Origin of the sequence: Janthinobacterium sp. 67, from assembly GCF_002797895.1 — a bacterium.
Taxonomy (GTDB): Bacteria; Pseudomonadota; Gammaproteobacteria; order Burkholderiales; family Burkholderiaceae_D; genus Janthinobacterium.
Genome location: NZ_PGES01000001.1, coordinates 909,349 through 1,024,315 on the forward strand (window position 1 = coordinate 909,349; position 114,967 = coordinate 1,024,315).

Genomic DNA, 114,967 nt, shown 5'->3' on the forward strand with positions numbered 1-114,967 from the left:
GGTCGGACCCTCAGGGTCCGACCCCGGCAGTTCGGACTTCGGGGTGAACATTGAGTGAGCTTATTAACCGGCTTACTTCGCGCCCAGCAACGGCGCCAGCCGCGGCCAGATATTCCTCAAGATCGTCGGATGCGCATTCGCATTCGGGTGCATGCGGTCGGCCTGGAACAGCTGCGGCTGGTCGGCGATGCCTTCGAACATGAAGGGCACCAGTGGCGCCTTCCATTCCCTTGCCAGCTTGCCGTACACGCCGTAGAACTGCTCGCCATACGCGCGGCCATAGTTGGGCGGCATGCGCATGCCCACCAGTACCACCTGTGCGCCCGATTTTTTGGCCGCTTCACCCATGGCGCGCAGGTTCGCTTCGGCGGCGGCCACGGGCAAGCCGCGCAAGCCGTCGTTGGCGCCCAGTTCGATCAGCACGACATCGGGCTGGTGCTTGGCCAGCAGGGCGGGCAGGCGCGCGCGACCGCCGCTCGTGGTCTCGCCGCTGATGCTGGCGTTGACGATGCGCGTGTCGTTCTTTTGTGCTTGCAACCGCTGTTCCAGCAGCGCCACCCAGCCCGTGCCCCGCGCCAGCCCATACTCGGCCGACAGACTGTCGCCGAGCACCAGCAGCGTTTTTGGTGCAGAATAGGCGTTCGTCATGCTCGATACCAGCAGCAGGGCTGCCGCAGGAAGCAAGGACAGGGTGCGCCGCCGCATGCGGCTGCCACCCTCGACACTTATTTGTTCACGAAATTTTTTAAGATAGATCAGCATGCCCGAATTCCCTAAAGCGACTTCCACCAGTTTTCTCCCGTCCGACGCAGCGGCCCAGCGGCCCGCCGCACCCAACAGCCAAAATGCCCAGCCGGCCATCGAAGTGGTCCAGCTGGCCAAGCGCGTACCCGATGCCGACGGTGAGCTGACCATCCTGCATCAAGTCGATTTTACCGTGCAAACGGCGGAGACGCTGGCCATCGTCGGCGCCTCCGGTTCCGGCAAGTCCACCTTGCTTGGTTTGCTGGCGGGACTGGATACACCGAGCGACGGCAAGGTCATCCTTGATGGCACCGATATCTTCGCCCTCGACGAAGACGGCCGCGCCGGCTTTCGCAAGGAAAAGCTCGGTTTCGTGTTCCAGTCCTTTCAGCTGCTGGCCCATTTGACGGCGCTGGAAAACGTCATGCTGCCGCTGGAGTTGCGCGGCGACCCGGACGCGAAGGAAAAGGCGCAAGCCATGCTGGGCAGGGTCAACCTGGGCAGCCGCCTGAAGCATTATCCGAAATACCTGTCCGGCGGCGAACAGCAGCGCGTGGCCCTGGCCCGCGCGTTCGTCACGGAACCGCCGCTGCTGTTTGCCGATGAACCGACGGGCAGCCTCGATGCGGCCACCGGCGAAGCCGTGATCCAGCTGATGTTCGAGCTGAACCGCGAACGCGGGTCGACCCTGGTGCTCGTCACGCACGACAGCTCGATTGCGGCCCGTTGCGGGCGCACGATTACGATTGCGGCGGGCAGACTGGTGTAATTGCTGGTGATGATTGTCGGATTACGCGTTCCGCTAATCCGACCTACCCGACGTCCGATATCCTCAAGCCGTAGGTTGGATTAGCGCGGCGTAATCCAGCACCACCGCACTGCATGCCTAGGCCGACAAGGCATTGATCAACCGGCGTATCGCAGGGATCAATTCCCCGGCCGTCAGCCCGATCGGGCCGCTGCCTGCGGCCACCAGCGCGTCGGCCGCCGCGCCATGCAGCCACACGGCGCCGATGGCCGCTTCCCATTCCGGCCAGCCCTGCGCCAGCAGGCTGCCGCACAGGCCGGACAATACGTCGCCCGTGCCGGCCGTCGCCAGCGCGGGGCCGCCCGTGTTGTTGACGACGACCTGGCCGTCGGGCGCGGCGATCACCGTGCCCGACCCTTTCAATACCACGATGACGCCCAACTGCGTGGCCAGCTGGCGCGCCGCGCCCAGGCGGTCGGCCTGCACCTCGGCCACGGTCAAGTCGAGCAGGCGCGCCGCTTCCAGCGGATGCGGCGTCAATATTGTCGCCCCGGCGCCCGTGCGCACGGCCAGCGCCGATTGCAGCTCCGGCTCGGCCGCCATCAGGTTCAGCGCGTCCGCGTCCAGCAGCAGCGGGCTGTCGCTGTCAATGGCACGCTGCAGCAGTTCCACCGTGCCGGCCTTGTCGCCGAGACCGGGTCCCGCCACCAGCGCGGCGAAGTGCAGGCCCGAGAAATCCACGTCCCTGGCGTGCCGGCACATCAGCTCCGGCTGGCCGCTGTCGAAGGCGGGCGGCGCATCGGGAAACGCGATATACACTCGTCCCGCGCCCGCATGCAGGGCCGTGCGGGCGGCCAGGATAGGCGCGCCGGCCATGCCTTGCGCGCCGCCGATGATGGCCACGCTGCCGTAGCTGCCCTTGTGCGTATTCTGGCGCCGTGGCAGCAAATGGCGGGCGAACAGGTGCAGGCCGCCCAGCTGGGCTCTGGCGGGCGGCAGCAGGGAAGGGTCGATGGCCAGCGCGGCCACTTCCACGTCCCCCGCATGGTCGCGGCCATTCGCCGTGTGCAGGCCGGGCTTGTCGCCGATGAAGGTGAGCGTATGCGTGGCGCGGATGGCGACGCCGTCGATGGCGCCCGTGTCCGCGTGCAGGCCGCTGGGCACGTCGAGCGCCAGCACGGGGCAATCGAGGTTGTTGACCAGCTGCGCCATGTCGCGGCATTCGCCGTCCAGGGGGCGCGACGCGCCGATGCCGAACAGGCCATCGATGACGAGGTGCCATGGCGCCGCGCCCACCGCCGCCGAGGCCATGGACGTTGACGCATCCATGAAGCGCGCGGCGCTGTTGCGCGCGCGGCTCAGGGCCTGTTCGCGTTCGGGCGACGTGGCTTGCGCTTCGGGCGCCAGCCAGACGAGCACCTCGGTGCCGCTGCCGGCCAGGTGCGCGGCCGCTTCCAGCGCGTCGCCGCCGTTGTCGCCGGGGCCGGCCAGCACCAGCACGCGCCGGTGGCCCGCGTCGTCGCCATCTTCCTGGGCGTGCAGCAGCTTCAGGGCGGCACTGGCAGCGGCCTGGCCCGCGCGCTGCATCAGCAGCCCTTGCGGCAGGTCGCGCATGGCCGCCTGTTCGATGGCGCGCAGTTCGGCGATGGAATACAAGGGTGCGGCAGAGTCGATCAGGTTCATGGAGCGTGTTCCGTTAGTCAGCATGTCTTCAACATAAGGCCGAAGCGGGCGAAAGGCAAGGCGCGCACGCCTGCGGTGCGCCGTAAATTGTGCGGCTACAATAGCCATCTCACATAAGCGCGGGGGCAAGGCGATGGACTGGCAATTCTGGATCGACCGGGGCGGCACCTTTACGGACATCGTGGCGCGCCGTCCTGACGGCAGCCTGGCCACGCATAAACTGCTGTCGGAAAACCCGGGCCAGTACCGCGACGCGGCGCTGGCCGGCATGCGCCAACTGATGGACCTGGCGCCTGGTGTGCCGCTGCCCGTCGAACTGGTGGGCGCCATCAAGATGGGCACGACGGTGGCGACCAATGCGCTGCTCGAACGCAAGGGTGAGCCGACCGTGCTGGCCATCACGCGCGGTTTCCGCGACGCCCTGCGCATCGCCTACCAGAACCGCCCGCAGCTGTTCGCGCGCCAGATCATCCTGCCCGAACTGCTGTATGGCGACGTGATCGAGATCGATGAAAGAGTGGGCGCCCATGGCGACGTCGTGACCCCGCTCGACGAGGCGGCCGCGCGCGCGGCGCTGGAACAGGCTTATGGACGCGGCGTGCGCGCCATTGCGGTCGTGCTGATGCACGGCTACCGCCATCACGCGCACGAGGCGCGGGTGGCGCAGCTGGCGCGCGAGGCCGGTTTTACGCAGGTGTCCGTGTCGCACGAAGTGAGCCCCATGATGAAACTGGTGGCGCGTGGCGACACCACGGTGGTCGATGCCTATCTGTCGCCGATTTTGCGCCGCTACGTCGACCAGCTGGCGATGGAGCTGCCCGGCGTGCACCTGCAATTCATGCAGTCGAACGGCGGCTTGACGGATGCGCGCGCCTTCCAGGGCAAGGACAGCATTCTGTCCGGCCCCGCCGGCGGCATCGTCGGCATGGTGCGCGCCAGCGCGCTGGCCGGTTTCGATAAAGTCATCGGCTTCGACATGGGCGGCACGTCCACCGACGTGTCGCATTACGCGGGCGAGTTCGAACGCGTGTTCGAGACGCAGATCGCCGGCGTGCGCATGCGCGCGCCCATGATGAGCATCCACACGGTGGCCGCCGGCGGCGGCTCCATCCTGCATTTCGACGGCGCCCGCTACAAGGTGGGGCCGGACAGCGCCGGCGCCAATCCCGGCCCCGCCAGCTACCGGCGCGGCGGCCCGCTGGCCGTCACCGACTGCAACGTCATGCTGGGCAAACTGCAGCCCGCGTTCTTCCCCCGCGTCTTCGGCCCCGACGCAAACGAAGCGCTGGACGTGGCCACGGTGCGCGCCCAGTTCGAGGCGCTGGCCCGCACGGTGAACGCGACCCCGGAAGAAGTGGCCGAAGGCTATGTCGCCATCGCGGTAGGCAACATGGCCAACGCCATCAAGCAGATTTCCGTGCAGCGCGGCCATGACGTCACCGAGTACACCCTGACCAGCTTTGGCGGCGCGGGCGGCCAGCATGCCTGCCTGGTGGCCGACGCGCTGGGCATGCGCACGGTGTTCATCCACAGCCTGGCAGGCGTGATGTCGGCCTACGGCATGGGCCTGGCCGACCAGCGCGCCATGCGCGAGCGCGCCATCGAGGCGCTATTGGGCGCGGACCTGGCCGGCGATTTCGCGCAACTGGGCGAACTGGCGCGTGGCGACTTGCTGCGCCAGGGCGTGGAAGGGAAGCGCATCGCGCTGGTGTCGCGCGTGCACCTGCGCTACGAAGGCACGGATTCGGCCCTCGTCGTGCTGTTCGATACGGCCGCCAGCATGCAGGCGCAGTTCGAAGCGGCCTACAAAAAACGCTTTTCCTTTCTGATGCCGGCGCGCGCGCTGATCGTCGAAGCGATCTCCGTGGAAGCCGTCGGCGCGTCCGATGCGCCGCAGGTGGCCGCGCCGGCCCATGCGGCGCGCGCGGATCGGCTGGCGCCCGTGCAGACGGTAGACATGTACTGCGCCGGCGCGTGGCGGCCAAGCGGCCTGTATGCGGCGGACAGCCTGCGCCCCGGCGACGCCATCGATGGCCCGGCCATCGTCAGCGACGCCAATGCCACCACCGTGATCGAGCCAGGCTGGCGCGCCGAAGTGACGGCGCACGGCCATCTGGTCTTGCGCAGGGTCGTCGCCTTGCCCGAGCGGCGCGCCATCGGGACACAAGCCGACCCCGTGATGCTGGAAATTTTCAACAACCTGTTCATGTCGATCGCCGAGCAGATGGGGCTGCGCCTGCAAAACACGGCCCATTCCGTCAACATCAAGGAGCGGCTCGATTTCAGCTGCGCCATCTTCGACGCGCAAGGCCATTTGATCGCCAACGCGCCGCACATGCCCGTGCACCTGGGGTCCATGGGCGAGAGCATCCGCACCGTCATGACGCGCAATGCGGGCGCCATGCGGCCGGGCGACGTCTTCATGCTGAACGACCCGTACCATGGTGGCACGCATCTGCCCGACGTGACGGTGATTTCGCCCGTGTTCGACGAAGCGGGCGGCGCCATCCTGTTCTATGTCGGCTCGCGCGGCCACCATGCCGATATCGGCGGCACGACACCGGGTTCCATGCCGCCCGACTCCACGCGCATCGAGGAAGAGGGCGTGTTGATCGACAATTTCAAGCTGGTCGACGGCGCCACGGGCTTGTTGGCAGAAGACGAAACCCTGGCCCTGCTGGCGGGCGCCAGCTGGCCGGCCCGCAATCCCCGGCAAAACCTGGCCGACCTGCGCGCCCAGGTGGCGGCCAACCAGAAGGGCGCGGAGGAACTGCACAAGATGGTCGCGCATTTCGGCCTCGCCGTAGTACAAGCCTATATGGGCCACGTGCAGGACAATGCCGAGGAAGCCGTGCGCCGGGTCATCACGACCCTGAAGGATGGCAGCTATGCGCTGGACCTCGATAACGGCGCGCAGATCAAGGTGGCGATCAGGGTCGACGCAGCTGCACGCAGCGCCGCCATCGACTTTACGGGCACGTCCAGCCAGCTGCCGAACAACTTCAATGCGCCATCCGCCGTCTGCATGGCGGCCGTGCTGTACGTGTTCCGCACCCTGGTGGATGACGAGATTCCGCTGAATGCCGGCTGCCTGAAGCCGCTCACGGTGATCATCCCGCCCGGTTCCATGCTCAATCCGCGGTATCCGGCCTCCGTCGTCTCGGGCAACGTGGAAACCTCGACCTGCATCACCAACGCCTTGTATGGCGCGCTGGGGGCGATGGCGGCGTCGCAGGGGACGATGAACAATTTCACCTTCGGCAGTGAACGATACCAGTACTACGAGACGATATCGGGCGGCTCGGGCGCCGGCCCCGGTTTTGACGGCACGGACGTGGTGCAGACGAACATGACCAATTCGCGCCTGACGGACCCGGAAATCCTCGAGTGGCGCTTTCCCGTGCGGCTGGACAGCTACAGCATTCGCGCAGATTCGGGCGGGGCGGGGCGCTGGCGCGGCGGCAATGGCGGCGTGCGCCGGGTGCGCTTCCTGGAACCGATGACGGCGGCGATCTTGTCGAACAACCGCATCCATCCGCCTTTCGGCATGGCTGGCGGCGCGGCGGGCGCGCTGGGGCGCAATTACGTCGAGCGGGCTGACGGCACGGTCGAGCACCTGGCCCATATCGGCAAGACGGACATGCGCTCCGGCGACGTATTCGTGATCGAGACGCCGGGCGGCGGCGGCTACGGCAAGACGGAGTAGGCCGTGGCTCCGCTCAGCTGCGCCCGTACCTGGCCCACGTCGCGCATGGGCGCGCGGCCGAACTGGCGGCTGTATTCGCGGCTGAACTGCGATTCGCTGGCGTAGCCGACCCGGTAGCCGGCCGTGCCCGCGTCGATCTGCTCGACCAGCATGAGGCGCCGCGCTTCCTGCAGCCGCAGCAGTTTCTGGTACTGCATCGGCGTCATGGCCGTAATCGCCTTGAAGTGGTGGTGCAGCGACGACATGCTCATGTTCGCCATGCCGGCCAGGTGCTCGATGCGCAGCGGTTCGCAATAATTGTGCTTGATCCAGTCGATGGCTTGCCCCACCTGGTGCGACTGGCTGCTGGCCAGCGCCATGTGGCGCAGGCGCGCGCCGACGGGGCCATTGAGCAGGCGGTAAGTGAGCTCGCGGCGGATCAATGGCGCCAGGGTGGCGATTTCCCCCGGTTTGTCGAGCAGGCGCACGAGGCGCAGCATGGCGTCGAGCAGCTCGGCCGACACGTCGCTGACGGAAATGCCGCGCGTGGCAGGCAGGATTTTCTGTTGCGCCGCGCTGTCGACGGTGCTTTCGCTATCGAGCAGCGCGGCCACGTCGGCGATGTCGATGCCAAGCACGACGCACAGGTGCGGCTTGTCCACGCTCGCTTCCACCACGCGCACCTGCACGGGCAGGTCGACGGACGTCAGCAGATACTGCATGCGGCTGTAATGGAAGGTTTCCGTACCCAGGGTGACGTCTTTCGCCCCCTGCGCGATGATCGCCACGCTGGGGCGCGCCGCATGGAACAGCGATTCCGTCACCGACGACTGGCGGTGGAAACTGAGGTTGCCGATGGCCGTCGTGTAGTCGCCCGTGCGCGGCGCGTGGCGACTGATCAGGGCGGCGATTTCATCTTGCGGAGTAAGTGAGGTGGACATGGCGTTCAGTATGCGTGAGGCGAAGAAGGGCAGGGGCCGATCTTACGCAGATTTGGAGGATCGTGCAAAGGTCTTGCAGGATCGCGGTAACGGCGGCCGGGCATCTCGGGCACACTTGGGCAATCGCCTGCACAGCACGCGCCTCTCTCGTTCGTCACACTACCCAAGGAGTTTTCATGACCACCATCGCCAAAGGCTACGCCGCACTGGGCCCGACTTCCGCACTGCAACCGTTCACGTTCGAACGCCGCGCCCCGCGCGAAGACGACGTGGCCATCTCGATCAAATACTGCGGCGTGTGCCATTCCGACATCCACCAGGCGCGCGACGAATGGGGCGGCGCCGCTTTCCCGATGGTGCCCGGCCATGAAATCGCCGGCGTCGTCACGGCCGTCGGCGCCAACGTCAGCAAGTTCAAGGTGGGCGACCACGTCGGCGTGGGCTGCTTCGTCGATTCCTGCACCACCTGCAAGGCGCGCAACGTGGACCTGGAACAGTACATGCCAGGCCTGATCCAGACCTACAACGGCCTGGAAGCGGACGGCAAGACAGCCACGCAGGGCGGCTACTCGGACAGCATCGTCGTCAAGGAAGGCTATGTGCTGTCGATTCCCGACAACCTGCCGCTGGATGCCGCCGCGCCACTGCTGTGCGCCGGCATCACCCTGTATTCGCCGCTGAACCACTGGAAGGCGGGCCCTGGCAAGCAGGTCGCCATCCTGGGCATGGGTGGCCTGGGCCACATGGGCGTCAAGATCGCCCACGCCATGGGCGCCGAAGTGACGGTGCTGAGCCAGACCCTGTCGAAGCGCGAAGACGGCCTGCGCCTGGGCGCCGACCATTACTACGCCACCAACGACGCGGAAACGTTCAGCAAACTGGCCGGCACGTTCGATTTGGTCATCTGCACCGTGGGCGCATCGATCGACTGGAACCAGTACATCAACCTGCTGAAAGTCGATGGCAACATGGTCATCGTCGGCATCCCCGACGGCGCCGTGCCGCCCGTGAACGCCTTCGGCCTGGTGGGTGCGCGCCGCAGCCTGTCCGGCTCCATGATCGGCTCGATCAAGGAAACCCAGGAAATGCTGGATTTCTGCGGCAAGCACAATATCGTGTCGGACATCGAGATCATCCGCATCCAGGATATCAATGAGGCGTTTGAGCGGGTAGTGAAGAGCGACGTACGCTACCGCTTCGTGATCGACATGGCATCGCTGTAACGCTCGAGAAAAAGCCCAGGGCGTTGTTGCCGCGTCTCGCCGTACTATTCGTACTGTCTTCGACGAGGCGCCTAGCCCTGGGCATTTTTCGAGCGTTCCAACCGATATGCTGTAAAAGCCAAGCTGGCTACTAGCTAGCGGACTGTGTTTGTTGGATTACGCGCTTTGCGCTAATCCAACCTACGCATATCCAGCAGTCCGGTAGGTCGGGTAGGTCGGATTAGCGCGCAAGCGCGTAATCCGACACCCCCGCCAACTTCCCATCCCCGCCAAAAATCAAGCTCCCGCGTCAATTTTTCTTTCCTTGCATCAAAAATCGGCATAAAATGAAACCGTACAGTACAGTTTCACTACGTAGATTTAAAAAACCAGCCATCCCCGGCGTATTTGCCTGGGCAGGGGAGGCGTCATGGATAAAAAATGGACACTTCAGTAAATAAAGGAGCGCCGGCGATCCCGGCGGTCTTCAGGGGCAAGCGGCTTGCCTTGACGGTTTTCGGCATTTTTCTCGGCTTTTCCGGCCTGGCCCTGGCGGCGGGCGGCATCGAACTCATTACCCTCGGCGGTTCCTGGTACTACCTGCTGGCCGGCCTCGGTCTGCTTCTCGCCGGCGTGCTGTATCTGCGCCGCAAACCGCTGGCCAGCAGCATCGTCGCCGTGCTGGTCATCGCCACCCTGGTCTGGGCCGTGTGGGAAATCGGCTTCGCCTTCTGGCCCATGGTGCCGCGCCTGGCGCCGTTTATCGTCATCGGCCTGGTGGCCGCCTTGCTGCATCCGTGGCTGGCGGGGCTCAAGCACACCGGTCAGTCGCGCGGTTTCGCGGCCCTGCTTGCCGTCGTGCTGGTGGCCGGTTTCGCCGCCATGTTCAAGCCGCATGGCGTGCTGGACGCCACCGTGCAGCCGCAGCAGGATGCGCTGGCCGCGGTGAACGGCGGCAGCGCCAACTGGGCGCATTACGGCTATGGGCCGAAGGGCACGCGCTTCGCGCCGTACACGCAGATCGACAGGCAGAATGTCGACAAGCTGCAAGTGGCGTGGACCTACCGCTCGGGCGAGCTGGCCGAAGGCGCGTCCGAATCGCAAAACACGCCGCTGCAGATCGGCGACACCATCTACACGTGCACGCCGACGAGCAAGGTCATCGCGCTCGATGCCGATACGGGCAAGGAGCGCTGGACCTTCGATCCGAAGCCGGCCAACACCAAGACGTGGAATCGCTGCCGCGGCGTCGGCTATTACGAGCCGGCGAAAGTGACGAATCCGTTCCGTTTTGACGGCATGCAGGCGGCCAATGCGCCGGCGGCGGGAGCGTGCGCCAAGCGCATCGTGCAAGTGACCATGGATGCGCGCCTGATCCAGATCGACGCGCAGACGGGCAAGCAGTGCGAGGGCTTCGGCGACAAGGGTTCCGTCGACCTGACGGTCGGCCTGGGCAAGGTCAAGATGAACGTGCCGTACTACGCTTACACGTCCGCGCCCACGGTGGCGCGCAACCTGATCATCCTCGGCGGCTGGGTGTTCGATGGCCGCTCGACCGATGAACCGTCTGGCGTCGTGCGCGCCTACAGCGCCGACACGGGGGAACTGGTGTGGGCCTGGGACCTGGGCAATCCGGCCATTACCAAGTTGCCGCCGGAAGGGCAGACCTACACGCGCAGCACGCCCAACATGTGGTCGGCGCCCGCGTTCGATGATGAGTTGGGCCTGGTCTATCTGCCGACGGGGAACGAGCAGCCCGACTTCTGGGGCGGCAAGCGTCCACCGCTGACGGAAAAATACGCGTCGGCCATCGTCGCCCTCGACATGGCCACGGGCCGCGAACGCTGGACGTATCAAACCGTCCATCACGATATCTGGGATTACGACGTGGCCGCGCAGCCGGCCCTGTACGACGTCCCGGACGGCAAGGGCGGCAAGATCCCGGCGCTGGTGCAGTTGACCAAGCGTGGCCAGATCTTCATGCTGGACCGCCGCACGGGCAAACCGATCGCGGAGGTGGTGGAAAGACCCGTGCCGCAAGAGCACGCGGCCGGCGACTGGGTGGCAAAGACGCAGCCATACTCCACCGGCATGCCGGCCCTCGGCGCGGAAACGCTCACGGAGCGCGACATGTGGGGCGCCACCTTCTTCGACCAGCTGGCCTGCCGCATCAGCTTCCGCAAGCTCAATTACCAGGGCGAGTTCACGGCGCCAAGCACCAAAGAGACGCTGATCTATCCGGGCTACTACGGCGGCTTCAACTGGGGCGGCGCGGCCGTCGACGAAAGCAATGGCTATATGTTCGTCAACGATATTCGCATGCCGCAAGTGGTCAAGCTGGTGCCGCGCGAAACGGTGGACGTGGCCAAGCTGACGTCGGGCCACGGCGTGGGCAGCACCTATCCGATGGATGGCACGCCCTTCGTCATCGACCACAAGGCTTTCAATTCGCCGCTGGGCATACCGTGCCAAAGCCCTCCGTGGGGCGTGTTTGCCGCCATCGACCTCAAGACGAAGAAAAAAGTGTGGGAGCGTCCGGCCGGCACGGTGCAGGATGCGGTGGTCAACGGCGTCAAGGCGAGGCTGCCTATCCCGCTGGGCATGCCGACCCTGGGCGGCGGCATGAGCACGGCGTCCGGCCTCGTGTTTTATGCGGGCACGCAGGATTATTATTTGCGCGCCATGGATATCGCCACCGGCCATGAAGTGTGGAAGGCGCGCATGCCCGTTGGTTCGCAAGGCACGCCGATGACCTATGTGTCGCCCAAGTCGGGTCGCCAGTACGTCGTGGTGGTCGCGGGCGGCGCGCGCCAGAGTCCGGACCGTGGGGATTACGTGATAGCATACGCGCTTCCCAAGACACAGTAAGAGTTTGCTTCATGCCCCAGTTGCGCACCGTTCCAGCTTCCCCGAGTACCCGAAGCGAGGAGCGGCGGCGCAAGCTGCTGGTGGCGGCATCCAGACTCTTTCTCGACTCCGGCTACGACGGCGTCAGCATGGATGCCATCGTGGCCGAGGCGGGCGGCTCGAAAGCCACCGCCTACCGCTACTTTGGCAGCAAGCAGGAACTGCTGGTGGCCGTGGTCGAATACCTGTGCGCCGACTTCATCATTGCGCTGCGCCAGCTCGATACCTCGCAAGCGGGCCTGGAACAGGGCTTGCAGCTGATCCTCGATGAACTTGTGGCCGTCGTCACCAGTCCCCGCCACGTGGATTTCTACCGCCTCGTCGTCACGGGCACCGCCGCCGTGCCAGCCGTGGGCCAGACCTGGTACGAACACGGCCCGCAAGTGTGGCATGCGCTTATCCTGCGCCTGCTGGAACAGCAGCGCATCCAGGGCCGCATCGCGCCCGATACTTCATTTTCCAACCTGCCGCAAATCCTGTTCGACGCCGTCTTCTCGCACCTGACCACGCGCACCGTCATGCTGGGGCAGGGCGGTAATGCGGCTACGTTCCGGCCGCTGATCGCGGAGTTGATTGAGCTGGTGGTGGCGAGGGTGGAACGTAGGGCGGATTAGGTCCGGCAGGGCCGTAATCCGACAATATTGTTGGCCTGCGGTAGTGGGATGACGCGACTGGGATAGGTTCCAAGAGTGGCTAACAAAACCTTTCGACGTACTCACTGATAAGTGGCAGATCGTCTTTCCTCATCGGGCAGCATGGCGTGAGCCGTGGAATCAGTCCTGCTAGGAACACGTTCGCCATCCTATCCCTGGCCGTCGTGTAGGTCTGCTTTCGCCTGCGGATTCAATCGGTCAATGCAACACTTTACCCTAAACGGCTGTCGCCTCATTGCTTAGAACATGTAAGCGGTCATCGCAAGCTTCTGCTTTAGCCAAACATCAGATGCCATGTCGCACCGATCATGATGGCAGCTCCATCGCAGGCGCTCTGCCGCGGTTGCCTCGGTCGGATGTGATGGCCGCTGTGCCCCCTGGTCGCGCCGCGCCAGGCGCGAATGTTATAGTGGCGAAAATTTATTTACTGAAAGAAACTGTCATGAAAAACGACGCAACCACTCGCCCGCAAGCAAATCAGGCGCCTGCCAGGCTCAGCAAAGGGGACTTCGTCACCGTATTGCGCAAGCTGCTGCAAGAAGAAGCAAAGGCTGGCAAGTCCAGCGTGGACGTACGCGCTGCGAACCTGCACACCGAGGTTGGCGTTTATCCGGCGCGCGGCCACTCGATGCCAACCTGTTGCACGGTGATGTATGAAGAAATGCAGCCCGGTGACGAGATCCTGCTGACACCGCCCGGCGGCAAGGGGCCTACGCTGCTGGTTCGGTATAAACTGCCGCGCTGAAAATCACCGTTTGAGTGACAGTTTATAATCAGGCGCAAATATAGATGCCGCAGCGGCAGCGAAGCTGTTGACTTCCATGCGCCGCTCGTAATCAGGCACCAAGCGTGGGTAACTGATAGTGCGCAGATGCTGGCGCTCTGCTGAGGCTACGTCGGCATTTGGCTCGATAGCGGACGCTGACGCTGAGTCCCTCAGCGTCCGATCGCTGCAGTAAAAAAGGGCAGGCCGCAATCAAGTAGCAATACCGTATTTGTGCTGGGTCGCGGCGTATTGTTGCTTGAGTGACTCGAGCTTCGGATGCTTGGGATCGATCTTGCTGATCACCTGCATCTGGTGCTGCGCCTGTTCGGCCAGCGGGGCTTCCCAGCCCAGCATGTTGAGCTGGCGCAGGATGGCGTCGACGGAGGCGAACAGCACTGGCAGGTTGCCTGGGGTTTTGCGCAGGGCCTGGCGCAGCACGAAGACGGCTCCCTTGAGTTCTCCGCTTTCCGATTTGCTGGCCGCATCCTGCATCAGTTCCTGCACCTGGTTCGTGATCTGCTGGCCCATGCCTTGCGCCAGGTCGTGGCGGCCCGCTTTTTCAAATACGTCCACGGCCGCTTCCATGGTCACGTCGCTGTCGGCTTCGTTGACGAGTTTCATCATGACGTCGGATGCCGCCTGTTCCAGGTTGTTTTTCAGGCAGCTCTGCACGAGGCCCACCTTCAGCTGCGTCGACAGGCCCCGCGCCGTGTCCAGGGCGGCGGCGGCCAGTTGCAGTTCGGTGGCGGCGGCGATGTCGTTGCCCGACAGTTCATGCAGCATGGCGGCCGAGATGGCGCGGCACGCTTCGACGTTGGCGCCGCCGCGCAAGGAGCGCTCCATGTCGCGCAGCACGCCGCTCGCTTGCGGCGCGTCGCCTTTCTTGACCAGCGTTTTGACCAGGTTGACGTGGTCTTCCGGGTCGCGGAATTCCGAGTATTTGGCCTTCGTCACCACCTGCTTGTAGGCCCGTTCGGCCGCGCCGATGTCGCCCGTATCGAAGGCGATGCCGCCCAGGTGGCGCAAGCGGCGCACCATGTGTGGCGAGATGGCCACCGCGTCCTCGAGGATTTTTTTCGCCTGCAGTTGCTGGCCCATGGCTTCGTGGTTCTTCGCCAGCAGGTCGTAGGCGGCCATGAAGCGGGGATAGACCTCCACCAGTTCCAGCAGCGCGTCCTGCGCCTCTTCGTGGCGCTGCTGTTCGAACAGGGTGCGCGCCAGTCCCAGGTGAGCCCAGGCCATGGGCCGCGTGGCCAGCATGTCCGCGTACAGCTGTTCCGCTTCCTTCCATTCGTCCAGGGTGATGTGCAGCTCGGCGCGCAGGCGGGCGAAATCGGCCGCCAGGCGCGGGTGCTGCAGTTCGGCCGCGCGGCAGCTTTTCACGGCTTCGCGCAAGTCGCCCTTGTCGATCAGCTGATACGTGGGCAGGAAAATGGCGCGCCGTTCGATGGCGCGCGCGATGCGTCCGCTCAGCACGTCGACGGTGAACGGTTTTAATATGTAGTCGGACGGGGTCAGCTCGGCCGCGCTGATCACCTTGCTGTGGATGGCTTCCGAGGTCAGCATGATGAAGATCGTCCACAGGCCGATCAGCTTATGGTGGCGCAAGTCTTCCAGCAATTGCTGGCCGTCCTGGCCGTCCGTGCCGCTGCCAAGGTCGTATTCGCACAGGATGATGTCGAACGGTTTCTTCGTCAGCAAGCGGATGGCCGTGCCGGCATTGACGGCGTATTCCACCTTGGTGATGGCCGCCTGGTTCAGCATATTGTGCAGATTGCCCCGCATGCTGGGGTTCGGGTCGACGATCAGGACAGATAAGTCGCTAGTTTCTGGCATTGTTCAGCTCTCGTTCATCTGTTCGGTCATTTGCGGGAACTCTTCTTATATGTCTCTGCCTGGCAGTATTGTTTTTTATCAGCATACTGCAAAGCCGGGCGGCACTGCCAGCAAAATGCATGCAATCGGGCGCGGGGCAGGGTGCAGCGAGCATCCGGCGGCGCGCAGCGTTGTATTTCATGCCGCTGGCGCCCTGTCTGCGGTGGCTGGCGCCGCATATTCGCGCACATGGTTGACTAGCATGATAGTATCCTAATTACAACTAATGTTGGGTGCCGCACAATCTTGCGGCCAGGCATGCGCAAGGCTATCCCGGGCGCTCCATCTCTCTCTTGTGTTCATACCCGTCATGCGCGTACCTGATTTGTCTACCTTGCGGCGCGTCGCCGTGCCCCTCGCGTTTGGCGGCAACAGCGAGCAGCAGCATACCTATTTTGCCGAATTGCACCGGGTCGGCATGGTCACGCAAGTGCTGGGCATCATCGCCTTCAGCCTGACGTGGCTGCTGATGCCGCCCGCCTACCACCCGAACCTCACGCATGCCGTGCTGGCGCTGCTGGGCATGCTGATCAGCCTGGTGGTGCGCTACCGCTGCACCACATTGCCCGTGCTGACCGTCACGGGCGCCTGCGCCGTGCTGGCCCTGACTTTTGGCTTGCGTACCATGGCCGATGCCGTGCAGCACGCCAGTTTCTGGGTCTTGCCCGTGGGCGTCTTCATGACTCTGGCCATCGCCTCCATCTTCAACGGCGGCCTCAGCTACCTGGCCGTGGTGGCCGGCGTGTGGTGGAACGTGGGCCACGGCCTGTATCCCGTCAACGCGGGCTTGCCCGACCAGTCGTGGCCGCCGCTGATGATCGCCGTCAGCGTGCTGTTCGGGCTGGCGCTGAACGTCAGCTTCAGTTTATTACGCTTGCGTAACTATCACTCGAAGGTGGAATTGACGCGGCTGGCCTTCCAGGACAGCCTGACGGGCCTGAACAACCGCCGCATGTTCACGCAGCGCGCCCAGCAACTGCATGGCGCACCGCATGGCGGCGTGCTGCATTTCCTGATGATCGACATCGACAATTTCAAGATCATCAACGACCAGCAGGGCCACGATGCGGGCGACGCGGTGCTCGTGCGCACGGCCGCCGTCATCGCGGACAAGGCGCAGGGCCATCTGTGCGGCCGCCTGGGCGGCGAGGAATTCGGCATCGTCTACGCAGGCGGCCGCGACGACGCGCGCGCCTTTGCCGGCGCCCTGGTCGAAGCCGTCAGCCAGGCCTTCCATGCCGCCCAGTTCGTGTCGATCAGCGTGGGCGTGGCCGAGCTGGACCGGGGCAAGGACCTGGGCCACAGCTACCGGCTGGCCGACGAGGCCTTGTACCTGGCCAAGCGCCAGGGCAAGAACCGCTATGTGATCGCCTGAGCTGTTGTTGCAGTGCCAAAACTGCCGCTGTGCGGGGAAAAACGGTGGCAAAAGGGGGGTAAAACCCCAAGTTCCGGTCATAAGTCAGGGGTAAAACGGGTATAATGCGCGCAAAGGAAATTTGCCGTACGAAAGATATTGTCATACCTACCTTTAACCCGCAGCCACGCTGCATCAACCACCTTCCAATCATGTTGATACTGCCGGGTTCCAATGCCCTGTCCCATTTCCGTAGCCACCGTCTGTTAAGCCAACTGCAAGCCGTCTCGCCTGCGATTGTTGCCGTGCAAGCACGCTATGTCCATTTCATCGATGCCAGCGCGCCTCTCACCAACGACGACAGCACGCGCCTTGGCGCCTTGCTGACGTACGGCGAGCCGGCCCAGGCTGACAATACGGAAGGCGCTGCCGAAGAATTCTTCGTCATCCCCCGTTTCGGCACGATCTCGCCGTGGGCTTCGAAAGCCACCGACATCGCGCACAACTGCGGCATGGCGCACATCAAGCGCGTCGAACGCGGCATCGCTTTCCGCATCAACCTGAAATCGGGCATCCTGGGCAGCGCCATTGGCGCCGGCAAACTGACGGACGAACAGGTGCAAGCCGTGGCCGACCTGCTGCACGACCGCATGACGGAATCCGTGCTGCGCAGCGCCGACGACGCCAAGGACCTGTTCCGCACCCTGGAAGCGCGCCCGCTGGAATCGATCGATTTGCTGGGGCAGGGCAAGGCCGCGCTGGAAACGGCGAACACGGAACTGGGCCTGGCGATGTCGGAAGACGAAATCGACTACCTGGACGCCGCCTTCACCAAGGCTGGCCGCAACCCGACGGACGTGGAACTGATGATGTTCGCGCAGGCGAACAGCGAGCATTGCCGCCACAAGATCTTCAACGCCGACTGGACCATCGACGGCGTAGCACAGCCGAAGTCGCTGTTCGGCATGATCAAGAACACGCATGAACTGCAGCCGAAGGGCACCGTCGTCGCCTACAGCGACAATTCCTCGATCATGGAAGGCGCGACCGTGTCGCGCTTCTACCCGCGCGGTGCGAACCACGAATACGCGGCGTCGACGGAACTGACGCACACCCTGATGAAGGTGGAAACGCATAACCACCCGACGGCGATTTCTCCATTCCCCGGTGCCTCCACGGGTGCTGGCGGCGAGATCCGCGACGAAGGCGCGACGGGCCGCGGCGCCAAGCCAAAGGCTGGCCTGACCGGTTTCACCGTGTCGAACCTGTCCCTGCCGGATGCCGTGCGCAGCTGGGAAACGGCCGCTTCCGTGACGGCGCCGCTGGCGGGCCGCACGGATGCGGACCAATACGGCAATCAATATGGCAAACCCGAACGCATCGCCTCGCCGCTGCAAATCATGATCGAAGGCCCGTTGGGCGGCGCCGCGTTCTCGAACGAATTCGGCCGTCCGGTCCTGGGCGGCTACTTCCGCACGTATGAACAGAACGTCGGCGCGAAAGAAGCTGGCGCACCGGACGCCGTCTTCGGCTACCACAAGCCGATCATGATTGCGGGCGGCATCGGCAATATCTCGGCGCAGCACACGCACAAGAACGACATCCCCGTCGGCAGCCTGCTGGTGCAGCTCGGTGGCCCGGGCATGCGCATCGGCATGGGCGGCAGCGCCGCCTCGTCGATGACCACCGGCAGCAACACGGCCGACCTGGACTTCGATTCCGTCCAGCGCGGCAATCCTGAAATGGAACGCCGCGCTCAGGAAGTCATCAACGCCTGCTGGCAAATGGGCGCGGACAACCCGATCATCTCGATCCACGACGTGGGTGCGGGCGGCTTGTCGAACGCGTTCCCGGAAATCACCAACGACGCCAAGCGCGGCGCGATTTTCGACTTGCGCAAAGTGCCGCTGGAAGAGTCGGGCATGGCGCCGAAGGAAATCTGGAGCAATGAATCGCAGGAACGCTACGTTCTCGCCATCGCGCCGGAAAGCCTGCCACTGTTCAAAGCCATGTGTGAACGCGAACGCTGTCTGTTCGCCGCCGTGGGCGTGGCCACCGAAGAGCGTCAACTGAAACTGATCGACCCGGAACTCGGTAACGAGCCGGTCGACATGCCGATGGACGTCTTGCTGGGCAAGCCGCCGAAGATGCAACGCGACGTGGTCCACGTGGCCAACGATTTCCCTGCCATTGATCTCACCGGCATGGACTTGAAGGACGTGGCGCAAAAAGTGCTGCTGCTGCCCACCGTGGCCGACAAATCGTTCCTGATCACCATCGGCGACCGCAGCGTGGGCGGCATGACCGTGCGCGACCAGATGGTGGGACCATGGCAAGTGCCGGTGGCCGATTGCGCCGTCACCACCATGAGCTTCGAAGGCTACCTGGGCGAAGCGATGGCCATGGGCGAACGCACGCCGCTGGCCGTCATCGACGCCGCCGCCTCGGGCCGCATGGCCGTGGGCGAAGCCGTCACCAACATCGCCGCCGCAGCCATCGGCGATATCTCCGACATCAAATTGTCCGCCAACTGGATGGCCGCCTGCGGCCAGCCTGGACAGGATGCGGCCCTGTACGACACGGTGAAAGCCGTGGGCATGGAGCTGTGCCCGGCGCTGGGCATCAGCATCCCGGTCGGCAAGGATTCGCTGTCGATGCGCACGACGTGGAAAGACGAGAGCACGGGCGCGGCGAAATCCGTCACGTCGCCGGTGTCGCTGATCGTCTCCTCGTTCGCGCCAGTTCTGGATGTGCGCAAGTCGCTCACGCCGCAACTGAAAACGGACAAGGGCGACACGTCGCTGATCCTGATCGACCTGGGCCGCGGCAAAAACCGCCTCGGTGCATCCGCCCTGGCGCAAGTCATGGGCCAGCTGGGCAATGCCACGCCGGACGTGGACAGCGCGGAAGACCTGAAAGGCTTCTTCGCCGCCATCCAGAAATTGAACAGCGACGACAAGCTGCTGGCCTACCATGACCGTTCGGACGGCGGCCTGTACGCCACCTTGACGGAAATGGCCTTCGCCGGCCACACGGGCATGTCCGTCAACCTCGACATGCTGACCATGGAAGGCGAGCATTCGAGCGACTGGGGCGACGCCAAGAACTGGGCCGGCCAGGTAGCGGAACGCCGCAACGAACTGACCTTGCGCGCCTTGTTCAGCGAAGAGCTGGGCGCCGTCATCCAGGTGCGCGCGGAAGAAAAGTCGCTCGTCATGGACGTGCTGCGCACATTTAACCTGGGCGCCTGCAGCCATATCATCGGCAAATTGAACGACCGCGACGTGATCGAATTCACGCGCGACGCCAAGCTGATTTACACCCAGCCGCGCGCCGAACTGCACCGCCTGTGGAGTGAAACGAGCTGGCGTATCGCCCGCCTGCGCGACAATCCGGCCTGCGCGGACGCTGAATACGACCGCCTGCTGGACGTGCAAGATCCGGGCATGTCGCCGATCGTCACCTTCGACCAGAACGAGAACATCGCCGCGCCATTCATCGCCACCGGCGTGCGACCGCGTGTCGCCATCCTGCGCGAGCAGGGCGTCAACTCGCATATCGAGACGGCGTATGTCATGCACCAGGCAGGTTTTACCGCTGTCGACGTGCACATGAGCGACCTGATTGCCGGCCGCGTGAAACTGGACGACTTCCAGGGCGTCATCGCCGTGGGCGGCTTCTCGTACGGCGACGTGCTGGGCGCGGGCGAAGGCTGGGCGAAAACGATTTTGTTCAACGCCAGCCTGGCGGAACAGTTCGCGCGCTTCTTCAACCGCACGGACAGCTTCGGCCTCGGCATCTGCAACGGCTGCCAGATGATGAGCAATTTGAAATCCATCATCCCCGGCGCCCACGCCTGGCCCAAGTTCACGCGCAACAAGTCGGAGAAATTCGAAGGTCGCTTTGCCATGGTCGAAGTGATGGATTCCCCATCGATCTTCTTCAACGGCATGGCCGGCACGCAAGCCGGCATCGCCATCGCCCACGGCGAAGGCTACGCCGACTTCTCGCAAACGGGCGACATCACCCAGGTCACCAAAGCCATGCGCTTCGTCGACAACAAGGGCGCCGCCACCGAAGCGTACCCGTACAACCCGAACGGCTCGCCGGAAGGTATCACCTCCGTCACTACGCCAGACGGTCGCTTCACGGTGCTGATGCCGCATGCGGAGCGCGTGTTCCGCAGCGTGCAACAGTCTTACCACCCTGAAGCGTGGGGCGAGGATTCGCCGTGGATGCGCATGTTCAGGAATGCACGGAAGTTTGTGGGGTAATTTAGTTTGTTTTCAGCGCGGCACCTTGGGTCAAGGCGCTGTTGCTGGGCTGGAAATGAGAAAGCCGCTGTCGGGAGATAGCGGCTTTTTTCTTTTTGCTATTGTCAAGCAGGGATGCCTTTCGGGACTATTTCTGGTGCGAGTGCATTCAACTCATCTTTGTAGGCCATAATTGGTGAGTAAAGTTTATGGAACGATCTTCCTATGGCGCCTGAGAATAGCTCCATATATGGGTTTGATTCCCCGCCCTCTATTATGTGTGCAATTGAAATTCCTGGGTAAGGGTCAATGTAAAATATTTTTCTGATTCCTAGTTGATAGGCTTTTTTTGCGCATAATTCACAAGGGCTTGCTGTCGTGAATAGAAAGCCGCCATAAATTCCCTGGCCACCATATTTTGATATTTGCAAAAAAGCATTTTCTTCCGCGTGTAGCGATCGTGTATGAACTTGATTATTGGTTTTGTATATCGAATTAAATTCTGACTTGAAGCAGTACGATACATTTCTTCCGGTCGATGCGATTTTTATGTATCTTTTGTTTCTTTCTTTGAAATTATTTATATATATTTCATCATTTTTCTCATAATTACTGAAGGCAATTTTATCCAATCCGCTTAAGAGATCATCTCTATTTCTAAGATTGCATGGAACATGTCCGTGTGGCGTGTCATTCCAACCTATTGCTTTCACGGAAAAATTATTGTCTGTAATTAATGCGCCAACTTGACGAGATATGCAGCCGGAATTTAATTTTGCAGTGTAGGCAATTTGCATACAACGCTCTAGTGCTGTTGGCGTGATAATTCCCGGACGTTTCATTAACGAGATTAGACGTGTAATTTGATTTGTGAGATTGGTTAGTTTTCCAACTCTGCTATCTCCATTCGGGTTGCTTAAATAAATATCCGCACGTTGAAGGCATCCTTGAATATCTTGCATAGAATATGTGGATTCAACCTCAATATCGCGATTGGCATACTCTGTTGAATCTATGGATTCTATTTCTTTTGCAGAGAAGTTTTGCAAGGCGAGTCTTATGAGCCTCTGCTCATCGGGGCAAGAAACTGCAACTAAGTGGAAATTTGTTATTCTGTCTTGTAGAAAAACTGCTTCTAGAGGGTTGCGTAATGCATCAACAGCAATCAGGGATTTTCGCCCTAAAGTCTGATTACATATCATTAGTTCACTTATGACGTCGTGAACATATTTTACTAGAGAGAAGAATGCCCCCTCTTTTACCTTGCTGTCAAAAGGAGAGCCAGAAAAGCGAATATTTGATCCAAATACTTGATATAGTGGAACAATAACAGTTTCACCTAGCCTTGTCTTTAGTTCGTCACTTTTTTTGGGGAGATATTCCGTATAAAATTCGATAATTTGTTTTGGGTCTTTTCTTTCATATATGTCTTTGCAGTGAAATTCTAACTCCAATAGTGTTTCTCTTGCTATTGAATGTGCATCTTCTTTCTCGGGTGTTGCTGTTTTTATAAATTCAACTGCTTTTTTTACTCCATTCTTAATTAGTAATAAGGTTATTATTGATCTTACTTGAATTATTTGGAATGGGTGCCATGTTTTTGTTAAGTGGCGATGTATTATTTTCTGTTTCCTTTCATCGTTGCTGCTTGGATTGTCTCCTTTATATAGGGTGTGATGTAATTCACTAAGATCTGATCTTAATATTGATGCCACTGTTGAACACCCACTTCCGGTTCTTCCGGTGAGGCCAATAACTATATGGTCATTGTCACCTTCATAGATGGTATTTATTGCTGACTTAATATATTGGCCCATGACTTTCCTTGGTTTTAATTATTGAAAGCTTACCTACAACCCCTTCGCCACCCCCACAATCACCACCGCCGACGGCACCAGCAAAAGCTGTGCAATCAGCGTCCCCGCCAATCTGCTTCCCACCAGCCACACCACCGCGCGCCGGAACTGCGATTCTTCGATCTTGCCCTCTACGACGTCATCCGTCATGCCCGACATGTGCGGATCGATGAAGACGGCCATCATGATCGTGGCGCCGCCGTTGATGATCGATGAAAGCGTGCTGGAGGTCACGCGCACGCTGGGGTCCAGCACGCCCGCGTACAGGGCGGCGAAGACACCTACCGTCCACAGGGCCGTGGCGATGACGTTCATGGCTGTCATGGAGACGGAGACGCCGGATTGTTGGCGCAGGCCCGTGACGTTGGCGGGTTTGGGCAGGCTGGCGGAGGTCTTGAGGTAGGACAAGCCGCCCTTGAAGACGGCGTGCAGCAAGAGCTTCGGTACCGACCTGTGTACCTGGAAGTGCTCGACGGCGCGGCAGAAGGCGCGCTGGAAGGTGGGGATCAGTATGGCGCCGAGGATGGTCGCCAGGCTGGCGGAGAATAGCAGCCAGCGGAAGTCGACTAATAAAGTGCTGGCGGCAACATGCTGGTCTATGCCCGTTTCCACGCGCTTGGCGAGGAATGGTCCAAGGAAAGAGTTCGACGTGCGCGACAGCAGCATCAGGATGCTGAACAGGGCCAGCGAGACGGCGATGCGCCGCGTGCGGATGCCGGCGATGCGCACGGAATAGGCGAGTGTGCCGATGATGTGGATGATGAACGTCAGTGCGCAAATCAGCAGCAATTGCTTGTCCATCACAACCTTGCAGTATGGAAAATGTAATTCCATCCTGCCATGGAATTATTTATTTTTCAACTGCAAATAAGATAATTTTATGTGATTGGGGTTTTGTGGTGGTTTGTGTGGAGTTGACTGAATTTCACCCCAAGGCAGAAACTGGGGTCAGACCCGACGGGTCTGACCCCGGCCTTTGCCTGTGGGTGAGATAAATGCCGCCAGTGAGCGTCTGACTGGTTTCCTTGCTTGTATTTCAAGCTTGCACCCTCAACTACCGTGGGTAGCGGCAAGATCTTGCCGCTCGACATGAATCAACCAACCCGGAGGTACACCATGAGTTTCGATTCCTTTTTGTCCAAGCTGAAGACCAAAGCCAGCGAACTGAAAACCGAAGCGCTGAAGTACAAGAACAAGGATTTCCTGAACGCCGCGATGGCGGGCTCGGCCCTGATCGCCATGGCCGACGGCAGCGTCAGTGCGGAAGAAAAGCAGAAGATGGTCAAATTCATTGAAAGCAATGACGCGCTGTCGGTGTTTACCACCACGGACGTGATCAAGGCGTTCCAGGAATATGTCGGCCAGTTGGAGTTCGACAAGGATATCGGCGAAGCCAAGGCGTATCAGGCGCTGGGCAAGATGAAGTCGAATGTGGAGGCGTCGCGCCTGCTGGTGCGCATGATCATCGCCGTCGCTTCGTCGGACGGCAATTTCGACGCCAACGAGCAACGCGTGGCCAGCAAGATTGCGCGCGAACTGGGCTTGAATCCAGGCGAGTTCGAGCTGCAGTAACTTTCAAGCCAGCCGGCTCCGGCTTAACTCTTGTCCCACCACGGCGGCGTGCCCGACGACCAGGGGCACGCCATTTGCACTTCGCTGATCCTGTAGCGGATCTCGATCACCTGGCCTGGGCTGAAGGGACCGCGTTTCCAGTCGCCGGAATCAAAGACGTAGCCTTTGCCCTTGATGCAAAGACTGGTCGGATTGTTGCCGATGGGGCCGGTCGAGTGCAGGGTGACGCGCACTTCGCCGTTGGCGTCCAGCGGGGCGTCGCCGCCCATGAAAAGTGGATCCGAGCCGATGTCGCAGACAGTGGTGCTGCCTATCTTGCTGCAGTGCTTGATATACGTTTGCTGGCGCGCATTGGCCAGGTAATCGTCATGCCGCATCGGCTTGCCGTCGTCATAGGTAAAGCGCAGGATGACTTGCGTGGGCTCGCTGGCCGGATGGCGTGTGGTGCTCGTGCACGCGGCGCTGACGAGGGCCATCAAGGGCCAGGCCAGCAGGCGCAGGCCGCCGCGCAGCACGGTGAAGATCGGATTACTGCGAGGTGTCTGCATTGCGCTCCATGGGCCGTTGCCGTTCGTTTCAGGAATTTGGCGGCGATGATAGCACGCGATGGCAGCGCCTGGCCTGCCGCGCCTGTGCGCCGCTTCAACGCGACGCCAGGCCGATGTTTTGTATGTGGGAGGGCACGATGCCGCCACTCGACACCTTCTGCGACGGCACCACCATCACCAGTTCGCCATCCACGCTGCCGTCATCATTGTGGTCGATGCGCACTTTCAGCTGGCGGTCCAGCGCGACGAAGGCGTTGCGGTCGGTGGCGATGATACGGTGCTCTTCCTGCTTGCCGATACGCGCATACATGACGGCGCCGGCGAGGCGCAGTTCCATGGTGTCGCCATTCGACAGATCATAGGTGCCGACGAACTTCTTGCAATCCTGGCGCATCATGTAGCGCGGATGTTCGGGCACGTCGATGCGCAGCGAGTTGCCCGGCACCGTGACGGTGTGTTCGGGCGGCAGGGCCTGCGCAGTGGCTGCGGGGCTGGCGGCGGCAAGGCACAGCAGTGTGCCCAGGATGATGGTTTTCATGGTGTCGTCCTCGTTGATTGATGGCCTCTGGCGCATGGTGCCGGCAGGCATGGGGCAGCAACCAGTCTAGGCGCGGCTTTGGCGCTGCGCATCGTCCATTCGGTGGAGAACTGCAGAGTATGCGGCGCCGGTACTGCGCGGCGCAATGTTACCGGGCACCGTGATTCATTTCCTGCAGCACCTTCTTGCACAGCAGGCCATAGTCCACGCCCGTGCCGCGCTTGCGTGCGGCCGGCTCGTAGCGGGCGCTGATGTCGTCCCACGCCACGCTGCCAGGCAGGGGGCGCAGCGCGTCGTCAAGGTCCATCTCGAAGTGGATGAAGTGGCCGTCGGCGCTCAGCAGCTTGCCGTACACGGCGGGCATGCCGGGGTAGGCCAGACGCAGGTCGAGCATGATGGAGGTGCCCAGCGCCACGCCGTGGCTGGCCGCGTACTGGCGCAAGGCCTCGGGCAAGGGACGCGCACGCCACCAGGCCGCCTTCTGTCTGATGGCTGCCTGGGTCAGCGTGTTTTGCTGCTGGACAGAATAGTGTCTGCTCATGGCGGCCACCCATGCGGAGTGCAGAATGCGGCACGCGGCTTGTTGCATCAACGTAAGGCCAGGCCCATGCTTTGCACGTGGGCAGGCACGATGTCGCCGCTGGCCAGTTTTTCGGCCGGCATCTGCATCAGCACTTCGCCGCCCACGCTGCCATCGTTGCGCAAGTCGATGCGCACGGCCAGTTGCCGGTCCAGCGCCACGAAGCTGTGGCTGCCGCTGGCGACGATGCGGTGTTCTTCCTGATCGTCGATACGCGCATACATGATGGCGCCGATGCTGCCGATATTGCGCAGGTGGAGTACTTGCCCGTTCGACAGCTCATAGCCGCCGCGGAACGGGGCAAACGTTTCCGCATTCATAAAATGTCTTTGGGGCGGCAGTTCGATCGTCTGCAGGCGTCCGCCTGGAATGACGACGGTCTGGCTGTCGGGGAGCGATTGCGCATTTGCCAGCAGGGCGCAAACGCCCAGGGTGCCGGCCAGTATCCATGTTTTCATTTTTTTACCCGTCCTTGAACTGTGGTGCCGTCCGCTGCCGGCGCGGCGATATTGTTGTCGATACCAGGGAAGCCGAACCGGCTGTCAGCACGCGCTGTGGTGACACTGGCGAGGTGCGGGCGACCGGTCTTGCCAGTGTAGGCAGGCAAGTTGTCCTGCACATCATCCGATCGGATGACGCGGCCTCATGCGTCGAGTACGGCCAGGTGCGCCGTCGCGCCGTGGATCAGCGCGATCAGCTCGCCCTGGCGCCGCGTGTCCGTTTTCAGATAGGTATGGTGCAGATGCGTCTTGACGGTGTTGACGCTGATGCCGCCGCGCGCGGCGATTTCCTCGATGGTGGCACCTTGCGCCAGTTCCTTGCCCACCAGCGCTTCGGCTTGCGTCAAATCGAACAGCTGGCGCAAGGCAGTGGCGGACGTGCTCGCTTGTGCGGGGTCGCGCGCGATCAGCAACGCGCATGGCGGCTGGCAGGCGGCGAGCAGGGTGACGGTCACTGCCAGCGGGGTTTGCTGCTTGCGCGCCAGGCGCAGCGACTGGCATTGCGGTGGACCACCGGCGCCGGCGATGACGATGCGCACGGCGCGCACGAGGGCGGGCGGCGCAGCGTTTGCCAGTTGCGCCGCATGCAGGGCGTGGCCGGCGGGCGTGGCGAAGCGCAGCCCGAGGCTCGCGTCGAGCACCAGCACGGCGGCGCCCATGGCGTCGAGCGCCGCCAGGGCGCAGCGGCTGGCCAGTTGCGCTTCGCGCAGGCGCTGCTGCAGGCACAGGGCGCGCTGCAGATGCGGCAAGAGTTCCTGCCATTGCTGGCTGTTCAGTGCCGCGCTGTCGAGTTGAGGCCAGTCGTCCGTGCCGCAAGCCGTTTCGTACAGGGCGGCAATCAATGCGCCCACGTCCTCGGTGACTGTCGCTGTACCCATGCTTGCCCCCATAGCCTGATGACATCAGTGTGCCGCAGGCGTGCAGGTGCGGAACTGGGTAAGGGCGGTGTTGCAGTACGATCCGCCGCACCTTTGTGGGGAAGGGCTGGTCGTTGCCATCTGGCCTGGGCAACTATCAAGATAGTACAAAGACATCTATGCTGCAATGGTTTGCAAAAATATGCGTGGATAGTGTTCTGTAGGAAACTCGCGCGGGCAAAATACGTCGATGATGTAAGATTCGCACTATGACCGATTTCACATTTACCGATTGCCCATGAGTTCAATAATGATTCCCGACGTCGCCCTCGTCGACAACACCGAACAACGCACGCCATTGGTGCTCGTGCTGGACTGCTCCGGCAGCATGGATGGCGAGCCTGTCTCGCTGCTCAACGAAGGCCTGGCCTTGCTGGAACAGGAACTCAAGTCCGACGTGATCGCCGCCAAGCGCGTGCGCATCCTGGTGATTCAATACGGCGCCCACGATGAAGCCGTGGTGGCCAGCAACTGGTGCGATGCCATGGATTTCACGGCACCCCTCTTGGCCGCGAACGGCACCACGCCGACCGGTGCGGCCGTCGAACTGGCGCTGGCCGAGATCGAGCAGGAAAAGCAGCGCTTCCGCCAGGCGGGCGTGGCGTACACGCGGCCATGGCTGTTTTTGATGTCGGACGGCGAGCCGACGGACCGCTGGCAGCACGGCGCCGAGCAGGCGCGCGCGGCGGAACAATCGAACAAGGTGGCGATCTTCCCCATCGCCGTGGGCGACAACGCGAATATCGATTCCCTGGGGCAGTTTTCCAGCCGTGGCGAGCGGGGCGTGAAGCAGCTGAAAGGCTTGCAGTTCCGCGAACTGTTCCTGTGGCTGAGCGCCAGCATGCAGGTGGTGTCGCAATCGCGTCCCGGTGCGCAGGCCCAGCTGGCCTCGACGGACGGCTGGTCTGTCGTGAGCACCTGATCGATGGCAGCAGTGCAAGCAACACAGGATGCCTGGCGCGTGTTCGGCGCGTCCGTCACGGGCAAGGCGCACCTGGATAAAGACATCCCTTGCCAGGATGCGCACGCGCATGCCGTCGTGGGCGATGTGCTGGTGGCCATCGTCTGCGATGGCGCCGGTTCGGCCCGGCTCAGCGAGCAGGGCGCGCAGTTTGTGGCAAGGCAGACCGTGCAGGCGCTGGCCGGACGGCTGGAGCAGGGCGCCACCGTGCAGGATTTGCTCGACGGTGCGCTGGCCGGCACCCTGGCGCAGATACGCGCCGCGCTGGACGACATCGCCCGCGCCGCCAATGCCACCCTCGATGATTACGCTGCCACAGTCGTGGGCGTGGTCATGGGAGCGGAGGCCGGCTTCTTCTTCCACCTGGGCGATGGCCTGGGCGTGGCGCAACTGCTTGACGGTAGCGAACTGATCTCGCTGCCCGCCAACGGCGAATACGCGAACGAAACCTATTTTATCAGCGGCGAACGCTGGCGCGAACAGCTGCGCCTGTTGTCGATACCCCGGTCCGTGCGCGGCGTCGTGCTGATGTCGGACGGCTGCATGCCCTTTGCCATGGGCAAGAACAATGCGGCCTTGTACGCGCCGTTCATGGATGCCGTGCAAGGCTATTTGCGCACGGTCGACAGCGTCGAGCTGGGCAATGAAGCGCTGGCGTCCACCCTGGCCGACCCGCGCACGCACCAGATCACGGGCGACGACAAGACCCTGCTGCTGGCCTTGCGCGCATGAGCCGGAAGCAGGGTGTGACACCGGGCCTGAGTCCGGGTGGAAAAATTTGGCTCGATAAAGTCCGCAGTTTGGTCTTGGGCAAACTGATTAAAAGCGGCGGCGCGGGCAGCGTGTATCTGCTGCCGGGCGCGCCCACGCAGGTGGCCAAGCTGTACCACCCGCACCTGGACCGGGCCGCCAATCGGCGCAAGCTCGAGGCGATGCTGGAACTGTCGCCCGAGCTGCCCGACCAGGTGGAAAACGGCAAGCGCTACGTGCAGATCGCCTGGCCGCAAGCGGCCGTGTTCGACGGCCAGGGCGGCTTTGCCGGCTTCGTCATGCCCTTGCTGGACATGGCGCAGACGGCCGAGCTGGAACAGATCATGCAGGAGCGGCAAGCGCGCGCGGCCGGCTTGCCCACGGGACTCGGACCCAAGCTGACCCTGGCCGCCAACCTGGCCGCCGTCATCGATGCGCTGCACCAGCAGCAGCATTACGTGGTCGACCTGAAACCGGTGAACCTGCGCTTTTACCGCGATTCGCTGTACATCGCCATGCTCGATTGCGACGGTTTCAGCATCCAGGGCCATGCCGAGCGTTTTCCTGCCGAGCAATTCACGGCCGATTACCTGGCGCCGGAATTCCAGCGTAAGGGCATGCCGGCGGGCACGGAAATGGCGCAGGACCGCTTCGCGCTGGCCGTCGTCATCTTCCAGTTGCTCAACTTTGGCATCCACCCGTACAGCGGGCGGCCCGGCAATGCGCAAGTGGCGACCGACATTCCCGGGCGCATCCGCGACGGCTGCTATGCGTATGGCGTCAAACGCCACAAGCAGCTGGCGCCGAACGCGACGAGCGGCCATGCCTTGATGCCGCCCGAACTGCGCGCCATGTTCGACCGCGCGTTTTCCCCGTCCCCCAAACCCCAGCGGCCCTCGGCGGCCGACTGGGCGCAATTGCTGCGCGGCTATGCGCAGCGCAGCGGCGGCAAGCTCGTCGTGTGTGCCGCGAATGCCGAACACCAGCATTTTGCGGGCTTCGGCTGCGCCGCCTGCGCGCGCGACAAGGTCATCGGTGTGGCAGCGCAAGCGTCCGTGCTTGCGCAGCAGCAGATACTGGCGCAGTCCCAGCCTCGGCAGCGCAGCACGCGCGGCGCACACCATACGGCGCCGGGGCAAGCGCCCGTGCGGCTACCGGCAGGCGGTGCGCAGGCCAATGCGGTCGGCATTTCCGGCAAGGGCTGGGCCGTGGTGGTGCTGCTGATCGTGCTGTTCCTGATCGGCTTTACGGCCTGGACCTCGTCGCCCGATGAAGCCAAGGCCAAGGCCGCCCTGCAGGCGCAAGCGGACCAGGCGGCTGGCCTGGAAGTATTTCGCTGGCGCTCGCCCAAGGCGGCCGGCTTCCAACCGTCCGATGCGCGCAAGGCCGTGCGCAGCCTGTCGCAAGCGATCAGCAAGGGCGACGATGACGCCGTCACGCGTGGCTTGCAGCTGTTGTACCGTTCCGGCCAGGAAAAGTCGCCCGGCTACGGCGGCGACAGCACGCAGGTGCGGCTGCGCGCCTCGTTGCTGGAGGGCCTGGGCTGGGTGCCCGGCTATGAGCCGGCGCTGGTCGCTACCTATCTTGACTTGCTGCAAGCGAACCCGCGCGACCATCTGGTGGCGGCGGCCATGGGCCGCATGCACCTGAGCCTGAACGAACCGCAGGCGGCGCGCCAGTACTTCGAGCAAGCCGTGTGGGCGCATCCGACGGATGGCACGGCCTGGCTGGGCATGGCCGCTGCCGCGCAGCTGCGCGGTGGCGACGAGGGCGATGCCGTCAATCTGGTGGCGCTGGCGCAACTGACGGCTTACCGCTACGCCGTGGAGCATGCCTTGCCGGCCGAGCCGGGTCAGCCGGCCGACAATGGCGTGGCGCGCATGACGCAGCGCATGGATCTGAACGCCAAGGTGCTGCGTCTGGCGCAGCCGGGCGCTTACCAGAAACGCTGGGACAAGGTACTGGCCGAGGGCGCGCTGCTGGCAACCAGGCTGAAGGCCTTGCCGCCCTTGCGGGACCAGGTCGGCGGCGTACAGCGCGAGACGATGACGACGGTTGCGTATGGCGTGCTGGACGAAAAGCACGAAACGGGTGAAAACCGCTTGACCTTGACCATTACCGCCGATGGCACCCTGAGCCATGCGGCGGCCGAGTTGCCGATGGAACCGATGCTCAACAAGGTGCTGCTCGATAGCGTCAAGCGCTGGACCTACTTGCCGGCCGTGCAGCACGGTCAATTGCAGGAAGCCAAGGTTGTGGTGCTCGTGCGCTACCGCGATGGCCAGGTCAGCTTCGTGCCGGGCGGCGTGGCCGTCACGGCGGAAAATTAGAGGAATACCATGAAAATCAAGACCCTATGCGCCGTGCTGGGCGCTTCATTGCTGACTCCCGGCATGGCGCAGGCGGACATCGTGCAGCGCCTCGTGGTGACCGCCATGGCCGCCGAGCAAGATAGCGAAGGCGGCGATGTGTTCAGTATTGCGGGCACGACCGCCTGTGGCGGCAAGCAGATACGCATGGATGCCCGATCGGTGAACCTGGACGAGGCGCCATACGAAGCGCTGAAAGCGCGGCTGGCCAAGCAGATCCGCAGCAAGACGCCCATGCTCGTCACCGTGAAAAATTGCCCCGAGGATCAAAGCGTGCCCATCGTGCGGCAGATCGCCGCCTGCACGCCAGCGGCTTGCGCCGACGGTCGGGCGCGGTTGTACCTGCACGAGCGCTTCTTCCCCATCGAGCAGGAAAAGGCGCCGAATGTGCTGCTGTTGCCTTTGCCGAAAGGCAAGCTGCCGGGTACGTGGAAGGTGGACATTTACAGCGTGGCCGGTCACAAGCTGCGCCTGTCGGGCCAGGTCAACCACGCCGATTATGCGCAGGGTGAACTGGTCGGCGGCTACACCTATTATTACCCGGATGGCCAGATCGAAAAACAGGTGCCGCAAGATGCCAAGGGCCGGCAGCAGGGCGTGGCCAGCAGTTACTATTCTGATGGTACGCTGGAATCGCGCAGCCAATGGCGCGACGGTATGCCGGAAGGCATGCAGCGCAGCTATCACAGCACGGGCAAGCTGCGCGAAGCTGTGGAATTTCGCAATGGCGGCCAGGTTGACGGCACATTCGATACCTTTGATGCCAATGGCAAGCTGAAGACACGCCAGACCATGCGCGATGGCAAGCTGGAAGGCGAACTCATTACGTATTTTCCTGACGGTAAAGTTTCCAGCCGCACGCAAATGAGCAAGGGCAAGTACCACGGTCTGGCCACCTATTACCATCCGGATGGCGCCGTGCGCTCCACCATGACAATGCTCATGGACTTGCCGGCGGGCGAAGCGCTGGAATTTTATCCAGATGGCAAGGTGCAAACGCGCCAGCAGTATGCCGGGAATGGAGCGCTGCTCAAGGTCCAACGCTACAGTCCGCAAGGCGTGCTGGTGCTGGAAAGAAACTGGGACAAGCAGCTGCGTGAGCAGGGCACGTCGCGCTCGTGGTACGAGAACGGCAAGCCGGAGCAAGCCATCGACTACGTGAACGACCGGCGCGACGGCTGGAGCCGCAGCTGGCACGAGGATGGCAGTTTGAAGGGCGAATGCCAGTATGTGGCCGGCAAGGCCCAGGGCGCATGCGGCGAAGCGCCGCCAGCGCCGGAACTGCAGCGCAAGGAGCAGGCATGGCGCGCATTGTGAAGCATGTGCTGCTTGCAACGCTGCTGTGGCCGCTGCTGGCCCACGCCGAGATTGAGCAGCGGCAAGTAGTCACCGCGATCAAGGCGACGCCCGACGGCGACGTGCTGACCCTCGCCAGCGACAGCGGCTGCGGCGGCAGGCAGGTGCTGATGGATGCCGTGTCCGTGGGCCTGGACGCGCAGCAGTACGCCGCCATGAAGCAGCAATTGGCCAAGCTGATACGCGACAAAACGCCCTTGTTGATGCGTATCAGATCTTGTCCTACGCCAGGTAAGGCGGCTGCGCTCGCCATGCCCGATGTCGGCAAGCTGGGCGGCTGCGAGCCGCAAGCCTGTGCCGACGGCAAGGCGCGCCTGTACCTGAATCACAATCTGACGCGCGGCGAAGTCAAGGAGCATGCGCGCTATGCGCTGCTCGTCCCGCTGCCGCCAGGCAAGACGCCCGGCACCTGGCAAGTCGAGGTGGTGCACGCGCGGAAAGGCGAGCCGAAGCGGCTGATTGGCCAGGTCAACGAGCCTGATTACCTGCGCGGCAAGCTGGTGGGCAACTACAGCATGTACTACCCGCATGGCCAGTTGGAAATGCAGGTGGAGCAGGATGGGCGCGGCGTGCAGCAGGGTGTGCAGACCATGTATCGCCCTGAGGGCCAGATTTCCATGCGCAACACGTGGCGCAATGGCGTGCAGGAAGGCGAACAGCGGATCTACCACGATACGGGCAAGCTGAACGAGGTCAGCCATTACGAGAACGGCGCCCGCGCCGATGGCCTGGTAGAAACGTTCGACACGGACGGCAAGCTGCGCACGCGCGTGACACAGGTCAAGGGCCAGACGGAGGGCGAGCTGCTGCTGTTCTATCCGGACGGCACAGTGGAAAGCCGCAGCCAGTACGTCAACGGCATCATGACGGGGCCCAGCACCGGCTATTTCCCCGACGGCAAGGTGCAGCGCACGGCCAACTACGTAGACGACAAGCCTGTCGGCGACAGCATCGAATATTACCCGGACGGCAAAGTCGCCAACAAGCGCACGCACAGCGGCCACTACGTCTTGCGCAGCGAACAGCGCTTCAGCCGGACCGGCGTATTGCTCGTGGACAAACGGTGGAACGCGGGCGGGCGCGAGGAGGGCGCGTTGCGTTCCTGGTATGCGAATGGCAAACCTCGTCAGTTGATCGAGTATGTCGATGGCGAACGCCAGGGCTGGACCCGGCACTGGCGCGCAGACGGTAGTGTGGAAAGCGAATGCCGCTATGTGGCGGATGAGGCGCAGGGGGAGTGCACGGGGGCGTCCGCGAAGATGTCGTACACGGAGGATGGAATTGAGTTCGAGATGCCGGAGCAGTGAAGCATGTCAATTAACCCAAGACAAGGACTGGGGTCAGACCCGTCGGGTCTGACCCCGGCTCTTTGCCTGAGGGTTCGGTGATGCTATCGGCTTACAAATAGTCTAGGACCGAGGCGTAACATTAGCGGTGCGGCGGCGTCAGCACGCTGGCGATCGCCTTCGGCAAGGTTTCCGGATAATCGCGGCTGAAGTGCAGGCCACGGCTTTCGCGGCGCGACAGAGCGCTGTTGACGATCATCGAGGCCACGTCGACGAGATTGCGCAGTTCCAGCAGATCGTGCGTGATGCGGAAGTTGCGGTAGTACTCGTCGATCTCTTCCTTCAAGAGCGCGATGCGGTGCTGGGCCCGTTCCAGGCGTTTCGTCGTGCGCACGATGCCCACGTAATTCCACATGAAGCGGCGCAGCTCGTCCCAGTTGTGGGAAATCACCACTTCCTCGTCCGCATCCGTGACCCGGCTTTCATCCCAGTCGGGCAGATACGGCGTGCCCAGCTTTTCCTTGCTTTCGATATCCTGTGCGCAGGCGCGGCCGATGACGATGCATTCGAGCAGGGAATTCGACGCCAGGCGGTTGGCGCCGTGCAGGCCCGTGCATGCCGTTTCGCCCACTGCGTACAAGCCCGGCAAGTCGGCGCGGCCCGCCAGGTCCGTCACGACGCCGCCGCACGTGTAGTGGGCGGCGGGCACGATGGGAATCGGCTGCTTGGTGATGTCGATGCCCAGTTCCAGACAGCGCGCGTAGATGGTGGGGAAGTGTTCGATGAGGAATTCGGCCGGCTTGTGGCTGATGTCCAGGTGCACGTAGTCGAGACCGCGTTTCTTGATCTCGAAGTCGATGGCGCGCGCCACCACGTCGCGCGGCGCCAGTTCGGCCCGTTCATCGTGCGCCAGCATGAAGCGCGTGCCCGCCGCCGCGCCCGCTTCGGGCGGCAGTTTCAGCAAGCCGCCTTCGCCACGGATGGCTTCGGTGATCAAAAACGATTTGGCGTATGGGTGGTACAGGCAGGTCGGGTGAAACTGGATGAATTCCATGTTCGACACGCGGCAGCCGGCGCGCCAGGCCATGGCGATGCCGTCGCCGCTGGCCGTGTCGGGATTCGTTGTATATAAATACACCTTGCCGGCGCCGCCCGTGGCCAGCACGGTGTGCTCGGCGGCAAAGGTCAGTACCTTGCCCGTTTGCTCATCCTGCACGTACAGGCCGTGGCAATGCGGTTGGGCGTTGCGCTGGGTCGGCTTCATGCCCAGCTTGTCGGAGGTGATCAGGTCGATCGCGCAATGGTGTTCGAACAGGCTGATGTTCGGGTGGGCGCGCACTTTTTCTTCCAGGGTCACCTGCACGGCGTGGCCGGTGGCGTCGGCCGCGTGGATGATGCGGCGCTGGCTGTGGCCGCCTTCGCGTGTCAGGTGAAAACCCAGCTCGGCCGAGGCGTCGCGCGTAAACGGCACGCCTTGCTCGATCAGCCATTCGATGGCTTCGCGGCCGTGCTCGACGATGTAGCGCGTGGCGCTCTCGTCGCACAGGCCGCCGCCCGCGATCAGGGTGTCTTCGATGTGCTGCTGGTGGCTGTCGCCCGAGTCCAGCACGGCCGCGATGCCTCCCTGCGCCCAGTTGCTGGCGCCATCGAGCAGCGCGCGTTTGGAAATGATCGCGACGGTGCGCGTCTCAGCTAAATGCAGTGCAACCGATAAACCCGCCAGGCCACTGCCGACAATCGCTACATCAAATTTCATGACATTTATCTTTTTTTAGGGGAAGCATACTATAGTCCATTTCACATCAATCGGTAATGTGTTGAGATAAATTCTGCCGGTGAAAGATAGCTGGGGCTGTAGCTTGTGGCGCATCAATGTCTACTTGGAACAGTTCGCCATGATGGCAAGACCGGTATCAGGCCGCTATGCGCGCGGCGTGGTGCTTCTTGCCGCAGGGGGAACCATGATCCGCATCTTCAGCCATTATGTCTCGAAAACAGCGTTTATCTTGCTGTTGCTGGAAATCATGATCCTGCTGCTGTCGGCCACCCTGACGTCCTTGCTGTGGCTGGCGGACGGCAGCCGCGTGCTGCGGGTGAGCGAGCTCTACCTGTCGTCTTCGATCTTTGCGCTGGTCATCGTGCTGAGCATGAGTGCGCTGGGCATGTACCAGCACCGTTCGCGCGAAGACATCCGCAACACCTTGCTGCGCATCCTGCCGTCGTTCGCGCTCGGTTTTGCCGTACTCAGCGTTCTGATCCGTTTTATTCCTTCCTTGCATTTCGGGCGCGGCAGCGTGCTGATCTTCGGCCTGGGCGCCATCGGCGTGCTGCTGGCGCGCCTGGTGGTGTTCAAGTCATCGCAATCGGCGCTGATGGAAGGACGGCTGATCCTGGTGGGGGGCGGGGCGCTGGCGCGCGAATGCATGGACCTGGCTGCCAGCAAGATCGGTTTCCATCAGTTTACGGTGGTCGGCTGTGTCAGTGTGGCTGGCGAGCAATGCTGCGTGCCGGCCTCGGCATTGCTGCCGGCCGGACCGTCCTTGCTGGCCACGGCCCAGCGCCATGCCGCCCATGAAATCGTCGTGTCCGTCAGCGACCGGCGCAATGGCGCGTTTCCTGCCAAGCAACTGCTGGAATGCGCGCTCGGCGGGGTGAAGGTGATCGACGCGGCCACGTTTTTCGAGCGCGAAGCGTGCCAGATTCGCATCGATTCCTTGCAACCGAGCTACCTGATCTATGGCGGCGGCTTCGACCAGAGTTTTTTCCGCGCCGCATCGAAGCGCTTGTTCGACCTGGCCGCCAGCGGCGTCATCTGCCTGGCCGCGCTGCCCGTGATGCTGGTGACGGCCCTGTGCATCCGCCTGGAGGATGGCGGCCCCGTGTTCTATCAGCAAGAACGGGTGGGGCGCGACGGTCTGCCATTCAAGGTGCTGAAATTTCGCAGCATGCGCTGTGATGCCGAGCGCGACGGCACGCCCATCTGGGCGCTGGCCAACGATGCGCGCATTACGCGCGTGGGCAATCTGATCCGCAAGCTGCGCATCGACGAGCTGCCGCAGATGCTCAATGTGTTTCGCGGCGAGATGAGCTTCGTGGGACCGCGCCCGGAGCGCGCGTATTTTGTCGAACAATTGCAGGAACAAGTGCCGTACTACAACATTCGCCACAACATCAAGCCGGGCATCACGGGCCTGGCGCAGGTGCGCTACCAGTATGGCGCTTCCATCGACGATGCCGTCAAAAAATTGCAATACGACTTGTATTATGTGAAAAACAATAGCCTGTTCCTCGACTTGCTGATCCTGCTCGACACGGTGCAGGTGGTGCTGTTTGGCAAGGGCAGCCGATGATGCGGGCGCAGTCGGACTGGCTGGCGGCGGCCGACGCGGCGGCCCTCAGCCATGGCTTGGCGTCGCTGGCCTTCTTCGTGCTGGCGTTGCTGCTCATCAGCAACTGGCGCGCGCGGCAAAACGTGCGAGCCTTGCTGGTCGCCTGCCTGGCGACGGGCGGCTGGGCGATGGGCACGGTGGTGCTGGTACTGCTGGGGCAGCACACTTCGCTGGCCGATGATGCGCTGGAATTGCTGCGCACCGTGGCCTGGCTCGTATTCCTGCTGTTGCTGATCGAACCGTCGCGGCCCCGCTTGCGCCTCGTGCTGGCCGGCATCGTTCTCACGGCGCTGGCGCCGTGGCTGTCCGCGCTGGCCTTGTCGTGGCTGCCGATGGTCTTGCCGGCACGCACGGCGGCCAGCGTCAGCCGTTTGCTGCTGGCCGTACTGGGCATGTTGCTGGTGGAACAGTGGTACCGCAACACGCCGCCCCTGAAACGCTGGGGCATCAAGTTTGCGTGCCTGGGCGTGGGCGGGCTGTTCGCCTACGATTTCTATCTGTACAGCGACGCCTTGCTGTTTCGCACGGTCAACAACGACATCTGGGCCGCGCGCGGCATCGTCGACGCCCTGTGCGCGCCGCTGCTGGCCGTCTCGGCCGCGCGCAATCCGGGCTGGGCGCTGGGCCTGTCCGTCTCGCGCCAGATGCTGTACCGCTCGGCCGCCTTGCTGGGCTCGGCCATCTACCTGCTGGCCATGGCGGCCAGCGCCTATTATTTGCGCTACTTCGGCGGCACCTGGGGTTCCCTGATGCAGATGGCTTACCTGGGCGGCGCGGCCCTGCTGCTGGCGGGCGTGCTGTTTTCCGGCAGCCTGCGCGCCAAGCTCAAGGTGTATATCAATAAACATTTTTACAATGCCATCTTCGATTACCGCGAGGAATGGCTGAGATTTACGCGGGCGCTATCCGAAGATGGGCCGGCCCTGGGCGAACGCACGATACAGGCCATGGCGCAACTGGTGGAAAGCCGCGCCGGCGCCCTGTGGATTTTGCGCGAACAGGGGCAGTTCGCCCCCGCCGCCAGCTGGAACTGGCCGCCGAACACGTGGAGCGAGCCGGCGTCAGGTCCCTTGTGCCAGTTCATGGAAGCACGGCAGTGGGTGATCGACGTGTCCGATTGCCTGCAAAATCCGCGCCAGTACGGTGGCTTGCGCTTGCCGCCCGCGCTGCTGGCGCTGCCCGACGTGTGGCTGCTGGTGCCCCTGATGCTGCATGGCCAGCTGTTCGCCTTTGTCGCGCTGGCGCGGCCCCGCACGCACATCGGCTTGAACTGGGAAATCCTCGACGTGCTGAAAATTGCCGGCAGCCAGGCCGCCAGCTATCTGGCGCACCGCGAATCGCTCGATACCCTGACGGTGGCGCGCCAGTTCGACTCGTTCAACCGCATGTCCACCTTCATCGTGCACGACCTCAAAAACCTCGTGTTCCAGCTGTCGCTGTTATTGAGCAACGCGGAAAAGCACCGCGCCAATCCCGCCTTCCAGCAAGACATGCTGGGCACCCTCGACCATTCCGTGCAGAAAATGAAAACCTTGCTGCAGAAACTGGCGCGTGGCGAAGCGCCGGAAGCGCCCGCGCCGCTGCTGCTCGACGGCTTGCTGCGCCAGGCCGTGGCGGCCAAGGCGAGCCTGGCGCCGGCGCCCCGGCTGGAAATCGTCGATGGCGAACTGACGGTGCTGGCCAACCGCGCGCGGCTGGAGCGGGTGCTGGGTCACTTGATCCAGAACGCCATCGAGGCGACGGCCAGCGATGGCAAGGTGGCCGTGCGGCTGCGGCGCGAGCAGCATACGGCCGTCGTCGAGCTCGACGATACGGGGCAGGGCATGAGCGAACAATTCATCCGCGAACGTTTATTTAAGCCGTTCGACACGACGAAGACGGCGGGCATGGGCATCGGCGTGTTCGAAAGCCGCGAATACCTGCGCGAAGTGGGCGGCAGCCTGGAAGTGCGCAGCGCGCCGCAGGTGGGCACGACGTTTCGCATGATCCTGCCGCTGCATGCGGCCATGGGGTCTGACCCGCCGGGTCATACCCCAGATTTCCGCTGTTCTACCCGCTGACTGGAGTGCATACGTATGGCGAAACAAAAACTGCTGGTCATCGAAGACGATCCCGGCCTGCAAAAGCAGTTGCACTGGAGTTTTGACGGCTACGAAGTCTTGCTGGCAGGCGAGCGCGAGGCGGCGCTGGCGCTCGTGCGGCGCCACCAGCCTGCCGTCGTGACGATGGACCTGGGCTTGCCGCCCGACCCGGACGGCGCCACGGAAGGCCTGGCCACCCTGCGGCAAATCCTCGCGCTGGCGCCGGACACGAAAGTCATCATCCTGTCGGGGAACCAGGAGCGGGCGCATGCCTTGAAAGCCATTGCGCTGGGCGCCTACGATTTCCACCAGAAACCGTTCGAGGCCGACATGCTGGGCCTGGTCATCGCCCGCGCCTTTTATTTGCACGCGATGCAGCAGGAAAACCGCCGCATGCTGCAGACGCAGGCGGACTCGCCCTTGGCCGGCATCGTCAGCCGCGACCCGGGCATGCTGAAACTGTGCCGCAGCGTGGAAAAAGTGGCGCCCTCGTCGGCCAGCGTGATGCTGCTGGGCGACTCGGGCAGCGGCAAGGAATTGATTGCGCGGGGACTGCACGCGCTGTCGAGCCGCCACGCGCAACGTTTCGTTGCCATCAATTGCGCGGCCATCCCCGAAAACCTGCTCGAGAGCGAGCTGTTCGGCTATGAGCGGGGGGCGTTTACGGGCGCGGCCCGGCAAACCCTGGGCAAGATCGAGCTGGCCCATGGCGGCACTTTCTTTCTCGATGAAATCGGCGACATGCCGATGGGGCTGCAGGCGAAACTGCTGCGCTTCCTGCAAGAAAGAGTCATCGAGCGCGTGGGCGGGCGCGCCGAGATCGCCGTCGACGTGCGCATCGTGTGCGCCACGCACCAGGACCTGAAAGTGCTGGCGGAACAGGGGCGTTTCCGCGAAGACCTGTTTTACCGTCTCAGCGAAATCGTGCTGCGCATTCCGCCGCTGCGCGAGCGGGCCGGCGATGCGGCCTTGCTGGCCCACCATTTCAAGAACAAGTTCTGCGCCAGCGAAGGCCGCAGCAACCTGCATTTCAGCGCCGGCGCGCTGCAGCTGATCGAAAGCTACGGCTGGCCCGGCAATGTGCGCGAAGTGGAAAACTGCATCAAGCGGGCCGTCATCATGTGCGACGGGCCGCAGATCGCCGCCGATGACCTGGGTCTGCCCGCCAGCGCCCAGGCGGCGCCCCCGGACGAGCCGCTGAGCCTGCGACAGGCCCGCGAAGTGGCTGAATACAAGGTGATGGTGCGCGCGCTGGCGCGGGCCGATGGCAATATCGCCAAGGCGGCCGAGCTGCTGGGCGTGAGCCGGCCCACCCTGTACGACCTGATGGGCCATCACGGCATCAAGTCGCAGGTGAACAGCTGAGTGTATTAAAAATCAAGATTGTGTAAGGCGTCGCACATACGCTGGCGCCGCCGTGGCGCATCCTTGCCTCATCTACAACAAGGAGGCGCCATGAACGCGATCAATCTATTGATGCAAGACCATAAGGCCGTGAAGGCATTGTTTGCCCAATATGAAGGCTTGAGCGACCGCTCATTTGCCACCAAGAAAAAACTGGCCGACCAGATCTGCCAGGAACTCACCGTGCACACGCAACTGGAAGAAGAAATTTTCTATCCGGCCGTGCGTCGTCCCATCCACGATGGCGACCTGATGGATGAAGCCCTCGTCGAGCACGCGAGCGCCAAGGAGCTCATCGCGCAAATTGCCGCCATGGACCCGGCCGACGACCTGTACGACGCCAAGGTCAAGGTGCTGTCCGAGCAGATCGAGCACCACGTCCAGGAAGAAGAGGGCGACATGTTTCCCAAGGTGCGCGAGACGGCCGTCGACCTCGACGCGCTGGGCCGGGAAATGGCCGCGCGCAAGGAACAGCTGACGGACGTCGCCGCCTGAGCGGTTGAAAAAATCAATAACCAAGGGAGTATTCCATGCAAGCTACACAATTGTCCGTCTCGGACCTGAACAATCCGGGCGTCTCTTGGGGCGCCGTGCTGGCGGGCGCGGCTGCCGCGGCCGCCTTGTCCTTCATTCTCCTGATCCTCGGCGTGGGCCTGGGCCTGTCGTCCGTGTCGCCCTGGTCGTTCAATGCGACGGCCATCGGCGTATCCACCATCGCCTGGCTGGCCTTCATGCAATTGGCCGCGTCCGGCATCGGCGGCTACATGGCGGGCCGGCTGCGCGTGAAATGGAGTTCCATCCATACGGATGAAGTGCATTTCCGCGATACGGCGCACGGCTTGCTGGCCTGGGCTGTGGCCACCCTGATCACCGTGGCCGTGCTGGCCGGCGGCACGCGGGCCGTGCTCAGCGGCGCCATCGATGCGGGCAGCGGCGTGGCGGCGGCGGTGTCCCCAGCTGCGGCGGCGGGTGCGGGTGCGGCTGGTGCGAAGGCGGACGAGGGCGGCGGCGCCAATCCGCTCGACTATTTCTCGGACATGCTGCTGCGCGCACCTGCCGCGCCTGCCGCCGCTGCTGCCACCACCGGCACCCTGGCGGCTCCCTCGGCCAATGCCAGCACTGCCGACCAACGCATGGAAACCGGCAGGATCTTCGCCACCAGCCTGTCCACGGGCAGCCTGGCCGCCGATGACCGCGCCTACCTGGGCCAGGTCGTGGCCAGCCGCACGGGCTTGACGCAAGCCGAAGCGGAAGCGCGGGTCGACGCCGTCTACGGCCGCGCCGCCAAGGCCGCCGCCGATGCCAAGGCGCGTGCCCAGCAGGCGGCCGATACGGCCCGCAAGGCCGGTGCCCATACGGCACTGTGGATGTTCGTCGCCTTGCTGCTCGGTGCTTTCGTGGCCAGCCTGGCGGCGACGTTCGGCGGCCGCCAGCGCGACCATGAGCGCGTGCTGCGCCACGTCACCATCTGAAACCCCTACCATCAATCAAGGAGTCCTCCATGCGTTCCATCCTCTTGCTGCTGCTGGGCATTCCATTGCCCATCGTCATACTGATCGCCCTGTTCGTACGCTGACAAGGTCAACACAAGAACCGGTGCCCGCTGCAAGGCGGGCGCCGGTTTTTGCATGAAAGCGGGCGCATGTGTAAGATGGCGCCATCTTTCCAACGAAACCATCCATGAACGTGACCACCTTCCGTCCCTTGCTGAAAACCGCCGCCACCGCCGCTTTTGCCTGTACCGTGCTGGCCGCGTGTTCCACCCTGATCGGCCCGCGCGACGTGAACGTGTCGCTGAGCAAGATGCAGCAAGGCCTGGAGCGCCGCTTTCCCATCGACAAGCGCGTGCTGTCCGTGCTGGACGTCAAGCTGACCCATCCGCAACTTTCCTTGCAGCCCGAGCGCGAACGGGTTGCCCTCAGCGTGGACGCCAGCGTCTTGCCGCCGTTCATACGCCAGAGCTGGCGCGGCAGCCTGGCCATGTCGGGCCGCCTCGTGCTCGACGCCCAGCGCAACGCCGTTTACCTCAGCGAAGCGAGCGTGGACAAGGTGACCATCGACGGCATGGACGAGTCGCAGCAGCGCCAGTTCGCCAAGGTGGCCGGTCTGGTGGCCGACCAGCTCATGCATGAAACGCCGATCTATACCTTCAAACCCGACGAATTACGCTATGCGGGCGTGCAATTCGTACCCACGCAGCTCAGGACGACGAGCAATGGGCTGACCGTGACGTTCGAGCCGGTAAAATAGCCTAGGCTTCGACTGCCGGCGGGCTGATTCGCGTTGCCGTGTTATTGCGCGGCGTCGCTTCTTCATGGAACAGGTCGGCCAGGTATTCGCACAGCGCATCTGCTTCAATATCGTCAGGAATAATGAAATCGGCGGGCCGGCGCTTGCCTTCCGCACCGAGATAAAATGCGCGCCATGCTCCCTGATTTCCGCAGATGGCGATCAGCGTGCCGAAAACATTGAATCTGCATTCCTGCATCAAACTTCTCCAGTCAAGGCGCCGGGCATAGAGATATGGAACGCGGCGGATACGGCTATTGCCAAATAGTAACATTTTCTGCTCATCGGCGCGGGCTCGAGGCGCGCTTCAGCGCTTCTCTGCTCACCGGACTTGTTCAACGGACATTGTTTCCCCGTAAGCACGCGGACTATAATCCAGCCTCCCATGCCTGGACAAGCATGTTCCCCAACATGAAGTGAAAACAATTAAAGGAATCTTCGTGAAACGCTCACTTATCAGCGCAGCTTGCTGCGCCTTGCTCGCCTTATCCTCGCCCTCGCTGTACGCCCAGCAAGGCGCTACCGCCGCCGCGCCCGTCTCCGGCATCGACCTGAAAACCCTGGACCCGGCCGTCAGCCCGAAGGATGACTTCTACGGCTACGTCAACGGCGTGTGGACCCGCAATACGGACATCCCGGCCGACAAATCCGTCTGGGGCACGTATATTGAATTGCGCGAAATCGCCCAGGGCCAGCTGCGTGGCCTGATCGACGCCACCGTGAAAAATCCCGGCAAACCGGGCAGCGAAGCGCACAAGATCGCCGACCTGTACACGAGCTTCATGAACGAGAAGGCGCGCAATGCGGCCGGCTTCAAGCCCCTGAAGGCCGAGCTGGCCCGCGTCGCCGCCATCAAGGACAAGAAGGACTTGCCGGCGCTGCTGGCCTACATGCAAGGCAGTGGCATCCAGACGCCGTTTTCCGCCTATGTGGCGCCCGATGCGCAAGACCCCGAGCAGTACACGGTCAACATCAGCCAGTCCGGCCTGGGCTTGCCTGACCGCGATTACTACCTGAAGGATGACGACGCCAAGCTGCAAGCCGTGCGCGCCAAATACCTCAAGCATATCGAAACCATGCTGGCCATGAGCGGCGACAAGGCCGCTGCCGAACACGCGGCGCAGATCCTCGACATCGAGACGCGCCTGGCGGCCGTGCAGTGGACGCGCGTGCAGATGCGCGACCCCGTCAAATCGTACAACCGCGTCGATTTCGACAAATTCGCGGCACTGGCGCCGGCCTTCGACTGGAATGCCTACTTTACGGCCGCCGGCCTGGCGCCGAAGGCTTCCTCGGCCGTCGTGCGCCAGCCCAGCTTCATGACAGGCTTTTCCGAGACCCTGGCCGCCGTGCCACTGGCATCGTGGAAAAGCTATCTGAACTGGCGCATCATCGAAAGCTATGCTTCCTACCTGGACAGCGCGACCGTCAAGGAGCGTTTCGCCTTCGACGGCACGGTGCTGCGCGGCGTGCCGCAAAGCGAACCGCAGTGGCAACTGGCGCTGCGCTTCACGGATAACGCCATCAGCGACGCCGTCGGCAAGCGCTATGTGCAAATGTATCTGCCGCCGGAAACCCGGCCCCGCGTGATGGCCATGTTCGACAATTTCGTCGCCTCGTTCAAGGAGGGCATCGAACAGCTCGACTGGATGGGTCCGGAAACCAAGAAGGAAGCCCAGCTCAAGCTGGCCGCCTTGAAGCCGAAGATCGCCTACCCCGATACCTGGCGCGACTACAGCAGCATGCAGACGCAGCCGAATGACCTGATCGCCAACGTGCGCGCTTCGCGCGCGTGGAGCCGCCAGCAAAACCTGGCCAAGCTGGGCAAACCGGTCGACCGCGACGAATGGTCGATGACGCCGCAAACCGTCAACGCCAGCTACAGCCCGGCCCTGAATGCCATCACGATCCCGGCCGCCATTTTGCAGCCGCCATTCTTCAACGTGAAGGCGGAAGATGCCGTCAATTACGGCTTGCTGGGCATCACCTTCGGCCATGAAATCAGCCATGCCTTCGACGATTCGGGCAGCCAGTACGACGCCAAGGGCCGCCTGCGCAACTGGTGGACGGCGGAGGACCGCACGGCCTTCAAGGCGCTGGCCGCCGGCCTCGTCAAGCAATACGGCGCCTACAGCCCCGTGCCGGGCTACCACATCAATGGCGAGCTGACCCTGGGCGAAAACATCGGCGACAATTCCGGCCTGTCGATTACCTACAAGGCCTACCAGCGTTCGCTCGGTGGCAAGCCGTCGCCCGTCATCGATGGCCTGACGGGCGAGCAGCGCCTGTACATCGGCTTTGCGCAGAAATGGCGCGCAAAACTGCGTCCCGAAGCGGCCATTGCCCAGATCAAGAGCGACCCGCATTCGCCGGGCGAATTCCGCGCCAAGGGCACGGTCAAGAACCAGCCCGGCTTCTACGAAGCGTTCGGCATCAAGCCGGGCGACCCGATGTATCTGCCGCCCGAGCAGCGCGTGATCATGTGGTAAATCACGTGGTAAACCCGTAGGGCAGTCGCGCAACCGCGCCGGGGACTATTCCTTGGCGTGGTTGAGCGTGTACCTGGGCAGTTCGACCGTCAGGTCTTCCTGCGCCAGGCGCGCCTGGCACGACAGGCGCGAGTGGGGCTGCAAGCCCCAGGCCTGGTCGAGCATGTCTTCTTCATTGTCGCCCAGTTCATTGAGCGAGTCGAAACCCCGCACCACGACCACGTGGCAGGTGGAGCAGGCGCCGACCTGGCCGCAGGCGTGTTCGATGTCTATTTCGTTGCGCAGCAAGGCGTCGCAAATGCTCATGTTTTCCGGCGCGTCGATGACGGCGCCGTCGGGGGCCAGCTCGGGATGGGGCAGGACGGTGATTTTTGGCATGCGCGATTCTCCTCGTTTATCCTTCAATGCCGCCACTGTGGACCTTCCCGCCTTGGCAAGGTCAAGCCCCTGCGGCATCCTGCGCAACGATGCACTCGTCCAGATGCTCGAGCAATTGCAGGAACACGCGTTTATCCGCGTAGTGATTCATCGTGTTACTCAACAATACATCGCTGGCGGCCGCCGCCACGGCGCTGTGGGCTTGCGCGCAGGCGGCATGCAGTTTCGCCCGATCAAGTTCCAGCAGCGCCGTATTGACGGCTTCGCGTGTGAAATCGTAGGCATCCATGCCGCAGCAGTCGGCGACACAATGGGTTTCCAGCAGGCAGATCAGCGGCCACAGCTCCCCCAGCAAGGGATCGATGTCGATGGCCTGTTCATAGCGGCCGTCAAGGCTGATCCATTCGATCCAGGCATCGTCTCCGATCTGGATATCGTCTTGGCGGTCGCGTTGCGTCATGTTTCAAACATTCTCGTCTTCATTGGTATCGCATTATAAAAAAAACCGCCCGAAGGCGGTTTTCTTGTGCGGTAATGCAGTGCTTAAATAAAATAGATCAGCGCGATGATGCCGACCACCAGCGCCACGCGGGTGACCTGGTAGGCCGTCTTGTTCCACGCCTTGAAGCGGCGGCGGTACTGGCCCATGGTCCAGGAAATCTGGAACAGCTTGCTCACGCCGCCCACCTGGTCGCCCAGTTCGTTGGGCGAGGCGGCGGCCGTCATCAGAGTGCGGCCCAGCCAGCGGTTCAAGCCTTGCGCCCAGCGGTAGCGCATCGGGCGCTCGATGTCGCAGAACAGGATGATGCGGTCGCTGTCGGCATCGTTGCGCGCCCAATGGATATACGTTTCATCGAACATCACGGCCTGGCCGTCGCGCCAGCTGTGGCGTTCGCCATCGACGTCGATGAAGCAGCGGTCGTCGTTCGGCGTCTGCAAGCCCAGGTGGTAGCGCAAGGAACCGGCGAACGGGTCGCGGTGCGGGTTGAGCTTGCCGCCTTGCGGCAGTTCCGCGAACATGGCCGCCTTGATCGACGGAATCGATTGCAGCAAGGCATAGGTCTGCGGGCACATCTGCTGCGCCGACGGGTGGTTCGCGTCATACCATTTCAGGTAGAAACGCTTCCAGCCGTATTTGAAGAAGGAATTGAAACCCACGTCATTGTTCTTTTCGGCCGCCTTGATCTTTTTCATTTCCTGCATGCGCAGCGCTTCATCGCGGATGATCTGCCAGTTCTGCTGCAGCGGCGCCAGTTCCGGGAATTGCTCGACGGCCAGATACGGCGTGGCCGGCACCTTGGAAAAGGTGTGCATGAACAGGTTCAGCGGCGCCATGAACGAGGAGTGATCGAAGATCTGGCGGCGGAACGGCAGGCGCACCTTGCCCCGAAAATGAATATGTAAAACAGAAAACACAAAAATGCCCAGCAAGGCCCACTTCATACACAACCTCGTTTTTTAAGAATGGGGCAATTATAACCAGTTAATGCCATCGCCACCCCGTGCCTCGGTGAAGGAAAGATGAAGCGGCGGACGGGATCGCTGTGCCCTACAATGGCCGTTTCTACCCACTTATCCGAGGTAACAATGGAAATCTGGCACGCACCGCTCGACCTGGCCATCCTCAATGCCGCCAGCGAGGGCACGGCCATGCGCCACCTGGGCATCGTATTCACGGCTTTCGGTCCCGACTGGATCGAGGCGACCATGCCCGTCGACCACCGCACCATGCAGCCGTTCAAGCTGCTGCATGGCGGCGCTTCCGTCTTGCTGGCCGAAACCCTGGGCAGCATGGCCGCGAATGCCTGCCTCGATTCCAGCCGGCACGTGAGCGTGGGCCAGGAAATCAACGCCAACCACTTGCGCGGCGTGCGCGGCGGTTACGTGACGGGGCGCGCCACGCCCATCCACCGGGGCCGGACCAGCCAGGTCTGGGAAATCCGCATCACCGGCGACGACGGCAAGCTGTGCTGCATCTCGCGCATCACGATGGCCGTCATCGACGCGCCGGGCAAGGGGGGATACGGCAGCCCTTGACTTGCATCAAGGCACTAAAAGTGGACGCGTGAAATCATAAATAACGCTGTTCGCTTATAATTCAGTGTACCGTTGCATTGCGCGGGTTTCTCTCCGCGCGCGTACATTGCCCGACATTAGAAGCTGACTGCCCAAAAAACGCCAGTTAGAGACCCATCCCGCGCCATGCGGGAAAGGCACCACGACGGCGAGCAGATCGCTGGTTTCCAAGTAACCAGCAACAATCAACTTTTACAGGGCAATAACAACAATGATGTCATTCAATCGTTTGACGATAGGCGCGCGCCTGAGCGCAGGCTTCGGGCTGCTGGTGCTACTCATGCTGGTACTGGCTGCCTTCGCGCTGCTGCGCATCGGCGCCATCTCCGGCGCCATGGACGCGCAAGAAAAAGTCCAACAGGAAAAACTCGAGCCACTGTACGTGGCGCGCGAAGCGCTCGACCAGACGGGCCTGGCCGCCCGCAACGCGTATATCTTCCAGGACCAGGCCGCCGCCGAGAAAGAGCTGGCCATCCTCGACAGCCAGAAGGCGCTCTACCTGGAAGCGCTTGCGCGGCTGGCGCCACAGTTTGCCGGCGATGCGCAATTCGAGAAAGTCAGCACGGGCTTGAAAGCCATGGCGCAGGAATTGCAGCGGCCGCGCCAGTTCCGCGCCGCAGGACAGATGGAGCAGTACGGCACCTTCCTCGTCGAAGAGTGCAGCCCCTTGCGGCGCCAGATCGTCGTCGACATCGATACCGTCCTGAAGAGCGTCCAGCGCGAATCGGAGCAGGCCAGCGTGGCCGCGCGCGCCATCTACGGCCAGTCGCTGCGCTGGATCGGCGTGCTGGCCGCGCTCAGCGTGCTCATTTGCATTGCGGTCGCCATCGTCATCACGCGCGGCCTGCTGCGCCAGCTGGGCGGCGAACCGGCGTATGCGGCCATGATCGCCGGGCGCATCGCGCTCGGGGAGCTGGCCATCGACGTACACACGCGCGACGGCGACGACAGCAGCCTGCTGTTTGCCATCAAGACCATGCGCGACAACCTGGCCGCCATCGTCGGCAAGGTACGCCACGGCACGGAAAGCATTGCCACGGCGTCGACCGAGATCGCCTCGGGCAACCGCGACCTGTCGCAGCGCACGGAGCAGCAGGCCGGCTCGCTGGAAGAAGTGGCGTCATCGATGGAAGAACTGATTTCCACCGTGCGCCAGAATGCGGACAACGCCCAGCAGGCCAACCACCTGGCGCGCGAAGCGTCGAAGGTGTCGGAGCAGGGCGGCAAGGCGGTGGCCGAAGTCGTGCACACCATGGGCCTGATCAATGCCTCGTCGAACAAGATCGTCGACATCATTGGCGTGATCGACAGCATCGCCTTCCAGACGAATATCCTCGCCTTGAACGCGGCCGTGGAAGCTGCGCGCGCAGGCGAACAGGGGCGCGGTTTCGCCGTCGTCGCCACCGAGGTGCGCAACCTGGCGCAGCGCTCGAGCGCCGCCGCGCGCGAAATCAAGGCCCTGATCGACGATTCCGTCAGCAAGGTCGGTACGGGCACGCTGCTTGTCGAGCAGGCGGGCGCCACCATGCATGACGTGGTGGCCGGCATTAGCCGGGTGACGGGCATCATGGCCGAGATCAGCCATGCGACGCAGGAGCAGGGCGCCGGCATCGAGCAAGTCAACCGCGCCATCGTCGACATGGACCGGGTGACCCAGCAAAACGCGGCCCTCGTCGAGCAGGCCGCCGCCGCCGCGCACGAACTGCAGCAGCAGGCGGCGCAGCTGGAACAGGAAGTGGGCATCTTCAAGCTGGCCAAGCGGGCCAACGGTCCCCTGAGCCTGGCCGCCTGAGATGGGTGGCGCGCCAACAGCCGTGCGCCAATAGTCGTATTCCGCGCTACAATGAGAGCTGGATCACCGCCAGGACGACTCATGCAAGTGCGCAGCAGCCATGATCTATCCAGCCCGGACGACGACAAACCGGCGCCGCCCGTGCTGGAGCTGGCCCTTGCCGGTCTCGGCTGGGGCTTGCTGACCTGCATGCTGTGCTTTGCCATCCTGTTCCTCACCAAATGGCTGCTGCCGCCCGAATACTGGGGTGCGCACACGGGCCTGTCCAAGTTCAAGCGCGAAATGTCGCTGCCCCTGCTGGTGTTCTGGGTCGTCATCTATTCCCCCATCCTGGAAACCTTCCTCGGCCAGCTGCTGCCGCTGGAAATCCTCCGGCGCCTGGGCGCCAGCCGCCAGCTCAGCGTTTTTAGCGGCGCCATCCTGTGGGCCATCGTGCATTTCATCAGCGGCGGCTTGCTGCACGCCATCGTCGCGCTGGGCTCGGGCGCCATGTTCAGCTTTGTCTACCTGCGCTACCGCGCCCCCAGTGTGGCCGTTGCCTATGCGACAACGACGTTTGCGCGCGCCTGCAACAATATCGCCATCCTGGTGGCCGTGTTCTACGGCCTGGATGCCTGAGTCCCATCCTTCCGAAGCAAGTACGGCACCAGCGCCGCCAGCGCCACGGCCAGCACCGCCAGGCCGAGCAATAGCTGGCGGAAGGCGGCGTCATAGCTGGTCCGCAGCAGTGCTTCCTGGCCGCCCAGCAGCTGTGTTGCTTGTTGTATATCGCCGAGCGCGGCGCGGCTGGCGGCGGCCAGTACGGGCAACTCGGCCGGCAGCTGCCGCGCCAGGCCCGCGCCGATCAGGCTGGCCAGCACGGCGCCCGCCAGGGCCAGCGCCACGCCATCGGCGCTGACGCGCACGGTATTGAAGATACCCGTGGCCATGCCGGCGCGCTCCGTTTCCACCACGCTCAAGGCCATGCCATCCATCAAGCCCCACGGCAAGCCGATGCCTACGCCGATCAGCAGCAGGGGACCGGCCAGCGCGGCGGCGCCGGCATGGCCCAGCACCTGCGCCAGCCAGGCCAGGCCCGCCGCGGCCAGCAGCAATCCCGCCGCGCACAGGGCGCCGGTCGTGATCCAGCGCGACAGCAGCGCCGCCAGCACGGGCACGAGCAGCAGCGGCGCGGCCAGGGCGATCATCAGACGGCCCGCCGCCAGCGCGGACATGTCGTCGATGCCGATGAAACGCCCCGGCAGCATGACGATGAGCACGATGAACAGGAAGGCGGGCGAGGCGGCCAGCACTTGCACGGCGACAAAGCGGCGCTGGCGGAACAGCGACAAATCCAGCATGGGCCGCGCCGTCCTGCGCTCAATCGCGCCAAAGGCGAGGAACAGCAGCACGGACGCGGCGACGGACAGCAGCACGGCGCCGTTGCGCCAGCCGTGTTCGGGTATCAGCAGCATGCCCAGGGTCAGCAAGCCCAGCGCGGCGCTGAAGCTGATGGCGCCTGGCCAGTCCAGCCGGTCCTTGCCGCGCGCGGGATCGGCCGGCACGTTGCCCCATACCAGCAGCATGCCGATGGCGCCCAGCACGGCCGTGGCGTAAAAGATGGCGGGCCAGCGGGCCAGCGCCAGCATGGCGCCGGCCGCCAGCGGACCGAAGGCCAGGCCCAGGCCGAACGTCGTGCCCAGCACGCTCATCACCCGGCTGCGGGCAGCGCCGTGGAACAATGGCGCCAGCGACGACATCGCGGCGGCGAACGCGGCCGCGCCGCCCAGGCCCTGCACGAAACGCAGCGCGGCGATCCATGCCACCGATGGCGCGACAGCGATGGCCAGGGTCGCCACGCAGAACAGCGCCAGTCCCGCCAGCCAGACGCGGCGCCGTCCCAGCACGTCCGTCAGGCTGCCGGCCACCATCATGGCGCTGCCATAGCTGAGGATATACGCATTGATGACCCAGTTCAGGGCGGCGGCGCTGCCGTGCAATTCGGCGCCGAGGGCGGGCAGGGCCACGGCCGGGCCCGTGAAACACAGGGGTATCAGCAAGCCCGTCAGGCAAGCGGCCAGCACTTGCAGCGGGAGGGAAAGACGTGAGGAAGAGGACATGGGTGTCGGATATGAAAGAAAGAGGGGCGAGTATGGCGCGCCCCTCATTGAAGAAAAATGGGCTAAACTGATCAACATATCGGACAAGAATGTCTTTAATGGGGATTTGCATGGATAGCTTGGGTGGCATCGCCATGTTCGTGCAGGTGGCCGACAGCGGCAGTTTTTCGGCCACGGGGCGGCTGCTGGGCCTGTCATCGTCGGCCGTCGGCAAGAGCGTGGCGCGCATGGAGGCGCGGCTGGGCGCGCGCCTGTTCCAGCGCAGCACGCGGCATCTGGCTTTGACGGCGGAAGGGGAAAAATTCCTGCAGCGCTGCAAGCGCATCCTGGCCGAGGTGGAAGCGGCCGAGCGCGAACTCGGTGAATCGGGTGGCGCGCCCAGCGGCCGCCTGCGCATCAGCCTGCCACGCTACAGCGGCCTGTTCGAAGCGGCCATCGGCGCGTTCATGCAAGCCTATCCGGCCATCGAACTCGACCTCGATTTTTCCGACGCCATGGTCAACATCGTCAGCGACGGCTTTGACGCGGCCGTGCGCACGGGCGAGCTGGCCGATTCAAGCCTGATGCGGCGCAAGCTATGCACGTTCCGCCGGCTGCTGGTGGCGTCGCCCGCCTACCTGGCGCGCCATGGCCGGCCCGCCGATGGCATCGAACTGATGCAACACCAGCGCCTCGACTACCGCTTTCCCGCCACAGGCCGTTTGGAACAGTGGCCGCTGATGGACGAGGCTGTGCAGCCGGTGCCCGGCATGGTGTGCAACAGCGTGGAAATGCGCGTCTACCTGGCCGTGCAGGGGCAGGGCGTCGCCTATCTGCCCGCATTCGCCGTGCAGCGCGAGCTGGCGGCGGGGCAACTGGTGTCGCTGCTGGACGAGCATACGCAGGCGCGCACGGCATTCTGGCTGCTGTGGCCGGCCAGCCGCCACCTGCCGCCGCGCTTGCGCGTCTTCATCGATTTCCTCGTGGAGCAGTTGCAGGATCAAACTTTTGGAGGCTTGCCATGACGCAGGACGCTTCCCTGACGCCCTTGCAGTGGCATGTGGCCGGCGCCACCGTGCGCCACGACCACCCGTTTGCCGTGCCGTCGCTGCCGCCGCAGGAGCCGTTGACGGCGTCCTTGCGCGCCTTGCTGGCCGCAGCGCCTGGCAAGTAAGCGCCATCTCCCCAAACTGTGGCGTCGTGCGTATTGCTGGCGGCCTACTTCGCGCTTTCCATCGATTCCACCGTGTCGAAAATAGGCGCCAGCGCGCTTTCCATGGCGCCGGCGGTAGCGTCGCCGCTCTGGTTGGTGATGATGAAGATCCCCAGCTGATATTGGGGAACGACCCAGGCGTAGCTTTGCGCGCGCGGCACGCCGCCATGGTGTACATAATGCGTGCCCAGCTGGCGATTGCTGCCGATGTTCCAGAAGTAGCCAATGCTGAAGTCGTCCTGAAAGCGCACCAGCGGCTTGTGCGATTCGACGACCGCGCGATGGGCGCTCAATTGCAGGCGCAGGTATTTCGCCATGTCCGGCACGGTCGACTTCAGGTTGCCGGCCGCCCCCCAGGGCAGTTGCGGCATCGGTGTCGTCACGACGGGATTGTCGCTGTGGTAGCCGGGCGCCAGCCGATCACTATCCCCGGCTGCGATTTTCAGCCTGGTATCGTGCATGCCGGCTTCGCGCGCGATGAATTGCGTGAGCAGCACTTCATAGGGCATGGCGTAGATTGTTTCGAGCGTGTGTGCAATGAGTTCGGTGCCGGCGCTGGAATAGGCGTAGTCCTCCCCTAGCGGACCCTTGATGCTGACTGCATGTAAATCCTGCCAGAATTGCTGTTGTCCGTAGTCGGCATAGGCCGCATTGAGTTTTGCCGGCGTGGCGTGTGCCGTGAAATCCTGCAATATGGCGTTCACCTGCAATGGCAGCATGCCCGGCATGGTGCTGGTGTGCGTGATCAAATGGCGCAGGAGAACGGGCTGACCTTGCCACTGCAGGTTCGGGTAGGCCTCCGGCAGGTACTGTTGTATGGGATCGTCGAGCGCCGCCTTCCCGTCCAGCACGGCGTTCGCCAGCAGCAGGCCGGCAAAAGTCTTGCTGACCGAGCCGATTTCATACAGGGTTGTATCGTTCGGCGGATTGGCTTTGCCGGTCTCCAGCTCGCCTTGATGCAGAACGAATTCCTTGCCGCGATAAACGACGGCAATCGAGGTCGCGTGCAGCAATGTCGACTGCAGCAGCGTGGTTGCGGTCTGGCGCATGGCCGCAGGAATGTCATGCGCAGGTGCCGTGGCTGCGGGCTTGCAGGCTGCCAGCAGCAGTGTCATTACAGTGATGCTTGCGGCGAGTTTGGTCATCTTGCGCACCATCGAGGGGGGAGGGGCATTCTCGCACGTTGGTTCAACGGTGACAGAAAAAACTTGGCAAAAATCTTCCCTTCTTTCTTCCAGACAGTGTGACATTTGCATGACAAATAACAGTGCCTGTCCCGATTGCGCGTCATTAAGGCGTGCATGCGAGGCGACGCTCAAGCGCGCGCCGTCCATGCGCCAAAAGTGACGGACCGTTGAAGGTGCACCTTGGACTGCAGTCAGAGGCGGCCGGGACTTTTGCCTTGCATGCCGGCTTGCGCCGGCATATTCGATTTTGGTTTTAAGTTCAACGACAGGAACTGCAACATGACTGAAAACAATGCATCTGGCTCCAGCGTCTCCGCCATCGACGCTTACCTGAACAGTTCCGCCGCTGCCCAGCGCTTCACGGGCACGGCGAACGCCGATGTGCTCACCGGCACCACGGGCGCCGACGTGCTCGAAGGCCTGGCCGGCGACGACACGTATTACGTCAACCACAGCGGCGACGTAATCGTCGAGCTGGCCAACGGCGGCAGCGATACCGTCTACACCAGCGCCAATTACACGGTGGCCGACAACGTCGAGAACGTGCGCCTGACCGCAGGCGGCCTGACGGTAACGGGCAGCGCCAATACCAATAACGTCTTTTTCGTTGACGCGGCCGGTGGCAACAGGATCGATGGCGGCGGCACGGGCAACACGGTCAACTACATGGCTGCGGGCACGGGCGTGACGGCGACCTTGTCCGGAGCGAATGGCCCGGTGACGGCGCCGCCCGGCAGCGACGTGCTGCTCAATATCGCCAACCTCATCGGCAGCAAGCTCGACGATGTCCTGAGCGGTAACGAGCTCAAAAACGCCCTCGTGGGCGGTTTTGGCAACGATATCCTGCGCGGCGGCAAGGGAGACGATACCCTGGCCGGCATGCAGGGCGACGACACCTATCTTTTTGCCCGCGGCGACGGCGCCGACATCATCGTCGAGGTGGAAGAGGCGGCCAGCCATAACGTCGTCTCCTTCCTGGCCGGCGTCAGCGCCGACCAGCTGTGGTTCCGCCAAGTGGGCACGGCGCTGGAAGTGAGCACCATCGGCACGGCCGACAAGATCACCATCAATGGCTGGTATTCCGGCACGGCGCCGCGCATCCAGGAATTCCGCACGGCCGATGGCCGCGTGTTGCTGGGCAGCGACGTGCAAAACCTCGTGCAGGCGATGGCGGGCCTGGCGCTGCCGCCGGCCGGCCAGCTGACCTTGCCGGCGGCGACGGCCGCCGCCCTGGCGCCGGCGCTGGCGCAGAACTGGCGCACGGAAGGGCCGTCCCAGCCCGGCAACGGCGTCTTTACCGGCACGGCGAATCCGGACATCATCCAGGGCACGGCGGGCGCCGACGTGATGGCGGGCCTGGCTGGCGACGACACGTATTACGTCAACCACAGCGGCGACGTGGTGGTGGAACAGGCTGGCGGCGGACGCGACACCGTCTATGCCACGGTCGATTACACCTTGGCCGCCAACGTCGAAGAGGTGCATGTGAGCGCCGCCGGCCTGACGGTGACGGGCAACGGCAATGACAACGTGTTCCACGTCGATGTCGCCGGCGGCAACGTGCTGCGCGGCACGGGCACGAACGGCACGGCTACCTATGCTGGTTCCAAGGCGGGCGCGACGGCCAGCATCGTTTCCACCAACGAATCCCACGCGGCCCGCCCGGGCAGCGATGTGCTGGTGAATATTTCCAGCGTGACGGGCAGCGGCTATGACGACGTGCTGTCTGGCAACGAGTTGGCCAATACCCTGGCCGGCGGCCTCGGCAACGACACCTTGCAAGGCGGCAAAGGCAACGACGTGCTGACGGGCGGCTTGGGCGACGATACCTATGTCTTTGCGCGCGGCGACGGCGCCGACGCCATTGTCGAATCGTCCGCCGATGCCAATTACGACACCATCGCCTTCCTGGCCGGCGTCAACATCGACCGGCTGTGGTTCCGCCAGGTGGGCAATGACCTGGAAGTGAGCACCATCGGCACGACGGACAAGATCACCATCCGCGCCTGGAACGCGGCCGTGCCGAACATCGAGGAATTCCGCACGGCCGCCGGCCACGTCATGCGCGGCGCCGACGTGCAGCTGCTGGTGCAGGCGATGGCGAACCTGACGCCGCCGCCGCTGGGCCAGCTGACCTTGCCGGCCAGCACGGCCACCGCCCTGGCGCCCGCGCTGGCCCAGGCCTGGCACTTCAACGGTCCCACGCAACCGACGGGGCAGACCTTCGTCGGCACGGCGGGCGCCGACGTCATCAACGGCACGGCCGGCGCCGACCTGCTGCAAGGCCTCGGTGGCGACGACACGTATTACGTCAACCACGGCGGCGACTTCATCGATGAGCGGGGCAATGGCGGCAACGACACCGTGTACACCAGCGTCAACTACACGGTGGCCGACAACGTCGAGTACGTGCGCCTCACCGGTCCCGGCCTGACGGTGACGGGCAGCGCCTATACCAGCAACGTCTTCCATGTCGGCACCGCCGGCGGCAACGTGCTCGACGGTGGCGGAGCGGGCAATTCGCTGTCCTACGCCACTTCCACGAGGGGCGTGACGGCCGCCTTTGCGCCCGTTGGCGGCCCGATGACGGCGCGCGCGGGCAGCGACGTGCTGGCCAATTTCAATGCCGTCATCGGCAGCAAGTTCGATGACGTGCTGACCGGCAATGAACTGAAGAACATCCTGCTGGGCGGCCTCGGCAACGATACCCTGCAAGGCGGCAAGGGCGACGATGCGCTGGCCGGCACGCTGGGCAACGATACCTATATCTTCGCCCGCGGCGACGGCGCCGACACCATTTCCGAGGCGGACGAGGCGGGCAGCCGCGACGTGGTGTCCTTCCTGGCCGGCGTCAGCGCCGAGCAGCTGTGGTTCCGCCAGGCGGGTGCCAACCTCGAAGTGAGCACCATCGGCACCGCCGACAAGGTCACCGTCACGGGCTGGTACGAGAGCGCAGGGCGACGCATCGAGGAATTCCGCATGGCCGATGGCCGGGTCTTGCTGGGCAGCGATGTACAAAAGCTCGTGCAGGCAATGGCAGGCCTGACGCCGCCACCGGCTGGCCAGCTGACCTTGCCTGCAGGCACGGCCGCCATCCTGGCGCCGGTGTTGGCGCAGAACTGGCGCGCCGCGCAGCAATTTAATGCCGTCAGCCAGGACGGAATCGGCGGCTGGCAAGCGGATTCCGCGCAGCTGGTGCAAGCGATGGCCGGCTTTGCCGTGCCGGCGGCCGCATCGGCGCCATGGTCAGGTCACGGCAATCCGTCGACGCAGCTCCAGCTGGCGGCGGCGCATTAAACCGTTGAGTAACTAGATCCACCCTCACGCAGCCGGACCGGGGCGACCGGCGCCGGCCTGGCTGCGCCATTGAATCTCTTATATTGCCCGATGACAGTCCTCTCCCAACGCAACGATACGCCGTCCCTGGAAAAAACCTCGCCCGACACGGGCTTGCTGTCGCTGCAGCTGATGGCCAGCCTGCACGGCATCGCCGCCGATGGCGCCCAGCTCAAGCATGCCTTCGGCCAGGCCGTGTTCACGCGGCAAACCGTGCTGCTGGCCGCCCGGCAACTTGGCTTGACGGCCAAACTGGTGCGCCAAGCGCCCGCACGACTGGCGCAAGCGCCGCTGCCGGCCATCGCCATCGATACGGACGGCCGTTTCTTTATCCTCGGCAAGGTCGAGACGGGTAACGATGGCGTGAGCAAGGTGCTGGTCCAGCATCCGGGCCAGCCGCCGCACATCCTCGGCCGCGACGCGTTTCTTGCCGCCTGGACGGGCGAGCTGATCTTTTTCACCAGCAAGGCCAGCTTCGCGCGCGAGACGGCCCGTTTCGACTTCAGCTGGTTCATCCCCGCCATCGTCAAATACCGCAGGCTGCTGGGCGAGGTATTGCTGATTTCCTTCGTGCTGCAACTGATCGGCCTGGCCACGCCCCTGTTTTTCCAGGTGGTGATGGACAAGGTGCTGGTCAACCACGCGATGAAAACCCTGCACGTGGTGGCCATCGGCCTCGTGTGCGCCATCGTCTTCGAAGCCGTGCTGGGCCTCATCCGCACCTATGTTTTCGCGCGCACCAGCAGCAAGATCGACGTGGAACTGGGCGCGCGCCTGTTCCGCCACCTGCTGGCCTTGCCGATCGCGTATTTCCAGGCGCGCCGCGTGGGCGATTCCGTGGCGCGCATCCATGAACTGGAAAACATCCGGTCTTTTCTCACCGGCAACGCCATGACCGTGATGCTGGACCTGCTGTTTTCCTTCATCTTCATTGCCGCCATGCTGTGGTACAGCGCGGCGCTCAGCGTCGTCGTGCTGGCCTCGATTCCCGTCTACGCGGCCCTGTCGATGCTGCTCACGCCCGTGCTGCGGGGCAGATTGAACGACAAATTCAACCGCAGCGCGGAAAACCAGTCTTTCCTGGTTGAAACCATCAGCGGCGTCGATACGCTCAAGGCCATGGCCGTGGAACCGCGCTGGCAGCAGCAGTGGGAAAAGCAGCTGGCCGGCTATGTGTCGGCGGGCCTGTCGGCGAATAACATCGGCATGCTGGCCAGCGGTGGCGTGACCCTGGTCAGCAAGCTGGTGACGGCGGTCATCATGTGGTGGGGCGCCACCCTCGTCATCGACGAGAGAATGACGGTGGGCGAACTGGTCGCCTTCAACATGCTGGCCGGACAGGTGGCATCGCCCATCTTGCGCCTGGCGCAGCTGTGGAACGATTTCCAGCAAGTGGGCATTTCCATGAGCCGGCTGGGCGATATTCTCGATGCCAGAGCGGAAGCGGGCAGCCAGAAGGCACTCCTGCCGCGCATCGCGGGCGCCATCGAGTTCCAGCAAGTGGGTTTCCGCTACCGGCCCGATGCGGCCGAGGTGCTGCGCAATGTATCGATCAGCATCGCGCCTGGCGAAGTGATCGGCATCGTCGGGCGTTCCGGTTCGGGCAAGAGCACCCTGACGCGGCTGGCGCAGCGCCTGTACATTCCCGAGCGGGGCAAGGTGCTGATCGACGGGCAGGATATCGCCGTCATCGACACGGCCTCGCTGCGGCGCCAGATCGGCGTGGTGCTGCAGGAAAACATCCTCTTCAACCGCTCCGTGCGCGACAACATCGCCCTGAGCGACCCGGCGCTGCCCATCGATGCCGTCATCGCCGTGGCGAAACTGGCGGGCGCCCACGATTTCATTTGCGAGTTGCCCGAAGGCTACGACACCATGGTGGGCGAGCACGGCACGGGCTTGTCGGGCGGCCAGCGCCAGCGCATCGCCATCGCCCGCGCCCTGATCGGCAATCCGCGCATCCTGATTTTCGACGAGGCGACGAGCGCGCTCGACTACGAATCGGAAAAGATCATCCAGGACAATATGCGCGGCATTTGCGCGGGGCGCACCGTGCTGATCATCGCCCACCGCCTGTCGGCCGTGCGCGAAGCGCACCGCATCGTGGTCATGGAGCGGGGGCAGGTGGCCGAACTGGGCACGCACGACGCGCTGCTGGCGCAGCCGGGCGGCATCTACGCCCATCTGTACAGCTTGCAGCAAGGCACGCACGGGAGCGCAACAGGGGACGCAACATGAGCGCCGGCCACCGCCTGGCCGCGTATGGCGAGCTGTTGCAACGTTACGCTCAGGTGCTGCGGCACAGCTGGCGCGACCGCGCCGCCTTGAGCGGCCCCGTGCTCAGCGAAGACGAGGCGGCCTTCTTGCCGGCCGCGCTGGCGCTGCAGGAGCGGCCCGTGTCGCCTTCGCTGCGCCTGACGGCCAGGGTGCTGATGCTGCTGGTCGGCTGCGTCGTGCTGTGGGCGGTCTTCGGCCAGGTCGACATCATCGTCAATGCGGCCGGCAAGATCATTCCGTCCGGCAACACCAAGACCATCGCCTCGGTTGACGTGGCGGCCGTGCGCGCCCTGCACGTGAAGGAAGGGCAGGCCGTCAAGGCGGGTCAGCTGCTCGTGGAACTCGACAGCCGGGGTCCGGACGCCGAACGCGACAAGGCCGCCGGCGACGCCGTGGCGGCCGCGCTGCAAATGGCCCGCTCGCGCGCGCTGATCGCCGCCGTCGATACCTTGACGCCGCCCAGGCTGGTGGCGCCCGATGGCGCCTCCGCCGCCCAGCGCGAGGAAGCGCAGGGCCACCTCGATGGCCAGTACGCGAGTTTCCGCGCCAGGCTCGCGCATCTCGATGGAGAAATCGCCCGCTACGCCCAGGCGCTGCCGCTGGCCACGCGGCGCGCCGGCGACTACCAGGCGCTGCTGGCCACGCGCGACGTGGCCGAACACGCGTGGCTGGAAAAGGAGCAGGCGCGCATCGACCTGGCCGGCCAGCTGGCGTCGGCCCGCAGCGAGCGCGCGGCCCTGGTGGCGCAGACGCGCAAGGACGCCTACGACGCGCTGACGGAAGGGGCGAGGGTGGCGGCGGCCAGCGGCCAGGATGCGCGGCGCGCGGGCGCCCGCGGCAGCCTGCTGCGCCTGACGGCCCCCGTCGACGGCACGGTGCAGCAACTGAAACTGCACACGGTGGGCGGCGTCGTGCCGGCCGCGCAGGCGCTGATGCAGATCGTGCCGCGCCAGGGCAAGCTGGAAATCGACGCCGTGCTGGAAAACCGCGACGTCGGCTTCGTGCAGCCGGGCCAGGCGGTGGCCATCAAGGTCGACGCCTTCGATTACACAAAATACGGCACCGTGCCCGCCGTCGTCAGCAGCGTCTCGCGCGACGCCGTCGAGGATGAAAAAAAGGGGCTTGTGTATGCCGTGAAAATCACGCTGCAGCAGCCGTCCATCGTCATCGACGGCAGATTGGCGCCGCTGTCGGCCGGCATGGCGGTGCGCGCGGAAATCCGCACGGGGACGCGCAGGGTGATCGAATACGTGCTCTCGCCGCTGGTGCAGCACCAGAAGGAGGCGCTGCATGAACGCTAGACGCCGCGTCATGGCCGCCATCGCCGCCAGCTTGCTGCTGGCCAGTGCTGCGGCGCAGTCGGGCGAGCATGAGGCCGCGCCATGCCCGTCCGCGTACGAGGCGAGCGTGCGATTGACCTTGCCGGCGGCCGTCGACCTGGCCCTGTGCCGCAACGCGCAGGTGCACAGCGCCTGGGCCGGCATCCGGCTGCAGGCGGCCGGGCTGGGCGAGGCCAGGGCCGCCTTTTTGCCGACCCTGAATGCGGGCCTGAGCCGGGTGCACGACCGCACGGCCTATCCCGGCGCCAGCACGCCGTCCGGCAGCTTGAACAGCAATACGGGATCGCTGAGTTTTTCCTGGCGTTTGTTCGACTTTGGCGGGCGCGCGGCGGGCCAGCGTTCGGCGCAAGCCATGCTGGACGCGGCCCTGGCCAACCGCGACGCCGTGCTGCAAAAGACGCTGGCGGCCACCGTCAGCGCGTATTTCGAGGCCCAGACGGCGCGGGCCAACGTGCGGATGCGCGAGGAATACCGGGCGCTGGCCAATGAAACGGTGCAGGCCACGCAGCGCCGCGCCCAGCGGGGCCTCGGTTCGCACAGCGACACCCTGCAGGCGGCGAGCGCGCTGGCCAAGGCGGCCCTGGGCGCCAGCCGGGCCGATGGCGAATTCCGGAAGGCGCGCGCCGTGCTCGTCTATACGCTGGGCTTGCCGGCCGAGGCGGGCGTGGTGCTGGATGACGATGCGGATGCCCCGGTGGCTGGCCTGCGTGAAGATTTGCACACCTGGCTGGCGCTGGCCCAGGCGCGGCACCCGGCCATCGTGGCCGCGCAGGCGCAGCTGGCGGCCGCGCGCGAACGGGTGGCCGTGACCGAGTCGGAGGGCCGGCCCAGCATCGACCTGACGGCCAATATCTACCAGAACGGCCGCCCCAACCAGGGCTTGTCCGCCGCGTCCACGCGCGAAACCCTGGTGGGCATCTCATTGAACATTCCCCTGTTCGACGGTTTTGCGCGCCACTACAAGGTGCGCGGCGCGCTGGCGCAGGCCGGGCAAAGGGAAGCCGAGGCGCAAGAGGTGCAGCAGCAGACCCTGATGGAACTGGTGAAAACGCATGCGGAAGCGAGCACGGCCTTGGCCAACCTGGCCGCGTCGCAAGCATGGCTGGACGCGGCGCGCGATGCCCAGGCCAGCGTGCAACGCAAGTTCGGCCTGGGCGCGGCCGACATCCTGGAAATGCTGAACACGCAGTCGGCGCTGCTCGAGGCGCAGCAGGAGCGCATCCGGTGTCAGGCGGAATGGCGTTCGGCCCGGCTGCGTCTGCTCGCCAGCGCCGGCGTGCTGGGACGGGAGGCGATTGCAGGGCGTTAATAGGCGCATTCCGCGCGCCATGCCGGCGCAATTATGACTATATTAGAGAGGCTAATCCACACACCGGCCAAGGGAGACATCATGCACAGCATACAAAAGATTACCCCGTGTTTATGGTTCAACGGCCACGCCGAGGCGGCGGCCCTGTTTTATACGGGGATATTCCCCAATTCGAAGATCGGCCAGATCCTGCGCTATGGCGAGGAGGGCAAGGAAATCCACGGCCAGGAGCCGGGCAGCGTGCTGACGGTGGCGTTCGAGCTCGATGGCCAGACGTTTACGGGCCTGAACGGCGGCCCTTTGTTCCAGTTTTCCGAAGCCATCTCGTTCCAGGTCAATTGCGAAACCCAGGACGAAGTCGACCACTACTGGAACCAGCTGTCCGAAGGCGGGCCGCCGGAAGCGCAGCAATGCGGCTGGCTCAAGGACCAGTTCGGCGTGTCCTGGCAGATCGTGCCCACCATCATGGTCAAGCTGCTGGGCGATCCCGACCCCGTCAAGGCCCAGCGCGTGATGAAAGCCATGATGGGCATGAAAAAGATCGACATCGACGAGATCAAGCGGGCGTACGCGGGTTAGTCCGGCAGCGGGGACGGTGCGCGGCCGCACGCCAGCGGCGCGCCCTGTCCAAGATGGCCGGCATTTGCTATAGTTCCTGCCATCTTTCCACCTGCCTACCTGACCTGCCATGACCACTAGCCCCACCATCGCTCCCCGCACCTTCGGTACGCCCCTGTCTTCCACCGCCATCAAGGTCATGCTGCTGGGCTCGGGCGAACTGGGCAAGGAAGTGATCATGTCGCTGCAGCGCCTGGGCGTGGAAGTGATCGCCGTCGACCGTTATCCGAATGCGCCGGGCCACCCGGTGGCGCACCGCTCGCACGTGATCGACATGAGCGACGGCGTGGCCCTGGCCGCCCTGATCGAGCTGGAAAAGCCGGACCTGATCGTGCCGGAAATCGAAGCCATTGCCACCGATACGCTGGCGGCGCTGGAAGCGGCCGGCCAAATCACGTGCATCCCGAACGCACGCGCGGCCGTGCTGACGATGAACCGCGAAGGCATCCGCACCCTGGCGGCGGAAACCCTGGGCGTGGCCACGTCGCCATACCGCTTCGCCAGCAGCCTGCAGGAGTTGCAGCTTGCCTGCCAGGAAATCGGTTTTCCGTGCGTGGTGAAACCCGTGATGTCCTCGTCGGGCAAGGGCCAGTCCAAGCTCGATGGCGCCGCTGACGTGGACGCGGCGTGGGCGTATGCGGCCAGCGGCAGCCGGGTCGATACGGGCCGCGTCATCGTCGAGGGTTTCATCGACTTCGATTACGAAATCACCTTGCTGACCGTGCGCTTTGTTGCCGCCTCGGGCCAGATCGAGACGCAGTTCTGCGAGCCGATCGGCCACTTGCAGGTGCATGGCGACTACGTGGAATCGTGGCAGCCGGCCCGCATGGCGCCGCTGGCACTCGAGCGTTCGCGCGACATCGCGCGCAAGGTGACGGACAACCTGGGCGGCCTGGGCCTGTTCGGCGTGGAGCTGTTCGTCAAGGATGACATGGTGTGGTTCTCGGAAGTGAGCCCCCGTCCGCACGACACGGGCATGGTCACCATGGCCAGCCAGGTGCAGAGCGAATTCGAGCTGCACGCGAAAGCCATCCTTGGCTTGCCCGTCAACGTGGCGCTGCGTTCGCCCGGCGCGTCTGCCGTCATCTACGGCCAGCTGGAAGCGAAAGGCATCGCCTTCGAAGGCGTGGCCGACGCCTTGAGCGTGCCGGGCGCCGACGTGCGCCTGTTCGGCAAGCCGGAATCGTTCGCCCGCCGCCGCATGGGCGTGGCGCTGGCCACGGCCGACGATATCGACACGGCCCGCGCGCGCGCCGTGCTGGCCGCGTCCAAAGTGAAACCGGTCGCCCGCTGATGGCTGAATCCATGGTCGAGGCCAGCCTGCCGCAGGCCGATGCCGGCGGCGACGACATCAAGCGCAAGCTGCGCGGTTACATCGCGCGGCGCAACCTGGCCGGCGCCGCCAACGATTGCAAGTGGAACGAACTGCTGGCCTTCATGCGCGGACGCACCGACTGGGCGCCATCGTACCGTTACGGTTCCGTCACCGGCTATGTGTCGCGCTGGGATACGGAATGGGATTACCACCCGCCGTTCCCGTTCCTGGGCGTGGAATGGCTCGATATCAGCCTGTACTCGGAAGAACACGTGGCCATGCTGCTGCCAAAGAAAATCATCGATCACGGCGTGTGGATCGTGCCGGAGCTCAAGCGCATCGGCTTCGATTTCGAGGTGCGGGACCGGGTGGCGCGCATCTGGGGCTACTTGCCGCGCTCGTACCACGATTTTCCTCCCGCCGACTAATTCAAAGAGTAACTACCTGCCTGAAAACGCTATCCCGCCAGTACCGCAACGGGACGACGCCGTCGTCCGCCTTCGACGGCGATCCGGTGCAGGCACCATCGTGGCTGTTCGATCTGGTCTACCAGGTCAGCCAGAACGTGGCCGACCATGGCTCCATCGATTTGCTGGTGCAGCGTCACGGCAGCGTGTCGATGGCGCTGGACTTGCACGATGCGCCCAAGGGCCTCGAATGCGAAAACGAACAGGTAGGCATGCTGCTGGCCCCGGGCGCTAGCACCATTGATGCTGCTGACGCTCACCGTGCTGCAGCCGGCCGAACTGGCGTATATCAGCGCGGCGCGACCTGGCCGCGGCACTGGCCGCGTCGCCGACGGGGCATCTGATCCTGACCCGGCGGCCGGCCGTTACTCCCCGCTAGGCGGTTCCACCGGCACGGCAGCTGGTGCTTCCGATTCCGCCGCTTTCGGCGCTTCCTTCGCTTCCACGACGGCGGGTGCCGGCGGCGGCTCGCGCCATTTGCCCGCCGCCTTCAGCTTGTTCTTCAGCCCCGGCAAGGGAAAACCCAGCGCATAGGCTTTTTGCGCGTGCGCGCTGGCCTTCTCGTATTCCTTCTTCTTTACATACATCAGGCCCAGGTTGTACTGGATGGTGGCCTGGTCCGGCGCCATGCGGCTGGCTGCGTCCAGCTGTTCCAGCGCCTTCGCATCCTGGCCCGTGGACAGCAGGTAGTTCCCGAATACCATGCGCGCCGTCACGTCCTGGGGTGCGAAGGCGATGGCCCGTTCGAAGTAGCAGCTGACCGTGTAGCGGGCGCCCACGGGTTGCGGGCTTTTCAGGCGCAATCCCAGCTTGGCCATCGACGCCAGCGCCCGGTGATGGTTCGGGAAGTGCTCTAGTGTGTAGCCGATGTCGGCGCCCAGGCTGCCCGTCATGCCTTGCGTGAGCGTTTCCACGGCGCGTGAAAAATGGAATTTCTCGATCACGGACAGGCCGGTGCGGTCTTCCGCGCTCGTGTAGTCGCCGCCCGGCGTGCGCTTGACGTAGGGCGGGCAATCGGCGGCACCGGCATGGGCGCAGCAGGCGGCGAGGGTGCAGGCAAACAAGCGATGCTTCATGTCGGACTCCTGTGACTGACCTGGTCCAGCAAATCGGCCAGGGCGTTGCTGCGGGCTTGCCGCGATTGCAGGGCGATGGCCGTGGGGCTGGCCAGCGGCGCGCGGCCCTGGCGTGCCAGTTCCAAAAAGCGCAGCAGGGCGCGCGCGCAGTCGCTGCTCGACGCCAGCTGGCCGATGGTGTCGATGCCGCAAAGGCGCAGCTTGGCCGCGCTGTCGCCGGCCAGGTCGGTCAGCGCGAGGATGGGGCGGCGGCAGCGCAGGTATTCATACAGCTTGGCGGGAATCTGCTCGTTGCAGTTGGCCGCCTGCAGCAGCAGCAAGCCGTCGGCGGCCAGCATTTCCCGCAGCGCCGCGCCGTGCGGCTGCAAGGGCTCCAGGCTGACCAGGTCCAGGATGCCGTATTGCGCCAGCAAGCCCGCCAGCCACGCATCGTGGCCTGTGGCGCGCAGCACCAGCTGGAAATTGCGGGCGTGCAGCACGCCGTCGCGGCGCAGCCGGGCCAGCGCTTCGAACAGCGGCCGCGGATCGCGCTCGGACGGGTAGATCACGCCGCTGTGCAGCAGCAAGAAGCGGCTGCGGTGGCCGCGCGGCCCGGCTGGCAGCGCGGCGACCTCGTCATCGTCGTGGCCATTTTCGATCAGGCAGAAGCGCTCGCGCCCCACCTGTGCAAGGCGCCGCTGATGCGCCGCGATGGCGCCCGGCGTGGTGCAGACGATGGCCGCGCTGCGCGCCGCAATGCGCTGTTCTATCCACGCATGCATGCGGTGCAGGCGCGGCTCGGGCGGATACGGCGCCAGCGGGTCGCTGTCGTCGAGCATGGGGTCGCGCTGGTCGGCGATCCACGGCAGGCCGCTGAGTTTTTGCAAGGTCATCGCGATCAGGTGCGCCGTGGCGATCGGATACGTCGACCAGATGGCGTCGGGACGGTATTGGCGGATCATGCGCAGGCCGGCCGGCACGGCGCTCAGCCACCAGGAACTCCAGCGGTCGGGCAGGGCCAGGCAGCGCGGATAGCGCCCGGCGATGGACAAATGGCGCGCCGCGTCCAGCGCCAGGGTGCGCCGCACGGTGGCCTGCGCGACTATCTGCGCCAGCTGCGATTCGCCCCGCTGCGCATACGCGAGCGGCGAGGGGCTGAGCACGAGCGGCTGCCAGCCGCAGTCGGGCAAATGGCGCGCAAAGCCCAAGGTGCGCAGGATGCCGCTGCCGCCGGCAAACGGCGGAAAATGGTAGGCGACCATCAGCACCCGTTTTGGCGAAGTACTTACCATGATCGCAGCCACCGTGCGCACAGCTGTTCGACTTCGCCGCGCCAGGCCGCGCTGGCGAACGTGTGGTTGGCGCCGTCGACCTGGGCCTGCGTCCATTGCGCGCGGGCGGCCACGGCGCGCCATGCCGCATCGCCGTCGAGCAGGGCTTGCCACTCGCGCGCGCCCAGGTCGTCGCCGCTGAGGATCAGCAAGACCTTGCCCTGGAATTGCGTGAGCGCCCGCAGCAGGGCCGGCGCGGGCGCGTCGTCTTCCGGCGTTACCGGTGCCTGCATGGCGGCCGCCATCTGCCGCAGCGAGGCCAGGCTGGCGCCCAGCCGCAGGCCGCCGCCGGCCAGCTTGCGCCAGAAATCGCCTTGCAGCAGGCGTGGCAAATAATAGTGGCGCAAGGTGGCGCGCGCCAGGCCGGCGCTGCTGCGCACCCACGGGTTGAGCAGGATCAGGGCCTTGACGCGCGCGTCGTGCGGCGCATGGCAGGCGGCCGCCGTGGCGCCGTCGCACAAGCCCCACAGCGCCACTTCGCGCAGCGACGGCACGGCATCGAAGAATTGCGCCAGCGCGCCGGCGATGTCGGGACCGGCGGCGCGGTAATCGCGCGCGCTGCCCTCGCTGTCGCCCATGCCCCGCAAGTCGAAACGCAGCACGGGCCAGCCCTGCGCGGCCAGCGCGCGGGCCAGCAGGACGAACTGGCGGTGGCTGCCGACCCGGTACTGCGGCCCGCCCGTGACGATCAGGACGCCGCGCGGGCCAGGCACGTCGGCCAGGCTGAGGATGCCCGCCATGCGCGCCTGCGACTCGCCGTCATCAGCGGCGCTGCGAAAGCGCAGGGGCAGCTCGCGCACGGCTGGCGCCGCGAGATGCTGCTGGCCGCTGTCGCGCTTCATGGCGGCGTCCTTTCCTCGTCGAGCCAGTCGCGGCACAGCGCGCGCGTGGCGTCCAGCAGTTGCGGACACGCGAGCAGCTCGCCGCTGTGCCAGAACGGCCCATCGCCGAAACTGGCCACGTGGACGGCGGCGCCCAGGTCTCGCCATTGCCGCGCCAGCGGCGGCAAAGGCGTGGCTGCCTGTTCCGCCCCCTGATGATCGAGCCAGTAGACCGGCACGGATGGCGGCAGCGTGGACGCACTGACGCGATCGATGGCGTGCGCCAGCGCGGGCGCCAGCAGGTAGCCGGCCACTTCCACAGGCTCGCCTTGCGCCAGCGCGGCACGCGCCTGGCCGGGCGCTTCCCGCGTGCCGCCAGCCAGCATACCCGTCGCCAGGCGCAGGCGCAGGAAGCGGTCGATAACGCGCCGTCCATCGAGTTCCGGTTGCCACAACAGCAAACGCGCCAGGGGCAGCGGCGGGCGGCTGGCGAAATCGAGGGCCAGCAGGGCGCCCAGGCGCAAGCCCCACACGCTCAAGGGGCCGTCGACCCGTTGCGCCAGCCACGCGCACGCCAGGTGCAGATCGTTGTGCCAGATATCCCAGCGCGCTTCGCCAAAGTCGCCACTGCTGTCGCCGCAGCCGAACAGGTCGATCTGCAGCACGCTGTAACCCGAGGCGGCAAAGGCGCGCGCCTGCGCGGCGGCCACATGGCGGCTTTTATTCAGTTCCTCGGCAAATGGGTGGACGTAGACGATGCCGCCGCGCGCGGCCTGGCCCGGCGGCGGCAGGTGCAGCAGGCAGTAGCGCTGGCCGCCGCTGGCGGGCAGGAAGAAGGGCAGCAGCGGCAGCGCGTCGGTGAGGGCGCGGTTCATGGTCGCAGCTTTGCAAACACGAAATCGTGCAGGGTGCCGACGGTGGCGAAGTGGCGCGCGTGGATGTCGTCGTCGGCGACGATGATGCCGAAATGGTCTTCCAGCGCGGCGATCACGCCGATCACGGCCATCGAGTCGAGTTCCGGCACGCTGCCAAGGAGCGGCGTGTGGCTTTCCAGCAGTCGCCCGTTCAAGCCCAGGGTCGTGTCGAGGATGTACTTTACTGCTTCAAGATGCGGCATGTCAGCTCCAGGGAAGGGTAGTGCGGCAGGCGGCTGGTATCGAAGGCCAGGCAGGGGATGTCGTCCGGGCGGCGCGACAGGTGCAGATACGGCGGCAGGCTGGCGGCCATCCATTGCCAGCGCCCGCAGCGCATGAAGGTGGCCATGCCCAGCGCGTGCGTGCCCAGGCGCGCATGGGCGCCCAGCGAGGCGCGGTTGAAACGCGAGATGCGGCTGCATGACCAGCGCACGCCCTGCGCGTGCAGCACGGCGTTGGCTTCTTCCCACAGGCGGGCGAAGACGAGGCCACCGCGCTGCTCGGGATGCACCCATACATCGAGGTCCCACGACGACTGATTTGAGGCCAGCGCATAGCGGGCACGCACCTCGTCTTCCTGGCAGCCGTGGCGCAGCAGCCATATCCAGCCAACCATGCCGGACTTGTCTCGCGCCACCAGGCATTGCGCACCTTGCCGGTAGCGCTCGCGCAGCGCGCCAGGCCGGCGCTCGGGACCGGGCGGCAAGTCCGCTTCCGCCACGCAGGGCGTGACGGCGATGGACTTGCCGCGCCCGCGGCACAGCGAGCCGGGCGCCACGGCTTGCGCCACAAACTGGTAGCGGTACAGCGCGCAGCGCCCGCCCGGCACCGCTGCCAGCAGCCGCGCCACGGCCAGCCAGGCGCTGTCGCGCCAGCCCAGCTGGCGAAGGCTGGCGGCAAGCCCTTGCAAGCGGGGGAAATGGAGAAAATGGGCGAGGCTGGCCATGGCGGTCAAGGATGGGGCGGCTGTGCAGCCAACGCTGTCATTAGAGCGCAGCGGCCCATGGCCGATGTTGCGCGGCCTCAAGCATTGCGCCGGATAGGCCAGCGCCCGCCGGGAGAGGTGCTTACTTGATAAAAATCAACACTGCCGCGGCCGTTTATCCTAATCATAGGGGAATGCATGGTAATCATGGCAACCTTGGGGCGACACGATGGCGACACTGATACACGATCTGATCTTCGAAACGGCGCAGCGCGCCCCCCACGCGCCGGCCCTGTCGTGGCAGGGCGAGCAATTGAGCTATGCCGCGCTGGCGCAGTCCGTGCGCGAGGCGGCCGCTACCCTGCTGACCCTGGGATTGCAAGGTGGCGCGCGCGTGGCCGTGTACCTGGAAAAACGCCCGGAAAACGTCAGCGCCATGTTTGGTACGGCTGCGGCCGGCGGCGTGTTCGTGCCCGTCAATCCGCTGCTCAAGCCGGACCAGGTAGCCTACATCCTGGCCGATTGCAACGTTGCCATCCTCGTCACGTCGCGCGAACGGCTGGCACAGCTGGGCCCGGCGCTGGCCGCCTGTCCAGACTTGCGGACGGTGCTGCTGACGGGCGAAGGGGAGGCCGAGTCCAACCTGGGCAAGGTGCGCGTGCTGCCGTGGAGCGCGGTCTCCGCCGCCAGCGTGCCCGCGCCCATACCCCATGCGGCGATCGACGTGGACATGGCCGCCATTCTATATACCTCGGGCAGCACGGGACGACCGAAAGGCGTGGTGCTGTCGCACCGCAACATGCTGGCGGGCGCGCTCAGCGTGTCGGGCTATTTGCGCAACACGCCGCAGGACCGCATCCTGTGCGTCCTGCCGCTCAGCTTTGATTACGGCCTGAGCCAGCTGACGACGGCGTTCGCCAGCGGCGCCTGCGCCGTGCTGATGAATTACCTGTTGCTGCGCGATATCGTCGAAGCCGTCGAGCAGGAAGCCATCACGGGCCTGGCCGCCGTGCCGCCGCTATGGGTGCAGTTGTCGCAGCTGAGCTGGCCCCTGTCCACCCCCTTGCGCTACATCACCAATTCGGGCGGCGTGATGCAAAGGACCACGCTCGACCGGCTGCGCCAGTCGCTGCCGCGCACGCAGGTCTACCTGATGTATGGCTTGACGGAAGCGTTCCGCTCGACCTATCTGGCGCCGGAACAGCTGGAACGGCGCCCCGATTCCATTGGGCAAGCGATCCCGAACGCGGAAGTGCTGGTGCTGCGTCCCGACGGCAGCGTGTGCGACGCCGACGAGCCGGGCGAACTCGTGCACCGTGGCGCGCTGGTGGCGCTCGGCTACTGGAACGACGCGGCGCGCACGGCCGAACGCTTCAAGCCGCTGCCGCCGCAGGCAAGCGGCCTGGTGCTGCCGGAGCTGGCCGTCTGGTCGGGCGACACGGTGCGCCGCGATGCGGATGGCTATCTGTATTTTGTCGGGCGCAGCGATGACATGATCAAGACGTCGGGCTACCGGGTCAGCCCGGCCGAGATCGAAGAAGTCGCGTATGCGAGCGGGCTGGTAGGCGAAGCGGCAGCGCTGGGCTTGCCCCATGCCGTGCTGGGCCAGGCCATCGCCTTGCTGGTGACGCCCGCGCCCGGCGTGGCATTGCAGCGCGACAGCGTGCTGGAGGCCTGCCGCGCCCGCTTGCCCAGTTATATGGTGCCGCAGTGGGTGGAGATCCGCGACGGCGTGCTGCCGCGCAATCCGAACGGCAAGATCGACCGCCCCTTGCTGGCCAGGGAACTGGCGCGCGCGCATGCGGTCCAAACAGGAGACGCGGCATGAAGGACTTGATCCGCTCGAACAGTATGGAATTGCCCGCGCACTCGGTCTGGGGCCAGCAGTTTGCCGTGGACGGCGACATGCTGCTGGTGGGTGGCGTGCCCCTGCGGCGACTGGCACAGCGAGTGGGCAGCACGCCGTTCTATGCCTATGAACGCGCGCACATCACGCGCCGCGTGGCGGAGCTGCGCGCCGCCTTGCCGGCCGGCGTGCATGTGCATTACGCCATGAAAGCCAACCCGATGCCTGCCGTGGTGCAGTGGCTGGCGGGCCTGGTCGATGGCATTGACGTGGCCTCGGGCGGCGAACTGGCCACGGCGCTCGATACGCCGATGGCGCCGGAGCGCATCAGTTTTGCAGGGCCGGGCAAGAGCGATGGCGAACTGGCGCGGGCCGTGGCGGCGGGCGTATTGATCAACGTGGAGTCGGGCGCCCAGCTGGAAAGGGTGGCGCTGGCCAGCGAACGGCTGGGCGTGACGGCCAGGGTGGCCGTGCGCGTGAATCCCGATTTCGCCTTGCGCCGCACGGGCATGCGCATGGGCGGTGGCGCGCAGCCCTTTGGCGTCGATGCGGCGCTCGTGCCGGCGCTGCTGGGCCGCATCGGCCAGCTGGGGCTGGATTTTTACGGTTTTCACCTGTATGCGGGCTCGCAAAGCCTGTCGGCGGGGGCTCTGGCCGAAGCCCAGTCCCTCAGCGTGCAACTGGCCCTGCAACTGGCCGACAGCGCGCCGTCGCCCTTGCGCACCCTGAATATCGGCGGCGGCTTCGGCGTGCCGTATTTTCCCGGCGATCAGGCGCTCGACCTGGCGCCTGTCGCCGCAGGCTTGCAGCGGCAGCTCGATCTGCTGGCCCAGGCGGCGCCCGGCGTGCGCCTGAACCTGGAGCTGGGCCGCTATCTGGTGGCCGAGGCCGGTATTTATGTGTGCAAGGTGATCGAGCGCAAGGTGTCGCACGGGCAGGTATTTTTCGTCACGGATGGCGGCTTGCACCACCACTTGGCGGCCTCGGGCAATTTTGGCCAGCTGATCCGCAAGAATTATCCGGTCGCCATCGGCAACCGGCTGCACGGCGGGCCGCGCGAAGTGGCGTCCGTCGTGGGGCCGTTGTGCACGCCGCTGGACTTGCTGGCCGACCAGATGGAGATGGCGCGCGCCGAAGAGGGCGACCTGGTGGTCGTGTTCCAGTCGGGCGCGTATGGTTTGACGGCCAGCCCGACGGCCTTTCTTGGCCATCCGCTGCCGGCCGAGGTGCTCGTATGAGCGGCCTGTGCGGTTGGCTGGCGGCGCCTGGCGGGGCTGCGGGTTCTGTCGCTGCCGATGCCAGTGGCGCCGCGCTGGCCAGCATGGCCGCGCCCCTGTCGCGTTTCGATAGCGCACCGCTGGCCGCCAGCGTGAGCGAAGTGGGTGGCGTGGCCGTGGCCGCCATCGATGGCAGCCGCCATGTATATCAGCGAGATGGCTTGCAGGTGGCCATCTGGGGCCGGCCCGTGCTTGACGGTTCTGCCGACGAGGTGGCAAGCCGCCTCGCTTCCCTGTGGCTGAGCCGTGGCGTGGCCGCCTGCGCCAGCCTGTCCGGGCCATTTGCTGTGGCCATCCTCGACGCCTTTGCCGGTTCGGCCTTGCTGGCAGTGGACCGTGCCGGAATCCACCCCCTCAGCTATGCGGGCAATGGGCAGGACTTGTTCTTTGCCTCCTCGCATGATGCCTTGCTGGCCCATCCGTCTGTGCGGGGCGCGCTCGATCCGCAGGCGCTGTATCACTACCTGTTCTTCCACATGGTGCCTGGCCCGGCCACCGCTTATCTTGGCCAGCAGCGCTTGCTGCCCGGCGAATACCTGCATGTGCGCAGCGGCAAGCAATGCAAGGGCAGCTACTGGCAGCTGGCCTTCCAGGAGCCGGGCGCGGCGCGCACCCGGGCCAGCTTTGCCAGCGACAAGCGGGAATTCCTGCGCCTGCTGCGCCAGGCCGTGGAAAGCAGCCTGGGTGCGGATGGTGCGGATACGGGCGCGTTTCTCAGCGGCGGCACGGACAGTTCCACCGTGGCCGCCATCATGGGCCAGGTGACGGGCCGGCCCGCGCGCACGTATTCCATCGGTTTCGACGCGCCCGGCTATGACGAAATGGCGTATGCGCGCCTGGCCGCCAGCCACGCGGGCAGCATCCACCACGAACGCTATGTGACGCCGGCCGACGTGCTGGCCGCCATTCCCGCCATGGCGGCCATCTTCGACCAGCCTTTCGGCAACGCCTCGGCCATACCCGCGTTTTACTGCGCGCAGATGGCGCGCGAGGATGGCGTAACGCGCCTCTTGGGCGGCGACGGCGGCGATGAATTGTTTGGCGGCAATGAGCGCTATGCGCACCAGGCCTTGCTGTCGCAGTACGAGCGTTTGCCCGCCATGTTGCGCCAGGGCATCATCGAGCCGCTGCTGTTCCGCGCACGCACGGGCAAGTCGTGGCGGCTGGGCGACAAGGCGCGCCGCTACATCGAACAGGCGAGCCTGCCGCTGCCGGCCCGGCTCGACAGCTACAACCTGCTGCTGCGCCATGGCCACCGCACGGTACTGGAAACGGGTTTCATCGACACCATCGACCCGGGCATGGCGCCAGGCTGCGTGAATGGCGCGTATTGGGAGCGCCAAGGCCAGGGCTTGAGCCAGATCAACGAGTTGCTGGCCCTGGACATGCGTTTTACCCTGGCCGACAACGACCTGTTCAAGGTGCGCAAGGCGTGCGAGCTGGCTGGCGTGGAAGCGGCGTTTCCCTTCCTGCACGATGCGATGGTGGCGTTTGCCGCCCGCCTGGCGCCGCGGGACAAGCTCGACGGCATGCGGCTGCGGCCCTTCTTCAAGCGGGCGCTGGCGGAAATCCTGCCGCCGGCCATCGTGCGCAAGAAGAAGCACGGCTTCGGCCTGCCTTTCGGCCTGTGGCTGCACAGCCACGTGCCGCTGCGCGAGTTTGCCTTCGACAACCTGACGCAGCTGCGCGGGCGCGGCATCGTGCGGCCCGCCTTCATCGACGATTTGAAAGGGCGCTTGCTGGCGGAACACCCTGCCTATCACGGCACCATGGTGTGGCTGCTGCTGATGCTGGAACAATGGTTCAGCCAGCATCCGGGCGCGCTCGGTGCGCTTGCCGGCGGTTTTGCCGCATGCGCCACAGAAACGCCAGCCGTCCTCGATCCCACGGCGTAAAGCGGGGCAGCTGCAGCAGGTCGAGCTCAGCGCCGGGGCGGGCCACGCCCCAGTCCGTGGCGACGGCCGCCTTGAAACCGAGGCTCCTGACCATTGCCACGTGCGGCGCGCCATAGTCGCGTCCGGCCTTGCCGTTCGGATACGCAAACAGGCTGACGGGCGCCTGTATCAAGCTTTCCAGCTGCTGCTTGCCATCGGCGATGTCTTGCCGCGCGACGTGGTCCGGCAAGGTGGACAGAATCGGATGGCTGGCCGTGTGTGCGCCTATCTCCATGCCGGCCGCGTGCAGCTGGCGCAGCTGTGCCGTACTCAGCATGGCGTGCGGTCCCGCTGTCGCGCCCGCCTGGCGGCGGATGCGCATGGCCAGCTGCTGGCGCCGCGCGGACGGCAGGTATTTCAACAGGCCCAGCACGGTGGCGATGGCCGTTTGCCGCTGCGCCAGGGTGGCGACGGGCAACGTTCCCAGGCCGTCTTCCTGCAAATCCAGCACGGGACCGGCCGCCTGACGCACGGCTTCGATCACCGTGTCGTTCCACATCTGTCCGCCGTCCAGATAGCCCGTGGCGATGAAAAACGTGGCGTGCAAGCCATGGCGCCGCAGCAGCGGCAGGGCCACTTGCGCATTGTCCGCATAGCCGTCGTCGAAGGTGATGCAGGCGGCGCGCGGCGGCAGGCTGCCGTCCTGCAAGCGCTGCACGGCATCGGCCAGCGGCATCGGCGTATAAAAACGTTTCAACAGACGCAGCTGGCGTTCGAACAGCACGGCATCCACTTCGCCGGGAAACAGCGGGTCGGACCGCGCCAGCACGCGGTGGTAGATCAGGATGGACAGGGCGGCCGTCATGGCAGCTCCACGACGGCGGCCCGGGGCCTGGCCGGGCGCGACGTCGGGGCCGGCGCTTGTTGCTCGACGAGGATGCGCGTAGCGATCAGGGCCGCCATCAGGTAATACGGCATGTCGAAATACAGCAGGCTGAGGAAGGCGCCACCCACGGCAAAGCCGATCAGGCTGGCCTGGCTCATGGTGGCCAGGCCATGCGCCCAGCGCAGTTCCGGCTTGCCCCGCGTGCGGCGGATGATGGCGGCGGCCGTGCGCCAGGTGGCGATGCCCAGCGCCAGATAAATCAGCAAGCCGACAAAGCCATGTTCGCCCAGCGCCTGGAAATAAATGCTGTGCGCCGCGTGCACGTCCATGGGGTTGGGCGCATAGCGGGCAAAGATGGCGGCGTCGGACACATCGAAGCCGCCGCCGGGAAAACGGTCGCGCGCCAGATTCCAGGCCATGCGCCAGGCATTCAGGCGGCCCATGGCGGACACATCGTCCTGATAGGTGTTGATGGTGTCCATGCGTTCGGCCCAGCGCTCGGGCATGAAAGCGAGCAACAGGGGCGCGACGGCGCCGAGCAGCGCGCCCAGCACCAGCTTGCGCTCGCTTTTCAGCCACATGAACAGGCCCATGGCGGCAATGGCCAGCAATCCGCCGCGCGAATACGAGCCCAGCGCGGCGAGGGCCGACAGCAGCATGGCCGCCGTCAGGCCGTGACGCACCCAGCGCTTGTCCGTGTTTTGCTGCAAGTAATACATGAGGGGGATGGTGATGATCAGGGCCAGGGCCAGCGCATTGTTATCCCCGATAAACGTTTCTTCCGGCCCCCAGACCCGCTCCGTGCCGCCGCTGCGGATGGTGAAGACGCCGCCTTTCACGCCGTAATAGCCGATCGAGCCCACCAGCACCCACACGAGGCGCACGATGTCGCGCCGCGTGCGTATCACCATCATGATGACAAAGCTCATCAGCATGATCTTCATCACCTTGTTCCACTGCACCCATGACGATTCCGGCAGCAGGGCGAACGGGGCCGTGACGTTCATCCACAGGACGAACAGCAGCAGCAGTACGCTGACGGGCGTGAGCGGCAGGCTTTTCGGCTCGCGCGACATGAGCAGGCTGACCATGGTGGCGATGGCGATGATGAAGGCGAACGGCAGATGGGTGGCAAAGCCCCACGCTTGCGTGTGCGGGTTCATCACGCTGACCCAGACCCACATCAGGCCGCCGAAGGCCGGCGCCTTCAGGATGAAGGGCAGGGAGCCAAGGATGATGACGGTAATCAGTATGTCGCGCATGAAAGGGGACGCTCCTGGTTTTGCCTGCCTGGTCTTGATGCTGGTCAACGGGCAGCCGGGCAGGCTCAGTACACTGGATCAACACTGCAGTCGTGTTGTTGAAACTGTGAATCAGTTTTGTCATGGTAAGACCAAGGAGGCATGTCCTTGTTGACCGTTCTCATGGCGACCTACAATGGCGCCGGCACCTTGCCCCAGGTATTGCGCGCGTACATGGGGTTGCGAGCGCCCGTGGGCGGCTGGCGCCTGATCATCGCCGACAATGGCAGCACGGATGACACGGCCCACGTGATCGCCGCCTTTCGCTGCCGCTTGCCATTGACTTCCATCTACGTGGCGCGGCGCGGCCGCAGTCCCGCCCTGAACGGCGCCGTCGAATACGCCTTGCGTTCCAGCGGCGATGGCGGCGAACTGTTCGTGTTTGGCGACGACGACGCCATGCCCGCATCGGACTGGCTGTGCCGCTTGCAGGACGGCGCGCGCGCACACCCCGGCTACGCCCTGTTCGGCGGCGCCATCGTGCCCGCCTGGCGGGAAAAGCCGCAAGACTGGCTGCTGCACCTGACCCCCGTTGGCCTGACGTGGGGCATCACCAGCCCCGATTTGCGCGACGCGCCCATCTATCCGGGCCTGGTCTGGGGTGCCAACATGGCGATACGCCGCCGCATCTTCGAGGCGGGCGCCCGCTATGACGAAAGCATCGGTCCGCAAGGCGCCAACTACGCCATGGGCAGCGAAACCCGCCTCAACCTGGAGATGCATGCGGCCGGCAATCCTTCCTGGTTCTGCCCGCAAGCGAGGGTGGCGCACATCATCCGCGCGCCGCAAGTGCAGCGCGCCTGGATATTGCGCCGCGCCATGCTGTTCGGCCGCGGCCAATGCCGTCTGGCCACGTTTGCACCGAGCTTGGAGTTGCTGGGTGTGCCACGCTGGATGCTGGGCAGATACGTGCGCGAGTCCCTCGGCGCCGTGCGGGCCTGGCTGCGGCGCGACCACGCCGACCTGTTCCTGCGCCAGTGGGAACGGGCCTGGCTGCGCGGCTTCTTCCATGAAGCGTGGCGGGGACGGCGCAAACGCTTGCCGCGCATCGTCATCAGCAGTTATTCGGGCGAGCTGGGCGGCATGGAGCTGCGCATGGCGCAAGAGGCGAGCATGCTGGGCGCGAGCGGCTACGACAGCGTGCTGGCGCTGCGGCGCTTTCCCGGTTTTACTGCCTGGGCGCACGACTTGCGCGCTAGGCAGTTGCAAGTGCGCGTGTATGAACCGCCCTTGTTTCTCGAACACTGGGCCTGGCGACGCTGGAACTGGCTGCGCGCCAGGGTCACGGGCGCGTGGCGGTTGCGGCGGCTGCGGCCCGACCTCGTCCACGTGGCGTTTTGCTGGACCAGTTATGGCGCGTCCATCCTGTGGCTGGCCCGGCAATGCCGGCTGCCGGCCGTGATCAGCGTGCACAATGCGTTTCCGCTGGAAGCGTTCAGCGACTGGCAGCGGCCCCGGCTGCTGGAAGCGTTTCGCACCGTCAAAGGCGTGTATGCCGTGTCGCCGTCGGCCATGCGGCATTTCCTCGAGCTGTACCGTGGCATGCTGAGTCCGGAAACGCGGCTGGCCGTGATCCCGAACGGCGTCGATACGGACACGTTCATTGCCTCGCCCGAACGCAGGGTGGTGGCGCGCAAGCAACTCGGGCTCCCGCCGGACGCGCTCGTGCTCGGCTGCGTGGCCCGGTTGTCCGCGCAAAAGCGGCCGCAAGCGCTGCTGGCGTTGTTCGCCCGCCTGGCCGCGCAGTTTCCCAATCTATATTTAGTGCTCGTGGGCACGGGGCCGCTGGAAGCCATGCTGCGGCTGCAGGCGCAACAATTGGGCTTGCAGGACAGAATCGTGTTTGCCGGCTTCCAGCAGCGCATCGAGCAGCTGATGCCGGCTTTCGACCTGCATGTGCTGCTGAGCAAAAACGAGGGCTTCGGCATTGCCACCATCGAGGCCATGGCTTGCGGCGTGCCGGCCGTGGGAACGGACGTGCCGGGCACGCACGATATCCTGCACGATAGCGCAGGCGGGCTGCTGTTGCCGCTTGACGACGAGCACGCCGCTTGCGCGGCCGTGGCGCAACTCTTGATGGACGTGCCCAGGCGCCTCCGCATGGGACGGCTGGCGCGCGAGGAAACCGTGCAGCGCTATTCGATGCCGCGCCTGGAACGCCAGTTGCGCGCCTTTTACGCCGGCCTCGTGTAGGCGCGGGCGGCCCGCATGAACGCCACCCGCCATTCGTTTTTCTTTTCGTTCGCCGAAAAATACACGGTACTGCTGCTGGGCATCGTCGCCACCATGGTGCTGTCGCGTTTGCTGACGCCGGCCGAGGTGGGCGTGTATTCGCTGGGCGCCGTGCTGGTGGCGCTGGCGCAAGTGGTGCGCGATTTTGGCGTGGGGCAATATCTGATCCAGGAAAAACAGCTTGATACGGTGAAATTGCGCGCCGCGCTGGCCACCAGCCTGCTCGTCGCCTGGCTGCTGGCCGCTTTGGTGCTGCTGGCCAGCGCGCCGCTCGCGCATTTCTATGACGAACCCCGGCTGACGCTCGTGCTGCGCTTGCTGTCCATCAATTTTCTGCTGATCCCGTTCAGCGCATTAACGTTACCGATGTTGCGCCGGCAACTGCGCTTTCGCGCCATCTACGCCATCAACGCGGCCAATAGTGTCGTGAACCTGCTGGTGGCCGTGCTGCTGGCGCTGCGTGGCTACAGTTATATGAGCATGGTATGGGCGGCGTTGGCCGGTTCCTGCGCGTCGCTGCTGGTGAGCCTGCTGGTGCGGCCGAAGGAACTGCCGTGGCTGCCGGGACGGGACGGCATGGGCGACATCGCCCGCTTTGGCGCGTATGCGACGGGAGGTGGTCTCGTCGACGAGGCGGGCGTGGCGGCGCCGGACCTCATCATCGGCAAGCTGATCGGCATTGAAAGCCTGGCCCTGTTCGGCAAGGCGCAAAGCGTGCTCAATATCTTCAACCAGGCCATCACCAGCGCGATTTCTCCCGTCGTGTTTCCCCTGTTCGCGGCCCGCGCGCGCGAAGGGGGAGGACAAGGAGGGCAGGGCGGGGCGGAAACCGTGTATTTGCGCACGATCAGCTACATGACGGCGCTGTCCTGGCCGTTTTTTCTCTTTCTCGCTTGCATGGCTTTGCCCCTGATCAAGGTGTTGTACGGCGCGCAATGGATCGGATGTGTGCCCTTGATACGCATCATGTGCCTGTCCTCGGCCGTGTATAGCATGTTCAGCATGGCCCGCTACCTGTTCGTGGCGACGGGCCAGCTGCATGCGCAGGTGCGGCTCGATGCCTGGGCTGGCGCTCTCAAAGTGGCGCTGCTGCTGGCCGCGGCGCCGTTCGGCCTGGTGGCCGTGGCCTGGGCCGTGGTACTCAGCAATGTGTTGCGCAGCTGGCTGAACTACGACTGCCTGCGGCGCCTGAGCGCGCTGGACTGGCGCATCCTGGCGCGGGCATTGCGCAAGAGCCTGCTGCTTTGCGGCTGCAGCAGTGTCGCACCCGTCGCTTCATTGCTGTGGCTGCCGGCTGATACGCCGGCGCTGCTGGCGCTGACGGGCACGGCCCTGGCCACCTTGCTGTGCTGGCTGGGCGGTCTGTTCCTGTTGAAGCATGAGCTCGCCGGCGAATTCCTGTTGTTGCAACGCAAGCTGACAGGCCGTTGGCTGGCAGTCAAATAAGGATCACCATGCGTGTCGGTATCTTGTCCTACCCCATGCTGTTCCAGCGCGACGGCGGCCTGCAGATCCAGGTGCGCGAAACCATCGCCGCGCTGAACCGGCTGCCTCCGCTACCGGCGCGTCCGCTGGACGTGCAGCTGGTCGACGCCAACCATCAGCGGCTGGCCGATTTCGACGTCTTGCACGTGTTTTCGGCCAGCAATGGCACCTACCGCATCATGGAAATGGCCAGCGAGCAAGGCGTGCCCGTGGTGCTGTCGCCGCTGCTGGCGCCCAGCTGGAACCGGACCAGCGCCTGGCGCGCGCGGCTGGCCGACCGGCTGGCGGGGCGCCTGACGGAATGGATGGTGCAAACGAGCTATGCGCAAACGCGGCGCGCCTTGCAGCTGGCCGGCGTGGTGATCGCCTTGGGCGAGGCCGAGCGCGATGCCATCGTGCAAGGCTTTGGCATGCCGCCCGACGCCATCCGTGTCTTGCCCAATGGAATCAACCCGCATTTCTTTACGGCCAATGGCGACCTGTTCCTGCGCGAAACGGGGATCGCCGGACCCTTCGTGCTGATGGTGGGCAGTATTTCGCCATATAAAAACCAGCTGGGACTGGCCCAGGCGCTGGCAGGCGCCGGCTTGCCCCTGGTGCTGATCGGCGCCGCGCCGCGCGAACAGCAGGCGTATCTGCAGCAATTGCTGGACTTGCCGCACGTCAGCTGGCTGGGCGCGCTCGACCATGCCGATCCGCTGCTGGCCAGCGCCTACCATGCGGCGGCTGTGGCCGCCTTGCCCAGCCAAGGCGAGGTGTTTCCCCTGAGCGTGCTCGAAGCGCTGGCGGCCGGCACGCCCGTCGTCATGACGGCGCAAAGCGCGCTGGACTTGCCCGACTCCGCGTTTGCGCTGCGCAAGGTGCGCTGGGACGATGGCACCGCGCAGCGCCAGGCCATCCTCGACTTGCTGGCGCTGCCGCCCGAACGTTCCAGCGTACAAGCCCTCGTGGAACGCTTTACGTGGGAACGGGTAGCGGCCCAGATCGCCGATTGTTACTACCAGGCGCAATCGCTGCCTGCCAGGAGGCAACATGCTGTTTAATTCCTTCGCCTTTCTGTTCGCCTATCTGCCCATCGTGCTGGCGGGATACTTTCTGCTGGACCGCCTCGCGCCCACCGCCGGCACGTCCGCCAATTGGCGTCGCCTGGCCCCGGCCGCCTGGCTGGCGGGCGCGTCGCTGTTTTTCTATGCCTGGTGGGACGTGCGCTATCTGCCGTTGCTGCTGGCGTCCATCTGCGTCAACTACGGCGCCGGGAGGTTGATCGGTGCCACTGCGGGCGCGGCCCGCAAGCGAGTGCTGGTCGCGGCGCTGGCGCTGAACCTGGGCTTGCTCGCCTACTACAAATATGCGAATTTCTTCATCGACAGCGTCAATGCCATCGCCGTGACCGCTGGTGCTGGCGCTGCCAGCCTGCCATGGCATGGCCTCGACATCATCCTGCCGATCGGTATCTCGTTTTTTACTTTCACGCAGATCGCCTTTCTCGTCGATTGCTACCGGGGCGAGGTGCGCGAATACCGCTTCATCCATTACGTGCTGTTCGTCAGCTATTTCCCGCACCTGATCGCGGGCCCCGTGCTGCACCACCGCGACATGATGCCGCAGTTCGCCGACCCCGCCAATGCCCATCCGCGCGCCGCCAATTTCGCCATCGGCCTGTCGATTTTCACGATAGGCCTGGCAAAAAAGGTGCTGATCGCCGACAACCTGTCGCCGCTGGCCATTCCCGTCTTCGCGGCCGGGGCCGAGCCGACCCTGATCGAAGCGTGGATCGGCGTGCTGGCCTACACCTTCCAGCTGTATTTCGACTTTTCCGGTTATTCCGACATGGCCATCGGCCTGTCGCGCCTGTTCGGCGTGAAATTGCCGCTGAACTTCAATTCGCCGTACAAGGCAGCCAACATCGCCGACTTCTGGCGCCGCTGGCACATGACCTTGTCGCGTTTCCTGCGCGACTATTTATACATTCCCCTGGGCGGCAGCCGGCGCGGCGAAGCCATGCGCTACCGCAACCTGATGCTGACCATGCTGCTGGGCGGCCTGTGGCATGGGGCCGGCTGGACCTTCGTCATCTGGGGCGGCTTGCACGGCCTGTACCTGGTGCTGCAGCAGGCGTGGCAGCGGGTGTTGGGCGCGGCCCGGTCACGCTGGTGGCCCGCCTTGCTGACTTTTCTTGCCGTCATGCTGGCCTGGATCTTCTTCCGCGCGCCCGACGTGGCCACGGCCTGGGACATCACGGGCGCGCTGGTGGGGGCGAACGGCGTAAGCCTGCCGCGCGGCCTGGCCAGCCATGCAACCAGCCTGGCGCAGTGGGGCTTGCATCCCGCCTTCGGCGGCATCCGCTGGATCGAACTGGCCGGTCCCGGCCTGCCCGTGCTGCTGGTGGCGATGTTGCTGGCCTTCAAGGCGCCCAATACGCAAGAAATATTCTTTCTCTACGAGCCCGCCATTGAAAGAATATTTCAGCCCGCGGGGCGCTGGGTTTTCAGCTGGCGGCCCACCTCGCGCTGGAGCGTGGGTCTGGCCGCGCTGTTCGTCGCCTGCGTTTTCGGCATGAACCGGGTCACCGAGTTTCTCTATTTCCAGTTCTGACCATGGATACCGCCGGCCGCCGCTATCTTGTCTGCTTTCTCGCCTGCGTGTTCCTCGTGCTGGGCGGCATCTCGTTGCTGAACTACCACGTCGATCCCTACCTGCTGCACCAGTGGGACAGTCCCTTGTTGCAGCGCCCGCGCCAGCTCAATGAAAAGCTCGGCGCCTGGGCCAAGACCTATGCCGTGGCGCGCTACCGGCCCGCCGTCATCTACATCGGCAATTCGCGCACGGAACTGGGCCTGCCGACGGGCGTGCGCGCCATGTTCGGCGGCAAGAGCGTCTTCAACAGCGCCGTGTCCGGCGCCTCGATCGGCGACGCCATCCGCCTGGCCGAGCATGCGGCCAGGGTCAGCCGCGTCGAGACCATGGTGTGGGGCATCGACGCGCCCACGTTTTCCCTGGACATGGGCGCGGCGCGCGTGGAAGACAGCCTGACGGGCGGCGGACACGGCTTTTTCGCCCGGCGCGCCCTCGTCAACCTGAAGCGCGGCCTGACCCTGGACATGACGGAGGACAGCGTGCGCATCCTGACCGGCAATGCCGGCGATACCTGCCGCTCCAACCTGGCCTTGTATGGCCAGCGCGACGAGACGTGCACGATCAAGGGCATACGGCACTGGCTGGGGACGGCGGACGCCATTCCCGTGCGGCTGCAGGAATTTGGCGATGGCATGGGGCCGACGCCGCCATCGACACCGGCGCTTGACGCCAGCATAGGCAAGCTGTGCCGGAGCGGCCTGCGCCTGCGCATGTACATCAATCCCACGCACGCGCTGACCTTGTACGCGCTGCACTGGCGCGGCAAGTGGGACGCCATGCAAGGCTGGCAGCGCGGCCTGGTGCGGATCGCCGAGCGCCACCGCCAGCAGGGCTGCGACGTGCGCCTGTACGATTTTTCCGGCTTTAACAGCATCACGACGGAAGCGACGCCGCTCGTCAGCGGCAAGCCCGACATGCATTATTACTGGGAAGTGTCGCACTACCGGGACAACGTGGGTCGTTTGATCCTGGCGCGCCTGTTTGGCGGCGACACGCCGCCGCCGGCCGATTTCGGCGTGGAGCTGACGCCAGCCAACATCGACGCCCACCATGCGGCCACGCGGGCCGCGCGCGACCGCTATCGCGTGGAACATGCGCGCGAAACGGCCTATACGCAGCGGGTGCTGGACGGGCCGCTGATCCGGCGTTGATGCAAAGCGCCACATACGCCATTTTTCTACTTCCAATGCCGACCATGGATACCAACGCCCGCCGCTACCTCGCCATCTTCCTTGCCTGCGCGCTGGCCGCGCTGGCCCTCGTTTCCGTCGTCAATTACCACGTCGATCCCTACTTACTGCACCAGTGGGACAGCCCGCTGCTGCAGCGCTTGCGGCCGACGACCGAAAAACTCAGCGTGTGGAGCAAGACGTATGCGGTGGCGCGCTACCGGCCTGCCATCGTGTATATCGGCAATTCGCGCACGGAAATGGGCTTGCCGGTGAGCAGCATGCGTACTTTGTTTGATGGCAAGAGCGTGTTCAACAGCGCCGTCTCGGGCGCCTCCATCGGCGAGGCCATCCGCCTGGCCGAACACGCGGCCAGGGTCAGCCATGTCGACACCATGGTGTGGGGCATCGACGCGCCCTCGTTCTCGCTGGAACTGGGCTCGGCCGGCGTGGAGCCGGGCTTGACGGATCCCGGCCCCGCGTTTTTCGCGCGGCGCGCCTTGCTCAACATCAAGCGTGGCCTGACTGTCGACATGACCCAGGACAGCTGGCGCATCCTCAACGGTACCTATAACGGCGTCTGTCTGTCCAGCCTGGCCCTGTACGGCCAGCGCGACGAGACCTGCCTCACCAGCCGCAACCGTACTTGGACCGGCACGGCGCGCGCGTTCACGCCGCGCCTGCAGGAGTTCGGTGACGGCCTGGGCCCGACGGCGTCCGCGCTGCAGGCTTTCGATGCCAGCGTTGGAAAAATCTGCCGGGGCGGCACGCGCTTGCGCCTGTACATCAATCCCACGCACGCGCTCACGCTCGACGCCCTGTACTGGCGCGGCAAGTGGGGCGCCATGGAATCCTGGCAGCGCGACCTGGCGCGGATGACCGGGCGCTACCGCAGCCAGGGCTGCGACGTGCGCCTGGTTGATTTTTCCGGCTTTAACAGCATCACCAGCGAGCCTATCCCGCAAGTGACGGGGAAACGCGCGATGCGCTATTACTGGGAAGCATCGCACTACCGCGACAATGTGGGCCGCTTCATCCTGGCGCGCCTGTTCGGCGGCCCAGAGCAGCCGCCGGCGGACTTCGGCGCCGAGCTGACGGAAACCAGCATCGCGGCCCACCAGGCGGCCATGCGCGCCGCGCGCGAGCGCTACCACACGCAGCACGCGGAGGAAACGGCGTATCTGCGCCACGTGCTGACCTTGCCGCGCGAACCCAAATAGGCGGCCAGGCAAGCCAGGCGTACGCCGTGGGGCAGGGCGCTTGCGCTATGATGGTGTTTTGCCATCCAGCAAGTTCCAGGACGCCCCATGAAAATCGCCTTCTTTGCCAGCCAGCCCTACGACCGCCGCTTCTTCGATGAAGCCTTGCCGTCCCAACCCGACGCCGCCGGCATTGAACTGGTCTACCACAGCGCCTTGCTGAGCCAGGAAACCGTGGTCCTGGCGCAAGGCGCGGACGCCGTCTGCGTTTTCGTCAACGACGTGCTCGACGCGCCCGTGTTGCAAGCCCTGCACGGCTACGGCGTGCGCGCCATTGTGCTGCGCTGCGCCGGCTACAACAACCTCGACCTGGAAGCGGCCAGGCGCCTGGGCCTGTTCGTGGCCCGCGTGCCCGCGTACTCGCCGGAAGCCGTGGCCGAATACACGCTGGCCCTCGTGCAAACCCTGAACCGCCACACGCACCGCGCCTACGCCCGCGTGCGCGAAGGCAATTTCTCGCTCGATGGCTTGCTGGGCGCCACTTTGCACGGCAAGACGGTGGGTATCGTCGGCACGGGCAAGATCGGCCTGGCCACGGCGCGCATTTTCAAGGGTTTCGGCTGCACGGTGCTGGGCCACGACCCGTATCCGGCGCCCGCGTTCGCGCAACTGGGCACGATGGTGGAACTGCCGCAGCTGCTGGCCGAATCCGACATCGTTTCGCTGCATTGCCCTTTGATGGAAGGTACGCGCCACATGATCAGCGAAGAAACCTTGCCGCTGATGAAGAAGGGCGCCATGCTGGTGAATACGTCGCGCGGCGGCCTGATCGACACGGGCGCCGTCATCGAGGCATTGAAATCGCGCCAGCTGGGTTCCCTGGCCATCGACGTGTATGAACAGGAAAGCAATCTGTTCTTCCAGGACCGCTCGTCGGACATCATCGACGACGACATCTTCCAGCGCCTGATGACGTTCCCCAACGTGCTCGTGACGGGCCACCAGGGATTTTTCACCAGCGAAGCGCTGCGCGAGATCGCCGCCATCACGTATCACAACCTGCAATGCTTCCGCCAGGGCAAGCAATGCGAGAACAGCGTACTAGCTGGCTGATGCCGGTTTTTTGGGCTTGGGCGGCGGCTTGGGTTTCGGCAGCGGCAAGGCGTCCGCCGTGCGCTGCGCCAGCTGGCCCAGCCAGTCGCGCTCGTCCCACAGCCCGCCATCGATGAGGAAGTACGGCTTGGCTTGCGGATAGGGCGGCGCTTCCTGCAGCGTGCCTTGCGCGCTGATCCAGGCGCGGCCCGCGTCCGTCGGCTTGATGAAGAGCTGGTCGTCGGCGATGATGGCGAACATCTTGCCGTCGCAATACAGGCCATATTCCCCGAACATTTTTTTCGCGCTGACGCTGCCTGCGCCCGCCATCTGGTCGAGCAAAAAATCCACCGTGCCTTGCTGTGATGCCATGTCGTCCTCCGTGTGAAGGAATAGTGTAGCGCACTGGCCAGGATGGGCGGGCGCGGCTACACTACGGCCATTGATTTTTTCGCATGACTTCATTCCATGACACCCGAGCATATCATTCACCGCGGCATCACCATCACCACCCTGACGGCTGACCAATCTGTCGAAATCCACTGCGCGCCGGGCCACACGGCCATCCGCGAACAGGGCGACGGCTGGTGGCTGTATTTTGTCGACGAAGACGGCAAGGTCGACGGCTACGACACCCCGTTTGCCAGCCACGCCGAAGCGCTGTGGGCGGCCAAGGCCGCAGCCGAGTTCAGCGCGCAATGAAGGGCGGTCCCTGGGCCTTCCTGGGCTTGCCGCAAGCGCCCGTGCCGGAAGCGGAAAGCGCGGACTACGGCGCTTGCCGCGCCGAACTGCACGGCAAGCGCCTGGTCTTGCGCGCGGCGAAAACCACGCCGACGAAAACCGGCCAGTTCGTCACCATCTGGAAGCGCCCCCATCCCGACGCCGAGATCGCCCCGCTCGATGAAGCCGATCCCGTCGACGTCGTCATCATCGCCGTCAGCGATGGCGCGCGGCACGGTTTCTTCATTTTTCCGCGCAAGGTACTGCTGGAGCGAGGTGTGATGTCGCGCGCCGGAGCCGGAGGCAAGCGCGCGCTGCGCGTGTATCCGCCGTGGTGTGCGCCTGAATCTGTCCAGGCACAGCGCACGCAGCGGTGGCAGGCTGCCTGTTTTGTGGCGGCGGGGGATCAGCGAAGGTTGGAACAGATGTTCAGAGAGTAATTACTCTTTTCTCCCTGGCATTTGTCTGTGCATTAATGCGTGTCAAAATGCTGTACAAGACCCCTTACTTGCTCTGAAAGCAACAACCTCGTACACTGAGCTATTCTGACCGTCCGCGATCGGCCGCGACCGGACGATCAAGCGTACCCGTGTGCTGGATCGGCAGCTATGCAGCTGCCCGAACGGTCCTGAATATTTTGTCTGAACTTACAGTCCCACCATGACGCTTTCCGAATTTCTCGCCGCCGTTCGCCGGCCATACATCGACACCCTTGCACGGGTCGCCACTCAGGTTGTATCGCATGTGGAGCCGGCATACAGGCAAAGTGATGGCTCGCTGGCCGTCGACGGCTTGCTTGGCCTTCCTTGCAGAGCCGACGTCATCCCGATGGAGGGGATCAATGCGGGCCAAGCGATTCAAGTCGACTCCGAGACCCAGTTGACCTTTGCGGCAGTCACTTTTGCGTCGGGTGCCGGTGAAGTGGTTCTTTCACCATTCGTTTGGGACTGGACGCCACTCGAAGTGCTTGGCCTGAGCCAAGAGGCCGTTTCAAACGTCTTTCAGGCGTGGTTCCTGAAGTGGTTTGATACCGACGACGAAAATGTAGCTAACGAAGAAGGCCTTTTCGGCGTCGTACATTTCATGTCTGAGCTGGAACCGACAAAAGAGGGTTGGAGAGTGACGCTTGATCTTGGCTCGTCGCCGGTGAGCGCAGTAGAAGATTTCTTGTTCCGCATATTGGATGCCGGCGCATCGCAAGTGCGTATCGGCTGACCCGCCGTCAACCGAACGTCTTGGCGAACCACAAGCCCGATTCTTTTGTCGAGTGTTTTTCCCGTAAATGTCGATGATCGGGGAGAGCGCCTTGAGCAGCGAATGCCAGCTTTGCGACGACAGAACGGATTAACTGTTCATTGGCTTTGGAGGGAAACCTGCCAATGATGGCAACCGGCCATTTCCGGACGCTCATGTCGCGCGGCGTACCTATCAATATGGAGAAATGCAATAGAATGGTTCATTCAAAAATTGTGAGCTGTTATGACGGTTCGCCCAACCTTGAGGGCCGTACGATTCGGGCGTTCCATTCAGAGTACAGTTTCGCAGCACTTCGGCTCGACAACAATGAGGTTATAAGTTTCGCTGTTGAAGAAGTCACGGTAGGTAAATGGTTTGAGGTATTCCCAATTTGCCTCTATACGTTAGCTCGGAACCACTCCTTCTCATGGAGCGAGTTTGAAACACCCTTTACCGTAATGTCCAGCGAATTGTTATGGCGTGAGGAGTGGCTGGAGTCTGCGTTGGACACTTCGACTTTCATGGGTTCTGGACCGCACTCTGTCCAGTTTGCGGACGTGCTCGGAGCCGCCCCGAAATCGCATGCCAATGTGGTAAAGGTGCTGGCCGGAGTTAGGTTAATTGAGCAAAATGGGCGCGTTCTAGCCGTATGCAGCTCGAACAACACACCGTTCAAAATCGACCTGGAAACGGAAAAGATAAAAATTGAACAAGTGATGCAGTCCCATACATCCGAGAAATTTTGACAGCTTTCGGCCAGTAGCAGACATTCGGCAGAACTAAGCGTCAGCCACTATAAGATAAAGCGGAATGCGATTAGCAGCACATTACTATGTAGAGTTCGAGACCTTAGGGAAAAAGCCAACTCAATTGGAGTTCAGGTCCCTTAGCGAGGATGATGTTCTGACGTTCTCGATTGTCAATCTGAAGCCTGAATCGGGCCTTTTTGTCGCGTGCCTCGGCGACGGCATCGACTATGGCAATTTTACAATTAACGTAGATGCACAAGGCCGAGCCGCGGTACAAGCACACGAGCATCGAGGGTTTTTTGTGGATGGATTGACCGTCGAGACTGCAATAAATGCACTGAAGTACTGGTTGCCGCTGCAGGTGAGAAAACCTGAAATCCAGTGGATGGGCCAATGATTCATCACTAAATTTAGGCGGCATTCGGCCAGAAGCGGACTATCCGTTGGCAATTATTTAAATAAGAAAACATGCACCCACCGTGGAATTTTACCTTTTAGTTTAGGAATGAAAAAATTTCCAAGGAGAAAAGCTGTGGACCATAAGAAAAACAGCAGATTTACACTAAAAGATGTCTTGATAAAAACCAATGCTCAGCGTCTTTCTGAGGCGCCAAAAAGCGAGAAAATTATTCATTATGTTTTTGTTTTTGGCATTGTGATTGTTATAGTGGCCTCTCTTATTTTTATGGATTGATTTTTACTCATATACTCTATGGTAATTAATGCCGCAGCATTGCAGTTTAAAGAGTGGCACAAGAAAATAATATTTTATATTTTGGAAACACGATGTATTTCTTAAAGGCAATGCTGCTTGTCGTAACGCCGTTGCTAACAGTACAGCCGACATTTGCGTTTGAGTCCTTGGGCAAAGTTGTGGACGTCGCAATCCTTGCTCTCGCTGGTCAGACTGCAAAACAGCTCGCGCAAAATGAACTCGATGGCGTTTACGCATCTATGTCGCCTAAACTCAAATTGGTCTACTCCCGCGATGAGTTGGTAAAGCCAGCATGGGGTATGCAAAGAATCTTCGGACGCATTGAATCGTTTGATTTTGAAGCCATCAACTATGGAAAGCGAGGCATCGGAAACGAATGGATCAGGATCGCAACCTACTGGTATCACGCCAAGACTGGAAAATGCCCTAACCGAACCTATCTCAAGGTCGAAGTCAAGAATGAGCAAGGGCGATATTACGGCGCCGGATATTCAATGGAACGGGTCCTATTAGGTGGGAAGCTTCCCTTTCTGAAACAGTAGATCGGGCGATCAGCAGACTAGCTACTGGCCGCTTTGCGGCGAAAACGGAAGTACAAGCCTAATATATAACGTCGAGATCGCGCCTTCCTGGCCGACCTGCCTCTTTCTAACTCTGCCCAGCCTCGTTCCGGCCGGCTTGCCGCGCTCGATGAAGTCATCGACAATACGCTATGCAAATCAAGATATCGCCTAAAAAAATACTACTGTGCCTGCTCATCCTCAGTCCGGCCTGGTATGTCGCCGCATGCTGCGTGTTCTCCAACAGCCGCAAGGCGGCGTTCGATCAAGTCCAGACGGGCGATACGCGGCAAACGGTGCTTGCCCGCTTCGGTGCGCCGACCCACGTGGAGCGGGCCGGCGAGCCGTTCGAACGCTATGGCACGGCGCCATGCGCGGCGCCGTGCGCCGAGCGGTTGTGGTTCGATAACCGCTTGAACCCGGAGCTGGAAGTGTGGTCGGTGGAGCTGGACCGGCATGGCCGCGTGGTTGGGAAAAATTATCTCGTGTCGATGTAGGCCTGCTTGCTAGGCGACTTTGCTGAGCACATACCGGTACTTCCCCGACGCCTCCGCCGCGATCTCGTCGACTTCCTCGACGGCGATGTCGACCTGCGCGCCCAGCCTGGCCTGGAAACCGGCCACGATGGCCTTGCGCGTGGCGTCGTCCAGGCGCGGCAGGCAGACCAGCAGCACGCGCGTGCGCAGCAGGGTTTCCTGGATGATCTTGAAACTGCGCACTTGCGGCAGTTCGCGCACGATGTAGACGAGGGCCAGGCCGTGCATGACGGTGCCATCGACCGCCGTGAGGAAATCCGTGCTGCGCCCTTCAATTTTTTGCAGCAGGGGCAGGCCGCGGCCGCAGGTGCATGGCTCGGTGCCCAGCGCGCCCACGTCGCCGGTGGCGTAGCGGATGAACGGGTAGTCCTGCGTGGCCAAATGGGTGACGACGATTTCGCCCGTCGTACCTGCGGGCAGCGGCTGGCCCTGGTCGTTGACGATTTCCACGATGATGTCTTCGGCCGTGATGTGCATGCCGCCGTCCGGGCATTCGTGGGCGATGAAGCCAGCGTCGCGCCCGCCGTAGCCGTTGGCCACGGGACAGGCGAAGGCGGCGGCGATCTGCGCGCGCTGCTCGTCATACAGGCGTTCGGCCGTGACGAATGCCACTTTCACGCCCAGGCCGTCGAGCGGCATGTCGCGCGCCGCAGCATGGCTGGCGATGCGGCATAGGGCCGACGGATAGCCGAACAGCATGCGCGGACGCCAGCGGCGCAATTGCCGCACATAGTCGTCCAGGCGCGCGGGCGACATGGCAAACGCGGGCAGCAGGGCGGTGCGCAGCAGCGCATCGCGCAGGCGGCGCACGCGGTCTTGCGCGTGCAGTTCGATGGGCGAACCCCACAACACGGCTTCGCGGTCGCCGATGTCGACGCCCCACCAGCGCGTGGCGCGCCACTTGGCGGCGATGTCGTGGCTGACCCTCCGTCGCCCGAGGAAAAACTGCAGCGGCTCGCCGCTGGAGCCGCCCGTGGCAAACGGGCGCAAACCCACGGCGCGCGCCGACTTGAAACTGTCGCGCGCAGCGGCGATGTCGCGCTTCCTCAGCAACGGCAGGCGCGACAGATCGGCCAGTTGCCGCACCTGTTCCGGGTCGAAACCGATGCTGGCGTACAGCGCGCGGTAATACGGCACGTGGTCGCCCGCATGGCGCAGCAGCGCGCGTAGGCGCGCCAGCTGCCACTGTTGCAGTTGCTGTGCGCTCCACCACTGCGAGCGTTCCATCCGGCGCAGCAGGCGCGCGCTGTGGTGTCCCTTGCACCATTCATGCAGGGGAAACAGCCAGCGGGCGACGAGGCGCGTGTAGGCGCCGGGGCGCGGCGCGGCCCGGATGCGCCGGTAATGCGCGGCCAGCCTGGGTGCGACGTCGGGCCAGCCGAAGGTGGCGGCGTGCGCCAGGCCTGCGTTCGCCAGCGCTTGGGCGCGCGCAGGGTCGCGCAGCAGGGACAGGATGGCATGCGCCATGGCGGCAGGATCGCCGGGCGGCACCAGCAGCGCCGTCACGCCGTCCTGCAGCAGGGCGGGGATGCCGCCCACGTTGGTGCTGACGACCGGCACGCCGCAGGCTAGCGCCTCGAGCACGGAATTGGGCATGTTGTCGGCCAGGCTGGGATTGAGGACGATGTCGCTGGCCTGGTACAGGGCGGGCATGGCGGCATTGTCGACGGGGCCGGCGAAGCGCACGGCGCCCAGAACGCCGAGGGACCTGGCCAGGCGCGCCAGCGCCGCGCGCTGCGGTCCGCCGCCGGCCAGCACCAGGCGCGCCGTCGGAAAAGCCTCGCGCACGATGGCGAAGGCGCGCACGGCGCTGGCATTGTCGTACAGCGCCTCCAGGTGGCGCGCCACGAGGATGCACGGGCCATCGGCGGATGGTGGCGCGGCGGGTGTGGTTGATGTAAAGCGCTGCAAGTCCACCACGTTCGGCACGATGTGGGCCGTATGGCCATATTGTTCGAAGACGCCGGCCAGGTAGGCCGAGGGCACGGCGATGGCGCTGGCGCGGCGCAGGCTGAACGCCACCAGGCGCGGCCAGCGTGCCAGGAAGGTGGCCGCTTCGCCGCCCCGGTAATTGAGCAGGGCAGGTTTGCCTTTCAGGCTGGCGATCCACAGCGCCGGTGCGGCCTGCAGATGCCAGGACCAGCCGGAATTGGCCATGATGTGGAACAGGTCGACCGTATTGGCCGTGCGCCACAAGCGCCACAAGTGCACGGGCAGGCGCAGCGCGGCGCGCAGGTAGCGGATGCGCGCCAGCCACGGCGGCAGCGCGGGGCCGTTGACGGCCAGCAGCTGCACTTGTGCGCCGTCCTCGCGCAGCTTGCGCGCCAGTTGCGCCGTTTGATTGGCCATGCCGCCGGCCGGCGGCGGCAGCGGGCCGACCAGCGCGATGCGCAGGCCCGTGAAGATCATGCCATCGCTCCCGCCGCCACGCGCGCATACACGGGCGCATAGCGGCCCACGCTGGCTTGCCAGCTGCGCTCCGTCTCGACAAACGCCCGCGCCCGGTCGCGCAGCGCGGGCCAGCTGGCGGGCGCCAGCAGCAGGGCCAGTATGGTTTGCGCCAGCGCCTCGGCGTCGCCGGCGCGAAACAGCATGCCCGTCTTGCCATGCTCGACCAGTTCGCGGTGGCCGCCCACGTCGGACGCCACCACGAGACGGCCCTGCGCCATCGCCTCTAACGGTTTCAAGGGCGTCACCAGTTCCGTCAGGCGCATGGGCAGGCGCGGATACACGCAGATGTCGACCAGCTGATAATAGGCGGCCACCTGCGCATGCGGCACTCTGCCCACGAAGACCACGGCGTGGCTTATGCCCAGCTGCTCGGCCAGCGCGCGCAGCGCCGCATCCTGCGGACCGCCGCCGGCCAGCAGCAGCCGCAATGCGGGCTGCGCCGCCAGCAGGCGCGGCATGGCGCGCAGCAGCAGGGCCAGTCCCTCGTAGGCGTAGAACGAGCCGATGAAGCCGAGAACCAGGTGGCCATGCAGGCCCAGTTTGTGCGCGAGCCACCGGTCGTCGGGCGCCGTGACGCAAAAGGCGCCCGCATCGACGGCGTTTGGAATCACGGTGATTTTATGCGCGGGCACGCCGCGCGCGCGTAGCTCGCGCCGCAAGCCGTCGCAGATGGTGGTGACGGCGTCGGCGCGGCGCAGCGCGTAGGTTTCCAGCGCGCGCGTGAGCCGGTAGCGCAGGCCGCCGGGCCGGCTGCTGCCATGGTCGGCGGCCGCGTCTTCCCAGAAGGCGCGCACTTCATACACGACGGGGATGCCCAGCGCGCGGCCCGCGTTGAGCGCGGCGATGACGTTCAGGGCGGGCGAATGCGCGTGCAGGATATCGGGCTTCGCTTGTCGTGCCACCTGGCGCAAACGCATGGCCAGGCCGATGATGACGGCCACTTGCCGCAGCACGGGCAGGCGCGCCCACCAGCGCGCATCGGGCGCCGTGCGGTAGAAATGCCAGCCGTCGACCAGCTGCTGCGCGCCGTCGGACGGCCCCTGCTTGGCACTGGTGAGTTGCGTCGTGTGCCAGCCCAGCGCGCGCTGCTGCCGCAGGATGGCCAGGGTGCGAAACGTGTAGCCGCTGTGCAGGGGCAGCGAGTGGTCGAGGATGTGCAGGATGCGCATGGATTCACTCCATGGCCATGGCTGGCGCGGGCACCGGCGCCTGGCGGCCATCGACGGGCAGCACCTGGCGCAAAAACGCTTCGAACATCAGCAGCGACCACAGAGGCGCGCTGTAGTCGCGCCGGCCGCTCGCATGCTGATCGAGCAGCAGGCGCACGTAATCCATGTCGAACAGGCCGCATTGCGCCAGGGTGGGGCCCAGCAGCCGCTGTTGCAGGCGCTGGCGCAGCGGGCCGCGCAGCCAGTCGGCCAGCGGGACGGAAAAACCCATCTTCTGGCGGTACAGCAGGGTATCGGGCAGCAGCGGGCGCAGGGCTTTTTTCAGCAGGTATTTGCCTTCGCCGCGCCGCAGCTTGAACTGCGGCGGCAAGCCCGACATCCACGCCACCAGTTCATGGTCGAGCAGGGGCGAGCGTACTTCCAGCGCATGCGCCATGCTGGCCCGGTCGACTTTCGTCAGGATGTCGCCGGGCAGGTAGGTTTTCAGGTCCAGGTACTGCACCTGCGACAGCGGATCCTGCGCGGGGCTGGCCAGCGCGTGGAGGCGCAGCACTTCCACGGCGCGGTAGCCTTGCAGGCTGCGCCGCAGTTCGGGGCTGAACAAACGTGCGCGCATGGCGTCGCCCAGCAGGCTGACGCCGTGAAAATACGCGTCCGTCGTATCGCGCGCCAGGCCTTCGAAGGTGGTCTTGGCGCGCAGGAAGCGGGGCGCCCAGTCGGCCTTCGGATACAGCCGCCCCAGGGTGCCGAACAGCGACTGGCGCAAGCCGGCCGGCAGCAGCGGGTCCATCGCCTTGCGCACTTTTTCCTCGCGCGTGTGCAGGCGGTAGCGCCGGTAACCGGCCAGGCTTTCATCGCCGCCGTCGCCCGACAGGGCCACCGTGACCCGCTGGCGCGCCAGCTGGCAGACGCGGTAGGTGGGCATGGCGGAACTGTCGGCGAACGGTTCGTCGTACAGGTTGGCCAGCAGGTCGATCAGTTCGAAGTCGTCCTGCTCGACCTGGCGCGCGTGGTGTGCCGTGCCGTAGCGGCGCGCCACGAGGTCGGCGTAGCGCGCCTCGTTGTAGGCCGGGTCGCCGAACGAGATGGAGCAGGTATTGACGGGCGTGCTGCTGGCGCCTGCCATCAGCGCCACGACGGCGCTCGAATCGACGCCGCCGGACAGGAATGCCCCGAGCGGCACTTCGGCCACCATGCGGATGCGCACGGCTTCGCGCAGGCGCGCCAGCAGTTCGTCGGCCGCCTGCGCCTCGCTGGCGGGGGGATTCGGCGCGAACGGAATATCCCAGTACGATTTCGGCGCTGGCAGGGGCTGGCCCGCGCGGATCGAGAGCGTATGCCCGGGCGGCAGCTTGCGCGCGTGCTGGAAGATGCTGCGCGGTTCGGGCACGTAGCCGTAGGCGAAGTATTCTTCCACGGCCAGCGGGTCGAGCGCGCGCGGCATGGACGGATGCGCGAGCAGGGCTTTCAGTTCGGAGCCAAACAGCAGGGTGCCGTCCTGCGCCTCGCCGTAGTACAGCGGTTTGACGCCGAGGCGGTCGCGCGCGAGGAACAGCAGGTGGCGCCGGCGGTCCCACAGGGCGAAGGCGAACATGCCGCGCAGGCGCTGCACGCATTGCTCTCCCCATTGTTCCCACGCGTGGACGATGACTTCCGTGTCGCTGCTGGTGCGGAACTGATGGCCGAACTGGCGCAGTTCGGCCATCAGGTTGCGGTAATTGTAGATTTCGCCGTTGAAGACGATGGCGATGCTGCGGTCGGCGTTGAACAGCGGCTGCTGGCCGCTGGCCAGGTCGATGACGGACAGGCGCCGGTGCGCCAGGCCGAGGCCCGGTTCGCGGTGCAAGCCGCCTTCGTCCGGCCCCCGGTGGCGCAGGCTGTGGTTCATGCGCGCCAGCAGCAGCACGTCGATGTCGCGCTGGCCCTGCAAATCAAAGATGCCGCTGATGCCGCACATGGGAGGCCTTTATGGATAGGTGGACAGGGAAGAGGGCTGGCGCGCGCCCGTCAGGCGGTCGTACACGGCCAGGTAGGCGCCGGCCATGGCGGGCAGGCTGTGCTCGGCCAGCACCTGGCGCCGCCCGCGCGCGCCGTGGCGCGGACCCAGTTCGGGCATGCTGTAATAGTCGAGCATGGCGTCGGCCAGCATCTCGGGCGAACCGGGCGGCACCAGGGTGCCGCTCCAGCCCGACTGCACCAGTTCCGCATTGCCGCCCACCTGGGTGGCGACGATGGGCAGGCCCGTCGCCATCGCTTCGAGGATGGTGTTCGAACTGCCTTCGGCCAGCGAGGGCAGCACGAACAGGTCCATGGCGCGCAGCAGTTGCGCCACGTCGTCGCGCGCGCCGGGCAGCCAGGCGAGGTGCGCCACGCCGGCCTGCTGCAGCAGTTCCAGGCAGGCCTGGCGGCACGGCCCGTCGCCGACGATGATCAGGCGCAGGCGCGCGCGGGCGCCCGGCTGCGCCAGCAACAGCAAAAATGCCCGCACCAGCGAGGCATGGTCCTTGACGGGGGCCATGCGGCCCACGCTGCCGATGACGAAGGCGCCGTTGCACAGGAAGCCGGGCGGCCCCACGGCGGCCGGCGGGCCCAGGCGCGGGTGGAATTGCACGCTGTCGACGCCGTTGCCGATGTGCGACACTTGCCCGGGCGCCGCGCCGATGGCGTCCACCAGCCACAGTCCCAGGTCGGCGCTGACGGCGATGAAGTGCTGCACCAGCGGCAGCATCAGCTTGCGCAGCAGCCGGTATTTGCGGCGGGTGCCGTGCAAATCGCTCATGTCACGCCCGTGTTCGCCATGCACGCGCAGGCGCACGCCGGCCAGGCAGGCCAGCAATTGCGCCTCGAGGCAGCCCAGGTTGCGCGTGTGCACGAGGGCTGGCCGCAGCTGTTTCAATATGCGGTACAGGTGCAGATAGTGGCGCCAGTCCTTGCCTTCGCGCTTGTCCAGGCTGATGACATCGACACCGGGCGTGGTCAGGCGCTGGCGAAACGCGGTGGCGTTCTTCATGCAGACGATGGCGTGCCGGTAGCGTTCCGGCGGCAAATGGTTGATCAGGTTGATCAAGCCATTTTCCAGCCCGCCCACGTCGAGCTGGTGGATCACGTGCACGATCAGCGGGGCGGCGCCGGCCGCTTGCGTGTCGCCGGTATCGAGGTCAAGGGCCATGCGGCAACTCCTGCAAGCGTTGTTCGATGACGGGCAGCGCCGCCTGCAGGAACGCTTGCAGGCGCGCGCGCGGCGGCGGCGCCAGCTCGTCGTAGGCGGCAAAGACGATGATGTCGGCGCCATCCTGGCGCCGGCCCAGCAGCTTGGCTTGCGCCAGCAGCAGTTTCACCAGCACGGGCCTGGCCGTGACGATGCCGCCTTGGCGATAGACGCGCCACACGAGCAGGCGTTCGCCGCCATGCGCCAGCACGCTTTCGCGCACGGCCAGCGCGCCGCCGGCCAGGTTGACCTGCCGCACGCGTTGCGCCAGCGGCATCCAGCGCGGGCCGTACGGCAAGGCCTGGTGCGTCAGCAGCTCGGCGTCGCGCCCCTGGCGTGCATACCAGCGCAGCTGCAGGCCCACGGGCGCGCCGTCGCCATCCTGGCGCGCATACGCGGCGGAAAACCGCGCGGGATTACCTGCATACGGCGCTTGCCAGGCAGGTGGAATATCGTGCAGGCGATGCCAGGCGGGCGGATCTGGCAAGGCCAGCACCACGGCGGGCAGCGTGGCGCCGTCGTCGCGCTGGCTGGCCAGCGCCAGTGCCGGCCACAGGGCCGCCAGCAGCAGGCAGGCGACGCCGGCGCGCACGACGGCGCGCGGGCTGGCCGCGCCGGCGCTCAGGCGTACGGGGTGAGCTGCCGGCACGGCGCGCGTCAGCGGCAATTCGCGCCAGCGCGCGGCCAGCCAGAACAGCAGCAGCGCCACCAGGCCGAAGAACAGCCAGCCATAGATCAGGTGGTCGACACCGACGGCCAGGCGCATGTCGCTCAGGTGGCCCAGCATCACGATCAAATAGGCGCGTACGCCATTGGCCAGGATGGGCACGAGCAGGGCGGCGGCCATGACGGCCAGGCGCCGCCGCGTGCTGTGGCAGTTGACATGGGCGAACAGGGCGCCCAGGGCCAGCGCGGCGATCAGGTAGCGCAAGCCGCTGCACGCTTCCACCACCGACCAGTTGCCGGTGGGTAGCGAAAAATTGCTGCCATCGCGAAACACGGGCACGCCCGACCATTGCAGCGCGGTCACCGTGAAGGCGGCCGTGAAGTCGATCAGCGGTTCGATGAAAACTTCGCCGAACGGCACGGCGAGAAACAGGTAGGCCAGCGGAAAGGCCAGCAGGCGCACGGCCGGCCAGCCGAGGATGGCCAGCACGCAGGCGGGCAGCATGGCCGTGGCCGCATATTGTTCCACCACGGGCACGTTGGCGGCGTCGGCCAGCAGCCAGGCCAGGCCCAGGGCGCCCAGCAGCAGCAAGCCCGTCCGCACGGGCTGGGGCGCCAGCGCGGCCAGTCGGGCACGCTGGCGCCAGGCCAGCCAACAACTGATGGGCACGATCAGGAAACCGTGCGCGAACGTCTGCGAGCGGGCCCACAGTTCCACCATCGACCAGAAAGTGGCGTGGTACAGCAGCACGACGGCAGCCAGGGCCAGCAGCAGCGCCACCAGCGCGGCGTGGCGCCGGTGATGACCGTGCGGCAGGAGTGCCGCGTCCGGCAAGCGGGCCACCTGGTCGAGCTGTACGCTCATGTGGATGGCTCCCGCACGGGCTGCAACGGTGCGGCGATACCGCCGGCGGGCGCCTCCGCCTCGGCAGGCAAGCCCAGCATGGCGCCCAGGCCGCGCAGGTTGCGCTCCCAGTCGTAATCCAGCAAGACCAGCTGGCGTGCCGCCGCGCCCATGGCCGTGCCGTTGCCTTCGGCCGCGCCGCCCTGGGCATTGCGCAGCACGCGCGCCGCATGGTGGATGAATTCGGCGTCGTCGCGCGCCAGCAGCAGTTCCAGGCCCGGCTGGGCCGCGATGCCTTCGAGCGCCTGCGGCGTGGCCAGTACGATCTTGCCCATCGCCATCGCTTCCAGCACCTTGTTCTGCACGCCGCGGGCGATGCGCAGGGGGGCCACGGCCAAGGCCGCGCCGGCCAGGTAGGGGCGGATGTCGGGCACCTTGCCCGTCACCACCACGCCCGCCACCCTGGCCAAGGCCGTCACGGCGGGCACGGGCGCGCTGCCGACGATATAAAACTGCAACTGGGGAAACTGGCGTCGCAGGGCGGGCCAGACGTGGCGCACGAACCATTGCACGGCGTCGACATTCGGCCAGTAATCCATGGCGCCCGTAAACACGAGCGCCTGCGCCCCGGGTGGATAGATTGTGCTCTGCGCCGGCATGGGCGCGAAATAGTCCGTGTCGACGCCGTTATTGAAAAATCCCGTCTTGCGCCGGGCCATCGGGGCGCACTGGCGGAACAGGGCCGCCTCGGCCGGCGAGACGAAGCTGGCGGCCGTGAATTGCTGGGCGATATGGCGTTCGTACTGCAACAGCAGCTGCGCTTCGCGCCGGTACAGCAGCGACATGGGCCACGGTTTGCTGTCGCCATACTGGCGCCATTTGTCGGAATCGACGTCGACGAAATCGATCACGCGGTGCAGATGGCGCCCCGCGCTGCCGTCGATGTATTGCGCCATGGGGCCGGAAAAAGCCAGCGCATGGCGCAACTTGCCGTTGGACAGCAAACCTTCGACCCATTGCAGCAGGCGCGCGTCGCGGTAGTAGTGCACGCTCATGGCCTGGCGCGACAGCAACGCCTGCGCGGCGCGCCAGCGGGCCGGTCCCCGCTGCAAGTCGATGAAGCGCGTGCTGGCGCACAGGGCGGCCACGGTTTTCGTGTGTTGCCAGTCGTCGTCATCGTCGATGAAGCAGCCCAGGTGGACACGGAAATGCCGGCTCAGGTATTGCAACATGTGCCACGAACGTATCTTGTCGCCCTTGTTGGGCGGATACGGCAGGCGGTGGGCGAGGAAGAGCAGTTCGCGCATGGTGGGTTCCTTGCTTAGCCCAGTTGCCGCACGATATGCGGCCCCAGCAGGTTGGCCAGCGGCAGCGGCAGGCGGCGCCAGGCGCGGATGAATAGCGCGTATTTCGGATTCAATGGATTGACCTCCGGCAAGGCCTTGGCGCGCACGAGTTGGTAGACATACGGCAGCGGCTGCGGCGTAAAGCCCCAATTCTTCTTGAAGTCGTAGGCCCCCGTGCCCAGCTTGCTGCGGCCGAAATCGAACAGGCGGTAGCCGCGCGCGCAGGCGCGGCGCATCGCTTCCCAGTACATGAAGTCGTTGGCGCCCGTGCTGCGGGCCAGCACGCTGCCGCCGCCGTAATATGGCAGCACTTCGTCGCGGAAATAGAACAGCAGCACGCTCGCTTGCGCCTGCTGGCCGTGATACACGGTGAGGATCTCGCAAGCCTTGCCGAAAACCGTGCGCAGCAGGGCAAAATGGCGGCGCGCGAAGACGGGCGTGCCCAGCCGGTGCACGCTGGCCGCATAGATCGGGTAAAAATGCTTGAGGTCATAATCGATGGCGCTGTGCAAGCCAGCCGCCATGGCCTTGCGCACGACGGCGCGCTGCTTGCGGGGAATGGCCAGCAGGTTCTGCTCGGCATCCGGATGCAGGGGACGGCGGAAGGTCGCGTACAGGGGTTTGTGCAGCCAGGATGAGTCTGCATCTTCCGGCAGTTCGCGCCAGCGGTATTCCAGGTGCCCCACGCCGAGGCGCCTGGCCAGCGCCAGCGCGGCGCTGTCGAGCGCCTGGCGGACGGAAGAACTGCCGCAGGCGATGCCGCCGTACACGCAAAACGGCAGCGAGACGAGGGCGGAGCCGAACATGCGGCTGCGCAGATGGGCCAGCGGCAGCACGCCGGCAATGTGTCCATCCTGTTCCGCGTACAGGAAATGGCTGTCGTGGTGAAAACCTTGCTCCATGATGGTTTGCCAGCCGGCCCGGTGAAAGAAGGTCGCATCAGGGCACGTGTCGACAAAGGCGTCCCAGCGCGCATGTTCGTTCCCCTGCAGGGACCGCACGGCGATGGCGGCGCTCGATGGTGCCGGGTCGGGAGCAAGGCGGGCCTCGTGCATCATGTGCTTTCCAGAAAAATACGGTCCATGCGGTCCCAGGAAAAGTCGCGCGTCAGGCGCCCCAGTCGCGCTTCCATGCGCCCCAGGTTCAGGTAGTGGCGAAAGCGCGTCCTGGCGTCGAGGCCGGGCGGGCGCGGCTGGCCGGGGTCGAGTTCCCAAGGATGAAAATAGAATATGCCAGCTTGCCCGTCGCGCGAATTGATGCGTCGCAAAAGCCAGCGCGACAGTGCATACGGCATCAGCCTGAAATAACCGCCGCCGCCGGCCGGCAGGTTGCGCCCGCGCAGGCGCACGGTGCTGACGGGCAATTCCAGCACGCCGTGCGGCCCGCGCGGGCGCCAGGCGAAGCGGGGAGCATCGGGCATGCCGTAATGGTCGTGGCGGATCGGGTAGATGCTGGAACTGTAGCCGTAGCCCGCTTCCTGCAGCTCGTCGAAAGCCCACAGGTTGGCCGCGCCGATGGAAAAGCTGGGCGCCCGGTAGCCGCGCACGGCCAGCCCCGTTATTTGCTCGAGGATGGTCTTGCTGCGGCGCACGTCGTCGGCGAACTGCGCGGCGGACTGCTCGCTGGCGCGCAGGTGCGCGTAGCCGTGGCTGGCCACCTCGTGTCCGGCGTCGGCCACGCGGCGCAGCATGGCCGGATAACGCTCGGCGATCCAGCCCAGGGTAAAAAAGGTGGCGTGAATGCGCCTGCTGTCGAGCAGCAGCAGGATGCGCTCGATATTCGCCTCGACCCGGCATTCCAGGCGGGGCCAGTCGGCGCGGGCGATGTGCGGCGCGAAGGCGGACACCTGAAAGTAATCTTCCACGTCGATGGTGAGCGCGTTGCGCAAAATCACCGGCGGCGTCATGGCGCGCTCCGGCGCGCCGCCAGCCAGGGCGCGACGACGGCGGCGATGCGCTCGGCCGCGCAGCCATCCCACAGGGGCGGAATGCGGCCCCGCTTGCCACCCGTGTCGAGGATGACACCCGCCAGCGCCAGGATGGCGGCCGGGTCCGTGCCCGCGAGGGTGTTCGTGCCGTCGCTGACCGTGACGGGCCGCTCCGTATTGTCGCGCAAGGTCAAGCAAGGCACGCCCAAGGCCGTGCTTTCTTCCTGGATGCCGCCCGAATCCGTCAGCACCAGGCGCGCGTCCTGCATCAGGCCCAGCATTTCCAGGTAGCCCAGCGGCGGCAGGCGGACGATGGCATGCCGCGCCAGCAGCGCTTCCAGGCCTGCCAGGCGCAAGCTGGCCAGGGTGCGCGGGTGGATGGGAAACAGCAGCGGCAACCGGGCTGACAGCTGCCCCAGCGCCTGCAGCAGCGCTTCCAGTTGCGCCGGCGCATCCACGTTCGACGGCCGGTGCAAGGTCAACAGGCCATACGCGGGCGGGCAGGCGTGGCCGTGGGCGCGCAGGGTGGCGGCGGGTTGTACCGCGCGCGGCAGCTGCCGCCGCAGGCTGTCGATCATGACGTTGCCCGTGAAATGGATGCGTTCCGGGGCGATGCCTTCGCGCAGCAGGTTGGCGCGCGCGCCTTCCTCGCTGGTCAGCAGCAGGCTGGATAATTGATCCGTCAGCACGCGGTTGATTTCCTCGGGCATGCGCCGGTCGCCGCTGCGCAATCCCGCCTCGACGTGGATCACGGGAATGTCCCGCTTGGCCGCCACCAGCGCGCAGGCGAGGGTGGAATTGACGTCGCCCACCACCAGTACGCCATCGGGCGCCAGCGGCGGGTGCCCGTCGAGCACGGCGTCGAAGCGGCGCATGATGTCGGCCGTCTGCAGCGCGTGGTTGCCGGAGCCCACGTCGAGGCAGATGTCGGGCGGACGCATGTCCAGGTCCGCAAACAGCTGGCCATTCATGGCCGTGTCGTAGTGTTGGCCGGTATGCAATAAAGTCACCCGCACGGAAGGCGTCTGGCGGGCCAGGGCGGTCAGGATGGGCGCCATCTTCATCAGGTTCGGGCGCGCGGCCACCACGCACAGCAGGTGCGCCGGCGCGGCAGGCGCTAGAGAGCGGTCGGACATGCTGCGGCCTCCTTAGAATCGCATGTTGAGCGTGGCGCTGACGCCGTTTTCCCGGTAGTCGCCGCCGCGGTTGCTGGCGTGCCGCGTGTGCCGCACGTCGATGGTGGCCGTCATGTTCGGCTGCAGGATGCGCGTGTAGCCGGCCGTCACGGTGATGTTGTTGTCGCGCCGGGGCGCGCTCAGCGAGCGCACGCCCGCGTAGCCGGCATTGACGTTCACGCTGGTGCGCGAGCTGGCTTGCCAGCTCCAGCCCACGTTGGCGCCGATCTGGCGCGTGCGGTCTTCGCTGCCGAATTCCACGCCGGGCAGCAAGCCGCTGTCGACGCCGCTGGCCGTTTGCGCCGTGCGGTCGACGGCCGAGATACCGGCGATCATCGTGCTTTTCGCCGTCGCGCGCGCCACCGTCAGCTTCAGCTGCTTTTGCAGGAAATAGCGGTGGCTGAAATAATTGAGGGCGCCCCGTTCCGGCCCCAGGTTGTTGGCGTAGCGCAGGAAGGCATCGATGCGCAGGCGCCGGTCGCGCGCGTTGGGGAAGATGCCACGCCACAATTGATCAAGCAGCCTGGCCGCGTCGGGGTCGCCCAGGCGCGAAAACTGGGTCGGCATGGTGGTGATGTTTTCGCTGTAATTGAGTTGCCAGTTGGTATGGCGCTGCAGGAAAGTGGCGTCCAGGCTGTAGGTGTTGCCAAAAAAGCGCTTGCCCGTGCTGAAGGCGACGCTGGTGCGCGGCGATGGCGTCCATACGCCGCCCAGCGACCAGAAGCGGCCTTCCGGCGCCTTGCCGCTGGTAGAGATATAACCTTCCTTTTCCATGCCGCCGCTGGCCGTGGCCGACCATCTGCTGTTGAACGGATAGCGCAGGCCCACGCTGCTGCGCTGCATGCGCACGGGCGCGAGCTTGCTGTCCTGGGTGCGGCGTACGTCGTGGCTGGCGTTCCACGTCCAGCCGTTGCCGCGCGGCTCGCCGCTGAGCAGCAATTCCATTTCGTCGCTGTGCACGGACAATAATTGGCCGCCGCTGTCGACCGTGTTGCGCGTGTAGCGCAGCTCGCCCGTGGCCAGGCCGCGAAAACGGTGGCGCAAATAGGGGCTGATGCTCGTGGTGCGCACGGTGCTCACATTGTCCGTGCCGGGCAGGTCGTCGATCAATTGGGGGCCGAATGGCGAGATGTTGCGCCGGCTCACGCTGGCGTTGGCATCGATGAAGAACCAGTCCTTGACCAGTTCGGCGTCGGCCGAGGCGCGCAGCTCGTGGTTGTCCGTGTCGGCGCGCTGTCCCGACAGGTATTTGTGCCAGCTGTAATCGAGGTGCACGCGCAGGCGGGGGCCCGTGCCGATGAGGGCGATGGCGGGCGCGATTTCCGTGATGAAGTCGGACTGCGCCTGGCCGGACGGCGCGCGCAAGCCATTGTCCGTGTAGCTTTCGCGCAATCGCAGCGACGGTTTCACGAGCCAGTCGACGGCGCCGGCCGGCAGGGGCAGCAGCAGGGACAGCAGCGGCAGCAGCGGCAGCGGCCTGCGGCGGCTAGTCGTAATGGCCATAGCCGTAGTAGTCGTTGCCGGGGAATGATCTGGTCTTGTTGTAGATCAAATGAATGTGTTCGCAGGACTCGATCTGGCGCAGCGCTTCCTTGACGGCGTGCTGGGTCGTCGTTTCCGCCTCGACCACCATCACCACTTGTCCCATCTGTCCCACCAGCGCGTGCGCTTCGCTCGTGATCAAGAGGGGCGGCGAATCGAAGACGACGATGCGGTCGCTGTAGCGGCTGGCGATTTCGGCCAGCAGCCGGCTCATGGCCCGGCTGGCCAGCAATTCCGTCGCGTGCTTGTTGCTGCGCCCGGCGGGCAGGATGCTCAGGTTGGCCACGTTGGTTTTCAGGATCACGTCCGCCATGGCCAGTTGCGGGTCGAGCAGCACGTCCATCAGGCCCGGCTCCGGCGGCAAGCCCAGCACCTTCAGCACAGACGGGCGCGCCACGTCCGCATCGACGAGCAGCACCGTGATATCCAGTTCCATGGCGATGCTCATGGCCAGGTTGATGGCGCAGTAGGTCTTGCCTTCGCCGGGCATGGCGCTGGTGACGACGATCAGGTTGCCGTGGCGGATGGCGTCGCTGCCGCTGGCGCGCGCCTGGCGCAGCAGCGGGCGCTTGATGATGCGGAAATCCTCGGCCACGGCGCTGCGCCCGCCATCGTGCGTGAGCATGCCTTGCTCGCTCAGCCGGGCCAGGTTCAGGGGACGATACTGGGGCGAGCGGGTCGCGTCCGTACCATCCGCACCGTCCACTCCATAAGGCACACTGGTCTCGGCCACGCCGAGGATGGTAGGTTCCTGCTTGCCGCTGTCCATGCTGTTCATCGTCGCTCCTTGGTGGATCTAGAATTTCAGCAGCGCGGCCGTCATGACCCCGCCGTACAGCACGAACAGGCTGCCCAGGCAGGCGCCGAAGCCGTAACGGGCGCGGCGGCGGCGCACCTGCTGCAGCGGCGTCCAGTTCATCGATACCGTGCCCAGCACGTTCAAGCCCGTGGCGTCGCGCAGTTCGGCGGGGCTGAGGAAGGTGGGGCGCACCTGGCTGATGAGCAAGGCCGTGGCGACGCCGGCCACCAGGGCCGCACCCAGCGCCGCGGAAAACAGCAGCGGGCGGTTCGGGCCGACGGGCGCATATTGCACCGTGGGCGGGTCGATGATCTTGAAGGCCATCATCTCGGTGGTGGAACTGAGTTCGCCCGACAGCTTGGCCGCTTCGCGCCGTCCGATCAGCTTTTCATAGTTTTCCTTGTTGATGATGTAGTCGCGGTTCAGCTGCGCCAGCTGCGATTCCACCTCGGGCACGGCGTTGCTTTGGGCCAGCAGGCGTTCGTTGCGCGCGTTGTATTCCTGCACGCGGGCGCGGATGGCGGCCACCTTGGCGTCCGCATCCGTCAGCGCCACCTTCAGCTGCTGCAGCATGGGGCTGTAGTTCTTGCCCGGGTCGCCGGACGCCGTCTTCAGCTTGCTTTCCTCGATCTTGCGTTCTTCCAGCTGGGCCACCAGGCGCTTCGAGGCGATGATGTCGGGATGCAATTCCGTATATTGCATGCGCAGGCTGTCGAGGTTTTTGTTGATCGACGCGATGCGCTCGTCAAGCTCGGGATTCGTGATGGAGGCCGCGTTCGGCTCCATGTCGAGCACGGGTTCGTCGCCCTCGATCTGGCTCTGGATGGCCTTGCGCGCCTGTTCGGCCTCGACCAGTTCCAGCTTGGCATTGTTCAGGCTGTCGGACGACATCAGCAGCTGGCTGCCGTAGTCGATGCCCTGGCGCGGCAGCAGCAGGTTGTTGCGGATCTTGAATTCCTTCACCAGGTTTTCCGCCGCGCTCAGCTTGTCTTCGTAATTCTTGATCTGCTCGTCGATGAATTGCACGGCCTTCTGCGAATCGCCCTTCTTGCCCTGGAAACTGCCTTCGACAAAGATGGTCAGCAGGCTTTGCACGACGTCGCGCACCAGCTTGGGATCGCGCCCGCTGTAGCTGATGGTGTAGATGTCATAGGCGTTGGTGCCGGTGATCTTGATGCGGCTCATCAATTCGTCCAGCTGGGCCTCGTGCTCGCGCACGGTCTTCGAGTCCAGGTCGAGGTCGACCATGCGCATGACCCGCTCCACGTTGGGGCGGCTGAGCAGGGTGCGGCTCATGATGGCCACCTGCTGTTCCGTGTTCGGCACGCTGGTCATGCCGGCCATCAGCGGCTTGAGGATGGTTTGCGTATCGACAAACACGCGCGCCGACGTCTGGAAGTCGTCGGGCAGGGTGATCACCTTGATGAAGCCGACGATGGCCACCAGCCACGCCACCAGCACCGCATGCCAGCGGTATTTCCAGATGCCTTTCAGGCTGGAAAGCAGTTGCTGTATCAATTCTTCCATGTCGCTTCCTTCAGGTGACGATGCTGCACGGTAGATGGGCTGGCGGCGCGGACAACGACGGCGTCTTGCAAGAAATACTTGCTTGTTGAGTAAGCAAAGTATAGGGCGGCTGCGGAGCAAGATTTCCCAAGATGATTGCTTCTTGATACGCCTCAAGGTTCCCTTGCCGCGTTTTAATAATCATAGGAAGTTCGCGGCCCAGGCTGGTTCTGCGGGGCCGGCCATGGATGCGCCACCGACTCGAAGAGGCTCCGCATGAATCCGTTTCGCCGTGCATTTTTCTGCAATACGCTGGGCCTGGCAGCCGCTGCCAGCCTGCTGGGTGCCTGCCGCACCTCCCTTCCGCTGGCTCCGTCCGACGACAGCGCCCCCATGCACGACTACATGATCGGGCCGGGCGACTCCGTCAACATCATCGTCTGGCGCAATCCCGAAGTGTCGCTGACGGTAGCCGTGCGGCCCGATGGCAAGATCACCACGCCGCTGGTCGAGGATTTGCCCGCCAGCGGCAAGACGTCGACCCAGCTGGCGCGCGACATCGAGCAAGCCTTGAGCAAGTTCATCCAGCAACCCGTGGTGACCGTCATCGTTACCAATTTCTCGGGGCCGTATGGCGAGCAGATCCGGGTGATCGGCGAAGCTGCCAAGCCGCAGGCGTTGCCGTACCGGCAGGGCATGTCGCTGATGGACGTGCTGATCGCGGTGGGCGGCATTACCGATTTCGCGGCAGGCAACAAGGCCAGCATCATCCGCATGCGCGAAGGCAACCAGCAGCAGCTGCGCGTGCGCCTCAACGATCTGTTGAAAGACGGCGATATTTCCGCCAACGTCATGATGCGGCCGGGCGACGTGTTATTGATACCGGAAAGCTTTTTTTAACAGCGGTCTCGGCAATATCAAAATGCAATTTATATTTGTCATTTTGTACTTGCAAGCAAATTTCAACGTGTAATTTTGCCATCTAAAGGCGAATTTCTTCTGTTTTTTTGACTGTTGGTGGGAACTTCTTCAGTTCTCGTCTTGTCACAAGGCATTGGCTTCAGTCCGTCTCAACGGCGGCCGATGAACGTGAGGACACGATGAGCTTTGAAGATGAACCTATTATTTCCTTCGACACGCCAGGCAGTTTCAGCGACCTGGTGGTGGGCGAGGGGCAGATCGACCCGGCCATGGAGCACGAGCTCGACCTGCAGCGCTTTCATATCCGCATGGCCAATTCGCGTGGCCGGCGCGAAGCGGCCAGCTTGCTGATCCGCAAGATGTACGGCTGGCGCGGTTATGCCGTCGATCCCGCCACGGCGCACGCGCTGAATAAAATCACGCTGTTTGCGGAAACGGCGGGCACCACCGTCGGCACCATGACCTTGTGCCTCGACAATGACGAGACGGGCTTGCCCGCCGATGAAAACTTCCGCGACAAGCTCGACGTCCTGCGCGAGCAGGGCCGGCGCCTGTGCGAACCGTCGCGCCTGGCCATCGACAAGGGCGTGAGCAAGCGCGTGTTTGCGGCGCTGATTCATATCTCTTATATCTATGCCCACAATATTCACGGCTTTACGGATTACGTAATCGAAGTCAACCCGCGCCATGTGGTGTTTTACAAGCGCATGCTGGGTTTCCAGGATTTCGGCGGCGAGCGCGAGTGCACCCGCGTGGGGGCGCCGGCCGTGCTGCTGCGACTGGACCTCGATTACATGGGGGCCCAGATCCGCAAATACGGTGGCCTGATGGAACAGCATGGGGGTGAACGGTCGTTTTACCCCTTTTTTTTTCCTACATGGGATGAGCCCGGTATTACCGACAGGCTGAGGCAGGGGCGCAACTGATTATTCATTTATTTTTCAGCAAGATCGCCTGCATGTGGCTGCCCGGAATCGCGTAAGTGATGCCGCTGGGCGCGCTGATGGCCGCCTCTTTGAGGCCCTTGACGTACACCATGTTGACGATGCCGTAGACGAGACCGGTCTCGGGATCGAACAAGGGGCTGCCGCTGCTGCCCGGATACGCCGTCGCGTCCAGCTGGAACACGGTGTACGGCGCCTTTTGCAGCTGCGCCAGGCGCCGCACGTCGAGACGCTGCGCGTTTTCGCTGGGCATGACCACCGGTGTCAGCGATGACACGGTGGCGCGGTGGGTCACGTGGTGCAAACCGAGCAAGGTACCCAGCGGAAACCCCGTAAACGCCATGGCCTGGCCTTCGCGCACCGTGGCCGCGTCGCCCAGCGCCAGGGCGGGTAGCGGCGCGCCCGCCAGGCGCAGCAGGGCCAGGTCGTGTTCCGTGTCGACCGCCTGGACCTTGGCAGGACGAAATTGCGCGGCCTCGCCCTGGCCCGTGAGTATGCCGATGACTTCGTTCGGATTGGCATCGATCAGTTTCTGTATCACATGGGCGCAAGTGAGCACGCTCAAGCCATCGCCCGCCACGAAGCCCGTGCCGATGAAATTCATGGGCGGCGTGCGTGTCTTTTGCAGGCTGCCCACGCCGACGATCGACGGTTTGACGCGTGCGATGACTTGCGCCAAGGTATCGTCGGCGTGGCACGGCGCGCCAGCCAGGAGCAGGGCCAGGCAGGACAGCAGGGCGGAGGACAAGAATTTCATGGCGGCGCACTTTCAACGGTAGGAGGTGGCACGGGCTGCAACAGCGCGCGCAGCAGCATCAGATAGCACAGCAGGGCGATGCGCGGTACGTCGAGCAGGCTGTCGAACAGGCCGACGACGAGAAAACCCAGCAGGGCGGCGGCGCAGGCCAGCGCGCCGGAATCGCCGCGCGCGGCCTGGCGCAGCAGACGCATACCGGCCAGTACCAGCAGGGCCAGCATCGACAAGGCACCGCACCAGCCCGTTTCTATCAGCAAATGCAGGGCCATGCTCTTGACGTGCCATGGCAAGTGATGGTGGTCGCTGCTGAAAAACCAGTAATTATTGGCTTGCGTAAAGCCCCCGTTGGCGATCAATTCCTCGCCGCCGGGTGCGCGCAAGCTCAGATTATCGACGTCGAGCACGGACGACGTGGCCGTGCCGCTGGCCGCCAGTTCCAGCTGCACGGGCGGACGCAGCAGCCAGGCACCCGCACCCAGCCAGGCGCTGTCGAACGGTACTTCATAGTGCTGCCATCCCTCCGGCGGGTTGCCAGGCGGCGGCGGGCGCAGGCGCAGCGGGACATTCACGCAGCCCTGGGCATACAGCAGTTGCCGCTGGCACAGGCGCGCCAGCAGCACGGGCATGGGTCCCGCTCGCCGCACGCCGAGCGCCAGGGTGTAGCGCGTGGACGGCTGCACGGGCAGCCGTTGCAGCAGCCGCAGCAGTTCGCCATAGCCGGCGCTGTAGCCGGGACTGGCCAGGCGCACATACCGGTTTCCTCCTGCCTCGGCGTACGCGATGCTGGCCGGCACCTCGCGCTGGGGATTGTGCCAGTAATACGTGGCGGGAAAGCTGCCTATGCCCATGCCGAACAGGCGGTCGCCCCAGTCCGGCGGTTGCATGGCCAGCGCTTGCCGCCAATGGCGCAAGCGGCCTTGCATGTCGAAGGCCGTGGTGGCGAAGCGTTCGGTGGCGTAATAGCTGGCCGACACGGGTATGGCCAGCAGCAACAGGATGCCGGCCGCGCCCGCGATGCTGAGGCTGGCGCGGTCCAGCCGCCATAGCGGTGGGCGCAAGCGTCCGTTGCACAGCATCAGCATGGCTAGCAGCACGACCAGGCCGGCCGGCGGCAGGGCCGCAGGACCGGCCCAGTGCCAGCCTATCCAGGCGAGATTGCATGCCAGCATGGTCCACGCCATCATCGCCAGCCCCAGCCTGGCCGCTCCTTTGTCAGTCTTGCCGCCGCCCGGCCATAGCGCGGCCACCAGCATCACGGCGGCCAGCAGGAACAGGAAGTACGGGCCTTTCAGCCAGCCGGCCGTTTGCTGGCCGGCAGGTTCCGGCCACCAGGCGGCCAGCAAGCCCTGCAGACACAGCGCGCACAGCAGGCTGGCCGGAGCCAGGCGCCACGGCAAGGGCCGCGCCGCCAGCACGAAACTGGCCGCGAGCAGCACGACGGCGGCAAGCAAGCCCCGGTAGCCGGCCAGGCTGAACATGTACACGAGCAGGATGGTGCCTGCGCCGGCCAGCAGCAGCCTCAGCAAGATTTTGCGCAGGGGCGGCCGGCCGGACGGGGGCCTTGCCGCACCGGGCGCCGTCCTCAGCGATTGCCAGAATGCCAGCAGCATGGCCGCCGCCAGGGCCGCGTACAAGCCCCGTGAAAAGGTGGTGAATGCCGCGTGCAGGGCCAGGGCCAGCAGCAGCATGGCCAGCACCGCCTGCCAGCGGCTGCTGGCGCGCGCCAGCCACAGTGCCGCAAACGGCAGGCTCAGGGCCAGGTAGCCGTCCAGCGCGGCACCACCCGTGTGCATGGCGGAAAACGGCGCCGTGATGCGGTAGTCGCTCGACAAGTTCGACAGGCCGGGAAACACGGCCCGTTCCCACAGGGCGAACAGCGACACCATGGCCAGCCCGGCCAGCATGCCCGGCAGCGCGTAGCGGCGCAAGGCGGCAGTGTCCGCGTCGCGCAGCAGCAGCGGCAACAGCAGCATGCTCCAGGCCCAGGCCTTGCCCAGCCGCAAGCTGTTGTAGGGGCTCAGATAATTATCCCAGGCATTCACGTCCAGGGGCGCCAGCGGCAGCAGGCCGCGCAGCAGTGCCGCCAGCCAGGCCAGGCTGCACAGCAGCAGACAGGCGCGGGCGGCGGGCGAAAGCCGCGCCGCTGCCGGTTGGGCGACGCCGCCCAAACGCCAATAGCCGCAGGCCACCGTCAGCAACAGCAGCACGTCGATTTCTTCGAGGAAGAACCAGCCCGTCCATGGCGCCAGGTCCAGCACGGGCAGCAGGGCGGGCACGCAAAACAGCCAGCTGGCGGGACGCCAGCACAGCAGCAGGAAGTAGGCGGGCAGCAGGGCGGCAAACAACAGGCCGGGCCAGCCGTGGCCCAGCGGATAATGGCGCAAGGCCAGCACGCAGGCCGCGCCCGCCAGCAAGGCCAGCGGCCGCGCTGCCAGGCCGGGCATGGCAGCGTGCACAGCCATGGCTTACAGCTGGGTCAGCAAGGCTTGCGCCTCGGCCCGCTGTGGAAAATCCTTGTTGGCGGCCAGCAGTTGTTCCAGTTGCTTGCGCGCGCCCCCCTTGTCGCCCGATTTTGCCAGCGCCGCGCCCAGGTGGTACTGCACTTCAGGCGACTTAGGCGCCAGTTCCGCCGCCTTGCGCAGCAGCGCCGTGGCGCGCTTGACGTCGCCTTGTTGCAGCACGATCCAGCCCAGGGTGTCGAGCACGGCGGGATTGCCGGGCGCCAGCTTCAGTGCCTGCTCGGCCGTGGCCTGCGCGCGCGGATCTTTTTCCTGCTGATACGCCCAGGCCAGGTCGTTCAGCGCCACCACGTTGTCTGTGTCCTTGGCAACAACATACTGGAAATGCTCGATGGCGGCACGGTACTGTTTGGCCGCCAGCCGGGTGCCTGCCAGGTAGGTGCGCGTCGGCAAGTCTTCCGGATGCGCCTTCAGCCAGGTGGCCATGCGCGCATCGGCTTCGCGCTCCTGCCCGGACGCCTGCAAGGCGCGGTACAGCTGCACCTGCAAGGGGCCGATGGGGCTGATGCCGAAGGCGTGCTGGTACAGCTTGACGGCTTGCTGCGGCTGCTTTTGCTCCATCAGCACGTCGCCCTCGAGCTTGTAGCCGGCCGCCAGCTTGGGCTGCTGTTCCTGCACTTGCCGCGCCACGGCCAGGGCCTCGCGTTGCCGGTTCAGATTCAGCAGCATCGCCACTTCGACCACGCGCGCTTCGAGCAGCGATGGGTCAAGCACTTGCGCCCGCTTGACGGCTTGCAGCGCATTATGATGGTCGCCCAAGGCCAGATGCAGGCTGGCGATGCGCATCTGCAAGGGCGCGGACGTCGTTTGCAGGCTGGCCAGCTTGTTGTAGCTGTCGAGCGCGGCCTGCGCCTGGCCCGCGCTGTATTCCACCTGCGCGCGCAGTGCCAGCGCATCGGCGTCGCCCGGATGGCCCGTTTGCAAGGTGCGCGCCAGTTCCAGCGCCTTGTCGGGCGCGCCCGTCTTCAGGTAAAAGTTACTGAGCAGCAGGGCCGGCGCGACGGCGTCCGGATTGTCGCGGTGGGCCCGTTCGAGCCAGCGGCCCGCCTCGTCCGTCTTCCCCTGCGACGCGGCCAGCTTGGCCAGCGCGGCGCACAGGTCGGCATTTTTCGGCGCCTTCGCCAGCGCCTTTTCGAAGCGCTGTTTCGCCTGCTCCGGCTTTTTCTCGGCCAGGTCGATCTGCGCGAGGTTGTTCAGGGCGGGTAAATAGACGGGGTCCATGCCCAAAGCTTGCTCGAAACTGGCGCGCGCGGCCGGCAAGTCGCGCAAGGCCAGGTAGACGCCGCCTTTCAGGTTCAGCAGCAAGGGATTCGTGCCTTTCTGCTGCTCTTCCATCATCTTGACGCTGGCCAGGGCCTTGTCGTTCTGCTTGTTGCGCAGCAAGGTCATCACCAGCATGGTGCCCGCCTGCGGCGTGCTCTTGTCGAGCATGGTGGCGCGTTCCAGCTCATTGATGGCGCGGCTGTTCTCGCCCATGCCCAGCCGGCTGATGCCCAGGGCCGCGTGCAGTTTGGCCGTGTCCGGCGCCAGGGTGCTGGCCTGTTCGAAATA

General features: G+C 64.7%; 96 protein-coding genes (1 of these 96 cut by a window edge). 54 read left to right on the forward strand and 42 right to left on the reverse strand.

Annotated elements, in window-relative coordinates; genetic code table 11:
* Window positions 1–72: 72 nt before the first annotated feature.
* The gene (locus CLU90_RS04030; RefSeq protein ID WP_100427255.1) at window positions 73–762 is read right to left on the reverse strand and encodes an arylesterase; all 690 of its coding nucleotides are present in this window, start codon (window positions 760–762) and stop codon (window positions 73–75) included.
* On the opposite strand from CLU90_RS04030, the gene CLU90_RS04035 reads away from it, so the two are divergent.
* Window positions 761–1,513: an ABC transporter ATP-binding protein gene (locus CLU90_RS04035; RefSeq protein WP_051991124.1), complete on the forward strand. Its 753-nt coding sequence runs from the start codon at window positions 761–763 to the stop codon at window positions 1,511–1,513. The genes CLU90_RS04030 and CLU90_RS04035 overlap by 2 nt on opposite strands.
* A gap of 117 nt (window positions 1,514–1,630) precedes the next feature.
* Here the strand turns inward: CLU90_RS04035 and CLU90_RS04040 are convergent, their stop codons facing one another.
* Complete coding sequence (locus tag CLU90_RS04040) at window positions 1,631–3,175, reverse strand: NAD(P)H-hydrate dehydratase (protein ID WP_100427256.1); 1,545 nt, start codon at window positions 3,173–3,175, stop codon at window positions 1,631–1,633.
* A gap of 133 nt (window positions 3,176–3,308) precedes the next feature.
* Between CLU90_RS04040 and CLU90_RS04045 the strand changes: the two genes are divergently transcribed.
* Window positions 3,309–6,881: a hydantoinase B/oxoprolinase family protein gene (locus CLU90_RS04045; protein ID WP_100427257.1), complete on the forward strand. Its 3,573-nt coding sequence runs from the start codon at window positions 3,309–3,311 to the stop codon at window positions 6,879–6,881.
* Here CLU90_RS04045 and CLU90_RS04050 read toward each other — a convergent pair.
* Entirely contained in the window at window positions 6,863–7,801 is a 939-nt protein-coding gene (locus CLU90_RS04050) for an AraC family transcriptional regulator (protein WP_100427258.1), read from the reverse strand. The genes CLU90_RS04045 and CLU90_RS04050 overlap by 19 nt on opposite strands.
* 176 nt (window positions 7,802–7,977) lie before the next feature.
* Here CLU90_RS04050 and CLU90_RS04055 point away from each other — a divergent pair, with 176 nt between their 5' ends.
* The 4 genes from CLU90_RS04055 (at window position 7,978) to CLU90_RS04070 (ending at window position 13,308) form a co-directional block, all read left to right on the forward strand.
* Entirely contained in the window at window positions 7,978–9,024 is a 1,047-nt protein-coding gene (locus tag CLU90_RS04055) for an NAD(P)-dependent alcohol dehydrogenase (RefSeq protein ID WP_100427259.1), read from the forward strand.
* 420 nt (window positions 9,025–9,444) lie between these two features.
* The gene (locus CLU90_RS04060) at window positions 9,445–11,871 is read left to right on the forward strand and encodes a membrane-bound PQQ-dependent dehydrogenase, glucose/quinate/shikimate family (protein ID WP_100427260.1); all 2,427 of its coding nucleotides are present in this window, start codon (window positions 9,445–9,447) and stop codon (window positions 11,869–11,871) included.
* A gap of 11 nt (window positions 11,872–11,882) precedes the next feature.
* Window positions 11,883–12,524, forward strand: a complete 642-nt coding sequence (locus CLU90_RS04065; RefSeq protein ID WP_092716517.1) for a TetR/AcrR family transcriptional regulator — start codon at window positions 11,883–11,885, stop codon at window positions 12,522–12,524.
* A gap of 481 nt (window positions 12,525–13,005) precedes the next feature.
* Window positions 13,006–13,308 carry an HNH endonuclease gene (locus CLU90_RS04070; protein WP_092716520.1) on the forward strand — a complete coding sequence of 101 codons (303 nt, stop codon included), beginning with the start codon at window positions 13,006–13,008 and terminating at the stop codon, window positions 13,306–13,308.
* 231 nt (window positions 13,309–13,539) lie between these two features.
* On the opposite strand, the gene CLU90_RS04075 is transcribed toward CLU90_RS04070, so the two are convergent.
* Window positions 13,540–15,165, reverse strand: coding sequence for a tetratricopeptide repeat-containing response regulator (locus CLU90_RS04075; RefSeq protein ID WP_092716523.1), 1,626 nt, complete (start codon window positions 15,163–15,165; stop codon window positions 13,540–13,542).
* A 349-nt stretch (window positions 15,166–15,514) separates the two neighbouring features.
* On the opposite strand from CLU90_RS04075, the gene CLU90_RS04080 reads away from it, so the two are divergent.
* Both CLU90_RS04080 and purL read left to right on the forward strand, forming a co-directional pair.
* Window positions 15,515–16,579: a GGDEF domain-containing protein gene (locus tag CLU90_RS04080; RefSeq protein WP_157808727.1), complete on the forward strand. Its 1,065-nt coding sequence runs from the start codon at window positions 15,515–15,517 to the stop codon at window positions 16,577–16,579.
* Window positions 16,580–16,770: 191 nt separating this feature from the next.
* The gene (purL, locus tag CLU90_RS04085) at window positions 16,771–20,832 is read left to right on the forward strand and encodes a phosphoribosylformylglycinamidine synthase (protein WP_100427262.1); all 4,062 of its coding nucleotides are present in this window, start codon (window positions 16,771–16,773) and stop codon (window positions 20,830–20,832) included.
* Window positions 20,833–20,936: 104 nt separating this feature from the next.
* Here purL and CLU90_RS29630 read toward each other — a convergent pair whose 3' ends face one another.
* Together CLU90_RS29630 and CLU90_RS04095 are read right to left on the reverse strand one after the other, a co-directional pair.
* Window positions 20,937–22,628, reverse strand: coding sequence for a hypothetical protein (locus tag CLU90_RS29630; RefSeq protein WP_198511142.1), 1,692 nt, complete (start codon window positions 22,626–22,628; stop codon window positions 20,937–20,939).
* Window positions 22,629–22,661: 33 nt separating this feature from the next.
* Window positions 22,662–23,468, reverse strand: a complete 807-nt coding sequence (locus CLU90_RS04095) for a lipid II flippase Amj family protein (protein ID WP_100429370.1) — start codon at window positions 23,466–23,468, stop codon at window positions 22,662–22,664.
* A gap of 315 nt (window positions 23,469–23,783) precedes the next feature.
* Between CLU90_RS04095 and CLU90_RS04100 the strand changes: the two genes are divergently transcribed.
* On the forward strand, window positions 23,784–24,239 hold the full coding sequence (locus CLU90_RS04100) for a tellurite resistance TerB family protein (protein WP_092716532.1): 456 nt from the start codon (window positions 23,784–23,786) through the stop codon (window positions 24,237–24,239).
* Window positions 24,240–24,262: 23 nt separating this feature from the next.
* Here CLU90_RS04100 and CLU90_RS04105 read toward each other — a convergent pair whose 3' ends face one another.
* From CLU90_RS04105 to CLU90_RS04125, 5 genes are all read right to left on the reverse strand, one after another.
* Window positions 24,263–24,787, reverse strand: coding sequence for a hypothetical protein (locus tag CLU90_RS04105; RefSeq protein ID WP_092716535.1), 525 nt, complete (start codon window positions 24,785–24,787; stop codon window positions 24,263–24,265).
* A 94-nt stretch (window positions 24,788–24,881) separates the two neighbouring features.
* Window positions 24,882–25,325, reverse strand: coding sequence for a hypothetical protein (locus CLU90_RS04110; protein ID WP_092716536.1), 444 nt, complete (start codon window positions 25,323–25,325; stop codon window positions 24,882–24,884).
* 148 nt (window positions 25,326–25,473) lie between these two features.
* On the reverse strand, window positions 25,474–25,866 hold the full coding sequence (locus CLU90_RS04115; protein WP_139178420.1) for a hypothetical protein: 393 nt from the start codon (window positions 25,864–25,866) through the stop codon (window positions 25,474–25,476).
* A 47-nt stretch (window positions 25,867–25,913) separates the two neighbouring features.
* Window positions 25,914–26,363, reverse strand: coding sequence for a hypothetical protein (locus CLU90_RS04120; protein WP_092716540.1), 450 nt, complete (start codon window positions 26,361–26,363; stop codon window positions 25,914–25,916).
* Window positions 26,364–26,548: 185 nt separating this feature from the next.
* On the reverse strand, window positions 26,549–27,283 hold the full coding sequence (locus tag CLU90_RS04125; protein ID WP_139178422.1) for a helix-turn-helix transcriptional regulator: 735 nt from the start codon (window positions 27,281–27,283) through the stop codon (window positions 26,549–26,551).
* Between the two features lie 277 nt (window positions 27,284–27,560).
* Here CLU90_RS04125 and CLU90_RS04130 point away from each other — a divergent pair, with 277 nt between their 5' ends.
* The 5 genes from CLU90_RS04130 (at window position 27,561) to CLU90_RS04150 (ending at window position 34,065) form a co-directional block, all read left to right on the forward strand.
* Window positions 27,561–28,244 (forward strand): vWA domain-containing protein, encoded by a 684-nt coding sequence (locus tag CLU90_RS04130; protein ID WP_100427265.1) that lies wholly within the window; start codon window positions 27,561–27,563, stop codon window positions 28,242–28,244.
* A 3-nt stretch (window positions 28,245–28,247) separates the two neighbouring features.
* Window positions 28,248–29,015: a PP2C family serine/threonine-protein phosphatase gene (locus tag CLU90_RS04135; RefSeq protein WP_100427266.1), complete on the forward strand. Its 768-nt coding sequence runs from the start codon at window positions 28,248–28,250 to the stop codon at window positions 29,013–29,015.
* Window positions 29,016–29,089: 74 nt separating this feature from the next.
* The gene (locus CLU90_RS04140) at window positions 29,090–31,363 is read left to right on the forward strand and encodes a hypothetical protein (protein WP_100427267.1); all 2,274 of its coding nucleotides are present in this window, start codon (window positions 29,090–29,092) and stop codon (window positions 31,361–31,363) included.
* Window positions 31,364–31,372: 9 nt separating this feature from the next.
* Window positions 31,373–32,719, forward strand: coding sequence for a toxin-antitoxin system YwqK family antitoxin (locus tag CLU90_RS04145; RefSeq protein ID WP_092716550.1), 1,347 nt, complete (start codon window positions 31,373–31,375; stop codon window positions 32,717–32,719).
* Window positions 32,704–34,065: a toxin-antitoxin system YwqK family antitoxin gene (locus tag CLU90_RS04150; protein WP_092716552.1), complete on the forward strand. Its 1,362-nt coding sequence runs from the start codon at window positions 32,704–32,706 to the stop codon at window positions 34,063–34,065. The genes CLU90_RS04145 and CLU90_RS04150 overlap by 16 nt, the downstream gene beginning before the upstream one ends.
* A gap of 121 nt (window positions 34,066–34,186) precedes the next feature.
* Here CLU90_RS04150 and nadB read toward each other — a convergent pair whose 3' ends face one another.
* Window positions 34,187–35,800 (reverse strand): L-aspartate oxidase, encoded by a 1,614-nt coding sequence (gene nadB / locus CLU90_RS04155; RefSeq protein WP_092716555.1) that lies wholly within the window; start codon window positions 35,798–35,800, stop codon window positions 34,187–34,189.
* 205 nt (window positions 35,801–36,005) lie between these two features.
* Between nadB and CLU90_RS04160 the strand changes: the two genes are divergently transcribed.
* The 6 genes from CLU90_RS04160 (at window position 36,006) to CLU90_RS04185 (ending at window position 43,168) form a co-directional block, all read left to right on the forward strand.
* Complete coding sequence (locus CLU90_RS04160; protein WP_092716558.1) at window positions 36,006–37,394, forward strand: TIGR03013 family XrtA/PEP-CTERM system glycosyltransferase; 1,389 nt, start codon at window positions 36,006–36,008, stop codon at window positions 37,392–37,394.
* The gene (gene prsK, locus CLU90_RS04165) at window positions 37,391–39,493 is read left to right on the forward strand and encodes an XrtA/PEP-CTERM system histidine kinase PrsK (protein WP_092716560.1); all 2,103 of its coding nucleotides are present in this window, start codon (window positions 37,391–37,393) and stop codon (window positions 39,491–39,493) included. Before CLU90_RS04160 ends, prsK begins: the two co-directional genes overlap by 4 nt.
* Window positions 39,494–39,508: 15 nt before the next feature.
* Complete coding sequence (gene prsR, locus CLU90_RS04170) at window positions 39,509–40,879, forward strand: PEP-CTERM-box response regulator transcription factor (protein ID WP_092716562.1); 1,371 nt, start codon at window positions 39,509–39,511, stop codon at window positions 40,877–40,879.
* Between the two features lie 90 nt (window positions 40,880–40,969).
* Window positions 40,970–41,413: a hemerythrin domain-containing protein gene (locus tag CLU90_RS04175; RefSeq protein ID WP_092716565.1), complete on the forward strand. Its 444-nt coding sequence runs from the start codon at window positions 40,970–40,972 to the stop codon at window positions 41,411–41,413.
* A 35-nt stretch (window positions 41,414–41,448) separates the two neighbouring features.
* On the forward strand, window positions 41,449–42,390 hold the full coding sequence (locus CLU90_RS04180) for a hypothetical protein (protein ID WP_092716567.1): 942 nt from the start codon (window positions 41,449–41,451) through the stop codon (window positions 42,388–42,390).
* A gap of 208 nt (window positions 42,391–42,598) precedes the next feature.
* Window positions 42,599–43,168, forward strand: coding sequence for a DUF1439 domain-containing protein (locus CLU90_RS04185; RefSeq protein WP_092716569.1), 570 nt, complete (start codon window positions 42,599–42,601; stop codon window positions 43,166–43,168).
* A gap of 1 nt (window position 43,169) precedes the next feature.
* On the opposite strand, the gene CLU90_RS04190 is transcribed toward CLU90_RS04185, so the two are convergent.
* A complete protein-coding gene (locus CLU90_RS04190) occupies window positions 43,170–43,481 on the reverse strand; it encodes a DUF7661 family protein (RefSeq protein WP_332870857.1) in 312 nt (103 codons plus the stop codon).
* Between the two features lie 166 nt (window positions 43,482–43,647).
* Between CLU90_RS04190 and CLU90_RS04195 the strand changes: the two genes are divergently transcribed.
* Window positions 43,648–45,696, forward strand: coding sequence for a M13 family metallopeptidase (locus tag CLU90_RS04195; RefSeq protein ID WP_100427268.1), 2,049 nt, complete (start codon window positions 43,648–43,650; stop codon window positions 45,694–45,696).
* Window positions 45,697–45,741: 45 nt separating this feature from the next.
* Here CLU90_RS04195 and fdx read toward each other — a convergent pair whose 3' ends face one another.
* The 3 genes from fdx to lpxO form a co-directional block, all read right to left on the reverse strand.
* Window positions 45,742–46,074, reverse strand: coding sequence for an ISC system 2Fe-2S type ferredoxin (fdx, locus tag CLU90_RS04200; RefSeq protein WP_092716575.1), 333 nt, complete (start codon window positions 46,072–46,074; stop codon window positions 45,742–45,744).
* A gap of 61 nt (window positions 46,075–46,135) precedes the next feature.
* On the reverse strand, window positions 46,136–46,534 hold the full coding sequence (locus tag CLU90_RS04205) for a DUF6331 family protein (protein WP_100427269.1): 399 nt from the start codon (window positions 46,532–46,534) through the stop codon (window positions 46,136–46,138).
* An 83-nt stretch (window positions 46,535–46,617) separates the two neighbouring features.
* Window positions 46,618–47,517 carry a lipid A hydroxylase LpxO gene (gene lpxO / locus CLU90_RS04210; RefSeq protein WP_035818659.1) on the reverse strand — a complete coding sequence of 300 codons (900 nt, stop codon included), beginning with the start codon at window positions 47,515–47,517 and terminating at the stop codon, window positions 46,618–46,620.
* A 144-nt stretch (window positions 47,518–47,661) separates the two neighbouring features.
* On the opposite strand from lpxO, the gene CLU90_RS04215 reads away from it, so the two are divergent.
* The 3 genes from CLU90_RS04215 to CLU90_RS04225 all read left to right on the forward strand — a co-directional run bounded on the left by CLU90_RS04215 (window position 47,662) and on the right by CLU90_RS04225 (window position 50,560).
* Complete coding sequence (locus CLU90_RS04215; RefSeq protein ID WP_092716582.1) at window positions 47,662–48,111, forward strand: hotdog fold thioesterase; 450 nt, start codon at window positions 47,662–47,664, stop codon at window positions 48,109–48,111.
* Between the two features lie 250 nt (window positions 48,112–48,361).
* Entirely contained in the window at window positions 48,362–49,942 is a 1,581-nt protein-coding gene (locus CLU90_RS04220; protein ID WP_100427270.1) for a methyl-accepting chemotaxis protein, read from the forward strand.
* 81 nt (window positions 49,943–50,023) lie between these two features.
* Window positions 50,024–50,560, forward strand: a complete 537-nt coding sequence (locus tag CLU90_RS04225; protein ID WP_100427271.1) for a hypothetical protein — start codon at window positions 50,024–50,026, stop codon at window positions 50,558–50,560.
* Here the strand turns inward: CLU90_RS04225 and CLU90_RS04230 are convergent.
* Window positions 50,542–52,041 carry an MFS transporter gene (locus tag CLU90_RS04230; protein ID WP_100427272.1) on the reverse strand — a complete coding sequence of 500 codons (1,500 nt, stop codon included), beginning with the start codon at window positions 52,039–52,041 and terminating at the stop codon, window positions 50,542–50,544. The two genes, CLU90_RS04225 and CLU90_RS04230, sit on opposite strands and share 19 nt — an antisense overlap.
* 110 nt (window positions 52,042–52,151) lie before the next feature.
* On the opposite strand from CLU90_RS04230, the gene CLU90_RS04235 reads away from it, so the two are divergent.
* Window positions 52,152–53,045, forward strand: coding sequence for a LysR family transcriptional regulator (locus tag CLU90_RS04235; RefSeq protein ID WP_100427273.1), 894 nt, complete (start codon window positions 52,152–52,154; stop codon window positions 53,043–53,045).
* Window positions 53,042–53,194 (forward strand): hypothetical protein, encoded by a 153-nt coding sequence (locus CLU90_RS29095; RefSeq protein ID WP_157808728.1) that lies wholly within the window; start codon window positions 53,042–53,044, stop codon window positions 53,192–53,194. The genes CLU90_RS04235 and CLU90_RS29095 overlap by 4 nt, the downstream gene beginning before the upstream one ends.
* Before the next feature lie 44 nt (window positions 53,195–53,238).
* On the opposite strand, the gene CLU90_RS04240 is transcribed toward CLU90_RS29095, so the two are convergent.
* Window positions 53,239–54,378 carry a serine hydrolase domain-containing protein gene (locus tag CLU90_RS04240; protein WP_100429371.1) on the reverse strand — a complete coding sequence of 380 codons (1,140 nt, stop codon included), beginning with the start codon at window positions 54,376–54,378 and terminating at the stop codon, window positions 53,239–53,241.
* Between the two features lie 321 nt (window positions 54,379–54,699).
* Here CLU90_RS04240 and CLU90_RS04245 point away from each other — a divergent pair, with 321 nt between their 5' ends.
* The 8 genes from CLU90_RS04245 to CLU90_RS04280 all read left to right on the forward strand — a co-directional run bounded on the left by CLU90_RS04245 (window position 54,700) and on the right by CLU90_RS04280 (window position 65,426).
* On the forward strand, window positions 54,700–57,717 hold the full coding sequence (locus CLU90_RS04245) for a calcium-binding protein (RefSeq protein ID WP_100427274.1): 3,018 nt from the start codon (window positions 54,700–54,702) through the stop codon (window positions 57,715–57,717).
* Window positions 57,718–57,807: 90 nt separating this feature from the next.
* The gene (locus CLU90_RS04250) at window positions 57,808–59,994 is read left to right on the forward strand and encodes a type I secretion system permease/ATPase (RefSeq protein WP_100427275.1); all 2,187 of its coding nucleotides are present in this window, start codon (window positions 57,808–57,810) and stop codon (window positions 59,992–59,994) included.
* Window positions 59,991–61,334 (forward strand): HlyD family type I secretion periplasmic adaptor subunit, encoded by a 1,344-nt coding sequence (locus CLU90_RS04255; RefSeq protein ID WP_092716599.1) that lies wholly within the window; start codon window positions 59,991–59,993, stop codon window positions 61,332–61,334. The genes CLU90_RS04250 and CLU90_RS04255 overlap by 4 nt, the downstream gene beginning before the upstream one ends.
* Entirely contained in the window at window positions 61,324–62,682 is a 1,359-nt protein-coding gene (locus CLU90_RS04260; protein WP_092716601.1) for a TolC family protein, read from the forward strand. The genes CLU90_RS04255 and CLU90_RS04260 overlap by 11 nt, the downstream gene beginning before the upstream one ends.
* 81 nt (window positions 62,683–62,763) lie before the next feature.
* Window positions 62,764–63,261 carry a VOC family protein gene (locus CLU90_RS04265; protein WP_058049548.1) on the forward strand — a complete coding sequence of 166 codons (498 nt, stop codon included), beginning with the start codon at window positions 62,764–62,766 and terminating at the stop codon, window positions 63,259–63,261.
* A 109-nt stretch (window positions 63,262–63,370) separates the two neighbouring features.
* Window positions 63,371–64,594, forward strand: a complete 1,224-nt coding sequence (purT, locus tag CLU90_RS04270; RefSeq protein ID WP_092716603.1) for a formate-dependent phosphoribosylglycinamide formyltransferase — start codon at window positions 63,371–63,373, stop codon at window positions 64,592–64,594.
* A complete protein-coding gene (locus CLU90_RS04275; RefSeq protein ID WP_232731067.1) occupies window positions 64,594–65,043 on the forward strand; it encodes a DUF6678 family protein in 450 nt (149 codons plus the stop codon). The genes purT and CLU90_RS04275 overlap by 1 nt, the downstream gene beginning before the upstream one ends.
* A gap of 86 nt (window positions 65,044–65,129) precedes the next feature.
* Window positions 65,130–65,426: a hypothetical protein gene (locus CLU90_RS04280; protein WP_092716607.1), complete on the forward strand. Its 297-nt coding sequence runs from the start codon at window positions 65,130–65,132 to the stop codon at window positions 65,424–65,426.
* 21 nt (window positions 65,427–65,447) lie between these two features.
* Here CLU90_RS04280 and CLU90_RS04285 read toward each other — a convergent pair whose 3' ends face one another.
* Genes CLU90_RS04285 through CLU90_RS04310 form a run of 6 tightly spaced genes read right to left on the reverse strand, consistent with a single transcriptional unit; the run spans window position 65,448 to window position 70,149 of the window.
* Complete coding sequence (locus tag CLU90_RS04285) at window positions 65,448–66,158, reverse strand: ABC transporter permease (RefSeq protein WP_175539380.1); 711 nt, start codon at window positions 66,156–66,158, stop codon at window positions 65,448–65,450.
* Window positions 66,155–67,429: a glycosyltransferase gene (locus tag CLU90_RS04290; RefSeq protein ID WP_232731068.1), complete on the reverse strand. Its 1,275-nt coding sequence runs from the start codon at window positions 67,427–67,429 to the stop codon at window positions 66,155–66,157. The genes CLU90_RS04285 and CLU90_RS04290 overlap by 4 nt, the downstream gene beginning before the upstream one ends.
* Entirely contained in the window at window positions 67,423–68,310 is an 888-nt protein-coding gene (locus tag CLU90_RS04295) for a hydrolase 1, exosortase A system-associated (RefSeq protein WP_092716609.1), read from the reverse strand. Before CLU90_RS04295 ends, CLU90_RS04290 begins: the two co-directional genes overlap by 7 nt.
* The gene (locus CLU90_RS04300) at window positions 68,307–69,164 is read right to left on the reverse strand and encodes a hydrolase 2, exosortase A system-associated (RefSeq protein ID WP_092716611.1); all 858 of its coding nucleotides are present in this window, start codon (window positions 69,162–69,164) and stop codon (window positions 68,307–68,309) included. Before CLU90_RS04300 ends, CLU90_RS04295 begins: the two co-directional genes overlap by 4 nt.
* The gene (locus CLU90_RS04305) at window positions 69,161–69,406 is read right to left on the reverse strand and encodes an acyl carrier protein (RefSeq protein WP_092716613.1); all 246 of its coding nucleotides are present in this window, start codon (window positions 69,404–69,406) and stop codon (window positions 69,161–69,163) included. Before CLU90_RS04305 ends, CLU90_RS04300 begins: the two co-directional genes overlap by 4 nt.
* A complete protein-coding gene (locus CLU90_RS04310) occupies window positions 69,385–70,149 on the reverse strand; it encodes a GNAT family N-acetyltransferase (protein ID WP_092716680.1) in 765 nt (254 codons plus the stop codon). The genes CLU90_RS04305 and CLU90_RS04310 overlap by 22 nt, the downstream gene beginning before the upstream one ends.
* A 208-nt stretch (window positions 70,150–70,357) precedes the next feature.
* On the opposite strand from CLU90_RS04310, the gene CLU90_RS04315 reads away from it, so the two are divergent.
* The 3 genes from CLU90_RS04315 to CLU90_RS04325 are packed head-to-tail and all read left to right on the forward strand — an operon-like array spanning window position 70,358 to window position 75,146.
* Complete coding sequence (locus CLU90_RS04315; RefSeq protein ID WP_092716615.1) at window positions 70,358–71,956, forward strand: acyl-CoA ligase (AMP-forming), exosortase A system-associated; 1,599 nt, start codon at window positions 70,358–70,360, stop codon at window positions 71,954–71,956.
* Window positions 71,953–73,212 (forward strand): pyridoxal-dependent decarboxylase, exosortase A system-associated, encoded by a 1,260-nt coding sequence (locus tag CLU90_RS04320; RefSeq protein ID WP_442906661.1) that lies wholly within the window; start codon window positions 71,953–71,955, stop codon window positions 73,210–73,212. Before CLU90_RS04315 ends, CLU90_RS04320 begins: the two co-directional genes overlap by 4 nt.
* Window positions 73,209–75,146 (forward strand): asparagine synthetase B family protein, encoded by a 1,938-nt coding sequence (locus CLU90_RS04325; protein ID WP_092716617.1) that lies wholly within the window; start codon window positions 73,209–73,211, stop codon window positions 75,144–75,146. Before CLU90_RS04320 ends, CLU90_RS04325 begins: the two co-directional genes overlap by 4 nt.
* On the opposite strand, the gene CLU90_RS04330 is transcribed toward CLU90_RS04325, so the two are convergent.
* Entirely contained in the window at window positions 75,055–75,990 is a 936-nt protein-coding gene (locus tag CLU90_RS04330; protein WP_092716619.1) for a polysaccharide deacetylase family protein, read from the reverse strand. The genes CLU90_RS04325 and CLU90_RS04330 overlap by 92 nt on opposite strands.
* The gene (locus CLU90_RS04335) at window positions 75,987–77,273 is read right to left on the reverse strand and encodes a putative O-glycosylation ligase, exosortase A system-associated (protein WP_092716621.1); all 1,287 of its coding nucleotides are present in this window, start codon (window positions 77,271–77,273) and stop codon (window positions 75,987–75,989) included. Before CLU90_RS04335 ends, CLU90_RS04330 begins: the two co-directional genes overlap by 4 nt.
* Before the next feature lie 147 nt (window positions 77,274–77,420).
* On the opposite strand from CLU90_RS04335, the gene CLU90_RS04340 reads away from it, so the two are divergent.
* The 7 genes from CLU90_RS04340 (at window position 77,421) to CLU90_RS04370 (ending at window position 87,147) form a co-directional block, all read left to right on the forward strand.
* The gene (locus CLU90_RS04340) at window positions 77,421–79,505 is read left to right on the forward strand and encodes a glycosyltransferase (protein ID WP_232731069.1); all 2,085 of its coding nucleotides are present in this window, start codon (window positions 77,421–77,423) and stop codon (window positions 79,503–79,505) included.
* Window positions 79,506–79,520: 15 nt separating this feature from the next.
* Window positions 79,521–80,990, forward strand: coding sequence for an oligosaccharide flippase family protein (locus CLU90_RS04345; protein ID WP_100427277.1), 1,470 nt, complete (start codon window positions 79,521–79,523; stop codon window positions 80,988–80,990).
* Between the two features lie 8 nt (window positions 80,991–80,998).
* The gene (locus tag CLU90_RS04350; RefSeq protein ID WP_198511143.1) at window positions 80,999–82,072 is read left to right on the forward strand and encodes a glycosyltransferase family 4 protein; all 1,074 of its coding nucleotides are present in this window, start codon (window positions 80,999–81,001) and stop codon (window positions 82,070–82,072) included.
* On the forward strand, window positions 82,062–83,624 hold the full coding sequence (locus tag CLU90_RS04355; protein ID WP_100427278.1) for an MBOAT family O-acyltransferase: 1,563 nt from the start codon (window positions 82,062–82,064) through the stop codon (window positions 83,622–83,624). Before CLU90_RS04350 ends, CLU90_RS04355 begins: the two co-directional genes overlap by 11 nt.
* Before the next feature lie 2 nt (window positions 83,625–83,626).
* Window positions 83,627–84,817 carry a hypothetical protein gene (locus CLU90_RS04360; RefSeq protein ID WP_100427279.1) on the forward strand — a complete coding sequence of 397 codons (1,191 nt, stop codon included), beginning with the start codon at window positions 83,627–83,629 and terminating at the stop codon, window positions 84,815–84,817.
* A gap of 44 nt (window positions 84,818–84,861) precedes the next feature.
* A complete protein-coding gene (locus tag CLU90_RS04365; protein ID WP_100429373.1) occupies window positions 84,862–86,055 on the forward strand; it encodes a hypothetical protein in 1,194 nt (397 codons plus the stop codon).
* 87 nt (window positions 86,056–86,142) lie between these two features.
* Window positions 86,143–87,147 carry a 2-hydroxyacid dehydrogenase gene (locus tag CLU90_RS04370; protein WP_100427280.1) on the forward strand — a complete coding sequence of 335 codons (1,005 nt, stop codon included), beginning with the start codon at window positions 86,143–86,145 and terminating at the stop codon, window positions 87,145–87,147.
* Here CLU90_RS04370 and CLU90_RS04375 read toward each other — a convergent pair.
* The gene (locus CLU90_RS04375) at window positions 87,136–87,498 is read right to left on the reverse strand and encodes a TfoX/Sxy family protein (protein ID WP_100427281.1); all 363 of its coding nucleotides are present in this window, start codon (window positions 87,496–87,498) and stop codon (window positions 87,136–87,138) included. The two genes, CLU90_RS04370 and CLU90_RS04375, sit on opposite strands and share 12 nt — an antisense overlap.
* A 96-nt stretch (window positions 87,499–87,594) precedes the next feature.
* Here CLU90_RS04375 and CLU90_RS04380 point away from each other — a divergent pair, with 96 nt between their 5' ends.
* The 8 genes from CLU90_RS04380 to CLU90_RS04410 all read left to right on the forward strand — a co-directional run bounded on the left by CLU90_RS04380 (window position 87,595) and on the right by CLU90_RS04410 (window position 91,603).
* Window positions 87,595–87,828 carry a hypothetical protein gene (locus CLU90_RS04380; protein ID WP_092716636.1) on the forward strand — a complete coding sequence of 78 codons (234 nt, stop codon included), beginning with the start codon at window positions 87,595–87,597 and terminating at the stop codon, window positions 87,826–87,828.
* Window positions 87,825–88,286, forward strand: coding sequence for a MepB family protein (locus CLU90_RS04385; RefSeq protein ID WP_100427282.1), 462 nt, complete (start codon window positions 87,825–87,827; stop codon window positions 88,284–88,286). Before CLU90_RS04380 ends, CLU90_RS04385 begins: the two co-directional genes overlap by 4 nt.
* Before the next feature lie 220 nt (window positions 88,287–88,506).
* On the forward strand, window positions 88,507–89,061 hold the full coding sequence (locus tag CLU90_RS04390; protein WP_092716640.1) for a hypothetical protein: 555 nt from the start codon (window positions 88,507–88,509) through the stop codon (window positions 89,059–89,061).
* 164 nt (window positions 89,062–89,225) lie between these two features.
* Window positions 89,226–89,828 (forward strand): hypothetical protein, encoded by a 603-nt coding sequence (locus CLU90_RS29100; protein WP_157808729.1) that lies wholly within the window; start codon window positions 89,226–89,228, stop codon window positions 89,826–89,828.
* A gap of 64 nt (window positions 89,829–89,892) precedes the next feature.
* Window positions 89,893–90,228: a hypothetical protein gene (locus tag CLU90_RS04400; protein WP_157808730.1), complete on the forward strand. Its 336-nt coding sequence runs from the start codon at window positions 89,893–89,895 to the stop codon at window positions 90,226–90,228.
* Window positions 90,229–90,363: 135 nt separating this feature from the next.
* Window positions 90,364–90,525 carry a hypothetical protein gene (locus CLU90_RS29105; RefSeq protein ID WP_157808731.1) on the forward strand — a complete coding sequence of 54 codons (162 nt, stop codon included), beginning with the start codon at window positions 90,364–90,366 and terminating at the stop codon, window positions 90,523–90,525.
* A gap of 53 nt (window positions 90,526–90,578) precedes the next feature.
* A complete protein-coding gene (locus tag CLU90_RS04405) occupies window positions 90,579–91,088 on the forward strand; it encodes a hypothetical protein (RefSeq protein ID WP_157808732.1) in 510 nt (169 codons plus the stop codon).
* A gap of 170 nt (window positions 91,089–91,258) precedes the next feature.
* Entirely contained in the window at window positions 91,259–91,603 is a 345-nt protein-coding gene (locus CLU90_RS04410) for a hypothetical protein (protein ID WP_100427285.1), read from the forward strand.
* 9 nt (window positions 91,604–91,612) lie between these two features.
* Here CLU90_RS04410 and CLU90_RS04415 read toward each other — a convergent pair whose 3' ends face one another.
* The 12 genes from CLU90_RS04415 to CLU90_RS04470 are packed head-to-tail and all read right to left on the reverse strand — an operon-like array spanning window position 91,613 to window position 108,296.
* Window positions 91,613–94,051 (reverse strand): glycosyltransferase, encoded by a 2,439-nt coding sequence (locus CLU90_RS04415; RefSeq protein ID WP_100427286.1) that lies wholly within the window; start codon window positions 94,049–94,051, stop codon window positions 91,613–91,615.
* Window positions 94,048–95,262: a TIGR04063 family PEP-CTERM/XrtA system glycosyltransferase gene (locus CLU90_RS04420; protein WP_100427287.1), complete on the reverse strand. Its 1,215-nt coding sequence runs from the start codon at window positions 95,260–95,262 to the stop codon at window positions 94,048–94,050. Before CLU90_RS04420 ends, CLU90_RS04415 begins: the two co-directional genes overlap by 4 nt.
* Window positions 95,263–95,266: 4 nt before the next feature.
* On the reverse strand, window positions 95,267–97,219 hold the full coding sequence (locus CLU90_RS04425; protein WP_100427288.1) for an XrtA/PEP-CTERM system amidotransferase: 1,953 nt from the start codon (window positions 97,217–97,219) through the stop codon (window positions 95,267–95,269).
* A gap of 9 nt (window positions 97,220–97,228) precedes the next feature.
* Entirely contained in the window at window positions 97,229–98,431 is a 1,203-nt protein-coding gene (locus CLU90_RS04430; RefSeq protein WP_100427289.1) for a TIGR03088 family PEP-CTERM/XrtA system glycosyltransferase, read from the reverse strand.
* Entirely contained in the window at window positions 98,421–100,001 is a 1,581-nt protein-coding gene (gene xrtA, locus CLU90_RS04435; protein WP_100427290.1) for an exosortase A, read from the reverse strand. Before xrtA ends, CLU90_RS04430 begins: the two co-directional genes overlap by 11 nt.
* Window positions 99,998–101,287 carry a TIGR03087 family PEP-CTERM/XrtA system glycosyltransferase gene (locus tag CLU90_RS04440; RefSeq protein WP_100427291.1) on the reverse strand — a complete coding sequence of 430 codons (1,290 nt, stop codon included), beginning with the start codon at window positions 101,285–101,287 and terminating at the stop codon, window positions 99,998–100,000. The genes xrtA and CLU90_RS04440 overlap by 4 nt, the downstream gene beginning before the upstream one ends.
* A 14-nt stretch (window positions 101,288–101,301) precedes the next feature.
* Complete coding sequence (locus tag CLU90_RS04445; protein ID WP_100429374.1) at window positions 101,302–102,381, reverse strand: FemAB family XrtA/PEP-CTERM system-associated protein; 1,080 nt, start codon at window positions 102,379–102,381, stop codon at window positions 101,302–101,304.
* Complete coding sequence (locus CLU90_RS04450) at window positions 102,381–103,232, reverse strand: XrtA system polysaccharide deacetylase (RefSeq protein ID WP_100427292.1); 852 nt, start codon at window positions 103,230–103,232, stop codon at window positions 102,381–102,383. Before CLU90_RS04450 ends, CLU90_RS04445 begins: the two co-directional genes overlap by 1 nt.
* Window positions 103,229–104,389, reverse strand: a complete 1,161-nt coding sequence (gene wecB, locus CLU90_RS04455; RefSeq protein ID WP_100427293.1) for a non-hydrolyzing UDP-N-acetylglucosamine 2-epimerase — start codon at window positions 104,387–104,389, stop codon at window positions 103,229–103,231. The genes CLU90_RS04450 and wecB overlap by 4 nt, the downstream gene beginning before the upstream one ends.
* Window positions 104,390–104,401: 12 nt before the next feature.
* Window positions 104,402–105,931 (reverse strand): TIGR03016 family PEP-CTERM system-associated outer membrane protein, encoded by a 1,530-nt coding sequence (locus CLU90_RS04460; RefSeq protein WP_100427294.1) that lies wholly within the window; start codon window positions 105,929–105,931, stop codon window positions 104,402–104,404.
* On the reverse strand, window positions 105,915–106,748 hold the full coding sequence (locus tag CLU90_RS04465) for an XrtA-associated tyrosine autokinase (RefSeq protein ID WP_092707949.1): 834 nt from the start codon (window positions 106,746–106,748) through the stop codon (window positions 105,915–105,917). The genes CLU90_RS04460 and CLU90_RS04465 overlap by 17 nt, the downstream gene beginning before the upstream one ends.
* 18 nt (window positions 106,749–106,766) lie before the next feature.
* A complete protein-coding gene (locus tag CLU90_RS04470) occupies window positions 106,767–108,296 on the reverse strand; it encodes an XrtA system polysaccharide chain length determinant (RefSeq protein WP_092707952.1) in 1,530 nt (509 codons plus the stop codon).
* Window positions 108,297–108,551: 255 nt separating this feature from the next.
* Here CLU90_RS04470 and CLU90_RS04475 point away from each other — a divergent pair, with 255 nt between their 5' ends.
* Window positions 108,552–109,175, forward strand: coding sequence for an XrtA/PEP-CTERM system exopolysaccharide export protein (locus tag CLU90_RS04475; protein WP_092707955.1), 624 nt, complete (start codon window positions 108,552–108,554; stop codon window positions 109,173–109,175).
* 200 nt (window positions 109,176–109,375) lie between these two features.
* A complete protein-coding gene (locus CLU90_RS04480) occupies window positions 109,376–110,122 on the forward strand; it encodes an N-acyl amino acid synthase FeeM domain-containing protein (protein ID WP_092707959.1) in 747 nt (248 codons plus the stop codon).
* A gap of 4 nt (window positions 110,123–110,126) precedes the next feature.
* Here the strand turns inward: CLU90_RS04480 and CLU90_RS04485 are convergent, their stop codons facing one another.
* The 3 genes in view from CLU90_RS04485 to prsT are tightly spaced (at most 3 nt apart) and all read right to left on the reverse strand, a layout consistent with a single transcriptional unit that may run on beyond the window.
* Complete coding sequence (locus tag CLU90_RS04485) at window positions 110,127–110,897, reverse strand: S1 family peptidase (protein WP_092707962.1); 771 nt, start codon at window positions 110,895–110,897, stop codon at window positions 110,127–110,129.
* On the reverse strand, window positions 110,894–113,359 hold the full coding sequence (locus tag CLU90_RS04490; protein WP_100427295.1) for a hypothetical protein: 2,466 nt from the start codon (window positions 113,357–113,359) through the stop codon (window positions 110,894–110,896). Before CLU90_RS04490 ends, CLU90_RS04485 begins: the two co-directional genes overlap by 4 nt.
* A 3-nt stretch (window positions 113,360–113,362) precedes the next feature.
* Window positions 113,363–114,967 carry the 3' portion of an XrtA/PEP-CTERM system TPR-repeat protein PrsT gene (gene prsT, locus CLU90_RS04495; protein WP_100427296.1) on the reverse strand. Its footprint extends 1,179 nt past the window's final position, so only the last 1,605 of its 2,784 coding nucleotides appear in the window; its start codon lies beyond the right edge, outside the window; it ends in the stop codon at window positions 113,363–113,365.

Bases quoted from the DNA above. Each gene is read 5' to 3' on its own strand.
- CLU90_RS04215 (WP_092716582.1), top strand. From the start codon at position 47,662: ATGGAAATCTGGCACGCACCGCTCGACCTGGCCATCCTCAATGCCGCC.
- purL (WP_100427262.1), top strand. From the start codon at position 16,771: ATGTTGATACTGCCGGGTTCCAATGCCCTGTCCCATTTCCGTAGCCAC.
- CLU90_RS04150 (WP_092716552.1), top strand. From the start codon at position 32,704: ATGGCGCGCATTGTGAAGCATGTGCTGCTTGCAACGCTGCTGTGGCCG.
- CLU90_RS04045 (WP_100427257.1), top strand. From the start codon at position 3,309: ATGGACTGGCAATTCTGGATCGACCGGGGCGGCACCTTTACGGACATC.
- purT (WP_092716603.1), top strand. From the start codon at position 63,371: ATGACCACTAGCCCCACCATCGCTCCCCGCACCTTCGGTACGCCCCTG.
- CLU90_RS04460 (WP_100427294.1), bottom strand. From the start codon at position 105,931: ATGGCCATTACGACTAGCCGCCGCAGGCCGCTGCCGCTGCTGCCGCTG.
- CLU90_RS04350 (WP_198511143.1), top strand. From the start codon at position 80,999: ATGCGTGTCGGTATCTTGTCCTACCCCATGCTGTTCCAGCGCGACGGC.
- CLU90_RS04125 (WP_139178422.1), bottom strand. From the start codon at position 27,283: ATGGGTACAGCGACAGTCACCGAGGACGTGGGCGCATTGATTGCCGCC.
- CLU90_RS04390 (WP_092716640.1), top strand. From the start codon at position 88,507: ATGACGCTTTCCGAATTTCTCGCCGCCGTTCGCCGGCCATACATCGAC.
- CLU90_RS04470 (WP_092707952.1), bottom strand. From the start codon at position 108,296: ATGGAAGAATTGATACAGCAACTGCTTTCCAGCCTGAAAGGCATCTGG.
- nadB (WP_092716555.1), bottom strand. From the start codon at position 35,800: ATGAAATTTGATGTAGCGATTGTCGGCAGTGGCCTGGCGGGTTTATCG.
- CLU90_RS04310 (WP_092716680.1), bottom strand. From the start codon at position 70,149: ATGGCCAGCCTCGCCCATTTTCTCCATTTCCCCCGCTTGCAAGGGCTT.
- CLU90_RS04235 (WP_100427273.1), top strand. From the start codon at position 52,152: ATGGATAGCTTGGGTGGCATCGCCATGTTCGTGCAGGTGGCCGACAGC.
- CLU90_RS04180 (WP_092716567.1), top strand. From the start codon at position 41,449: ATGCAAGCTACACAATTGTCCGTCTCGGACCTGAACAATCCGGGCGTC.
- CLU90_RS04265 (WP_058049548.1), top strand. From the start codon at position 62,764: ATGCACAGCATACAAAAGATTACCCCGTGTTTATGGTTCAACGGCCAC.
- CLU90_RS04440 (WP_100427291.1), bottom strand. From the start codon at position 101,287: ATGCGCGAACTGCTCTTCCTCGCCCACCGCCTGCCGTATCCGCCCAAC.
- CLU90_RS04355 (WP_100427278.1), top strand. From the start codon at position 82,062: ATGCTGTTTAATTCCTTCGCCTTTCTGTTCGCCTATCTGCCCATCGTG.
- CLU90_RS29095 (WP_157808728.1), top strand. From the start codon at position 53,042: ATGACGCAGGACGCTTCCCTGACGCCCTTGCAGTGGCATGTGGCCGGC.
- CLU90_RS04420 (WP_100427287.1), bottom strand. From the start codon at position 95,262: ATGCGCATCCTGCACATCCTCGACCACTCGCTGCCCCTGCACAGCGGC.
- CLU90_RS04400 (WP_157808730.1), top strand. From the start codon at position 89,893: ATGCGATTAGCAGCACATTACTATGTAGAGTTCGAGACCTTAGGGAAA.
- CLU90_RS04315 (WP_092716615.1), top strand. From the start codon at position 70,358: ATGGCGACACTGATACACGATCTGATCTTCGAAACGGCGCAGCGCGCC.
- CLU90_RS04190 (WP_332870857.1), bottom strand. From the start codon at position 43,481: ATGTTACTATTTGGCAATAGCCGTATCCGCCGCGTTCCATATCTCTAT.
- CLU90_RS04240 (WP_100429371.1), bottom strand. From the start codon at position 54,378: ATGACCAAACTCGCCGCAAGCATCACTGTAATGACACTGCTGCTGGCA.
- CLU90_RS04100 (WP_092716532.1), top strand. From the start codon at position 23,784: ATGAGTTTCGATTCCTTTTTGTCCAAGCTGAAGACCAAAGCCAGCGAA.
- CLU90_RS04080 (WP_157808727.1), top strand. From the start codon at position 15,515: ATGCGCGTACCTGATTTGTCTACCTTGCGGCGCGTCGCCGTGCCCCTC.
- CLU90_RS04425 (WP_100427288.1), bottom strand. From the start codon at position 97,219: ATGTGCGGCATCAGCGGCATCTTTGATTTGCAGGGCCAGCGCGACATC.
- CLU90_RS04485 (WP_092707962.1), bottom strand. From the start codon at position 110,897: ATGAAATTCTTGTCCTCCGCCCTGCTGTCCTGCCTGGCCCTGCTCCTG.
- CLU90_RS04220 (WP_100427270.1), top strand. From the start codon at position 48,362: ATGATGTCATTCAATCGTTTGACGATAGGCGCGCGCCTGAGCGCAGGC.
- CLU90_RS04430 (WP_100427289.1), bottom strand. From the start codon at position 98,431: ATGGCCCTTGACCTCGATACCGGCGACACGCAAGCGGCCGGCGCCGCC.
- CLU90_RS04300 (WP_092716611.1), bottom strand. From the start codon at position 69,164: ATGAACCGCGCCCTCACCGACGCGCTGCCGCTGCTGCCCTTCTTCCTG.
- CLU90_RS04375 (WP_100427281.1), bottom strand. From the start codon at position 87,498: ATGGCATCACAGCAAGGCACGGTGGATTTTTTGCTCGACCAGATGGCG.
- prsR (WP_092716562.1), top strand. From the start codon at position 39,509: ATGGCGAAACAAAAACTGCTGGTCATCGAAGACGATCCCGGCCTGCAA.
- CLU90_RS04035 (WP_051991124.1), top strand. From the start codon at position 761: ATGCCCGAATTCCCTAAAGCGACTTCCACCAGTTTTCTCCCGTCCGAC.
- CLU90_RS04465 (WP_092707949.1), bottom strand. From the start codon at position 106,748: ATGAACAGCATGGACAGCGGCAAGCAGGAACCTACCATCCTCGGCGTG.
- lpxO (WP_035818659.1), bottom strand. From the start codon at position 47,517: ATGAAGTGGGCCTTGCTGGGCATTTTTGTGTTTTCTGTTTTACATATT.
- CLU90_RS04105 (WP_092716535.1), bottom strand. From the start codon at position 24,787: ATGCAGACACCTCGCAGTAATCCGATCTTCACCGTGCTGCGCGGCGGC.
- CLU90_RS04480 (WP_092707959.1), top strand. From the start codon at position 109,376: ATGAGCTTTGAAGATGAACCTATTATTTCCTTCGACACGCCAGGCAGT.
- CLU90_RS04030 (WP_100427255.1), bottom strand. From the start codon at position 762: ATGCTGATCTATCTTAAAAAATTTCGTGAACAAATAAGTGTCGAGGGT.
- CLU90_RS04490 (WP_100427295.1), bottom strand. From the start codon at position 113,359: ATGGCTGTGCACGCTGCCATGCCCGGCCTGGCAGCGCGGCCGCTGGCC.
- CLU90_RS04475 (WP_092707955.1), top strand. From the start codon at position 108,552: ATGAATCCGTTTCGCCGTGCATTTTTCTGCAATACGCTGGGCCTGGCA.
- CLU90_RS04255 (WP_092716599.1), top strand. From the start codon at position 59,991: ATGAGCGCCGGCCACCGCCTGGCCGCGTATGGCGAGCTGTTGCAACGT.
- CLU90_RS04230 (WP_100427272.1), bottom strand. From the start codon at position 52,041: ATGTCCTCTTCCTCACGTCTTTCCCTCCCGCTGCAAGTGCTGGCCGCT.
- CLU90_RS04295 (WP_092716609.1), bottom strand. From the start codon at position 68,310: ATGAAGCGCGACAGCGGCCAGCAGCATCTCGCGGCGCCAGCCGTGCGC.
- CLU90_RS04365 (WP_100429373.1), top strand. From the start codon at position 84,862: ATGGATACCAACGCCCGCCGCTACCTCGCCATCTTCCTTGCCTGCGCG.
- CLU90_RS04205 (WP_100427269.1), bottom strand. From the start codon at position 46,534: ATGACGCAACGCGACCGCCAAGACGATATCCAGATCGGAGACGATGCC.
- CLU90_RS04415 (WP_100427286.1), bottom strand. From the start codon at position 94,051: ATGATCTTCACGGGCCTGCGCATCGCGCTGGTCGGCCCGCTGCCGCCG.
- CLU90_RS04110 (WP_092716536.1), bottom strand. From the start codon at position 25,325: ATGAAAACCATCATCCTGGGCACACTGCTGTGCCTTGCCGCCGCCAGC.
- CLU90_RS04245 (WP_100427274.1), top strand. From the start codon at position 54,700: ATGACTGAAAACAATGCATCTGGCTCCAGCGTCTCCGCCATCGACGCT.
- CLU90_RS04345 (WP_100427277.1), top strand. From the start codon at position 79,521: ATGAACGCCACCCGCCATTCGTTTTTCTTTTCGTTCGCCGAAAAATAC.
- CLU90_RS04040 (WP_100427256.1), bottom strand. From the start codon at position 3,175: ATGAACCTGATCGACTCTGCCGCACCCTTGTATTCCATCGCCGAACTG.
- CLU90_RS04065 (WP_092716517.1), top strand. From the start codon at position 11,883: ATGCCCCAGTTGCGCACCGTTCCAGCTTCCCCGAGTACCCGAAGCGAG.
- CLU90_RS04185 (WP_092716569.1), top strand. From the start codon at position 42,599: ATGAACGTGACCACCTTCCGTCCCTTGCTGAAAACCGCCGCCACCGCC.
- CLU90_RS04050 (WP_100427258.1), bottom strand. From the start codon at position 7,801: ATGTCCACCTCACTTACTCCGCAAGATGAAATCGCCGCCCTGATCAGT.
- CLU90_RS04135 (WP_100427266.1), top strand. From the start codon at position 28,248: ATGGCAGCAGTGCAAGCAACACAGGATGCCTGGCGCGTGTTCGGCGCG.
- CLU90_RS29630 (WP_198511142.1), bottom strand. From the start codon at position 22,628: ATGGGCCAATATATTAAGTCAGCAATAAATACCATCTATGAAGGTGAC.
- CLU90_RS04070 (WP_092716520.1), top strand. From the start codon at position 13,006: ATGAAAAACGACGCAACCACTCGCCCGCAAGCAAATCAGGCGCCTGCC.
- CLU90_RS04225 (WP_100427271.1), top strand. From the start codon at position 50,024: ATGCAAGTGCGCAGCAGCCATGATCTATCCAGCCCGGACGACGACAAA.
- CLU90_RS04325 (WP_092716617.1), top strand. From the start codon at position 73,209: ATGAGCGGCCTGTGCGGTTGGCTGGCGGCGCCTGGCGGGGCTGCGGGT.
- CLU90_RS04305 (WP_092716613.1), bottom strand. From the start codon at position 69,406: ATGCCGCATCTTGAAGCAGTAAAGTACATCCTCGACACGACCCTGGGC.
- wecB (WP_100427293.1), bottom strand. From the start codon at position 104,389: ATGTCCGACCGCTCTCTAGCGCCTGCCGCGCCGGCGCACCTGCTGTGC.
- xrtA (WP_100427290.1), bottom strand. From the start codon at position 100,001: ATGAGCGTACAGCTCGACCAGGTGGCCCGCTTGCCGGACGCGGCACTC.
- CLU90_RS04275 (WP_232731067.1), top strand. From the start codon at position 64,594: ATGGCTGAATCCATGGTCGAGGCCAGCCTGCCGCAGGCCGATGCCGGC.
- CLU90_RS04370 (WP_100427280.1), top strand. From the start codon at position 86,143: ATGAAAATCGCCTTCTTTGCCAGCCAGCCCTACGACCGCCGCTTCTTC.
- CLU90_RS04250 (WP_100427275.1), top strand. From the start codon at position 57,808: ATGACAGTCCTCTCCCAACGCAACGATACGCCGTCCCTGGAAAAAACC.
- CLU90_RS04175 (WP_092716565.1), top strand. From the start codon at position 40,970: ATGAACGCGATCAATCTATTGATGCAAGACCATAAGGCCGTGAAGGCA.
- prsK (WP_092716560.1), top strand. From the start codon at position 37,391: ATGATGCGGGCGCAGTCGGACTGGCTGGCGGCGGCCGACGCGGCGGCC.
- CLU90_RS04290 (WP_232731068.1), bottom strand. From the start codon at position 67,429: ATGGTAAGTACTTCGCCAAAACGGGTGCTGATGGTCGCCTACCATTTT.
- CLU90_RS04320 (WP_442906661.1), top strand. From the start codon at position 71,953: ATGAAGGACTTGATCCGCTCGAACAGTATGGAATTGCCCGCGCACTCG.
- CLU90_RS04120 (WP_092716540.1), bottom strand. From the start codon at position 26,363: ATGAAAACATGGATACTGGCCGGCACCCTGGGCGTTTGCGCCCTGCTG.
- CLU90_RS04145 (WP_092716550.1), top strand. From the start codon at position 31,373: ATGAAAATCAAGACCCTATGCGCCGTGCTGGGCGCTTCATTGCTGACT.
- CLU90_RS04260 (WP_092716601.1), top strand. From the start codon at position 61,324: ATGAACGCTAGACGCCGCGTCATGGCCGCCATCGCCGCCAGCTTGCTG.
- CLU90_RS04095 (WP_100429370.1), bottom strand. From the start codon at position 23,468: ATGGACAAGCAATTGCTGCTGATTTGCGCACTGACGTTCATCATCCAC.
- CLU90_RS04160 (WP_092716558.1), top strand. From the start codon at position 36,006: ATGATCCGCATCTTCAGCCATTATGTCTCGAAAACAGCGTTTATCTTG.
- CLU90_RS04380 (WP_092716636.1), top strand. From the start codon at position 87,595: ATGACACCCGAGCATATCATTCACCGCGGCATCACCATCACCACCCTG.
- CLU90_RS04130 (WP_100427265.1), top strand. From the start codon at position 27,561: ATGAGTTCAATAATGATTCCCGACGTCGCCCTCGTCGACAACACCGAA.
- CLU90_RS04075 (WP_092716523.1), bottom strand. From the start codon at position 15,165: ATGCCAGAAACTAGCGACTTATCTGTCCTGATCGTCGACCCGAACCCC.
- CLU90_RS04335 (WP_092716621.1), bottom strand. From the start codon at position 77,273: ATGCGCGACATACTGATTACCGTCATCATCCTTGGCTCCCTGCCCTTC.
- CLU90_RS04285 (WP_175539380.1), bottom strand. From the start codon at position 66,158: ATGAAGCATCGCTTGTTTGCCTGCACCCTCGCCGCCTGCTGCGCCCAT.
- CLU90_RS04055 (WP_100427259.1), top strand. From the start codon at position 7,978: ATGACCACCATCGCCAAAGGCTACGCCGCACTGGGCCCGACTTCCGCA.
- CLU90_RS04330 (WP_092716619.1), bottom strand. From the start codon at position 75,990: ATGACGGCCGCCCTGTCCATCCTGATCTACCACCGCGTGCTGGCGCGG.
- CLU90_RS04385 (WP_100427282.1), top strand. From the start codon at position 87,825: ATGAAGGGCGGTCCCTGGGCCTTCCTGGGCTTGCCGCAAGCGCCCGTG.
- CLU90_RS04445 (WP_100429374.1), bottom strand. From the start codon at position 102,381: ATGCACGAGGCCCGCCTTGCTCCCGACCCGGCACCATCGAGCGCCGCC.
- CLU90_RS29100 (WP_157808729.1), top strand. From the start codon at position 89,226: ATGATGGCAACCGGCCATTTCCGGACGCTCATGTCGCGCGGCGTACCT.
- fdx (WP_092716575.1), bottom strand. From the start codon at position 46,074: ATGCCAAAAATCACCGTCCTGCCCCATCCCGAGCTGGCCCCCGACGGC.
- CLU90_RS04360 (WP_100427279.1), top strand. From the start codon at position 83,627: ATGGATACCGCCGGCCGCCGCTATCTTGTCTGCTTTCTCGCCTGCGTG.
- CLU90_RS04410 (WP_100427285.1), top strand. From the start codon at position 91,259: ATGCAAATCAAGATATCGCCTAAAAAAATACTACTGTGCCTGCTCATC.
- CLU90_RS04060 (WP_100427260.1), top strand. From the start codon at position 9,445: ATGGACACTTCAGTAAATAAAGGAGCGCCGGCGATCCCGGCGGTCTTC.
- CLU90_RS04450 (WP_100427292.1), bottom strand. From the start codon at position 103,232: ATGACGCCGCCGGTGATTTTGCGCAACGCGCTCACCATCGACGTGGAA.
- CLU90_RS04115 (WP_139178420.1), bottom strand. From the start codon at position 25,866: ATGAGCAGACACTATTCTGTCCAGCAGCAAAACACGCTGACCCAGGCA.